Annotated in this window: 100 protein-coding genes and 1 pseudogene (1 of these 101 running past the window's edge); 63 read left to right on the top strand and 38 right to left on the bottom strand. The window is 67.8% G+C overall.

What is annotated here, in order from left to right; all coding sequences use genetic code 11:
• A protein-coding gene (locus ACSZL9_RS03795; protein ID WP_446664134.1) for an exonuclease domain-containing protein crosses the window boundary here: on the bottom strand, nt 1–1,223 show its 5' portion. The gene continues 532 nt to the left of window position 1, outside the view; the window shows 1,223 of its 1,755 coding nt (coding positions 1–1,223); its start codon is at nt 1,221–1,223; the stop codon falls past the left edge of the window.
• Nucleotides 1,224–1,455: 232 nt separating this feature from the next.
• Between ACSZL9_RS03795 and ACSZL9_RS03790 the strand changes: the two genes are divergently transcribed.
• On the top strand, nt 1,456–1,902 hold the full coding sequence (locus ACSZL9_RS03790) for a hypothetical protein (protein WP_446664133.1): 447 nt from the start codon (nt 1,456–1,458) through the stop codon (nt 1,900–1,902).
• 619 nt (nt 1,903–2,521) lie between these two features.
• On the opposite strand, the gene ACSZL9_RS03785 is transcribed toward ACSZL9_RS03790, so the two are convergent.
• A complete protein-coding gene (locus ACSZL9_RS03785) occupies nt 2,522–3,010 on the bottom strand; it encodes a MarR family winged helix-turn-helix transcriptional regulator (protein WP_446664132.1) in 489 nt (162 codons plus the stop codon).
• Between the two features lie 30 nt (nt 3,011–3,040).
• On the opposite strand from ACSZL9_RS03785, the gene ACSZL9_RS03780 reads away from it, so the two are divergent.
• Complete coding sequence (locus ACSZL9_RS03780) at nt 3,041–4,129, top strand: GNAT family N-acetyltransferase (RefSeq protein ID WP_446664131.1); 1,089 nt, start codon at nt 3,041–3,043, stop codon at nt 4,127–4,129.
• Between the two features lie 60 nt (nt 4,130–4,189).
• A complete protein-coding gene (locus ACSZL9_RS03775; protein WP_446664130.1) occupies nt 4,190–4,747 on the top strand; it encodes a cysteine hydrolase family protein in 558 nt (185 codons plus the stop codon).
• Nucleotides 4,748–4,888: 141 nt separating this feature from the next.
• Here ACSZL9_RS03775 and ACSZL9_RS03770 read toward each other — a convergent pair whose 3' ends face one another.
• Nucleotides 4,889–6,412, bottom strand: coding sequence for an APC family permease (locus ACSZL9_RS03770; RefSeq protein ID WP_446664129.1), 1,524 nt, complete (start codon nt 6,410–6,412; stop codon nt 4,889–4,891).
• An 82-nt stretch (nt 6,413–6,494) separates the two neighbouring features.
• Nucleotides 6,495–7,298 carry an alpha/beta fold hydrolase gene (locus ACSZL9_RS03765; RefSeq protein ID WP_446664128.1) on the bottom strand — a complete coding sequence of 268 codons (804 nt, stop codon included), beginning with the start codon at nt 7,296–7,298 and terminating at the stop codon, nt 6,495–6,497.
• A 128-nt stretch (nt 7,299–7,426) separates the two neighbouring features.
• Here ACSZL9_RS03765 and ACSZL9_RS03760 point away from each other — a divergent pair, with 128 nt between their 5' ends.
• A complete protein-coding gene (locus tag ACSZL9_RS03760; protein WP_446664127.1) occupies nt 7,427–8,236 on the top strand; it encodes a helix-turn-helix domain-containing protein in 810 nt (269 codons plus the stop codon).
• Between the two features lie 123 nt (nt 8,237–8,359).
• On the opposite strand, the gene ACSZL9_RS03755 is transcribed toward ACSZL9_RS03760, so the two are convergent.
• Entirely contained in the window at nt 8,360–9,175 is an 816-nt protein-coding gene (locus ACSZL9_RS03755) for a hypothetical protein (protein ID WP_446664126.1), read from the bottom strand.
• 442 nt (nt 9,176–9,617) lie between these two features.
• On the opposite strand from ACSZL9_RS03755, the gene ACSZL9_RS03750 reads away from it, so the two are divergent.
• From ACSZL9_RS03750 to ACSZL9_RS03740, 3 genes are all read left to right on the top strand, one after another.
• Nucleotides 9,618–11,039 (top strand): amino acid permease, encoded by a 1,422-nt coding sequence (locus tag ACSZL9_RS03750; RefSeq protein WP_446664125.1) that lies wholly within the window; start codon nt 9,618–9,620, stop codon nt 11,037–11,039.
• Nucleotides 11,040–11,297: 258 nt separating this feature from the next.
• Nucleotides 11,298–12,296: a zinc-binding dehydrogenase gene (locus ACSZL9_RS03745; RefSeq protein WP_446664124.1), complete on the top strand. Its 999-nt coding sequence runs from the start codon at nt 11,298–11,300 to the stop codon at nt 12,294–12,296.
• A gap of 35 nt (nt 12,297–12,331) precedes the next feature.
• Entirely contained in the window at nt 12,332–12,808 is a 477-nt protein-coding gene (locus tag ACSZL9_RS03740) for a hypothetical protein (protein ID WP_446664123.1), read from the top strand.
• Nucleotides 12,809–12,867: 59 nt separating this feature from the next.
• On the opposite strand, the gene ACSZL9_RS03735 is transcribed toward ACSZL9_RS03740, so the two are convergent.
• The gene (locus ACSZL9_RS03735) at nt 12,868–13,659 is read right to left on the bottom strand and encodes an alpha/beta fold hydrolase (protein ID WP_446664122.1); all 792 of its coding nucleotides are present in this window, start codon (nt 13,657–13,659) and stop codon (nt 12,868–12,870) included.
• A 151-nt stretch (nt 13,660–13,810) separates the two neighbouring features.
• On the opposite strand from ACSZL9_RS03735, the gene ACSZL9_RS03730 reads away from it, so the two are divergent.
• The 7 genes from ACSZL9_RS03730 to ACSZL9_RS03700 all read left to right on the top strand — a co-directional run bounded on the left by ACSZL9_RS03730 (nt 13,811) and on the right by ACSZL9_RS03700 (nt 21,760).
• A complete protein-coding gene (locus ACSZL9_RS03730; protein WP_446664121.1) occupies nt 13,811–14,620 on the top strand; it encodes an HNH endonuclease family protein in 810 nt (269 codons plus the stop codon).
• 210 nt (nt 14,621–14,830) lie between these two features.
• Nucleotides 14,831–17,191 carry a xanthine dehydrogenase family protein molybdopterin-binding subunit gene (locus tag ACSZL9_RS03725; protein ID WP_446664120.1) on the top strand — a complete coding sequence of 787 codons (2,361 nt, stop codon included), beginning with the start codon at nt 14,831–14,833 and terminating at the stop codon, nt 17,189–17,191.
• A gap of 210 nt (nt 17,192–17,401) precedes the next feature.
• The gene (locus tag ACSZL9_RS03720) at nt 17,402–18,097 is read left to right on the top strand and encodes a dienelactone hydrolase family protein (RefSeq protein WP_446664119.1); all 696 of its coding nucleotides are present in this window, start codon (nt 17,402–17,404) and stop codon (nt 18,095–18,097) included.
• 113 nt (nt 18,098–18,210) lie between these two features.
• A complete protein-coding gene (locus ACSZL9_RS03715; protein WP_446664118.1) occupies nt 18,211–19,446 on the top strand; it encodes an Ig-like domain-containing protein in 1,236 nt (411 codons plus the stop codon).
• A gap of 122 nt (nt 19,447–19,568) precedes the next feature.
• Complete coding sequence (locus ACSZL9_RS03710; protein WP_446664117.1) at nt 19,569–19,787, top strand: hypothetical protein; 219 nt, start codon at nt 19,569–19,571, stop codon at nt 19,785–19,787.
• Between the two features lie 130 nt (nt 19,788–19,917).
• Complete coding sequence (locus tag ACSZL9_RS03705) at nt 19,918–21,057, top strand: hypothetical protein (protein WP_446664116.1); 1,140 nt, start codon at nt 19,918–19,920, stop codon at nt 21,055–21,057.
• Nucleotides 21,050–21,760: a uracil-DNA glycosylase gene (locus tag ACSZL9_RS03700; RefSeq protein ID WP_446664115.1), complete on the top strand. Its 711-nt coding sequence runs from the start codon at nt 21,050–21,052 to the stop codon at nt 21,758–21,760. The genes ACSZL9_RS03705 and ACSZL9_RS03700 overlap by 8 nt, the downstream gene beginning before the upstream one ends.
• An 86-nt stretch (nt 21,761–21,846) precedes the next feature.
• Here ACSZL9_RS03700 and ACSZL9_RS03695 read toward each other — a convergent pair whose 3' ends face one another.
• The gene (locus tag ACSZL9_RS03695) at nt 21,847–22,590 is read right to left on the bottom strand and encodes an MBL fold metallo-hydrolase (protein WP_446664114.1); all 744 of its coding nucleotides are present in this window, start codon (nt 22,588–22,590) and stop codon (nt 21,847–21,849) included.
• A gap of 136 nt (nt 22,591–22,726) precedes the next feature.
• Entirely contained in the window at nt 22,727–25,822 is a 3,096-nt protein-coding gene (locus ACSZL9_RS03690) for an alpha-N-acetylglucosaminidase TIM-barrel domain-containing protein (RefSeq protein ID WP_446664113.1), read from the bottom strand.
• 157 nt (nt 25,823–25,979) lie between these two features.
• Here ACSZL9_RS03690 and ACSZL9_RS03685 point away from each other — a divergent pair, with 157 nt between their 5' ends.
• Nucleotides 25,980–27,269, top strand: a complete 1,290-nt coding sequence (locus tag ACSZL9_RS03685) for an ROK family transcriptional regulator (protein WP_446664112.1) — start codon at nt 25,980–25,982, stop codon at nt 27,267–27,269.
• A 115-nt stretch (nt 27,270–27,384) separates the two neighbouring features.
• Here the strand turns inward: ACSZL9_RS03685 and glnA are convergent, their stop codons facing one another.
• The gene (gene glnA / locus ACSZL9_RS03680) at nt 27,385–28,809 is read right to left on the bottom strand and encodes a type I glutamate--ammonia ligase (protein WP_446664111.1); all 1,425 of its coding nucleotides are present in this window, start codon (nt 28,807–28,809) and stop codon (nt 27,385–27,387) included.
• A gap of 282 nt (nt 28,810–29,091) precedes the next feature.
• Between glnA and ACSZL9_RS03675 the strand changes: the two genes are divergently transcribed.
• Nucleotides 29,092–29,529 (top strand): RDD family protein, encoded by a 438-nt coding sequence (locus ACSZL9_RS03675; RefSeq protein ID WP_446664110.1) that lies wholly within the window; start codon nt 29,092–29,094, stop codon nt 29,527–29,529.
• A 284-nt stretch (nt 29,530–29,813) separates the two neighbouring features.
• On the opposite strand, the gene ACSZL9_RS03670 is transcribed toward ACSZL9_RS03675, so the two are convergent.
• The 3 genes from ACSZL9_RS03670 to ACSZL9_RS03660 form a co-directional block, all read right to left on the bottom strand.
• Nucleotides 29,814–30,575 (bottom strand): DUF4191 domain-containing protein, encoded by a 762-nt coding sequence (locus ACSZL9_RS03670; protein ID WP_446664109.1) that lies wholly within the window; start codon nt 30,573–30,575, stop codon nt 29,814–29,816.
• Nucleotides 30,576–30,659: 84 nt separating this feature from the next.
• Nucleotides 30,660–31,682 (bottom strand): lipoyl synthase, encoded by a 1,023-nt coding sequence (gene lipA / locus ACSZL9_RS03665; protein ID WP_446664108.1) that lies wholly within the window; start codon nt 31,680–31,682, stop codon nt 30,660–30,662.
• Between the two features lie 141 nt (nt 31,683–31,823).
• Nucleotides 31,824–32,426, bottom strand: coding sequence for a flavin reductase family protein (locus ACSZL9_RS03660; protein ID WP_446664107.1), 603 nt, complete (start codon nt 32,424–32,426; stop codon nt 31,824–31,826).
• A 68-nt stretch (nt 32,427–32,494) separates the two neighbouring features.
• Between ACSZL9_RS03660 and ACSZL9_RS03655 the strand changes: the two genes are divergently transcribed.
• Both ACSZL9_RS03655 and ACSZL9_RS03650 read left to right on the top strand, forming a co-directional pair.
• On the top strand, nt 32,495–33,817 hold the full coding sequence (locus ACSZL9_RS03655) for an MFS transporter (RefSeq protein WP_446664106.1): 1,323 nt from the start codon (nt 32,495–32,497) through the stop codon (nt 33,815–33,817).
• On the top strand, nt 33,810–35,219 hold the full coding sequence (locus ACSZL9_RS03650; RefSeq protein ID WP_446664105.1) for a pyridoxal phosphate-dependent decarboxylase family protein: 1,410 nt from the start codon (nt 33,810–33,812) through the stop codon (nt 35,217–35,219). Before ACSZL9_RS03655 ends, ACSZL9_RS03650 begins: the two co-directional genes overlap by 8 nt.
• Here ACSZL9_RS03650 and ACSZL9_RS03645 read toward each other — a convergent pair.
• Together ACSZL9_RS03645 and ACSZL9_RS03640 are read right to left on the bottom strand one after the other, a co-directional pair.
• A complete protein-coding gene (locus ACSZL9_RS03645) occupies nt 35,179–36,024 on the bottom strand; it encodes a slipin family protein (RefSeq protein WP_446664104.1) in 846 nt (281 codons plus the stop codon). The genes ACSZL9_RS03650 and ACSZL9_RS03645 overlap by 41 nt on opposite strands.
• Entirely contained in the window at nt 35,997–36,494 is a 498-nt protein-coding gene (locus tag ACSZL9_RS03640; protein ID WP_446664103.1) for an NfeD family protein, read from the bottom strand. The genes ACSZL9_RS03645 and ACSZL9_RS03640 overlap by 28 nt, the downstream gene beginning before the upstream one ends.
• A 143-nt stretch (nt 36,495–36,637) precedes the next feature.
• On the opposite strand from ACSZL9_RS03640, the gene map reads away from it, so the two are divergent.
• Entirely contained in the window at nt 36,638–37,417 is a 780-nt protein-coding gene (gene map / locus ACSZL9_RS03635) for a type I methionyl aminopeptidase (RefSeq protein ID WP_446664102.1), read from the top strand.
• A 26-nt stretch (nt 37,418–37,443) separates the two neighbouring features.
• Nucleotides 37,444–37,962 carry an N-acetyltransferase family protein gene (locus ACSZL9_RS03630; RefSeq protein WP_446664101.1) on the top strand — a complete coding sequence of 173 codons (519 nt, stop codon included), beginning with the start codon at nt 37,444–37,446 and terminating at the stop codon, nt 37,960–37,962.
• A gap of 105 nt (nt 37,963–38,067) precedes the next feature.
• Here the strand turns inward: ACSZL9_RS03630 and ACSZL9_RS03625 are convergent, their stop codons facing one another.
• Nucleotides 38,068–38,616: a MarR family winged helix-turn-helix transcriptional regulator gene (locus tag ACSZL9_RS03625; protein ID WP_446664100.1), complete on the bottom strand. Its 549-nt coding sequence runs from the start codon at nt 38,614–38,616 to the stop codon at nt 38,068–38,070.
• A gap of 83 nt (nt 38,617–38,699) precedes the next feature.
• Here ACSZL9_RS03625 and ACSZL9_RS03620 point away from each other — a divergent pair, with 83 nt between their 5' ends.
• Together ACSZL9_RS03620 and smc are read left to right on the top strand one after the other, a co-directional pair.
• Complete coding sequence (locus ACSZL9_RS03620; protein ID WP_446664099.1) at nt 38,700–39,932, top strand: MFS transporter; 1,233 nt, start codon at nt 38,700–38,702, stop codon at nt 39,930–39,932.
• A 112-nt stretch (nt 39,933–40,044) separates the two neighbouring features.
• A complete protein-coding gene (smc, locus tag ACSZL9_RS03615; protein WP_446664098.1) occupies nt 40,045–43,692 on the top strand; it encodes a chromosome segregation protein SMC in 3,648 nt (1,215 codons plus the stop codon).
• 176 nt (nt 43,693–43,868) lie between these two features.
• On the opposite strand, the gene ACSZL9_RS03610 is transcribed toward smc, so the two are convergent.
• The 4 genes from ACSZL9_RS03610 to ACSZL9_RS03595 all read right to left on the bottom strand — a co-directional run bounded on the left by ACSZL9_RS03610 (nt 43,869) and on the right by ACSZL9_RS03595 (nt 47,393).
• The gene (locus ACSZL9_RS03610; RefSeq protein WP_446664097.1) at nt 43,869–44,912 is read right to left on the bottom strand and encodes a hypothetical protein; all 1,044 of its coding nucleotides are present in this window, start codon (nt 44,910–44,912) and stop codon (nt 43,869–43,871) included.
• 188 nt (nt 44,913–45,100) lie between these two features.
• Nucleotides 45,101–45,499, bottom strand: coding sequence for a RidA family protein (locus tag ACSZL9_RS03605; RefSeq protein ID WP_446664096.1), 399 nt, complete (start codon nt 45,497–45,499; stop codon nt 45,101–45,103).
• 2 nt (nt 45,500–45,501) lie between these two features.
• Nucleotides 45,502–46,254 (bottom strand): IclR family transcriptional regulator, encoded by a 753-nt coding sequence (locus tag ACSZL9_RS03600; RefSeq protein ID WP_446664095.1) that lies wholly within the window; start codon nt 46,252–46,254, stop codon nt 45,502–45,504.
• Nucleotides 46,251–47,393 (bottom strand): sugar kinase, encoded by a 1,143-nt coding sequence (locus ACSZL9_RS03595; RefSeq protein WP_446664094.1) that lies wholly within the window; start codon nt 47,391–47,393, stop codon nt 46,251–46,253. The genes ACSZL9_RS03600 and ACSZL9_RS03595 overlap by 4 nt, the downstream gene beginning before the upstream one ends.
• A gap of 110 nt (nt 47,394–47,503) precedes the next feature.
• On the opposite strand from ACSZL9_RS03595, the gene ACSZL9_RS03590 reads away from it, so the two are divergent.
• The 7 genes from ACSZL9_RS03590 to ACSZL9_RS03560 all read left to right on the top strand — a co-directional run bounded on the left by ACSZL9_RS03590 (nt 47,504) and on the right by ACSZL9_RS03560 (nt 55,118).
• Nucleotides 47,504–48,817 (top strand): amino acid deaminase, encoded by a 1,314-nt coding sequence (locus tag ACSZL9_RS03590; protein WP_446664093.1) that lies wholly within the window; start codon nt 47,504–47,506, stop codon nt 48,815–48,817.
• Between the two features lie 11 nt (nt 48,818–48,828).
• Complete coding sequence (locus ACSZL9_RS03585; RefSeq protein ID WP_446664092.1) at nt 48,829–50,445, top strand: N-acyl-D-amino-acid deacylase family protein; 1,617 nt, start codon at nt 48,829–48,831, stop codon at nt 50,443–50,445.
• Entirely contained in the window at nt 50,442–51,116 is a 675-nt protein-coding gene (locus tag ACSZL9_RS03580; protein WP_446664091.1) for a bifunctional 4-hydroxy-2-oxoglutarate aldolase/2-dehydro-3-deoxy-phosphogluconate aldolase, read from the top strand. Before ACSZL9_RS03585 ends, ACSZL9_RS03580 begins: the two co-directional genes overlap by 4 nt.
• A gap of 25 nt (nt 51,117–51,141) precedes the next feature.
• Complete coding sequence (locus ACSZL9_RS03575; RefSeq protein WP_446664090.1) at nt 51,142–52,605, top strand: GntT/GntP/DsdX family permease; 1,464 nt, start codon at nt 51,142–51,144, stop codon at nt 52,603–52,605.
• 256 nt (nt 52,606–52,861) lie between these two features.
• A complete protein-coding gene (locus tag ACSZL9_RS03570; RefSeq protein ID WP_446664089.1) occupies nt 52,862–54,010 on the top strand; it encodes an LLM class flavin-dependent oxidoreductase in 1,149 nt (382 codons plus the stop codon).
• Nucleotides 54,007–54,657 (top strand): CE1759 family FMN reductase, encoded by a 651-nt coding sequence (locus tag ACSZL9_RS03565; RefSeq protein WP_446664088.1) that lies wholly within the window; start codon nt 54,007–54,009, stop codon nt 54,655–54,657. Before ACSZL9_RS03570 ends, ACSZL9_RS03565 begins: the two co-directional genes overlap by 4 nt.
• Nucleotides 54,658–54,671: 14 nt before the next feature.
• Entirely contained in the window at nt 54,672–55,118 is a 447-nt protein-coding gene (locus tag ACSZL9_RS03560; RefSeq protein WP_446664087.1) for a DUF2752 domain-containing protein, read from the top strand.
• 69 nt (nt 55,119–55,187) lie between these two features.
• Here ACSZL9_RS03560 and ACSZL9_RS03555 read toward each other — a convergent pair whose 3' ends face one another.
• Nucleotides 55,188–55,589 (bottom strand): DUF4190 domain-containing protein, encoded by a 402-nt coding sequence (locus ACSZL9_RS03555; RefSeq protein ID WP_446664086.1) that lies wholly within the window; start codon nt 55,587–55,589, stop codon nt 55,188–55,190.
• A gap of 225 nt (nt 55,590–55,814) precedes the next feature.
• Here ACSZL9_RS03555 and ACSZL9_RS03550 point away from each other — a divergent pair, with 225 nt between their 5' ends.
• The gene (locus tag ACSZL9_RS03550; protein WP_446664085.1) at nt 55,815–55,997 is read left to right on the top strand and encodes a hypothetical protein; all 183 of its coding nucleotides are present in this window, start codon (nt 55,815–55,817) and stop codon (nt 55,995–55,997) included.
• An 82-nt stretch (nt 55,998–56,079) separates the two neighbouring features.
• Nucleotides 56,080–57,507, top strand: a complete 1,428-nt coding sequence (gene ftsY / locus ACSZL9_RS03545; RefSeq protein ID WP_446664084.1) for a signal recognition particle-docking protein FtsY — start codon at nt 56,080–56,082, stop codon at nt 57,505–57,507.
• 179 nt (nt 57,508–57,686) lie between these two features.
• On the opposite strand, the gene ACSZL9_RS03540 is transcribed toward ftsY, so the two are convergent.
• The gene (locus ACSZL9_RS03540; RefSeq protein WP_446664083.1) at nt 57,687–58,613 is read right to left on the bottom strand and encodes an oxygenase MpaB family protein; all 927 of its coding nucleotides are present in this window, start codon (nt 58,611–58,613) and stop codon (nt 57,687–57,689) included.
• 304 nt (nt 58,614–58,917) lie between these two features.
• Between ACSZL9_RS03540 and ACSZL9_RS03535 the strand changes: the two genes are divergently transcribed.
• The 4 genes from ACSZL9_RS03535 (at nt 58,918) to ffh (ending at nt 64,795) form a co-directional block, all read left to right on the top strand.
• Nucleotides 58,918–60,312: an ammonium transporter gene (locus ACSZL9_RS03535; protein WP_446664082.1), complete on the top strand. Its 1,395-nt coding sequence runs from the start codon at nt 58,918–58,920 to the stop codon at nt 60,310–60,312.
• The gene (locus ACSZL9_RS03530; protein WP_446664081.1) at nt 60,309–60,647 is read left to right on the top strand and encodes a P-II family nitrogen regulator; all 339 of its coding nucleotides are present in this window, start codon (nt 60,309–60,311) and stop codon (nt 60,645–60,647) included. Before ACSZL9_RS03535 ends, ACSZL9_RS03530 begins: the two co-directional genes overlap by 4 nt.
• 141 nt (nt 60,648–60,788) lie before the next feature.
• Nucleotides 60,789–63,098, top strand: coding sequence for a [protein-PII] uridylyltransferase (locus tag ACSZL9_RS03525; protein ID WP_446664080.1), 2,310 nt, complete (start codon nt 60,789–60,791; stop codon nt 63,096–63,098).
• A gap of 83 nt (nt 63,099–63,181) precedes the next feature.
• Complete coding sequence (ffh, locus tag ACSZL9_RS03520; RefSeq protein ID WP_446664079.1) at nt 63,182–64,795, top strand: signal recognition particle protein; 1,614 nt, start codon at nt 63,182–63,184, stop codon at nt 64,793–64,795.
• A 55-nt stretch (nt 64,796–64,850) separates the two neighbouring features.
• Here the strand turns inward: ffh and ACSZL9_RS03515 are convergent, their stop codons facing one another.
• Nucleotides 64,851–66,347: an RNA polymerase sigma factor gene (locus ACSZL9_RS03515; protein ID WP_446664078.1), complete on the bottom strand. Its 1,497-nt coding sequence runs from the start codon at nt 66,345–66,347 to the stop codon at nt 64,851–64,853.
• Between the two features lie 37 nt (nt 66,348–66,384).
• Nucleotides 66,385–67,845, bottom strand: a complete 1,461-nt coding sequence (locus ACSZL9_RS03510) for a hypothetical protein (protein WP_446664077.1) — start codon at nt 67,843–67,845, stop codon at nt 66,385–66,387.
• Nucleotides 67,846–67,977: 132 nt separating this feature from the next.
• Here ACSZL9_RS03510 and ACSZL9_RS03505 point away from each other — a divergent pair, with 132 nt between their 5' ends.
• The 3 genes from ACSZL9_RS03505 to ACSZL9_RS03495 all read left to right on the top strand — a co-directional run bounded on the left by ACSZL9_RS03505 (nt 67,978) and on the right by ACSZL9_RS03495 (nt 71,477).
• Nucleotides 67,978–69,093 (top strand): NlpC/P60 family protein, encoded by a 1,116-nt coding sequence (locus ACSZL9_RS03505; RefSeq protein WP_446664076.1) that lies wholly within the window; start codon nt 67,978–67,980, stop codon nt 69,091–69,093.
• Nucleotides 69,094–69,166: 73 nt separating this feature from the next.
• On the top strand, nt 69,167–70,264 hold the full coding sequence (locus ACSZL9_RS03500) for an amidohydrolase family protein (protein WP_446664075.1): 1,098 nt from the start codon (nt 69,167–69,169) through the stop codon (nt 70,262–70,264).
• Nucleotides 70,265–70,307: 43 nt separating this feature from the next.
• A complete protein-coding gene (locus tag ACSZL9_RS03495; RefSeq protein WP_446664074.1) occupies nt 70,308–71,477 on the top strand; it encodes a GNAT family N-acetyltransferase in 1,170 nt (389 codons plus the stop codon).
• Nucleotides 71,478–71,578: 101 nt separating this feature from the next.
• Here ACSZL9_RS03495 and ACSZL9_RS03490 read toward each other — a convergent pair whose 3' ends face one another.
• The 3 genes from ACSZL9_RS03490 to aceA all read right to left on the bottom strand — a co-directional run bounded on the left by ACSZL9_RS03490 (nt 71,579) and on the right by aceA (nt 75,942).
• Nucleotides 71,579–72,589 carry an agmatine deiminase family protein gene (locus ACSZL9_RS03490; RefSeq protein ID WP_446664073.1) on the bottom strand — a complete coding sequence of 337 codons (1,011 nt, stop codon included), beginning with the start codon at nt 72,587–72,589 and terminating at the stop codon, nt 71,579–71,581.
• 184 nt (nt 72,590–72,773) lie between these two features.
• Nucleotides 72,774–74,483, bottom strand: a complete 1,710-nt coding sequence (aceB, locus tag ACSZL9_RS03485; protein ID WP_446664072.1) for a malate synthase A — start codon at nt 74,481–74,483, stop codon at nt 72,774–72,776.
• Between the two features lie 166 nt (nt 74,484–74,649).
• The gene (gene aceA / locus ACSZL9_RS03480; RefSeq protein ID WP_446664071.1) at nt 74,650–75,942 is read right to left on the bottom strand and encodes an isocitrate lyase; all 1,293 of its coding nucleotides are present in this window, start codon (nt 75,940–75,942) and stop codon (nt 74,650–74,652) included.
• A gap of 179 nt (nt 75,943–76,121) precedes the next feature.
• Here aceA and ACSZL9_RS03475 point away from each other — a divergent pair, with 179 nt between their 5' ends.
• Nucleotides 76,122–77,636 (top strand): helix-turn-helix domain-containing protein, encoded by a 1,515-nt coding sequence (locus ACSZL9_RS03475; protein WP_446664070.1) that lies wholly within the window; start codon nt 76,122–76,124, stop codon nt 77,634–77,636.
• A 346-nt stretch (nt 77,637–77,982) separates the two neighbouring features.
• On the opposite strand, the gene ACSZL9_RS03470 is transcribed toward ACSZL9_RS03475, so the two are convergent.
• The 5 genes from ACSZL9_RS03470 to ACSZL9_RS03450 form a co-directional block, all read right to left on the bottom strand.
• Nucleotides 77,983–78,501 (bottom strand): SecDF P1 head subdomain-containing protein, encoded by a 519-nt coding sequence (locus ACSZL9_RS03470; RefSeq protein ID WP_446664069.1) that lies wholly within the window; start codon nt 78,499–78,501, stop codon nt 77,983–77,985.
• Between the two features lie 119 nt (nt 78,502–78,620).
• The gene (locus tag ACSZL9_RS03465; RefSeq protein ID WP_446664068.1) at nt 78,621–82,229 is read right to left on the bottom strand and encodes an ATP-binding cassette domain-containing protein; all 3,609 of its coding nucleotides are present in this window, start codon (nt 82,227–82,229) and stop codon (nt 78,621–78,623) included.
• 234 nt (nt 82,230–82,463) lie between these two features.
• Nucleotides 82,464–83,399 carry a glycine betaine ABC transporter substrate-binding protein gene (locus ACSZL9_RS03460; RefSeq protein ID WP_446664067.1) on the bottom strand — a complete coding sequence of 312 codons (936 nt, stop codon included), beginning with the start codon at nt 83,397–83,399 and terminating at the stop codon, nt 82,464–82,466.
• 29 nt (nt 83,400–83,428) lie between these two features.
• Complete coding sequence (locus ACSZL9_RS03455) at nt 83,429–84,358, bottom strand: ABC transporter permease (protein WP_446664066.1); 930 nt, start codon at nt 84,356–84,358, stop codon at nt 83,429–83,431.
• A complete protein-coding gene (locus ACSZL9_RS03450) occupies nt 84,355–85,629 on the bottom strand; it encodes a quaternary amine ABC transporter ATP-binding protein (protein WP_446664065.1) in 1,275 nt (424 codons plus the stop codon). The genes ACSZL9_RS03455 and ACSZL9_RS03450 overlap by 4 nt, the downstream gene beginning before the upstream one ends.
• Before the next feature lie 224 nt (nt 85,630–85,853).
• On the opposite strand from ACSZL9_RS03450, the gene ACSZL9_RS03445 reads away from it, so the two are divergent.
• The 5 genes and pseudogenes from ACSZL9_RS03445 to ACSZL9_RS03425 all read left to right on the top strand — a co-directional run bounded on the left by ACSZL9_RS03445 (nt 85,854) and on the right by ACSZL9_RS03425 (nt 89,532).
• Nucleotides 85,854–87,215 carry a serpin family protein gene (locus ACSZL9_RS03445; RefSeq protein WP_446664064.1) on the top strand — a complete coding sequence of 454 codons (1,362 nt, stop codon included), beginning with the start codon at nt 85,854–85,856 and terminating at the stop codon, nt 87,213–87,215.
• Between the two features lie 352 nt (nt 87,216–87,567).
• Nucleotides 87,568–88,044: pseudogene (gene rpsP, locus ACSZL9_RS03440) on the top strand (30S ribosomal protein S16); the annotation flags it as partial.
• Nucleotides 88,036–88,257 (top strand): sunset domain-containing protein, encoded by a 222-nt coding sequence (locus ACSZL9_RS03435; protein ID WP_446665100.1) that lies wholly within the window; start codon nt 88,036–88,038, stop codon nt 88,255–88,257. The pseudogene rpsP and the gene ACSZL9_RS03435, both read left to right, overlap by 9 nt.
• A 4-nt stretch (nt 88,258–88,261) precedes the next feature.
• Entirely contained in the window at nt 88,262–88,498 is a 237-nt protein-coding gene (locus ACSZL9_RS03430; protein ID WP_446664063.1) for an RNA-binding protein, read from the top strand.
• Nucleotides 88,499–88,740: 242 nt separating this feature from the next.
• Nucleotides 88,741–89,532: a DeoR/GlpR family DNA-binding transcription regulator gene (locus ACSZL9_RS03425; RefSeq protein ID WP_446664062.1), complete on the top strand. Its 792-nt coding sequence runs from the start codon at nt 88,741–88,743 to the stop codon at nt 89,530–89,532.
• Nucleotides 89,533–89,556: 24 nt separating this feature from the next.
• On the opposite strand, the gene ACSZL9_RS03420 is transcribed toward ACSZL9_RS03425, so the two are convergent.
• Genes ACSZL9_RS03420 through ACSZL9_RS03405 form a run of 4 tightly spaced genes read right to left on the bottom strand, consistent with a single transcriptional unit; the run spans nt 89,557 to nt 93,159 of the window.
• Nucleotides 89,557–90,393, bottom strand: coding sequence for a class II fructose-bisphosphate aldolase (locus tag ACSZL9_RS03420; protein WP_446664061.1), 837 nt, complete (start codon nt 90,391–90,393; stop codon nt 89,557–89,559).
• Nucleotides 90,390–91,331 carry a 1-phosphofructokinase family hexose kinase gene (locus tag ACSZL9_RS03415; RefSeq protein ID WP_446664060.1) on the bottom strand — a complete coding sequence of 314 codons (942 nt, stop codon included), beginning with the start codon at nt 91,329–91,331 and terminating at the stop codon, nt 90,390–90,392. Before ACSZL9_RS03415 ends, ACSZL9_RS03420 begins: the two co-directional genes overlap by 4 nt.
• Nucleotides 91,328–92,275: an ROK family protein gene (locus ACSZL9_RS03410; protein ID WP_446664059.1), complete on the bottom strand. Its 948-nt coding sequence runs from the start codon at nt 92,273–92,275 to the stop codon at nt 91,328–91,330. Before ACSZL9_RS03410 ends, ACSZL9_RS03415 begins: the two co-directional genes overlap by 4 nt.
• Nucleotides 92,272–93,159 carry an SIS domain-containing protein gene (locus ACSZL9_RS03405; RefSeq protein ID WP_446664058.1) on the bottom strand — a complete coding sequence of 296 codons (888 nt, stop codon included), beginning with the start codon at nt 93,157–93,159 and terminating at the stop codon, nt 92,272–92,274. The genes ACSZL9_RS03410 and ACSZL9_RS03405 overlap by 4 nt, the downstream gene beginning before the upstream one ends.
• A gap of 218 nt (nt 93,160–93,377) precedes the next feature.
• On the opposite strand from ACSZL9_RS03405, the gene nagA reads away from it, so the two are divergent.
• The 3 genes from nagA to trmD are packed head-to-tail and all read left to right on the top strand — an operon-like array spanning nt 93,378 to nt 96,216.
• The gene (gene nagA / locus ACSZL9_RS03400) at nt 93,378–94,508 is read left to right on the top strand and encodes an N-acetylglucosamine-6-phosphate deacetylase (RefSeq protein WP_446664057.1); all 1,131 of its coding nucleotides are present in this window, start codon (nt 93,378–93,380) and stop codon (nt 94,506–94,508) included.
• 5 nt (nt 94,509–94,513) lie between these two features.
• Nucleotides 94,514–95,029: a ribosome maturation factor RimM gene (rimM, locus tag ACSZL9_RS03395; protein WP_446664056.1), complete on the top strand. Its 516-nt coding sequence runs from the start codon at nt 94,514–94,516 to the stop codon at nt 95,027–95,029.
• 2 nt (nt 95,030–95,031) lie between these two features.
• A complete protein-coding gene (trmD, locus tag ACSZL9_RS03390) occupies nt 95,032–96,216 on the top strand; it encodes a tRNA (guanosine(37)-N1)-methyltransferase TrmD (RefSeq protein WP_446665099.1) in 1,185 nt (394 codons plus the stop codon).
• Between the two features lie 129 nt (nt 96,217–96,345).
• Here the strand turns inward: trmD and ACSZL9_RS03385 are convergent, their stop codons facing one another.
• Nucleotides 96,346–98,271 (bottom strand): DUF5107 domain-containing protein, encoded by a 1,926-nt coding sequence (locus ACSZL9_RS03385; RefSeq protein WP_446664055.1) that lies wholly within the window; start codon nt 98,269–98,271, stop codon nt 96,346–96,348.
• A 211-nt stretch (nt 98,272–98,482) separates the two neighbouring features.
• On the opposite strand from ACSZL9_RS03385, the gene ngcE reads away from it, so the two are divergent.
• The 14 genes from ngcE to ACSZL9_RS03315 all read left to right on the top strand — a co-directional run bounded on the left by ngcE (nt 98,483) and on the right by ACSZL9_RS03315 (nt 111,167).
• Complete coding sequence (gene ngcE, locus ACSZL9_RS03380; RefSeq protein ID WP_446664054.1) at nt 98,483–99,910, top strand: N-acetylglucosamine/diacetylchitobiose ABC transporter substrate-binding protein; 1,428 nt, start codon at nt 98,483–98,485, stop codon at nt 99,908–99,910.
• Nucleotides 99,907–100,890: a carbohydrate ABC transporter permease gene (locus ACSZL9_RS03375; RefSeq protein WP_446664053.1), complete on the top strand. Its 984-nt coding sequence runs from the start codon at nt 99,907–99,909 to the stop codon at nt 100,888–100,890. Before ngcE ends, ACSZL9_RS03375 begins: the two co-directional genes overlap by 4 nt.
• A 68-nt stretch (nt 100,891–100,958) precedes the next feature.
• A complete protein-coding gene (locus ACSZL9_RS03370) occupies nt 100,959–101,828 on the top strand; it encodes a carbohydrate ABC transporter permease (RefSeq protein ID WP_446665098.1) in 870 nt (289 codons plus the stop codon).
• A 230-nt stretch (nt 101,829–102,058) separates the two neighbouring features.
• On the top strand, nt 102,059–102,424 hold the full coding sequence (gene rplS / locus ACSZL9_RS03365) for a 50S ribosomal protein L19 (protein ID WP_446664052.1): 366 nt from the start codon (nt 102,059–102,061) through the stop codon (nt 102,422–102,424).
• Between the two features lie 17 nt (nt 102,425–102,441).
• Nucleotides 102,442–103,125, top strand: coding sequence for a signal peptidase I (lepB, locus tag ACSZL9_RS03360; RefSeq protein WP_446664051.1), 684 nt, complete (start codon nt 102,442–102,444; stop codon nt 103,123–103,125).
• Nucleotides 103,122–103,985, top strand: a complete 864-nt coding sequence (lepB, locus tag ACSZL9_RS03355) for a signal peptidase I (protein ID WP_446664050.1) — start codon at nt 103,122–103,124, stop codon at nt 103,983–103,985. The genes lepB (ACSZL9_RS03360) and lepB (ACSZL9_RS03355) overlap by 4 nt, the downstream gene beginning before the upstream one ends.
• Nucleotides 103,982–104,830: a signal peptidase I gene (lepB, locus tag ACSZL9_RS03350; RefSeq protein ID WP_446664049.1), complete on the top strand. Its 849-nt coding sequence runs from the start codon at nt 103,982–103,984 to the stop codon at nt 104,828–104,830. Before lepB (ACSZL9_RS03355) ends, lepB (ACSZL9_RS03350) begins: the two co-directional genes overlap by 4 nt.
• A complete protein-coding gene (locus ACSZL9_RS03345) occupies nt 104,827–105,588 on the top strand; it encodes a ribonuclease HII (RefSeq protein WP_446664048.1) in 762 nt (253 codons plus the stop codon). The genes lepB (ACSZL9_RS03350) and ACSZL9_RS03345 overlap by 4 nt, the downstream gene beginning before the upstream one ends.
• On the top strand, nt 105,585–105,890 hold the full coding sequence (locus tag ACSZL9_RS03340; RefSeq protein ID WP_446664047.1) for a DUF2469 domain-containing protein: 306 nt from the start codon (nt 105,585–105,587) through the stop codon (nt 105,888–105,890). The genes ACSZL9_RS03345 and ACSZL9_RS03340 overlap by 4 nt, the downstream gene beginning before the upstream one ends.
• A gap of 126 nt (nt 105,891–106,016) precedes the next feature.
• Nucleotides 106,017–106,427, top strand: coding sequence for a YraN family protein (locus tag ACSZL9_RS03335; protein WP_446664046.1), 411 nt, complete (start codon nt 106,017–106,019; stop codon nt 106,425–106,427).
• Nucleotides 106,424–107,956 carry a YifB family Mg chelatase-like AAA ATPase gene (locus ACSZL9_RS03330; RefSeq protein WP_446664045.1) on the top strand — a complete coding sequence of 511 codons (1,533 nt, stop codon included), beginning with the start codon at nt 106,424–106,426 and terminating at the stop codon, nt 107,954–107,956. Before ACSZL9_RS03335 ends, ACSZL9_RS03330 begins: the two co-directional genes overlap by 4 nt.
• A 73-nt stretch (nt 107,957–108,029) precedes the next feature.
• Nucleotides 108,030–109,169, top strand: coding sequence for a DNA-processing protein DprA (gene dprA / locus ACSZL9_RS03325; RefSeq protein WP_446664044.1), 1,140 nt, complete (start codon nt 108,030–108,032; stop codon nt 109,167–109,169).
• Nucleotides 109,170–109,241: 72 nt separating this feature from the next.
• Nucleotides 109,242–110,165: a tyrosine recombinase XerC gene (locus ACSZL9_RS03320; protein ID WP_446664043.1), complete on the top strand. Its 924-nt coding sequence runs from the start codon at nt 109,242–109,244 to the stop codon at nt 110,163–110,165.
• Between the two features lie 126 nt (nt 110,166–110,291).
• Nucleotides 110,292–111,167 (top strand): DUF3152 domain-containing protein, encoded by an 876-nt coding sequence (locus ACSZL9_RS03315; protein WP_446664042.1) that lies wholly within the window; start codon nt 110,292–110,294, stop codon nt 111,165–111,167.
• 38 nt (nt 111,168–111,205) lie between these two features.
• On the opposite strand, the gene ACSZL9_RS03310 is transcribed toward ACSZL9_RS03315, so the two are convergent.
• Both ACSZL9_RS03310 and ACSZL9_RS03305 read right to left on the bottom strand, forming a co-directional pair.
• On the bottom strand, nt 111,206–111,700 hold the full coding sequence (locus tag ACSZL9_RS03310) for a M23 family metallopeptidase (protein WP_446664041.1): 495 nt from the start codon (nt 111,698–111,700) through the stop codon (nt 111,206–111,208).
• A gap of 164 nt (nt 111,701–111,864) precedes the next feature.
• Complete coding sequence (locus ACSZL9_RS03305; protein WP_446664040.1) at nt 111,865–113,055, bottom strand: pyridoxal phosphate-dependent aminotransferase; 1,191 nt, start codon at nt 113,053–113,055, stop codon at nt 111,865–111,867.
• A gap of 292 nt (nt 113,056–113,347) precedes the next feature.
• Here ACSZL9_RS03305 and rpsB point away from each other — a divergent pair, with 292 nt between their 5' ends.
• Together rpsB and tsf are read left to right on the top strand one after the other, a co-directional pair.
• Nucleotides 113,348–114,262, top strand: a complete 915-nt coding sequence (gene rpsB, locus ACSZL9_RS03300; protein ID WP_446664039.1) for a 30S ribosomal protein S2 — start codon at nt 113,348–113,350, stop codon at nt 114,260–114,262.
• A 127-nt stretch (nt 114,263–114,389) separates the two neighbouring features.
• A complete protein-coding gene (gene tsf / locus ACSZL9_RS03295; protein ID WP_446664038.1) occupies nt 114,390–115,217 on the top strand; it encodes a translation elongation factor Ts in 828 nt (275 codons plus the stop codon).
• Nucleotides 115,218–115,343: the final 126 nt, after the last annotated feature.

Genomic DNA, 115,343 nt, shown 5'->3' with positions numbered 1-115,343 from the left:
TCCACAACGACGGGAGTGCCCGTCGTCAATGTGTGCGCCACGGCCGCTGAGCGATCCTTGTCGAGCGGCTGCAACGTGTCGGCGTCGAGAAGCAGGAGCTCGCTGTCTCGCACACGTTGCCACCGCCCTTCGCGCTCATGACCGGGAAGCGGCACGGCGGCCGTGACTGAGGCGGTGAGGTTGACGGCGCAAGCACCACCCAGCGCGACGATCCGGTCACGGACCGACCGCGCTTCGTCCGCAGCGCCGCCGAGGATGAGGACCCGATGGCCGGCCAGTCGGCCGGTCGGGGGAGAGGTCGGTCGGGACGGCTTGTCGCGTGCCACCGGCTTCTCGGGGACCGCAGGCGTGGTTGGGGTCTTCGACTCGGTGTTCTTCGCGGTGCCGGGCTCAATCGTTGTCAGCAGACGTCGGTAGTCCGGCTCGTTGAGAGTGCTTGTGCCTTGCAACTGCGCGCGCTTCGCCTTGTGGGTTGTGGTCGTGTTGTTCGAAACCAACACGCTGGTGCGGCTGCTCACGCTGTTCATCACGGCGAGTCCGGCATCTGTTGCCTCTGCGATCAACTCGGCTCGATCAACGGCCATCGGTCCGGTGAAGACCACCGTCATACCTTGACGAAGTTGCCCGCCTGGCGTGTGCCGACCGGGATAGGTCCACGGGCAACTGACCCGTGGCGCTCGCGGTGGATAGCCGTCCGTCGGCCGGGGGCGGGAGATCGGCAGGTTCAGGTGCAGGAACGATGCGTACGCCAGCGAGTGTCGCGTGACCTCGACCAGTGCGCGGACGTCGTCGGCAGCGTCGTGTGGGCGAGCCTGCGCGACGCCCCAGTACTTGCAGATGGTGCCCAGCTTCAGGTTCGGAAGGGGCAAGTCGAACATTGCTGACGTCTGCCAGGTGCACAGCCGTTGATGGCTCGGGAAGTGCACCGACGCACGCCGTGCTTCGGACGAGAGGAAGTCCCAGTCGAAGCGCGCGTTGTGGGCTACGAAGACGCGGCCGTCGATCAGCTGATGGATGTGGTCGGCGACGTCGGCATAGCCGGGTGCCCCGCGGAGGCGGTCCTTGGTGATGCCGTGGATGTGCGTCGGGCCTGGGTCGCAGCCAGGGTCGATCAAGGTGGTCCAGTGGTCCTCGATGGCTCCACCCGCCGTCAACTGGGTGACCGCGATCTGCAGGACTCGATCCCGTTCTGCGCTGAGTCCTGTCGTCTCGACATCGACCACTGCATACGAATAGGGAAACGCATCAGTAACTGACTTCGGTAACACTGCGCTCCCCGACATATGGGGATGGTAGAAGCCAAAGCGTTCGGGCGCAGCTTTCTTGATCACATGCATCGCTTCTGGCGGCCACCGCCACGTGTGGCATTGCCATCCCACGGGCAGGGGCAGGGGCGCGACCTCGCTGCTGCGGGAAATTCGATCTCCAGGTGCGTTTGAGGGCTAATCTGCCGCGATGGATTGGGTAACGCTGGTAAGCGTCGTGGTTGCGATAGTCGGCGCCATCGGAGGCTCTGAGTGGATGTCGCGGGATCGAGAGCGATCGAAGTTGGAGCGGGACGTTGCTCTGTTTCAGATGGACCTGCCGGTTCATGCGCGGCATTCGCTCGACGCCGCCATCAATACACGTGCATTCGTGATCGCCGAGCGGGAGAACGAGGAGTCATCCCGTTTGATGGGCTACGTCTACGGCATCGTCCTCACGTGGAGTCTGGCCCTGGTGGGGTACACGGCCTGGCGACTTGCGTACGCCCTCACCGTCCTGAACTGGGTCTGTTTCGGTCTCGCCTTGGCGTTGCCGGCGTTCACGATTGGTGCCTTTGCATTTCGAACGGATCGGCGGCGGGCGCTGTATCGACACCGGCTTGCTGAACGGGGCGAGACAGCTGAACCCGCGGGGTGAGCTTCCGCGGCAGTGCTGTGTGGCTACCTCGATCCGGTCGGTGTGGCAAACCATCACGCGTGACGCGCTGGGTCTCCGAACATCTGGTGAAGCACGGTCATCCGCGGTCATCACTGATCGACCCGGCTCACGCGCGGCCTCTTGGCTCGGGGACCGTCAATTCGCCTGCCACCCGAGCTCCGAATGCCGCGCTCGGGTCGTGCCACTCGGTGCCGCAAAACCCCCGCAGGCTCGGTTGGCTGTCTCGGACAACGCAACCGCCGACTTGGACGTTCGCTGGCCACGTGTCCTGGTAATCGGGGAGGGGCTCGCCATACGCGATCGCGTTGACAGCGGCGCTGCCACAGATTGGGCATTCGCCGAGGTCCTTCAGTAGTTCGGGCACTCAGTCCGACTATGACCGAGGTGTGACACCTCGGGTGCCCGAATCCATTGATCTCGGCGTCAGAGGTCGGCGCGGGGCGACTTCGAGAACACTCCGGGCCGGACGGATGCCGGTCTATGACGACGACGTGCGGCAGCGGCTCGGCCTCGAATTCGAGGTACGGCGCGCCGTTTCGGCTTCGGCGATCACCTCGACGTCGGCGAACGTGCTGCGCCATCTGGAGTGGAGGCGTCGTTATGTGCGCCTGCTCTCCGGATCTGCTTCGGACGCATCGAGCTTGGCCGCGATTCGGCGTATGTCGGCAAGGTCTCGGGCGCTCAGTCGATCGGCGAAATGCGTTCGGACAGAGGCCAAGTGGGTCGGCGTGGCACTGCGGAGGGCGTCACGTCCGGCTGGAGTGAGAGTGAGCAGGCATCCTCGTCCATCGGCCGGGTCGGGTGCGCGCCGGATGAGACCCCTGTCCTCCATGCGGGTCGCATGGCGCGAGAGGCGGCTTCTGGACCAACCCATCTTGGCGGCCTGCTCATGCAGCGTGCTCGTCGTCGCGGGGCGCTCGACCAGGGTGCTCAACACCTCGTAGTCGGGCTCGGACAGACCCGTTCCCGCGAGGTCGCGGGCAGTGCCGGTGCGCACGCCGATCATCATCCGGCGGAACGCGCGCCAGGCGAGCTCCTCCTGCTCGTCCAGCACCGGAAAGGCGGAGCCAGGCTTTTTCGTTGACATGTAATCAGTCTACTGGTTACGTTCGATTACATGTCAACGAAATCTCTTGAGGTCATGGTCCTCACCTGCAGCACACGTCCGGGTGCCGCCGGCCCGCTCATCGCCGACTGGGCGATGAAGGCTCTTCAGCCGGCTGCTACCGCGCTGGGCGTGCACCTACGGCCGGTGTCACTGGCCGAGCTCGGGCTGCCCCTCCTCGATGAGGAGGAACACCCGTCGACCGGGATCTACCGGCAGCGCCATACCAGGGACTGGAGCGCTCTGGTCGACGCAGCGGACGGCTTCATCGTGGTGACCCCTGAATACAACTACGGCATGCCGGCGACCTTGAAGAACGCCCTGGACTACCTCGGGCGCGAATGGGCCTGGAAACCCATGGGATTCGTCAGCTACGGCAACACTTCTGCAGGCACCCGATCTGTGCAACATGCCAAGCAGGTCGTCACGACATTGCGTCTCGTGCCGCTGGGAGCCACCGTCGCGTTGCGTTTGACCGATGCCATGACGCAGACCGGCGCGGTCCGTGACGACCCATCACTGACCGCGGCAGCCGACGGGATGCTGAGCGAGCTCACCCGCGTTGCACACGCACTTCGCCCGCTGCGCGAGCTGGGGCGCGACGATGCGGTCACCGGACCAGTGCCGGGCTCATATGTCCGTCCGCTGACTCCTGACGATGCTCCACAGATGGTCGTGCTGCAGCGATGCTGCTGGGTCGACGAAGCGCTCGCCAACTCCACGCTGTCACTCGCGCCGCTCCAAGAAGGCACGCACGACGTCCGCGCCTGGCTCGAGGACTGGTCAGCGCTGGGGTTGTGGCGCGACGGGCGGCTCCTCGGCATGGTCCGCACACGGACCGACGGCGGTGTGGGTCACATCGGCCGTCTCGCAGTGGTGCCCGACCAGCGCGGGGCGGGGGTCGGTCGCTGGTTGCTGGGCCTTGCCGAGACGCGCTTGGCAAGCGGGTGTGCGCGTCTTGAGTTGAGCACCGGTGCGCAGAGCAAGGACAACATCCGGTTCTACGAAAGCGCAGGGTTCGCCCAGGGCGGCGACGCGACCGACGGCGTCATACACCTGAGCAAGTCCCTCGTCGACGCGCGCACACCGACCCTGACCTGACACTGAGCCGCAAAGGTAGCCATAGTCATGGAAAACGCAACACTACGAACGCAATTCGGCATGCACAGCTCCGTCGCGGATCTGGCCGATGCCACGGTGGTCCTGATCGACTACCAACAGACCTACACGTCCGGTCCACTGCAGCTCGACGGCTGGGAGCCAGCACTCGATGCGGCCGCCGACTTGTTGGTGCACGCACGATCCGCCGGCGCCACCGTCATCCACGTCGTCAACGACAGCGGGCCGGGCAGCCCTTTCGACCTGCAGGGGGAGAACGGACGCATCCACCCCAAGGTCGCCTCTGTAGCCGGCGAGGCCGTGGTCACCAAACGCGTGCCGAATGCGTTTATCGGCACCGACCTGTCACAGCGACTCAGGGCCGCGGGCAGGAAGCATCTCGTGATCGCCGGGTTCATGACACACATGTGCGTGACCTTCACCTCCGAAGGCGCGTTCCTCGAGGGGTATCAGCCCACGATCGTCGCGGACGCCTGCGCTACCCGTGCGCTGCGATCGGTGGCTGGTGCGGTGTCCGCTGCTCAGCTGCACGAAGCGGCGCTGGCGACCATCGGTGATCTCTACGGTGCCGTTGTGAGCACCGTCGGCGACCTCCGCTGAAGGCCAGGCAGCGTATGGCGCTCGGGGCCGGCGAGGTGGTCGCGGGGTCTCGATACGCTCGTTCGTCCCTCACGAGCTACTCGACCAGCTTGGGGGCGTCACTCGACCAGCTTGGGATCGTCACTCGGGCAGCGTCGGCCGTCAGTCCTCGCCGGACACCTGGCTGCCCACCAGACCGGGCTTGCGGCCACGGCTGCCGCGGGCGAGCGTGGAGTGCTTGCGGCCGTAGGCGAAGTAGACGACCAGGCCGATGACCAGCCACACGAGGAACCGGGTCCAGGTCTCGACGGCCAGGCTGGCCATCAGCGCGAAACACAGCACCGCGGTGATGATCGGCAGCAGCGGCACCTGCGGTGTGCGGAAGGGCCGCTCCATCTTGGGCTTCGTGCGGCGCAGCACAGCGACGGCGATCGCGACGACGACGAATGCGAAAAGCGTTCCGATGCTGACCATTTCGGCCAGCGTCGCCAGCTTGACGGTGGCCGCGATCACGGCGACGACGGCGGTGACACCCAGCGTCAGGTAGAACGGCGTCTGGAACTTCGGGTGCGCCTTGCCGACGCCCTCCGGCAGCAGGCCGTCCCGCGAGAGTGCGAAGCCGATGCGGCCCATCGCGACGATGTCGACCAGGATCACCGAGCTGAGTCCACACACCGCCGCCAGACCGATGAGGAATCCGGCGATGCCGATGTGCGGTTTGAAGGCCTCGGAGATCGGAGCGCCCTCGTCGAGGTTGGTGTATTTCACCATCCCGGTGATCACGAAACACACGGCGAGATAGAGGAACGTGCAGATCACCAGCGTCCCGATCAGTCCGCGCGGCATGTCCTTGCCCGGGTTCTTGGTCTCCTCGCCGAGGTTGGCGACCGCCTCGAACCCGCTGTACGCGAAGAACACCACGGCCGACGCGACCAGCACGCCCGCGATCCCGTATGACGACGGCTCGATCCCGGAAACCCACTGCCACAGCGGTTGCTTCAGCGCTTCGCCGGTGCCGTGCGCCGGCTTGGACTCCGGGAAGAACGGCGTGAGGTTCGACATCTTCAGGAAGAAGAGACCGGCCACGATGACGAACAGGCAGATCGCGACCTTGATGACCACCAGTGCGTTGGTGATCCACTTCGACTCCTTGATGCCGACAGCGGCCACGATGCCCAGGACGACCACGATGAAGACCGCACCGAGATTCACCGTGGACCCTTCGCCCATGATGCTGTCCCAGAACGACCCGTGCAGCCCGAGCGAGCTCTGCAGATAGCCGGACCAGCCGCGAGCGACCACGGCAGCGCCCAGACTGAACTCCAGGATCAGGTCCCACGCGATGATCCACGCGAAGATCTCACCGATCGTCGTGTAGGCGTAGGTGTAGGAACTGCCCGCGGTCGGCACCGCGGACGCCACTTCGGCATAACACAGTGCCGCCATCATCGCGACGATCCCGGCGATCAGGAACGAGATCACGATCGCCGGCCCGGCCTGGTTCTTGGCCTCGACGCCGGTGAGGGTGAAGATGCCGGTGCCGATGACGATCCCGATGCCGAAACCCATCAGGTCCCTGGACGACAGGCTCTTGGCGAGCCCCTCACCGGAGCTCTCGGCTTCGTCATTCTGATGTATGACGGTGTCGACGTCCTTGGTGCGGACGAGCGTTCGCAGCATTCCCATCGATTGACCGTATGTGGCCGTAGGTGATCTATGAGGAAACTGAATGTGTGACTTTCGCGGGTCTCGGATCTCGATACGCAGGTCACCTCGCTTCGCTCCGGCACCCGCCAGAGAGTCTTGTCGAGAAGCCGGTGATCGCATCGGCGAGGTCGGCCGGCGCTTCGAGGGGGATCAGGTGACCACTCCTCGGGACCACCAGGAAGTCGACGTCGGACAGGTAGGGCACCAGGTTGTCGCGGAGCACATGGGCCGGCTCGACCTGATCGTTCTCCCCGGCAACGACGAGTGCTGGGACATCGATCAGGCGCGTGTGCTCGGTGATGTCTTCGGCGATGCCGTGTAGTGGCCACTCGGTCCGGGCGGCCTCGGCACCGGCGCGCGAGTCGGCAACGACCTGGGCACTGACGGACTCGGGCAACCCGATCGCGGTGAGGACGTTGTCGCGTGCGCTCGCGACGGACGCGTCGGAGTCGTATGCATGAGAGAGCGCTTCTCGGTACTCGGCAGTGACCTCTGCGGCAGGCTTCGCCGGCCCGGACCCGACCAGGATCAGGCCCCGCAAACCTGTGGGCCGGATCGACGCGACCAGTTGCGCGACCTTGCCGCCCATGGAGTGTCCGATCAGGACGTAGTCGGCGACGCCCGCGTCGGCAATCGCGGCAAACGTGTCGGCTGCGAGCTGGTGCAGCGTGTAGGGGCCGGGCAGCGTCCTTGAACGACTCCATCCGCGAAGATCGAGAGTGAGGGCGGCGCGATCTGCCAAGCGGTCGACCACGAGATCCCAGGTGCGAGCCGAGCCACCCCAGTAGTGCAGAAACACCAGGGTTGGCCCGTTTCCCGGACGGTAGTCGTAAACGGGCAACAGCGGCTGCTGTGTTGTGCGCATGGAAACTCCTGGATCAGGGGGATTGAGGCGAATCTGACCCATCCATTGAACTTCCGCTACGGGTATGGCGCATGAGCACAACTGGGCACGCGATGGTGGAAACTGGACACATGACAACGGTCCGGCAGATGACCTACGAACCCCTCGGGCACGGTGCCGACGCTGTCGAGACGCTCACCTTCGGCCGCCTGCGGGAGCTGAACGACGGCGGCACGCAGCGCGCCGACTTCCACGTCCTCGCCGTCGTTGACGCCGGCCATGGATCGGTCACGGTGGACTTCGCCGCGCACCCGCTGCGGCAGCGGACCGTGGTGTGGGTTCCTCCTGGCGCGGTGCACCGGTGGGATGACATCGCCGACGTAACAGGACACGTCGTGCTGTTCGTCACGACGGCGCCCGTCACCCGCGCCACCCGGGAGTTCGTGGCATCACCGGACCGCGCCGCGCAATGGCGCGTTCCCGACGCCGACTGGCCGTTCGTCGACGCCGCGCGTAACCATCTACTGCTCGAGGTCTCCGCCGCTCCGGGGGACCCATCGCTCGAGCTACGCGAGATCCTGCTCTCCGCGCTCATCGCCCGACTGCGCCCACCGCAGGGCCAAGAGGTGGCGGTCAATCCGACGTTCCGTCGCTTCCGATCGAGTGTCGAAACAAACTTTCGCGAGCACCACGACGCCGGCTACTACGCAAGGACTCTCGGTTATGCGCCGCGCACCCTCTCCAGGGCGGTGCAGCACGCCACTGGCCGGACCGCGAAGGCGTTCATCGTCGAGCGGATCGTCCTGGAAGCCAAACGGCTCCTCGCGCACGACCGGCTCACCGCCGCCAGCTGCGCCGCCCGGCTCGGGTTCCCTGATGCCTCCAACTTCTCGGTGTTCTTCAAGCAGGCGACTGGGATGCGTCCGGGGGCCTGGCAGGCTACGGTTTCCGGCACGTGAGACCGCGCAATCGCATGTGGCGCGGGACCTCGAGGCGCTCGCTCCTCGGCCACCTCGCGTGCGTCGGCCCTGGTCGTGGCTGTGCGCGACCAGGGCCGTGGGAGGGAGGTGTCGAGAGATCGGTCAGGGCGCGAGGACGAAGCCGCACTGGCCGATGACGTTCCGACCGACGGTGCTGAAGGGATAGCTCGGGTCGGGTATGCCGTCATCCGCGTCGCCGATCTGCGGCGCCGGGACCATGTTGGTGCAGATCAGGTTCTTCCCGATCGTGTCGTGGACGATCTCGTTGCCATCCGGATCGCCGAGCATGATGTCGGACAGCGTGACGTTGCCGTCGATCGTGCTACGGATGACGCCGAACCACGTCGTCGACAGTCCGCTCACGGTGAGGTTGCCGTGGATCGTGTCGTCCTTGACCGAGAACGGAATGAAGCCAGGGAAGTCCGCGCCCGCGCCGCCGCCGACGGAAGTGACGTTGCCGTTGACGGTGAGGCCGTCGAGTGCCGCGTTGAAGACGTGATCGAAGGAGGCGTTGCCCATGATGGTGATGCTGGACTGTTGACCGGCATACGGGCCGTTGCCATCCGGCCCGCCGGCTGTGCAGCCGCCGTGCGCGGCGGTGCAGCCGAGGCCGGTCGATGACCCGGGTGCCGCGGTCACGTTGTGGCCGACGGTGATGGTTGACGGAGCGCTGTCCGCGTCGAGTCTGGCGCTGCTGAGCACGTTCAGGTTTCCGGTGATCATGACGGTGGCGTGTGCCGGGACCGTGCAATTTCCGGTCACCGTGACAGAGGAGTAGGTCCCGGACGGGATCTCGCCTCCGGTGCAGGTCAGGGCCGTCGCCGTCGACGGGGCGGCTTGGGCCATACCTGCCGGGAGCATCAGGGCTCCCGCTGCGGCCAGGGACATGACGACCCCGAACCGCGTGTTTCGCTTCATGGTGGTTCCCTTCTTACGACGACCGGGGGTTCCGATCGACCGATTCGGTAATACACCTGAGATCCGGTGCGGCCAGGGATAATTTCGTCTGGGTATGGCGGAGGGGGCCGGCCCCGATACGCAGGTCTCGATACGGGTCTCGATACGCTCGCTCGTCCCTCACGAGCTACTCGACCGGCTTGGGGTGGCTGCTCGACCTGCTTGGGGAGGCTGCTGGACCAGCTTGGGTGGCGCTCGTCGCCGAACGGTGGGTATGACACGACGAATGGTCCGGCGCGTCTCATCCCTCGACCGTGTCGCGACGAGGCGTTGAATTTCCGCACCGTGCGGGGTCGGCGTGTGCGACATTCGATCGTCGACAAAATGGCAGCAGTTGTGGTGACCTCGAGACGCTCGTTCCTCGCTCCTCGGCCACCTCGGGTAGAACGAGCCGGAAACAACTGTGAGTGAAGCGAATACGACGGCCCCGCACAGCCCGAAGAAGCTGCGGCCACGACACATCACGATGATCACGCTCGGCGGGATCATCGGCTCGAGCCTCTTCGTGGGCTCGTCCAGCATCGTCCACTCGGTCGGTCCGGCCGCCGTAGTCTCCTACCTCGTCGGCGGACTGCTGGTCTACCTGGCGATGCTGATGCTCGGCGAGATGGCCGCGGCCCGGCCGGAGATCGGCTCGTTCATGGAATACGCCCGGGTCGGCATGGGGGACTGGGCGGCATACCTCGTCGGCTGGCTCTACTGGTATTTCTGGGTCGGCGTGCTCGCCTACGAGGCGGTCATCGGCGGTCACACGCTGCACGGCTGGCTCGACTGGTTGCCGTCCTGGCTGTGGTCACTGCTGCTGCTGGCGGTATTCGTGATCAGCAAACTGATCTCGGTCCGGTCCTTCGGCGAAGCCGAGTTCTGGCTGGCCAGCATCAAGATCATCGCCATCGTGGTCTTCCTCGTCGTCGGCGCGCTCTTCGTGCTCGGGCTCTGGCCGGACGGCGACTTCGTCGTCCAAAACCTCTGGCAGCACGGAGGATTCGCGCCGAAGGGGGTCGGCGCCATACTCACCGGTGTTGCGCTGGTGATCTTCTCCTACTTCGGCACCGAGATCGCCGTGATGGCCTCGGCAGAGTCCGAGGACCCCGCCAAGGGCGTGAAACTCGCGACCGTGACCGTCATCTGGCGCGTGCTGCTCTTCTTCGTTGGATCAATCCTGATCATCACCATGGCAATCCCGTGGCAGGAGCTGCCCGAGGCGACCGGCGTCGCGAACGCGCCCTTCACCGTGCTTTTCGAGAAGTTCAATATCCCCGCGGCGTCCAACATCATGGAGCTGGTCATCTTCACCGCGGTGCTGTCGGTGCTCAACTCCGGCCTCTACTCCGCGTCCCGCATGTTCGCCGCGCTGGCCGACAAGGGCCTCGCGCCGAAAGCAGTGTCGTACAAGGCAAAGAACGGTGTCCCGGTCGTCGCCGTCTTCGCCTCGACCATCGGTGGTGTCATCGCGGCGATCGCCAACTTCGTGGCACCCGACTCGGGGATCTTCGACTTCATCATGAACTCCGCCGGGCTGGTGGCGCTCTTCGTCTACGTCTTCATCGCGCTCACCCAGATGCGGTTGCGGCAGAAGATGACCCCGGAGGAAGCCGCCGGGCTGCGGGTCAAGGTCGGCTTCTTCCCGTGGCTCAACGTCATCCTGATCGCTGGTGTCCTCGCGGTCGTCGTGATCATGCTGACCACCGACACCGGACGCACCCAGGTCTGGACCAGCCTGGTCGCCACCGGTGTGCTCGTGCTCTTCTGGCCGCTGGTGCGACGCAAGCTCGCCGTCATGCGGAAAGCCGAGCAGCGGGACGAAGTGCTCGTCGGCGACTGAGCTTGTATGACGCGAGGGGTTGTTCGGGGCCTCGACAGGCTCGGCCGCCTCGGTTTGTGGCCTCGAGACGGTCCCTCGCGTTCGCTCGGACCTCCTCGGCCGCCTTGGTTGTCGCCTCGACAAGCTCGGCCGCCTTGATTTGGCTCGGCCGCCTTGGTTGGTGGCGTCGACAGGCTCGGCCGACTTGCTCTCTTGCGTTGAAGTCGACTTCAACTTCTAGCGTGGTGTCCCCGACCGCAAACTCGGAGGAGACGCACGATGAAGGCAGTTGTAGCAACGCAATTCGGCCCTGCTGATGTCATGGAGCTGCAAGAGTTTCCTGATCTCGAACCTGCAGCGCATCAGGTGGTGGTGGACGTGGAGTTCGCCGCGGTCGGCACGCTGGACCGCTTGGTCCGCAGCGGCTGGGGCCGAGAGTTCTTCGACATCCGACCGCCATACGTGCCCGGTGACGGGGTCGGCGGTGTGATCCGCGCGGTCGGGCCCGGGGTGGATTCGTCCCTGATCGGTCAGCGTGTGGTCGGCGGCACCGGCCCACGCGGCGAGGACGGCATGTCGACCGGCCCCACCGGCGGGTATGCCGACACCGCGCTGGTCGACATACGGGCGATGGTGCGGGTGCCCGACGAGGTGTCGCTGGAGACGGCGACGGCGCTGCTCAACGACGGCCCGACGTGCGAAATGCTGCTCGATGCCACCGATCCGGGACCGGGCGACATCGCCCTGGTGCTGTCCGCGTCCGGTGCCGCCGGGATCCTGCTCGTGCAGGCCGCGGCGGCTCGCGGCGCCGTAGTGATCGCGGCTGCGCACGGCTCGACGAAGACCGAGGCGCTGCGGCTGATGGGTGTGCAACACGTCATCGACTACAGCGCCGACGACTGGGTCCGCCAGGTGCGTGCGCTGGCGCCCGCAGGTGTGTCGGTGCTCTTCGACGGTGCCGGTGCGACCCTCGGCAATACGGGCGCCGAGCTGGTGGGTGAAGGTGGCCGAATCGCCAGCTATGGCAGCAGTGCTGGTGATTTCGCCCGTCCGGACATCGACGCGCTGCGCGACCGCGGGATCGTCTTCAAGGGCCTCTTTGATCTGCAGCCGCAGGTTGCTGGCTCGCGCCGCGAGCTCACCCTCCGGGCGTTCCAGGCCGCCACCGCCGGCGTCGCCGAACCCGTGGTGACGTTGGTGCCCTTGGCCGACGCCGCTCGCGCGCACCGGGCGCTCGAGGAGCGCACCGCCATCGGCAAGATCCTGCTGACGTCCTGAGCGGCCTGTGCAGCAGGTTGTGGCACCCTGACCCGATGCGCGTGATCTCTTGGCTCCTCATGCTGCTGCCCGTGGTCATGGTCGTCGCAGTTGTGGTCGTGGTGGTGCGCAACACCCGCAACTCGCCGGCTCGCGGCAGCGCGTCATACGACATGGCGACCGGGACGGGCGTCTGGTTCGCCCAGGTCCGCGAACCTGGGTGGCAGATGCAGACCCCGCTCACCATGGCGAACGGGTGGGGGCAGTTGCGCGTGTATGACGGGCAGGTGTCCTTCACCCCGGACGGTGCATCCGCGCCGGCGTGGACGGACCCGGCGAATCAGCTTCGGGTGCAACGGCCCTCGGGCTTGTCGACGGACTTCCACGCCGAGGTGCCGCAGCTGGGCGAGGTGGTGATTGAGCCGAGCACCAGCAAGATCGCGCGCTGGCGGTCTGCCGGGTCGTTCGCCGGCTCCAACTACCGCACCACCCAGGACGTCGTGACGATCCTGCAGGGTTGGGGAGCGCACTGACGCCTCTCGTCGCTGTCAGAGTTCTTCGGGATGGACGATCTCGAGTAGGAGATGGCTGATCAGTCGGAAACTGCGCGAACCCGCTCGATCCAGTCGGCGATGAGGCTGGTGAGTGCCCGCGGTCGCTCGTGCAGCAGGGCGTGCCCGGCGCCGTCGACCACCGCCAAGGTTGCGCGTGGATAGACGTCCAGCAGCCGCATCGCATCGTCGAATCCCACTGTCGTGTCGTGCAATCCGGCTGCGATGAGGGTTGGCCGTGAGAAGGTTCGCTGGCCCATCTCGATCGGCCACTCGGTGAAGATGTCTGTCAGCGCGGTCTGGTCGACCAGCGTCATACCGGGCGCAACACAGTCACGGAAACGACGCGCCATCGCCGGTGTGCGCACCACGAAGTATTCGTCGAACGTTGCCCAATGCTCCGGCTCCAGCTCGTCGTATGCCGTGTCGTCCTGGACCATCACCTCCGGCGCGGGCAGCTGACCGGTGCTCTGCGCGAGCGGGCACACCAGCGCCAGCCCGGCGACCAGCTCCGGGCGCTGCGCGGCGACGCCGCGGGCGAGGTAGGCGCCCAACGAATGGCCGAGCAGCAGCACCGGCTCCTGGGCGGTGCGCTCGATGAAGTCGGCGATCACACGGACCACGTCGTTGTTGCTGGCCAGCCCGTCGGCCGTGGAGGCACCCATCGCCGGCAGGTCCGGATAGATGCGCCGGCAGCCGGAGTCGGCGACGAGCGGCTCCAGCGCACCTTCGAGCTCGCGGTGATCGACGCCGACGCCGTGCAGCGCGAAGAGTGGCAGGCCCGTGCCGTGCTCGGCGTAATGGATCACGACATCGTTGATCCGGCACTCCATTCGTCCACGCTACCCGCCGTCGGCAGCGTCGTGGAGACGTCGACGAAGTGCTGCAACTCGCTCGGCTAATGCGGCGGACCCGCCGACGGGCACCACCGGCAGACTGAGATATGACTGTCGCATGAGGTCGCGGCGGACAGCATCGGAGCAGGTGACCCGACCGTCCGGTCGGCTCGCTTTGGCCGTGTCGGCCGGCTGCGTCTCGGTGCTCCTGACTGGATGTATGGCGGCGTCGAGCAGTGACTCCGGCGCATCCCCATCCGCGGTGACCCGGACCGTCACCGTCACGCAGGTCATCACCTCTACCGCGCCGGCGCCCGCCCCGACGGACGCGACGAGCCCGTCGGGTTCGGTCGAGTGGACGTTCACGGCGCCGGCGGATTCGGCTGTGCGGCATACGAAGAGCCTGCTGGCGACGCTGCCAGTGAAGGGACGCGCACCCAAAACCGGTTACGACCGCAGGGAATTCGGTGTGCGCTGGAGCGACGACGTGACCGTCCAATCGGGACACAACGGCTGCGACACCCGCAACGACATCCTCCGCCGCGACTTGACCGGCATCACGCTGAAGCCGGACACCCACGGATGCGTCGTGCTGACCGGCACGCTCGCCGACCCCTACACCCGGCAGCAGATCAGCTTCCAGCGCGGCGTGGGGACGAGCAACGCCATCCAGATCGATCACGTCGTCGCACTGTCCGACGCGTGGCAGAAGGGCGCGCAGCAGCTGAGCCCCGAGCAACGGCAGGACCTTGCCAACGACCCGCGGAACCTGCTCGCCGTCAGCGGCCGGGCGAACGCCCAGAAGCGCGACGGCGACGCGGCAACCTGGCTGCCCAAGAACAAGAGCTATCGGTGCACGTATGTCGGCAAGCAGGTTGCGGTGAAGTCCGCCTATCACTTGTGGGTGACCAAGGCCGAGAAGGCAGCGATCACAAGGGTTCTCGATAGTTGCTCGTGACGTGACTCGGCCCTGGTCACCTCGGAAGGGGCCTCGACACGGCCCTCGCGTTCGCTCGGACCTGCTCGACCACCTTGATGAGCTCGGTCCTGCTCGACCGGCTTGAGTCGGGGCCTCGACACGGTCCTCGCGTTCGCTCGGACCTGCTCGACCGCCTTGATGGGCCAGCTCGGGGGACAGGACGGCGCAGCGGGCGTAGCGTCGAATGTCATGGCAGGTTCAATCCTTGGCACCCGTGTCCGCCGCGTCGAAGACGCCGACCTGGTCACCGGCGCGTCGACCTTCGTGGGCAACCTGCAGCTCGACGGGCTGCTCCACGCGGCGTTCGTGCGTTCCCCGGTCGCGCACGGCCTGATCGAGAGCATCGACACGACCGAAGCCGCCGCCGCGCCGGGTGTCGTCGCCGTTTACACGGCAGCGGACCTGAACCTCCCGGCCCACCACCGCATGATGGTCGTCAACCCGAAAGTGCCGCGGCCGCCGCTCGCGACCGACCGCGTGCGGTTCGTCGGCGAACCCGTCGCAGTCGTCGTCGCAGAGACCCGCGCCGCAGCGGTCGACGCCGTCGAACTCGTGGACGTCGACTACGACCCGTTGCCGGCAGCCACGGACCCTGAGACCGCGCTCGCACCCGACGCCGAAGTGCAATATCCCGAGCTCGGCACCAACCTGGTGATCGGCAATCGCACTGCGGTGCAAGAGGATCCGCTGCTGGGAGCCGACACGGTCGTGCGTGCGCGGCTGATCAACCAGCGCGTCGCAGTCATGCCCATGGAAGGCAACGCCATCGCCGTCGAACCCGCGGGGGACGACGAGCACGACCTCGTCATTCACGTGTCGACCCAGATGCCGCACGGCCTGCAGGCGATGGTGGCCGACGTATTCGATGTGCCCAAGGAGCGGGTGCGAGTGATCGCGCCGCACGTCGGGGGCGGCTTCGGCGGCAAGGCCGGTTTGATCGCCGAGCACACCGTCGTCATCGGCGCGGCGCGCACGCTCGGCCGGCCGGTCGCCTGGGTCGAAACCCGCTCGGAGAACCTGCAATCGATGCACGGCCGCGGTCAGGTCGGATATTACGAGCTCGGCCTCACCCGCGACGGCACGATCACCGGTCTGCGTGCGCGAGTGATCGGCGACGCCGGTGCGTGGGCCGGCTTCGGCGGCGCACTCCCGATCCACATGACCGCGCTCGTGGTGCCCGGTGTGTATGACGTCCCGACCGTCGCGTATGACGCCGCCTCCGCGGTCACCAACACCGCGCCGATGGGAGCGTTCCGCGGCGCCGGACGCCCCGAGGCGGCGGCGCATCTGGAGCGGATGATGGACATCGCCGCGGACGAGCTGGGCATCGACCCGGTCGAGCTCCGTCGGCGAAACTTCCTGGACCCTAACGCTTTTCCCGTCACGACACCGATGGGTGCGACCTACGACTCCGGCGACTACGACCTGCCGCTGCGGGAGGCGTTGCGCATCGCCGACTACGACAAGCTCCGCGAGGATCAGGCCGGTCGCCGGGAGCGCGGCGACGTCATACAGCTCGGCGTCGGGGTCAGTGTGTACGTCGAGGTGACGGCACCCGGCGGCGGCTCGGAGTTCGGCTCGGTCACCGTGCGCGACGACGGCACCGTGACGGTGTCGTCCGGCACGTCCGCGCACGGGCAGGGGCACGCAACAGCCTTCTCGATGCTGGTGTCCGACGCGCTCGGCATCCCGATGGACAAGATCACCTACGTGCAGTCCGACACCGCGGTCGTGCCGCGCGGTGGTGGCACCGGGGGCTCGCGGTCGCTACAACTGGGCGGCAGTGCGGTCGCATCTGCGGCCGCCGATGTCCGCGAGCAAGCGCGTCGGCGCGCGGCGTCGCTGCTCGAGGCGTCGGTCGACGACATCGTGCTCACCGAGGAAGGCACGTTCGGAGTGAGCGGGGTGCCGACCAGCACCGTCAGTTGGCAGGAGGTGGCACGGGCGGCGCGCGATGCGGGGGAGCGGTTGACCGCCGGGCTGGATGTGAACCAGGAAGGCTCGACCTTCCCCTTCGGTGCGCACGTGTCCGTGGTCGAGGTCGACACCGAGACCGGGCGGGTGAAACCGTTGCGGCACATAGCTGTTGACGACTGCGGCCGCGTGCTCAACCCGTTGCTCGTCGAGGGCCAGCAGCACGGCGGACTCGCTCAGGGCATCGCCCAGGCGCTCTATGAAGAGGTCGTCTTCGACGCCGACGGGCAGCCGATGACCGGCACCCTCGCCGACTACGCGATGCCCAGCGCGATGGATCTGATCAACTTCGAGACCGGCTCCACCGTCACCCCGACCCCGCTGAATGCGTTGGGAGCCAAGGGGATCGGGGAGTCGGCGACCATCGGGTCGACCCCGGCCGTGCAGAACGCCGTTGTCGACGCCGTCAGTCATCTGGGGGTGCGGCACATCGACCTGCCCTGCACGCCGCAACGGGTCTGGCGCGCCATACAAGACGCTCGTGCCGGCACCCTGCCGGACCTGTGGCGAGAGCCTCCTGCGGTGTTCGACGGCCTCCCGGTCAGCGGCGGCGTCGACAACTCCGCAGGGATCTGAGCGGTCTCGATACGGCTCGCCCTTTGGGGCTCGCCTACTCGACCAGCTTGGGGGCAGATTGCGGTCTCGATACGGCTCGCCCTTTGGGGCTCGCCTACTCGACCAGCTTGGGGGCAGATTGCGGTCTCGATACGGCTCGCCCCTTGGGGCTCGCCTACTCGACCAGCTTCTAGCTCGCCTACTCGACCCGCTTGGGGGCAGACTGCAGTGATGAGCGATCGCATCGACATACCCACCGCCGACGGCGCCATGCCGGCATTGCGTTTCCTGCCCGAGTCGGGGTCGGGGCCGGGCCTCGTGCTCTTCCAGGAGATCTTCGGCGTCACCGACTACGTCAAGGACCGCGCCGCCGATCTGGCCGCTCTCGGATATGTCGTCATCGTGCCCGAGATCTATTGGCGGCTGGACGATCCCACGATCGACTACGAACGCGAGGACTGGCTGCAGCAGGCGATGGGCCTGATGCAACAACTCGATTGGCCGACGACCGTTGGCGACGGCGTGAGCGCGGTCGCCGCGGCCCGTGCCGACCAGAACGTCACCGGCCCGGTAGGTGTCTTCGGCTTCTGCTTCGGCGGCGGCCTGGCCTTCAACGTCGCCGCTTCGACCGACGTCGCCGTGCTGGTCAGCTACTACGGCTCGGCCATCCCCGGCCTGCTCGACCTCGCCGACAGCGTCACTGCCCCGAGCCTGCATCACTTCGGGCGGGCCGACACCTTCATCCCCGGCGACGTCGTGGAGCAGGTCCGCGCCGCGGTCACTCGCGACGGCGTGCGATTCGAGACGTATGACGGCGCCGGTCACGCCTTCGACAACCCGAACCCCGCGTTCCACCATGCCGAAGCATCGGCCGCGGCCTGGCGCAACACCGAGGACTTCCTGGCGGCACACTTTCCGGCCAAGTGACGATTCGGTTGCGATCGGCCCGCCACGGTGCGGACAAGGGGTGGATTTCCAAGGTCGAATACGTACCCTGACACGCGGCAAGTGGTAATGGGGGCCTCGTGAGGGGGTATGACGTGATCGATCAGCCGAGCCGACGTGCGGCGATGGGCGGTGCATTCGCGACCGCGATCGCACTGGGTGTCGCGGCCTGCGGGGACAACGAGCACAGCTCGGGACCGGCGCAGTCGGGCAGCGACGCGCCGAAGAGTCCCGAGGCGTCGGCGTCCTCGCACGCCGCTCCGCCGGCGAAGATCAGCGTCAGCGGGCTTGACGAAGGCGCCGACGGTGGCGCCATACCGTTCGGGCAGACGGTGACGCTCACCTCGTCGGAGAAGTTGAAGTCGCTCACCGTGAGGGACGACGACGGCAAGGCGGTCGACGGCAAGCGCGCCGATGACGGGATGTCGTGGGCCAGCACCGGACTGATCGGGCCGGACGCCTCCTGGTCCTGGAAGGCGGTCACCGCCGCCGGTGCCGTCAGCGGGGGCAAGGTCGCGTCCACCGCTGCCGCGCGCACGGTCCGAGCCACCGCAAACATCGGCGAGGACGTCACGGTCGGTATCGCGGCACCGGTCGTCGTCAACTTCAACGCCCTCGTCACCGACAAGGCCACCGTCGAGAAGCATTTGCGGGTGCTGGTGCGGCCGGGCTCCAAGGGGGCGTGGAAGGAAGCCACCGGCTCCTGGGCGTGGCTGCCGGACAGCGCACCCAACTCGGAGGCGCATTTCCGCACCAAGGAGTATTGGCCTGCGCACAGCCAGGTGCACGTCATCCTGCCGCTAGGGAGCCTCGACTGGGGTGGGGGAGTCACCGGCCGGCAGGACCTGGACTGGAAGTTCAACATCGGTCGCTCGCAGATCGTGGTCGCCGATGCGCGCAAATACAACATCGTGGTCTACCGCGACGGCGCGAAGGTGGCGACATACCCCGCGTCATACGGGCTGGGCTCGGACCCGATCCGCAACACCCGCACCGGCATCAACGTCGTCACCGAGAAGCTGAAGACGGTGCGGATGAAGTCCGAGCGCTACCACTACGACGAGATCGAGCACTGGGCGGTGCGCTTCAACAACAACGGTCAGTTCATCCACGCCAACCCGGACACCGTTGAGCAGCAAGGCAATTCGAACGTCTCGCACGGTTGCATCAACCTGTCGCCGAAGAACGGTAAGGCCTACTACAAGACCGCGATCTATGGGGACCCGGTCGACGTGCGCGGCACGAAGGTCAAGCTGGCCGACACCCGCACCGAGCTCTACGACTGGGCGTTGTCGTGGAAGCAGTGGACGGAGATGTCGGCGCTTACCTGACCGGGGCGTCGATGGCCCCGGCAGTGGAGTCGGCCAGTTCGGCGCGCCCGGCTTTGCGGCGAGTCGGAACCCAGATGGTGCGATCGGCCGGCATTCACAGCGTGAGGGCACATAATCGAGGGATGACCTCTTCACCCGCACGACGGCGTCACCTGAGCAACAGTCCTTTCCAGCCCGTGGTTGAGCAGGAGATCGAGCGGTTCGAGTGCGGCGACACCGTCTGCCACGACTCCTACGGGATGGGACACGTCGTCAACCGAGAGACCGACGCGGTGACGGTCGACTTCCGCACCACGACCGTGCGTGTCACCAGTCCTTTCCGGAAGATGACGAAGCTGTAGCAGCAGACCGAGCGTCGGTCACCGCAGCCCGCAGCGATCCGCGCCATACCGTGAGCGCCCACTTCGCCACCACCCGTCGCCGCACCTGAACGGGCCGGCGATGTCGTCCGTGTCGGCTACTGTCCGGTGAATGACGACCAACACCAGTGCGGATGCCGCGTCCGCGATCCGCGGGTATGCCGCGCACGCACGCGAGAGTCTGCGCAGCGAGCAGTCGAGCGCAGTGTCGTATGCCGGGCTGTGGCTGCTGCTCGCGAGCGTCGCGCCGGTCGTCGAAGAGCCCGAGAAGTTCCGCAGTGCTCTCGGACTCGATCCGCGTGAGGCGATGGATGCCGCGGCGCGACTCCTGAGCGATCCGCACCCGGCCGTCGGTGCGGCGATGGGGAGCTGGCTGGCGCCGGGTGTCACTCTCGGTAAGGAGTTGCCGGTGACCCTGGATGAGCTTCCCGCGCAGTCGGTGCTGGACGAGTGGGCGCGGGACATGACACGTGGTGTGTTGAAATCCTTTCCGGTGCAACTGAGTCCGGACACGATGCTCGTCCTTGCGTCGGCCCTGGTGCTCACGCCGCGGTGGGCCAGGTCGCTCGGCCGGGACGAGTTCGACGACATGCTCGTCCTGCGCGACGGACTGCAGGCGGTGGTCGACACGTCGGTGGGACCCGTGGCGGTCGCTCGGCCGGACACCGAGGACGGCGTCGATGTCGTCAGCGTGATCGCCGGGCCCGATGTTGCTGCACCCGACGTATGGCCGGTTGTCAACGAGGTCCTCGCGATGCTCGATGACGGGAGCCTGCGCAACAACTCCTTCCCCGGCGAGATGTCGCCGGACGACACGGAGGACGGCCACGCATGGACGTCGCACGAGACGGTGCAGGAGTTCTGGGGAGACGCGCCGGAGGACGGCTCGCAGGTGTGGGAGTCCAGGCTGCCGGAGTGGTCGGTCTCGGCCACCCACTCGTTGGAGAGCGCGCCCGCTGTCGACCTGGTGGCCGGGCCGCTGCAGGCACTGCTTCCTCCGCCCGCCGACCTGAGCTGTGTGCAGAACGTCGCTGCCACCTACGACGATGAGGGTTTCAGCGCGGCGGCCGTCACGGCCATGGGCATCGCCGGATCTGCGCCCCCGAGGCCCGAGCCGTGCCGCATCCGGCAGATCACGCTCAGCTTCGACCGTCCGCACGCTGTGGTTGCCGTGGCACGTGGCGGGGCGTGGGACGGCATACCGCTCTTTCACGCCTGGGTCGACCCGAAGGAGAGGACGCGATATGAGTAGCGCACGTAATGGGGTGAACCTCCCGGACGACTGGTTCGCTGCAGTGGGCCGGCATGGCTTCGCGGGCGACATCGATCAACTCGTGTCAGGGGCCTACGACGGTGCAGAGAAGGTCTTTCCACCGAAGGATCAGGTCTTCCGGGCATTCCAGATGACTCCGCTCGAGGCAGTCCGAGTAGTCATCGTCGGTCAGGACCCATATCCGCGTGAGGGCCAGGCAAACGGTCTGGCGTTCTCCTTCGACGGCAACCCTGCTGACCTTCCGCGTTCACTTCGCACGATTTACAACGTGCTGGAAGCCGATCTTGGCGGGCAGTTCCACCGACCGTCGGATGGTGACTTGGCTCCGTGGACGCGGGAAGGCGTCCTCCTGCTCAACGCGACGCTCACCGTGCCAGAGGGCACGCCCGGTTCGGCAGCACATCGCAAGCGCTGGAAGGAATTCACCGACGCTGCGTTGCGAGCGGTCGATGAAGAAATCGACCCGGTGGTGTTCCTGCTGTGGGGCTGGCCCGCCATCCGGAAGGTGAAAGCGGTGCTGCGTGATGCCGGATCCGACAGGGTGCTCTGCTCAAGTCACCCAGCAGCCTGGACCAGCAAGCGGCTCAAGCTCTTCAAGGACAGTCGACCATTCTCCGCGGCCAACGAGCGTCTCTCGAAGTCTGGTCGCCAGGTGAATTGGGATCTGACCAACGCAGGCTGATCGAATCCGGGCCCGCTTTGGCGGAGCCGAGCGATCTCACGCTCCTGGGCTCTGTGTGGGACCGGCTCACTGCGACGGTTCGGCGGTCAACCGCGCGCTCGTGCAACGGCGGTGGCGACTGCGTCGTGGAGCGTGCCACGCCATACCGGACCGTGGCCGGGCAGCAAGGTGTCAGCTCTGATGTCAGCCAGTGCGTCGAGAGCAGTGACAGCTGCAGCGGAGTCGTGACTGAAGAACCCCGGGAGCAGTTGCGGTCCGTCCGTGCCGACGATGGGGTGACCGGTGATCAGCGCGTCGCCCGTGACGACGGCACCGGCAGCGGGCAGCAGGTATGCCGTGTGCCCCGAGGTGTGCCCGGGGCAGGAGATCGGGATCGGTCCACCTGGCAGGTCGAGCGCCGAATTGCCCGGTAATTCTTGTGTTTCGGGCACATGGATCTCCGTGCGCGCACCCGCACGCGCGACGGTGATCGCCCACTTGGCGACCCGGGGTCGCCAAGAACGGGACACGACGTCCCACGTCGTCGCCTGCTCGTGAGGCTCGCCACGCAGTGTCGGCAACTCGCGATCGTCGGCGTATGTCGCCACCCGGTGCAGCTCGAGCAGCGCTGGTATGGCGCCGACATGATCGATGTGTGCGTGGGTGATCAGCACAGCTCGGACGTCCTCGATCCGATGCCCGATCTGCTCTATCGATGCGACGACACCGGCTGCGTCGCCGGGGTAGCCCGCGTCGATCAACGTGAGGTCGGTGCCATCCCGGGCAATGACCCAGTTGGACGCGATGCCCTCCGCGAGAAAGACATCCGATGTGACCTGCTGCAACCTCATGGGGGTCATTCTTCCGTCCCGGGGGAGGAGTGCCCCGCAGAACGTGCGGTATGCCGCACGATCTGCCGGACCCAACTCGTCATACGACGCGAAACGCCCCAGACCACATTGTGGTCCGGGGCATTTCACGGACTGGTCAGTGCGTCTGGGTGCCTCCCGTCTGTGCGGATGCATAGAGTGCGGCCACCTGCTCCGGCGTCAGGCTGTTGCCGAAGATGCTCAGCTCGTCGATCAGCCCGGTGTAGACGTCCTTGCCTGCGTTGCTCTGGGTGCTGCCGATGGCGGCACGGCTGAGCGGGAAGGCAGCCGGGATCGTGCCGACCGACTTGCCGTTGGCATAGACCGTGATCTGGCGCCCGTCACAGACGTAGGTCAGGTAGGTCCAGCTCTTCAGCGGCGCGACGTAGTCGGTGGCGTAGTCCTTCACGTAGAAGGCGGTCGCCCCGACCGCACCGCTGGTGACGTTCTGCTGGATCTTCAGCGAGCTGTTGCCCTGCACGCGTTCGCCGTTGATCAGGTTCGCGCTGTGCGAGGTGACGCTCGGGTTGACCCAGACGCCGACGGCCCATGGGCCCGACAGGTTCGGAGCCGAGGTGTTCACCGGCGCAACCGTCCCGTCGAACTTCGCCGCCTTGCCCGCCTTACCCGTGGCCAAGGTGGTCGATCCGGTCATTGTGCCGTCGAACTGGTCCTTGCCGTTGTCGGCGACGACACCGTCGACCGCGGAGTCGAAGGTCCAGTTGTCCGCCAGCGTCGGATCCGCGCCGACGGACACCGTCACGGTGGCCGGGTTGGACGTCCGCCCTTCGGCGTCCGTCTGCACCGCCGACAGCGTGTGCGGGCCGTCGGTGAGCGCCTCGGACGGTGCACACGACCAGCTCTCGTCCGCTGCCACCGTCGCCGTGCACACCGGCGACCCGGCGTCGGTCACCGCGACCTGCGCGCCGGCGACCCCGGTGCCCGCGACGCTGGTCGGAGACTCCGGCAGTGACGAGCCGTTGACCGGCGTGGTGATCTTCGGCTCGGCGACCGGCTTGACCCCGAGCAACTTGGTGATCTTCCGTGCATAGGAGACGGTGTTGCCGCGCGGCACGGTGGGGTAGTGCTTCGACGACGAAGCGAACTTGTCGCCGAACGCCAGCCAGTCGATCTTCTCCGGCGCCGAGCCGGTCTCCATCGCCGTGCGCAGCGAGTCGAAGTACTTCTGCCAGCCCGGCTGGTAGTAGTCCTCGATCATCCCGGAGGTGAGATGCGCTGCGTAGTTCAGCAGGTCGTCGTTGCCGGCCGACGGACCTCGGTTGCTGAACCAAATCGACCAGAGGTCAAGCAGATTCGTGCGGTATGCCGCCGACTCGGCCTTGCTGTGCCCGGCCTTCTCGGCGTCGGCGACATACGTGCCGATCGTGAAGTACGGCACGGTGCCCAGCACCTTGTCGTCCAGTTGCATCGCTGCGAGCCAGGTCTTGGTCAACCCGTTGAAGGCGGCCAGGTCCTTGTCGTCATACGCCGTGCTGATCTTCGGCAGCTGCGAGTTGGCCCAGTTGGTGATGACCTGGTTCGACACGTCGGCCAGGTCGTAGTTGTATGCCGCCGGCTGTGTCACGGATTTGGCCGCGCCGGTCAGCAACGGCAGTGCGGTCGCAAACGTCTCGGTGTCGTAGCCGACCGAAATCGCAGCGTTCAGTGACGGTGTCTTGCCGAGTGGTGACTCCTTCTTGCAGCAGGTGATCGGCCGCTTGTATGTCGTGGAGATGGCAGACCACGCTGCTGCGGCATCCGTGGTCCCGTAGCGTCCCTCGGCATACTTGCTGAACCATGTGTCGAGGTCGAACGCCTTTGAATGCCAGGGGAGTTCGGCAAAGAGCTCGAAGGCGGCGGGGTCGTTGAGGCCCTCGGGGGCGAACGAGATGCCGGTCATGTTGCTTCCGGACTTGGCGACCTGCTTGTAATAGCGATCGATCCAGACCTGCCCGTTGGCGCCCATCGCCGTCTGACCGCCGCCGAACGGGATGGTGCCGAACATCCACGGCGTGTCCGGCCAGTCGGTGTCGCGTTCCGGCATCGAGGAGCGGGTGTCGGTGATGCCGTCGGAGATGAGCAGGTGTGACTTCTGCTCGGTCGTCAGACCGTCCAGCTGCTCCTTGGTCGGGTTCTTCTGCCAGCCCAGTTGCATCCAGGTGGCTCCGGGCTCGGCCTTCTGCAGGGCCGTCATGATCGCGTTGGCAGCCTTGCCGGGATCGATGCCACCCAGCTTGCCGCCCTCCTGCAACGGGTTCATGCGGTACATCGCGCTCTTGCCGAGCAGTTTGTCCGCGTGCTTGTAGTAGGACGCGGCGACCTTGGGGAAGAGCGGGTCAGTCGGGTCGAGCCATGCGGGGCGCTGCGTGAGATTCCACGTCCCTTGCTGCACGACGTGCGGCGGGTTTCCATTGCTCGCAGTGGAATTGACCTCTGCGAAGTCGGTCGGAACGGTCCCGAAATAGCCTGGCAGGACCGGTGTGATGCCCAGCTCCTTGCACCGCTGGATGATCTTGCGCCCGAGTGCGGCGCGGTCGTCGAGCAGTGCCTGCGAGATGGGTGCGGTGTCGTTGGACAGGTTCTGCATCACCCACCACGGCTGCGTCGCCGGCAACGGGACCCACGCCTTGGCCTGCGCCGCGGTGTAGCCGAAGTCCTGCAGCATCTCCTTGTGGACGGCGTCACTGCCGGGGAGGACGTAGACCTCGTTGATCCCGTGCAGGGCATACATGTCGAGCATCTGCTGCCACTTGGACCAGCTCATGTAGGGGTTGGTGTAGCCGTCCTGGGTGTCGTTGCCCTCGTAGCGGTGCTGCACACTCGAGGAGTGGCTGATCGGAGCCTTCGGTGCCGGCAGCACCCGCGGGACGTTCGGTGTGAAGTTGCCGAGGTTGACGTCGGCGTGGACGACATACTTCAGGTACCAACCGGCACCGGTGGTCGCTGCCGAGCGGGTCGACGCATTGATCCTGATATGACCGGGGGAGCCGGAGATGGTGAATTTCTCCGGCCCGGCGGACTGCTTGACGTCGAAGCAGACCTGCCGTGCCGCGTGGCCGATGGTCCGGCTGAGGACCGCGGTCAGCGCACGACCGTCCGGGCTCCTGCTGTCGCAGCCACTGTGGCCGGCGGCATCCGCTCGGGTCGTGGGCAGACCGACCGTCGCGGCCATCAGGCACACGATCGCGATCAGGACCGAACTGACTCGCTTCATCCGACGTTCCCTTCCTCACGACACCACCGATCGGGGGTTCGGATGGTGTCTTTCGACGGCGGTCGCCGGGGCAGCGACCGGGGGGTCACGCTTTTAGTAACGTAAAGTTCGTAACTATCCTGCGACAGATTCGGCTGGTGAAGGTGAGAAGTGGACGATGAAATCTGTACCGGCCGGTAGCGGCCCGCACGTGCTGCGTCGGATGAATGCCGCGTCGGTGCTGAGCGCGTTGCGACAGGGCGGGCCGTCGCGGATCGCTGACCTGATGCGCTCCACCGAGCTGTCGCGCCCGGCAGTCACGCGGGCCGTCGAGTCGCTGCGCGCCGAGGGCTGGGTCGGTGACGGGACCGCTGATCGGGCTGGCGATGAGCAGGGCGACGGACAGCACGAGCGCCACAGCGATGGACACGCCCGCCTCGGTCGGCCGGCGGCGCTGCTGCGGTTCCGCGCCGAGGCCGGGCACGTGCTCGGTGTCGACGTGGGTCCGCACAAGGTCGTCGCGATGGTGGCGGACCTGGCCGGTGACGTCGTGGCTGAGCACCGGGCCGACACGCGTGGTCTCGACGGACGTGCCGTGCTCGACGCGATCGTGTCGGTCACGGCGAGGGCGGCCGCGGACGTGCCGGAGAGTTCGCTGCTGTCGGCGGCGGTCGGCACGCCGGGGCTGGTGGACCCCGAGACCGGTGCCGTGACGCTCGCGCCCAGCATCCCCGGCTGGGATCAGATCCCGATCGCCGCCACGCTGCGGGAACGTCTTGCGTGCCCGGTCACCGTGCACAACGACGTCAACCTCGCCGTGCTCGCCGAGCGGTGGTGCGGCGTCGCGGCTGCCATCGACAACCTGGTCTTCCTGCAGTGGGGTGCACGCGTCGGGACCGGCATCGTGATCGACGGTCGATTGCACATCGGTGCGGCGGGCGCAGCGGGCGAGCTCGGTTTCCTGGACCTGCAGGACGCGGGCCGGCAGTCCACCGATTCCGTTGTGCGAAAACAAGACTCGCAGGCATCCACGATGGGTCCGTTCGAGCGGCAGGTGGGTGCCGCCGCTGTCATCGAGCTGGCGATCTCGCAGGCAGCACAGAAGGACGACGCGCAACTGCTGAGCCTCATGCGTGCGGCGCAGGCGGACGACGACGCCGCGGTGTTGTTCGACGCAGCACGCGACGGCAGCGCGCTCGCCGAGCAGATCATCGACACGATCTGTGGGCGTATGGCGGGAGGCCTGGCCGCCCTGCAGCTCATCCTCGCCCCCGACCTGATCGTGATCGGCGGCGGTCTGTCCCGCGCCGGCGACCAGCTGCTCGACGCAGTGGACGCACACCTTCGGGAGCGCACACTCGCGCCGCCGCGTCTCGCGCTGTCGACGCTGGGTGACACTGCGGTTGTGCTCGGCGCGGTCCGCAGTGCGCTCAGCGACGTCGAGAGCCGGGTGCTCGGTATCTCCTGACCCAACTCGTCATACGACGTGAAATGCCCCGGACCATAACGTGATCCGGGGCATTTCGGGGTCGGCGGTCTCGATACGCGGCTCGTTCCTCGCCGCCACTCGACCAGCTTGGAACTCAGATGTCGTAGTACAGCTCGAACTCGTGCGGGTGCGGGCGGAAGCGCAGCGGGTCGACCTCGTTGAGACGCTTGTATTCGATCCAGGTCTCGATCAGGTCCGCGGTGAAGACGTCACCCTCGAGCAGGTAGTCGTGGTCGGCCTCGAGCGCGTCCAGCACAGCCGGCAGCGAGTCGGGCACCTGCTCGATGTTGGCGTGCTCCTCCGGCGGCAGCTCGTAGAGGTCCTTGTCCACCGGCTCCGGCGGCTCGATGCGGTTCTTGATGCCATCCAGACCGGCCATCAGCTGCGCCGCGAAGGACAGGTAGGGGTTGGCCGACGGGTCGGGGATGCGGAACTCGATGCGCTTGGCCTTCGGCGACGTGCCCGCGATCGGGATGCGGATGCAGGCCGAGCGGTTGCGCGCCGAGTAGACCAGGTTGACCGGAGCCTCGTAGCCCGGCACCAGGCGGTGGTAGGAGTTCACCGTCGGGTTGGTGAAGGCCAGCAGCGACGGCGCGTGCTTGAGCAGCCCGCCGACATACCAACGAGCCAGGTCGGACAGCCCGCCATACCCCTTCTCGTCGTAGAAGAGCGGCTCGCCGTTCTTCCACAGCGACTGGTGGGTGTGCATGCCCGAGCCGTTGTCGCCGAAGATCGGCTTGGGCATGAAGGTCGCCGACTTGCCCGCCTCGAAGCAGGTGTTCTTGACGACGTACTTGAACTTCATCACGTCGTCGCCGGACTGCAGCAGCGTGCCGAACGTGTAGTTGATCTCCTGCTGACCGGCGGTGCCGACCTCGTGGTGGGCGCGCTCGACGTTCAGGCCGACATTGTTCAGCTGGGTGCTGATGTCGTCACGCAGGTCCGAGAAGTGGTCGACCGGGGCGACGGGGAAGTAGCCGCCCTTGTAGCGCGGCTTGTAACCCAGGTTGCCGCCGTCCTCCTCGCGGCCGGTGTTCCAGGCGCCCTCGACGGAGTCGATGTAGTAGTAGCCGGCGTTGGGCTTGGTCTCGAAGCGGACGTCGTCGAAGATGTAGAACTCGGCCTCGGCGCCGAAGTAGGCGGTGTCGGCGATGCCGGTCGACTTCAGGTAGGCCTCGGCCTTGGCGGCGATGTTGCGCGGGTCACGGGAGTAGGGCTCACCGGTGAACGGGTCGACGATCGAGAAGTTGAGGATCAGCGTCTTGTGCTTGCGGTAGGGGTCCAGGTAGGCGCTGGTCGGGTCCGCGATGAGCTTCATGTCGGACTCGTGGATGGCCTGGAAGCCGCGGATCGACGAGCCGTCGAACATCGCGCCCTCCTTCAGCGCCTCTTCGTCGAGGGTGGCCGCGGGTACGTTGAAGTGCTGCATCACCCCGGGAAGGTCACAGAATCGGATGTCGACGAACTCGACCTCTTCATCCTTGATGAACTTCAAGACCTCTTCGGCCGTGGTGAACATGGATCCTCCATCGATGTGATGTGCAACGGCTCCGGCGCCGTGCGTCGCCATGACTTTACGTGGTCGGCGTTTCCCGGCCATGACTCGGATGTTTCGGCCGTGTTACGCAAGAGTTGGTATGCCGCCTACCCGGGTATGCCGAAAACCGTTGCAGCGGTAGCGGATCGGTGGCTCGCGTGCTGTTGCACAGGTCACTGCGCCGGATCGGCGAAGGTGTGTCCTACGCAACATCGAGCAGCACGTTTGCTGAGCCGACGCGGCCGCCGTCTACCCTGGTTGGTCGTGACGAGCAGTGACCATTCCGCATCCGACCCGAGCGACGGTTATCCGGGCGCAGGGCTCGGAATGCCGGCCGAGGGCATCGGTGCGATGGCCCGCCTCGGCCCGCGGGTGGTCGCGATCGTCATCGACTGGTTGGTGTGCTCGGTGATCGCGGCCGGCTTCTTCGGCTACAGCTTCGGCGGTGGTGGCGCGAGTTGGACACCGCTCGCTGTCTTCTTCGTGGAGAACGTCCTGCTCGTCGGCACCCTCGGCTCGACGCTGGGGCACCGCGTGATGGGTCTGCAGGTCGTGCGCGAGTCCGGCGGCCCGACCGGTCCGCTGCCCGCGCTGATCCGCACGTTCCTGCTGTGCTTGTTCGTCCCCGCCGTGATCTGGGACAAGGAAGGCCGCGGCCTGCACGACCGCTTCGCCGGCACAGTGTTGCGTCGGATGCGCTGACCGTCGGCGTACGTAACCCGCGACCGTTGAGGGTTGTGCGCAGGAACCCGCCGGTATGACGTGCAGAACCCGCGACTGTTGAGGGTTATTCAAGGGATTCGCGGGTATGGCGTGCACAAGCCGCGACTGTTGAGGGTTATTCACGGGATTCGCCGGTATGGCGCACAGAACCCGCAACTGTTGAGGGTTGTGCGCAGCGCGACAACGACAAAAGCCGGCCAGGAGCCAACGTGAGCGTGGCTGCCTGACCGGCTTGTCAAGGATCCGAAGCGGAAAGCTCGGCCTCAGCGGCCGCGCATCGCCTTCCGGTCCATCCGCGGCGCATTGCGCGGGTCCATGCCCTTGGGGATCGGCGGCTTGGCAGCACCGAGCGCGCGCAGTCGCTTGGTCACGGCCTTCGCCTCGGCGTCGGTGAGTTTCTTCGGCAGCTTCTTGATCGTCTTGGTCAGGTCGTTGAGCTTGACCGTGTCGTCGCCGTCGCCGACCCGCAGCACGTGCACCGGGACCTCGCGGCCGGCAACCCGGCTGACCCGCTTGCGCTCGGACTCCAGCAACTTGCGGGCGCCACCGCGCGGGCCCTCACCGATCAGCACCACACCGGGCTTGCCGACGGCGCGGAAGACCATGGCGGCGTTGGACAGCTCCGACATACGCCGCGCCTTGCCGGCCTCGGCGGCGACCGGCTCCTGCTCGTAGGTCCAGCCACGCTTCAGCCCCTGCAGCGCTGCGCCGGTGCCGCCGGCCCGGCCCTCCAGGGCGCCGAACGCCGCGCGCTCGGCGAGCCTGCCGAAGACGATGATCGTCGCCAGCAGACCGAAGATCAGCGCGAGGATGCCGGTGTAGATCCAGCTGCTCCAGATGAAATGCAGCAGGAACAGGAAGACCACGAAGGTGACCACGAAGGCCACCGCCATCCACAGCGGGATCTTGGGGTTCTGCTTCACCGACGCCTGATAGAGCGTCTTGAACTGCGACACCCGCCCAGGGTTGTCCGGATCCTTCGGTTTGCGCGAAAAACGGGACTTCTTCTGGGGCTGCGTCGACATGCTTTCCAGGATATGTCAGCGGGCGGGATAGGACGAAGCGGAGCGGTCGTCGGTCCCCGGCCGGGCGATCGGAAGGGCGCTAGGTCAGGCCGTCGCCGCGTCCCGCTCGACCAGCGACGCGGCCTCCTGGCGCGCGAACGAGCCGGCGGCCTCACCCAGGTGCGTCAGGTGCGGCGGCAGCTCGCGGCCGAGCTTGGCCATGGCACCGGCATACAACTTGCCTGCGCGGTATGACGATCGCACCAGCGGCCCGGCCATCACGCCCAGGAAGCCCATGTCGGTCGCCACGTCGGACCAGTGCACGAACTCCGTCGGCTTGACCCACCGGTCGATCGGGTGGTGCTTGGGGGAGGGACGCAGGTATTGGGTGATCGTCAGGATGTCGCAGCCCGCCTCGTGCAGGTCGCGGATGGCCTGCTCGACCTCGTGGTCCTCCTCGCCCATGCCCAGGATCAGGTTGGACTTGGTGATCAGCCCGGCCTCCTTGGCCATGGTCAGCACGCGCAGCGACTTTTCGTAGGTGAACGCCGGGCGGATCCGCTTGAAGATGCGCGGCACCGTCTCCAGGTTGTGCGCGAACACCTCGGGGCCGGCGTCGAAGACCTGGCTCACCAGCTCCGGCTTGGCGCCGAAGTCGGGCGGCAGGATCTCGACCCCGGTGTTGGGGTTGAGTGCGTGGATCTGACGGATCGTCTCGGCATACAGGCGGGCAGCGCCGTCGGGCTGGTCGTCACGGGCGACGCCGGTGACGGTGCAGTAGCGCAGGTCCATCTCGCGGATCGACTCGGCGACCCGGCGCGGCTCGTCCATGTCCAGCTCGGTCGGGCGGCCGGTGGCGATGTCGCAGAAGTCGCAGCGGCGGGTGCACACGTCACCGCCGATGAGGAATGTCGCCTCGCGGTCCTCCCAGCACTCGAAGATGTTGGGACAACCGGCTTCCTGGCACACGGTGTGCAGGCCCTGGCTCTTCACCATCTGGTGCAGCTCGGTGTATGCCGGGCCCATCTTCGCAGTGGTGCGGATCCACTCCGGCTTGCGCTCGATCGGAGTCTCGGAGTTGCGCGCCTCGACGCGCAGCATCTTGCGGCCTTCTGGTGCGACAGTCACGAGATCAAGGCTACGTCCCTGGTCGGACGCCGATCCGCCGGGCCGGTTACTCGTCGGTCTCGTGCGGAGTGCCTCGTGCGGAGTGACGGTCTCGATACGCGGCTCGTGCCTCACTGCTGCTCGACCACCACCACGAGGGACTTAATCGGGGCGACGCATGTCCAGCCGCGTGTCGGCGGTGATGCCGTAGTAGGTCGTGGGTCCGCCGGCGCGCAGCAGCGGGTCCGCGGCGAGCGTGTCGAAGACGCCGCTGTCGATCAGCCGCTCGTCGATGTGCACGCCGACGACCTCACCCACCACGAACCAGCTGCCGACGGCTGCGCCCTGCGCGGACTGCAGCGGGACGATCTGCGTCACGCGGCATTCGAAGTTGACCGGAGACGCCGCGACCCGGGGCGCGCTGATCTCGGTCGACGGCGCCGCCTCCAGACCGGACACCTCGAACTCGTCCACGTCGTGCGTCGTCGACGTTGCGTTCATCTGCTCGGCAACTTCGCGGGTCACCAGGTTCCAGGTGAATTCCCTTGTGGTGTCGCAGTTTCCGACCGTGCCCTTCCAGCCGTTGCTGGAGAAGCCGATCAGCGGCGGCCGGTAGTGCAAAGCGTTGAAGAAGCTGTATGGCGCCAGGTTGCGCCGCCCGTCCGCGTCGAGCGTGCCGATCCAGCCGATCGGCCGCGGCGCGACGATCGAGTTGAACGGGTCGTGGGCGAGCCGGTGGCCTTCGGCGGGTCGATAGAAGTGCACATGCCGATTCAACTACGTGCAGCGCGGAAATCGAGACGGGGCAGGCTACGCCTGCGTAGGTTGTGGGCATGGCGACTGGCGGCGAGCTTCCGGGCCGTGTGCGCGCCGGCTACGGGCTCGGATCGGTGGCGACCGGCGCCTTCGGCACCGTGCCGGGCCTGATGTTGCTGCCCTACCTGACCGACACCCTCGGCATCACGGCACTGATCGCGGGCGTCATCGTCTTCGCGCCCAAGGCGTGGGACGTCATTCTCAACCCGATCGCCGGCCGGGTCAGTGACCGCTTCGTCGACCCGCGCGGGCCGCGGCGGCCGTTCCTGCTGCGCTTCGGGCTGGCGCTCGCGGTCTGTTTCGCGGTCCTCTTCGCCGGGCCCGACCTCGGCTCGAAGTGGCTGAATGCCGGCTGGGTGCTCGTTGCCTTCGTCGCATGCGCGACGGCATACGCATTCTTCCAGGTGCCCTACATCGCGATGCCGGCCGAGATCACCGACAGCTATCACGAGCGCACCCGGCTGATGACCTGGCGCGTGTCGGTGCTGGCGTTCGCGATCATGGCGAGCGGCGCGGCTGCACCGGCGATCCGCAACGCGTTCGGCGGGCGGGCCGGTTATCGGGTGATGGGCGTGGCGATCGCGCTGTTGCTCGTCATCGGGGCGATCGGTGCGTATGCCGGCACGCGCCGCGCGCCCATCGGGACAGTTGCGCCCCGGCCCGGGTCGATTCGGGAGCAGCTGCGGTTGGTGGCCGGTGAGCGCGATTTCCGTTTGCTGCTGGGCACTTTCGTGCTGCAGGCGATCGCGACCGGCGCGATGCTCGCGGGCGTCGACTACATGTCGCGCTGGGTGCTGGGCGACGACAACCTGTCCACGGTGCTCTTCGTCTGCTTCGTAGGGCCGGCGCTGGTGTGCACGCCGTTGTGGGGGAGGGCGGGCCACCGGGTCGGCAAACGCGTCGGGTATGTCGCGGCGTCGCTCGTCCTCGCGGTCGCTGCGCTGGTCATGATCGGTGCGCGATCCCTGCCGCACTGGAGCGTCTTCGTCGCCACCGGACTGGTCGGTGTCGGGTATGCCGGCATCCAGCTCTTCCCACTCGCAATGCTGCCCGACGTGGCTGCGCGCGACGCAATACGCACCGGCAGCAACCGGATCGGCGTCTACACGGGTGTGTGGACGGCGGGGGAGACGCTCGGTCTCGCGGTCGGTCCCGGCGTCTACGCGTTGGTGCTGGCGATCGGCGGTTATGTGTCCTCGACGTCCTCCGGTCATCCGCAGCCGGGTTCGGCGCTCACCGCGATCACTCTCGGGTTCTCCCTGGTGCCAGGCATTCTCGTTCTCGTCAGCTTGGTTCCGTTGCTCCGCTACTCCCTCACCGAAAGGTCTCTCGATGCCTGACCCGCAGATCCTGGAGCAGCTGCACGCGATGCAGCAGCACGACGTGCCGGTGCACGGCGGCCGAACACTGGCCTATGTCTACGACTCCGGCCTGGCGGATGCCGACGAGACCGGCCGCGCAGCGGTCGCGGCCTACGCCGGCTCGAACGGCCTCGACCCGACGGCCTTCCCGAGCCTGCTGCAGATGGAGAACGAGCTGGTCGGCTTTGCCTGCAACCTGCTCGAGGCACCCGAATCCGCCGTGGGCACAGTGACATCCGGCGGGACCGAGTCCGTGCTGCTCGCGGTGCAGACCGCCCGGGACGCCCACCCGGAGGTCTCCCAGCCGCGGATGGTGTTGCCCGCCACCGCACACGCCGCGTTTCACAAGGCGGCGCACTACTTCGGCGTCGAGGCGGTCGTGGTGCCGGTGGGGGAGGATCACCGGGCAGATGCTGCTGCGATGGCGGCCGCGATCGACGAGCGGACCGTGCTCGTCGTGGCGAGTGCCCCGTCATACGCGCACGGAGTGGTGGACCCGGTGACCGAGATCGCCGCGGCAGCAGCCGCGCGCGGCGTGCGGTGCCATGTCGATGCGTGCATCGGCGGCTGGGTGTTGCCCTACGCGCAGCGGCTCGGGCGACCGCTGCCGCCGTGGACCTTCGCCGTCGACGGTGTCACCAGCATCTCGGTGGACCTGCACAAATACGCCTACGCACCCAAGGGCACGTCAATCCTGTTGCACCGCAACGCGACTCTGCGACGGCCGCAGTTCTTCGCCAGCGCGCAGTGGCCCGGCTACACGATGCTCAACTCGACCACGCAGTCGACGAAGTCGGGAGGCCCGCTGGCCGGTGCATGGGCCGTCGTGCGGCAGATCGGTGACGACGGCTATCTGGAGCTGAGCCGCTCGATGCTGGAGGAAGTCGACCGCCTGGTGTCGGCGATCGACGCCATCGACGCGTTGCACACGATCGCCCGGCCGGACTCGACGCTGGTGGTCTTCGGGACCGATGCCAGTTGTGATGTCTTCACCCTCACGGACCTGCTGGCGCGGGCGGATTGGCATGTGCAGCCGCAGCTTTCATTCGACGGGCAGCCGCCGACGATCCACCTGTCGGTGAGTCCGGCGACCGACGTGGATGCCTTCCTGACCGTGCTGCGCGATGCGGTCGCCGAGGCAGTGCGCGTCGGTCCGGCACAGGTCTCGCCGGACATCGCCGAGTTCGTGTCGGCGCTGGATGCGGCGACGCTGACGGATCAGGACTTCGACAACCTGCTGGCGGCGGTCGGCATGGCGGGCGACGGCGGCCTGCCGGAGTCGATGGCGACGGTCAACGCACTGCTGGACATCGCGCGTCCCGCACTGCGGGAGGCGCTGCTCACGGCATACCTCGATCGCCTGTCTCGTCCGACTCGCTGACTGCCGGCTCGTCAGCCGGCGGCGACTCGACGTGCGGTGAATTCGCCTGTCCACCAACACGGTCCAGCAACGGCTGCACGACGTCCAGCGGCAGCGGTATGACGACCGACGACTTGCTGTTGCTGCCGACCTCCATGAGTGTCTGCAGGTAGCGCAGTTGCAGCGTCGTCGGGTTGCGGCTCATCACGTCGGCCGCGTCGGCCAGCTGTGCCGACGCCTGGAACTCGCCCTCGGCGTTGATGACCTTCGCGCGGCGCTCACGCTCGGCCTCCGCCTGCCGGGCGATGGCCCGCTGCATGCTGGAGGGGATCTCGACGTCCTTGATCTCGACCACGGAGACCTTGATGCCCCACGGCTCGGTCTGCTGGTCGATGACCTTCTGCAAGTCCTCGTTGAGGCGGTCGCGCTCGGCCAGCAGGGTGTCCAGTTCGGCCTTGCCGAGCACTGCTCGCAACGAGGTCTGCGCGATCTGGGTGGTGGCGGCGAGGAAATTCTCGACCTCGACGATCGCCTTGTTGGCGTCCATCACCCGGAAGTAGGCGACCGCGGTGACCCGCACCGGCACGTTGTCGCGGGTGATGATGTCCTGCGCCGGCACGTTGAGGGTGACGATGCGCAGGTCGACCCGCTCCATCCGGTCCACGACCGGGATCAGCAGGGCGAGCCCCGGCTCCTTCAGGTCGACCAGGCGACCCAGCCGGAAGATGACCCCGCGCTCGTACTCGCGCAGGATCCGGACCGACGAGCTCAGCAGCGCGATCAGGACGAAGGCGAGGATCACAACGAGAGTGACGGCGGCTTCCATGTCGGCAACACCTCCCATGCGGTCGGGCGGCGCACGGTCACCGAGAGACCGTCGAGTTCAGCGACGATGACCTTGTCACCGGGCGCGGGCAGCGGGTCCTCCCATCCGTAGGCGAGTTCGGCGCGCCAGAGGGCGCCGTCGACGGAGACCTGCCCTTCGTCGCCGGACCAGGACCCGACGACGGCCTTGCGGCCGATCAGCGCGCTCGGCCCGGTCTGCAACTCCCGCTTGCCGGCGACGAACACCTCGCGGGCGATGACCAGCATCGCGATCAGTCCCGTGATCGCCAGCAGCACGGCGACCGGGATCATCACCCACAGGGGCGCACCAGACGCCCCGAGAATGAGGCCGATGCCGCCGGCAGTGGCACACACGCCTGCGACGCCCAGCACTCCGGCGGTGGTCACATGTGCTTCGACAACGAGCAGAATCAGGCCGACCAGCACCGCGGCGACTCCGATCAGAACCATCTCGATCACCTCGTGGGCGGATCGGAGGTTGCCGTGTGGACCAGAGGGGCCAGCGGGTTCGGCAGCCTTCCCCCGTTCCCACTCCCAGGATATCCCTCGGGCGCGATGCGGCACGGCCGGCCGGCTCGGCATACGGTGTCCTGGTGATCGAACTCAAGTCCCCGTCCGAGATCGAGGCGATGCGCCCGGCCGGCCGTTTCGTCGCCTCCGTGCTGACCGCGCTGCAGGACGCAGCCGATGTCGGCGTCAACCTCCTGGAGCTGGATGCGTTGGCGCACAAGATGATTCGCGATGCGGGCGCCGAGTCGTGTTACATCGACTACCACCCCAGCTTCGGGGCGATGCCCTTCGGGAAGGTGCTGTGCACCAGCGTCAACGACGCGGTGCTGCACGGCCTGCCGCACGACTACACGCTGCGCGACGGAGACCTGCTGTCGGTCGACTTCGCCGCGAGTGTCGACGGATGGGTGTCCGACTCGGCGTTGTCCGTGGTCGTCGGCACCCCCGACCCGGAGGACCTGCGCGTCATCAAGACGACGGAGGAGGCGCTCGCCGCCGCGATCGAGATCGCGCGCACCGGCAACAAGCTCGGTGACATCTCGGCGACGATCGGTGAGGTCGCGCGGGCGGCGGGTTACACCGTCAACACGCAGTTCGGCGGGCACGGCGTCGGGCGCACCATGCACGGCGACCCGCACGTGGCCAACGACGGCCGCCCCGGCCGCGGCATGAAGCTGCGGCCTGGCTTGGTCATCGCCATCGAGCCGTGGTTCATGCGCGACACCGACGAGATCTACACCGACCCCGACGGCTGGACGTTGCGCTCGGCCGACGGCTCGCGCGGTGCGCACTCCGAGCACACCATCGCGATCACCGACGGCGACCCGATCGTCTTCACCGACCGCACCACAATCGCCCAATGACGGCTTCCTCGCCGAGAGACGGCGCTATGAAGCCGTCACTCGACGGGGAGACCGTCACTCGGCGCGCGCTGGTCGGCCCGTTGACCGGTGTGCCCGGCGTCCGGGTCGCCGAGGCAACCGCCGATCAGGTCCCGGCGATCGTCGCGCTGCTGGTCGACGACGTGCTGGGCCGGGACCGCGAGTCAGGGGACACTGCGGTGTATGACGAGGCGTTCGCGACCATCGACGCCGACCCGACGGAGCACCTGCTGGTCCTGCTGGACGAGCGCGACACCGTGGTCGGAACGGCCCAGCTGGGTTTCGTGCGGAGTCTGTCGCGCGGTGGCGCCATACGTGCACAGGTTGAGGCGGTGCGAATCGGGGAGTCGTTGCGCGGCCGGGGCGTGGGGCGTGCGTTCTTCGAGTTCTTGATCGACGCTGCGCGCCGGGAAGGCGCCGTGCTGGTGCAGCTGACGAGCGACCTGCAGCGCGGGGGCGCCATACGCTTCTACGAGTCGTTGGGTTTCGTGCACAGTCACGCCGGGCTCAAACTCGCGCTGACCTGACCTGACCCGACCCTCACTCGAGCTCACTCGTCCTGATCCCACGCCGAGTGACGGCGCTTTCGTTGAGTGACGGCGAAATTTCACCGTCAGTCGGCGAGGAAGCCGTCACCGGCGGGAATGGTGCTGCCGGTCGCCCTGTCCTTCGATGTGCGCGCACGCCTTGCGCAGGAGCGCGTTCAAGCGGGTGAGTTCGGCGACGGACAGCCCGCCCAGCAGGTCTTGCTCGGCGGCGCTCCAGCGCCCGATGATCCGATCCCACGCCGAGCGACCGTCGGGCGTGATACGGACGACGACACCGCGGCCGTCGGCGGGGTCGGGGGAGCGCACGATCAGCCCGGCGCGCTCGAGCTTGTCCAGCCGACCGGTCATCGCCGCCCGACTGACGCCCGCGTGCTCGGCGAGACGTGCAGGTGTCGACGTGGCCACACCGTCGTCGACCTGGCCGCCCACCAGGGCGTGCAGCGTCATGAACTCGTCATACGACAAGTCATCGGTCCGCAACAGCTCGCGCAGCGCCTCGCGTGAGTGGCCCGCGAGGCGCACCATCCGAAAGAGCGCGCCTTCGGTCAACCGATCGCGCCCGTCGGCGTCGAGCCACAGGCGTTCCCAGCGTGCGAGGTGCTGATCGGCGACGTCGTCAGGGGTTGCGGCCACGCGCCGGATTCTCGCACAGCCGTCGTCGGTAGTTGGGCGACAACCATTGACAAGTAATTCGGCACCGAATTAGTTTTCTGGGTGTGAAACAGCTCTGGAGGTTCGCCGATTTCCGCTGGCTCGCCCTCGGCCAAGGATTGTCATGGCTCGGTGACGGGTTCGTCGCGGTGGCGTTCGCGGTGGCCGTGCTCACCCACGGCGGCAGCGCGTCCGACCTCGGCATCCCGATCGGCGCGACCATGGCCGGCCGGCTCGTCTTCACGCTGGTCGGCGGCGTCTGGGCCGATCGGGTGCAGCCGACCACGGTGATGCGGGTGTCCGACTGGCTGCGCGCCGCACTCACCACCGGACTCGCGCTCAGCTTCGCGACCGGGCACTGGAACGTCGTCTCGCTGGCGCTCATCTTCGCCCTGCTCGGCGCCGTCGCGGCGTTCTTCGGCCCGGCGATGATGTCGCTGAAGGTGCACCTCGTCCCGCCGGATCAGCGGCAGTCGTCCAACTCGACTCTCGGGATGCTGCAGAACGTCGCGTCGATCAGCGGCCCGGTGCTGGCCGGCATCCTTGTCGCCACGGCAGGCGCGCCCAGCGCCTTCATCGTCAACGCCCTGTCGTATGTCGTGTCGGCGATCTGCATCACCAAGGTGCAAGCCAGGCCGGAGCAGACCGAGCGCTCCTCGTTCCTGCGCGACCTGCACGGCGGGCTGCGGGCGGTCCTCGACCGTCGCTGGCTGTCCGCGGGGATCCTCGCGGCACTCTGCTATCACATCGGCAACGGCGTCGTCCTCATCCTGGTCCAGGTCGTGGCCGTGCGCGACCTCGGTGGCGCACACGCCGTGGGCTGGACCGAGGCGTCGATCGCGATCGGCAGTCTCGCCGGGTTCCTGCTCGCCATGCGCTTGCACCCGAGGCGACTGCTGGTCGCCGGCTACCTGTTGCTGGTGCTGACGCCGCTCGGCATGTTGCCGCTGGTGCCGCCCATGCCACTGCCGGTCGTGATGGCGGGTCTGGTCGTGGGCTTCGCCGCGCTGATGACCTTCTCGGTCTTCTACGAGACGGCGCTGCAGGATCACGTCCCGCCGCATCTGTTCGCCCGGGTGGCCTCCTGGGACATTCTGGGCAGCTGGGCCGTTCTGCCGCTGAGTTCGGCGTCCGCCGGTGTGCTCGCCACCCACTTCGGCACCGGCCGGGTCATCACCTGGTGCGTGGGGTTGATGCTGTTGGCGAGCGTCGGCCCGCTGCTGGTGCCGGACACCTGGCGCATCACCCGCATCACGCACACGCCCCAGGAGGACGCCTCCGCTGCTTCGCCGGTATGACGCGGGCCTGTCGCCACCCGGCGCACGCCCGGTCATTGCGCGGATCTGCGCCCGGTCCGAAGTAGAGTGGCGCCGATCGCCATACGCCACCGCCTGAGGAGCTCGCCCGCTCGTGTACGTCAAGAGCCTCACCCTGAAGGGCTTCAAGTCCTTCGCCTCGGCGACCTCGATGAAGCTCGAGCCGGGCATCACCTGCATCGTGGGCCCCAACGGCTCCGGCAAGTCCAACGTCGTCGACGCGCTCGCGTGGGTGATGGGGGAGCAGGGCGCCAAGAGCCTGCGCGGCGGCAAGATGGAGGACGTCATCTTCGCCGGCACGGCGGGGCGCGCGCCGCTCGGGCGCGCCGAGGTGACACTGACGATCGACAACACCGACGGTGCGCTGCCGATCGACTACACCGAGGTGACGATCAGCCGCACGATGTTCAAGGGCGGCGGCTCCGAATACGCCATCAACGGCACGTCCTGCCGGCTGCTGGACATCCAGGAGCTGCTCTCCGACTCCGGCATCGGACGCGAGATGCACGTCATCGTCGGGCAGGGGCAGCTCGATGCCGTGCTGCGCGCGACTCCGGAGGAGCGGCGCGGCTTCATCGAGGAGGCCGCGGGCGTCCTCAAGCACCGCAAGCGCAAGGAGCGCGCGCTGCGCAAGCTCGACGCGATGGAGGCCAACCTCTCGCGGGTCACCGACCTGACGACCGAGATCCGCCGCCAGCTGGGTCCCCTCGGTCGCCAGGCCGAGACCGCCCGCAAGGCCGCCACCATCCAGGCCGACGTGCGCGACGCCCGGCTGCGGTTGCTGGCCGACGACCTCGCGCAACTGACCAGCAACCTGGAGCAGGAGGTCGCCGACGAGACGGCTCTGCTGGAGCGGCAGCAGTCGGTCGAAAAGTCTTTGGCTGCAGCGAAATCGCGCCTGCAGCAGCTCGAGCATGAAGCCGCCGAGATCTCTCCGGCGCTGACCAAGTCGCAGGAGCAGTGGTTCGGACTGTCATCGCTCAAGGAGCGCATCGAGGCGACCGCGTCGCTGGCCGGCGAGCGGGTGCGATTGCTGTCCGAGGACGACCAGCACGAGGAGTCGCGCTCCGGGCGCAGTCCCGAGCAGCTGCAGCAGCAGGCCGCCAAGGTCCGCGACGAGCACGACGAGCTGCAGCAGCAGATCTCGCAGGCGAAGGTCGCGCTGGAGCAGGCAAGTGAGCGGCGCGCCGACCTCGAGCAGGCACACCAGGCCGAGCAGCAGCGGTTGACCAAGCTGGCCCGTGCCGCAGCCGACCGCCGCGAGGGTCTGGCCAAGCTGGAAGGCCAGGTCGGAGCCCGGCGCAGCCGCACCGAGGCACGCGAGTCCGAGCTCGGCCGCCTCACTGCGAGTATGGCGGAGGTCGTCGAGCGATCCACGCGCGCCGAAAAGGAATTCGCGGCCCTCGAAGCCACCATCGCCCAGGACGAGGCCGGTGAGGAAGACCTCGACACGGCATACGAAGAGGCGCAGAGCAAGCTCGACAAGGTCAAGGAAGAGTTCGAGGCCGCGCGTGAGGACGAGCGCACCGCCGAGCGGGAGCGCACCGGGCACCAGGCGCGGCTGGAGGCACTCGAGCTGAGCCTGCGTCGCAAGGACGGCGCTGCACACCTGCTCGGCGCGGAGGGTTCCAGCGGCCTGCGCGGCTCGGTGTCCGAGCTGGTGTCGGTCGAGACCGGGCACGAGGCCGCGATCGCCGCCGCGCTCGGCTGGGCCGCCGATGCCGTGGTCGCCGACTCCTTCGAGCAAGCCGCCGACGCAGTGCAGACCCTGCGCAGCGACGACGCCGGGCGCGCGGGCCTCCTCTTCGGCGGCGCGACCGCGCAGTCGACCGAGTCCTGGCCGACGTTGCCGTCCGGTGCCCGATGGGCACGCGAGGTCATCGGCGCGCCCGCCGACATACAACCGACGGTGGAGGGGTTGCTCGAGCGAGTCGCGCTCGTCGACTCCATTGATGTCGCGAAAGCCGTTGCTGCACTTGGTGATCGGGTTGTCGCTGTCACGCCCGACGGTGATGTGTATGCCGCGGGCTTTGTCCGCGGTGGCTCCGCCGGAGCACCCAGTCTGCTGGAGATCCAGTCCGCGGTCGACGAGACCCGTGAGCACGTGGAGCAGGCGACCCACCGCCGGGAGAAGGCACAGTTCGCCGCAGAAGAAGCACGCGCGAAGGCCGTCGAGCTCAGCAGCGAGGTCGACGCGGCGCTGGAGCGACTCAACGAGTCCGACGCCCGAATGTCCGCAGTGGCCGAGCAACTCAGCCAGCTCGGTCAGGTGATGCGCGGAGCCAAGGCCGAGCGGGAGCGACTGCAGTTGCAGCACGCCGAGGCGGAGAAGCAGCTCGCCGCCGGCCGCGAGGAGCTGGCCGACCTCGAGCAGCGGCTGGCGGCCGCGTTGGAGGAGCCCTCGGAGGAGGAGCCGACCACCGACGAGCGCGATCGGTTGGCTGCCGAGGCTGCGGCAGCACGCAGTGCCGAGACCGAGCAGCGGCTGTCGCTGCGCACTCGCGAGGAGCGCGCGAAATCGTTGAGCGACCGTGCGAAATCCCTTGAGTCCGCTGCACGTTCGGAGATCGAGGCGCGTGAACGGGCTCGTGCCCGACGCGAGCGTCGTGCGCGCGACGCGCAGGTTGCTCGCGCGGTGCAGGCCGGTGCCGGGCACGCGGTGGGCGTCGTGGTCGAGCTGCTGCAGATCGCGGCCGAGCGCCGCGCGGAGGCCGACCGGATCAAGGGCGAGCTCGACAAGGCACTCAAGGAGGAGCGCGCCCGGGTGACCGCGGTCGGCGACGAGCTGCGCGAGCTCACCGACACCGTGCACCGTGACGAGGTGGCGCGCGCCCAGCAGCGGCTGCGCATCGAGACGTTGCAGACCAAGGCGGTCGAGGAGCACGGCATCGACCCCGACGTGCTGGTCGAGGAGTTCGGGCCGCACCAGCTGATCCCGCACGTGCCCGGCCCCGACGACGACCCCGACAACCTGCCCGAGCCGATCGCCTTCGTGCGCGAGGCCCAGGAGAAGCGCCTGCGGTCCGCGGAGCGCAAGCTGAGCCAGCTCGGACGGGTCAATCCCCTTGCGCTGGAAGAGTTTGCGGCGCTCGAGGAGCGGCACAAGTTCCTCACCGAGCAGCTGGAGGACCTGAAGAAATCCAAGGACGACCTGCTCGACATCGTTGCCGAGGTCGACAAGCGGGTGGAGGAGGCGTTCCGCGAGGCGTTCGAGGACACCGCGCGCGAGTTCGAGGGTGTCTTCAGCCGGCTCTTCCCCGGCGGTGACGGCCGGATCACGCTGACCGACCCGGGCAACATGCTGACCACCGGCATCGAGGTGGAGGCCCGCCCGCCGGGCAAGAAGATCAAGCGCCTGTCGCTGCTCTCCGGTGGCGAGCGGTCACTGGTCGCGGTCGCCCTGCTGGTCGCGATCTTCAAGGCCCGCCCGAGCCCGTTCTACATCATGGACGAGGTCGAGGCCGCCCTCGACGACGCCAATCTCGGCCGACTGATCACGCTCTTCGAGGAGTTGCGCGACTCCAGCCAGCTGATCGTCATCACGCACCAGAAGCGCACCATGGAGGTCGCCGACGCGTTGTACGGCGTCAGCATGCGCGGCGACGGCGTGACCACGGTCGTGTCGCAGCGGATCAAGGACGTGCTGCCCGGCGGTGGCGTGCAGGTCGAGACCACGCACAGCGTGACCGAGGGCAAGACGGTCGAGGATTCCGGCATACCCGCGCTGTCCTCGATGAGCTGACGCTCGAGCCCCGGGCGGCACGGCATACGCCACCTCATTTGCCGAGAGGCCCCCGGATGATCGAGAGGCCCTCCGATTTCGGCCGAAAACGGGCCGAATCGCTGGTCCGCTCGGTGAACGGGGTGCCTGTCGGTGAAATGGAAGGTCGGAGAAGGAGGGGCGGGGTTCAGGCGGGTTCAGCTGACGAACGCGCGCCTGGGAAGCGGACCGTCCGGGACCGGCCAGCCACCGTCCAGCACGGACCGCAGGCGATGCGCGGCGAGCAGCCCGTGCAACTCGCCGGGCGGCAGCGCGTCGTTCCAGCCCCACCGGACCACATCATCGACTGCGGCGTGCCTGCGCAGCCGCTGCTCGCGGTCCTTCTCCTGCAGGAGAGCATCCACCGCGGTTTGTCCCGGATCACCCTCGGGCACAGCGTATTTCAGCATGCCATCGCATTCACCGATGAGCCCGAGCGCGGGCCAATAGAAGTCGGTGCGTCCGATGAGTTCGTCGTGGTCGTAAAAGCGCGCCTGCAAGTCCGGCATCGGCAGGCTGGTCTGGAACATTCGGGTCCGGCTCAACGACTCCAGCGGTGACTCGGCCCGCCCGTCGGCCAGATGTATGGCGAGCTCCGCCATACGACGACCCCTGCGGCCCTTCGGGATCTTCCCGTGCTCGGCGAGCAAGGCGTCTCGCGTGGTCAGTCCGAGATGAAGTGCGTTGTCGCACACGGAGATTGCGGACTCGAGCGGGGCATGCCGTGCATGATCAACGACGGTCCGGTCGTATGGCGTGACCAGCAATCCACCGACCTGCACACTCTCCGGCGCAGCGCTGGCGCGCCGCCGGCGCACGTCAGGGCTACGACCCTTGGTGCCGGATGGCATGACGTATTCGACGAGTTCAGAGCGGTCACCGATGGTCGGGAATGCCCAGACGGCGTCCGCAGTGCCGTGGGAGAACACCATCGGGCGACTCGTGGCCTGCTGCACCATGCACGCCTTCACGATGAGCAGGTCCTCCGGGCTCAGCTCGTCCAAGCCGCTGGCATACGCGCACTGGCGAAGTTTCACCAACTGGCCGGTGTCACTGCCGGTGGGCAGGTCGAACGCCGCCAAGCGGGCAGCGGAGGTCGACCGAACCAGGCCACGCAACCGCTCGACGTGTCTGCTTCGCTCCCGTCGATGGATCTCCAGCTCCCCGGCTGTCGGGTCCGGCACGGCCGCTATCACGCTCATGACGTCCGAGCGTTGCACGCCGGGTTGTCCGCCCGCAGAAGTTGTCCACAGGCCACCTGCCGCCGAGGCCGCCCCTCTTGTCGAGAGGCCCTGCGATGCATTGAGAGGACCCTCGATTCCGGGCGAAATGACCTGGAATCGAGGGTCCTCTGGGCGATCCGTGGGCCTGTCGGCGAAAAAGGGAAGAGTCAGCCCAGGACAGCCATCACGTCGATCTCCACCAGGATCTCGGGGCTGGCCAGCGCGAGCATCGTCGTGGTCCGAGCCGGCAGCACTGCGTCCGCGCCGAGCCGGTCACGCAGGAACGCGCCGTAGGCGTCGTTCATCTCCGCGAAGTCCTTGGGCTCGGTCAGGTAAACCCGCACCGAGATGACGTCGTCCCAGGTCGCCCCACCGGCGGTGAGGATGGCCTCCAGATTGGCGAACGTCTGCGTGGTCTGTGCGGTGAGTCCCTCGACGAGGTTGCCGGTCGACGGGTCGACGCCGGTCTGACCGGAGACCTGCAGGATGCCGTTCTTGACGACGCCGGGGGAGTAGGGGCCGGCGGGTGTCGGTGCGTTGTCGGCGACGATCTGCTGCTTGGGCATGCTCAATTCCTTTCAGTGGTGGACCAATCGGCCTCGATCGAGGCCGTGGCGCGTTGCAGGGTCGGGATCAGGTCGTGCACGGCGTCGCGGGTCAGGATGACGTCGGGCACCGAGATGGATGCAGCGGCGATGATCCGGCCGGTGCTGTCCCGGATGGGTGCGGCGACGCAGTTGATGAAGTCCTCGTGCTCCGCGGAGTCCTCCGACCAGCCCTGCGCGCGGACCTTCGCCAACTCTGTGCGGTAGGCGTCCGCATCGGTGATCGTGCGCTCGGTGAACGCGTGAAAGTCGTTCGCTTCCAGGGCAGCTCGCAGCTTCGTCTCCGGCAGCTCACTGGTGAGGACCTTGCCCACCGCGGTCGCGTGCAGCGGCGCGACAAGGCCGACCCGTGAATACATCCGCACCGAGCTGGTGCTCTCGACCTTGGCGATGTAGACCGCCCGGCCGCTCTCGTATGCCGCGAGGTGCACCGCCTGCCCGCCGGTCTCCCGGCCGAGTCGCTCCAGGTGCGGCAACGCGATGTCCCGGATGGCGTGGTGTTCAAGAGAACTCGCGCCCAGCTCGAAGAGCCGGGAGCCGAGGAAGAAGCGATGGTTGTCGTCGCGGCGGACGAAGCGGTCGTCCTCGAGGGTCCGCAGCAGCCGCAGCACGGTGGTCTTGTGCACGCCGAGCGTCTCGGCGAGCTCGTCCAGGGACCGTCCGCCGTCGGCGAGTTGGCCCAGCAGCTGCAGGGCACGGGCGAGGCTCTGGCTCATCGGCTCTCCTGATCCTGGGTGGTGTCGTCGGTGGGTGACCTCGACAAGCTCGGCCAGCTCTCGGTGTTGGGGTTTGGCCGGCTCCCGGTATTGGGGTTCGACCGGCTCGGGGTATCCGATTGCAGCACAGGTGAATCGATGCCCTCGGCACTGACCACTGTGTCGGCCCAGTCCTGCTCGGTCGCGGTCAGCAGTGCCTGGCGTATGGCGCTGCCGGGCAGCCGGCTCGCGTGGTCGCCCGGCTCGGCGAGCACACAGGCAGCGGTGAGATGCCCGAGTCGGAGACGCTGTGCGGCGTCATACCCCTGCAGCAGGCCGGTGAGGTAACCGGCGGCGAATCCGTCTCCGGCGCCGACGGGTTCGAGGACCTGCACGCGCAACGCCGGCTCCGCGGTGGTGCCCTCCGGGGACACCTCGGTGGCGACGTGGGCGTCGGACTTGATGACGATGCGTGCGCGCGGACCGAGCAGGTCGCGCAGTGCCTCGGGCGAGCTGACACCCAGGGCTGCCACGGCCTCGTCGGCGCCCAGCAGCACGATGTCGGCGGCGCGCAGCAGGGCGATCAGCGTGCGCGGTTCCTTGCCGCGCCACAGCGCCGGACGCCAGTTGAGGTCGACGCTGAGGGTGAATCCGGCGGCGTCACGGGCCTCGGCCAGGCGCTGCAGCAGATCGCTGTCGGAACTCAGCACACCGGCGGTGATGCCCGAGGTGTGCACGAGCTCGCAGTCGCTGAGCGTTGCTGCGACATCGGGTGCCTCGAGCAGGCGCCCGTCCATCGCAGCTGCCGCAGATCCGTTGCGGTAGTAGTACATCCGGCTGCCGCCGGCGCCGGAGTCCTTCAGGTAGACACCGGTCGGCCGCTGCGGATCCCGCTCGGCGACGACGGTGACGCCGCGGGCCGTCAGATCGTGCTCGACGAAATCACCGAAGGGATCCTGCCCCAGCCGGGACACCCAACAGGTCGGTATGCCGAGCGCGGCAAGTGCGCCCGCGACGTTTGCCTCGGCTCCGCCCACGGAGCGGTGCAGCAAGGCCGAGCCCGCCAGCCCGCCGGGCTCGTGCGGACGCAGCATGACCATCGCTTCGCCCAGGCACAGCACCCGAAGTGATCCCGGCGATCCGGTCGATCCGTTCGTCACCGTGCGGCCCTCTCCAGTGGAAACCTTGACGTTGTGCTGGCCGTGATGCTACACAAGGCAATCACATTATGCAATGCACGTTGCAAAATACGCAACGATGGAGGTTGGGCATGGACCGCGCGGCACTGGACGCGCTCGGTGAGGAGCAGGTCGACTGGCGGCACAAGGGCATGCCGCCGGAGCTCTGGGGCCGGACCGTCGGCGAGCTGCGTGCTCGTCGCCCGCACCTCTCTCAGCTGCCGACGCCGTTGCTGACGCTGTCCCGGACGGCGCTCGACCACAATCTCGCCGCGCTCGCATCCTGGTGTGCCGACAGGGGATTCGATCTCGCACCGCACGGGAAGACCACCATGGCTCCGGCGCTGTGGGAGGAGCAGCTGCAGGCCGGCGCCTGGGCGATCACCGTCGCCAACCTCCCGCAACTCGCCGTCGCGCGGGAGTTCGGCGTGCAGCGGGTGATGGTGGCCAACGCGGTGATCTCGCCGCTGTCGCTGCGCTGGATGTCCGATGAGCTTGCCGCTCATCCCGAGGACGAGATCTACGTGTGGGCCGACGCCGTGCGGACCGTGCAGCTCATGCACGACGCACTGGCTGCCGATGTGCCCGACCCCGGCACGCGTCCGAAACTGCGCGTGCTGGTCGAGCGCGGTGGCAGCGGCGGACGGACCGGTGCCCGTGACTTGGCGACCGCGCTGGAAGTCGCTGCGGCGGTTGAGGATTCGCCATACCTGGAGCTTGCGGGAGTCGCCGGCTATGAGGGTGCGATGGCGCACACTCCGGACGAGCAGGCACGCGAAGTCGTCGCGGCATACCTGCGGGATCTCGCGCAAGTGCACCACGAGCTCGCCGCCGCTGGGTGCTACCCCGAAGGCAGCACGCCGGTGGTGAGTGCAGGTGGCAGCGCCTACTTCGACGTCGTCGACGACGTGCTGCGTCCGTTGGCCGACAGTGGTGCGCGCGTGGTCCTGCGCAGCGGCGCCTACATCGTGCATGACGACGGTTTCTATCGCGGCATCTCGCCGCTCGGGGAGCACCCGCGCACTGCAGGGCCCACACTGCGGGCTGCGATGCACGGGTGGGTCAGGGTGAGCTCCCAGCCCGAGCCCGGTATGGCGATCTTCGACGCCGGCAAGCGCGACCTGCCCTTCGACGAAGGCATGCCGGAGGTGCAGTTGCTGCGTCCCCGCAACACGGGCGATCACACCGTTGTGCTGGAGGGCATCGAGGTCACGGCGCTGAACGACCAGCACGGTTTCCTGCATTTCGACCCCGACTCGCCCGCGCCGGTGCAGATTGGTGACGAGCTTCGCCTCGGGTTGTCGCACCCTTGCACCGCGTTGGACAAGTGGGTGCTCGTCCCGGTCGTCGAAGACGCGGACGCCGATGACCCCGTCGTGGTCGACCTGGTGCGGACCTGGTTCTGAGATGCGTTGGCATGACGGCTGATTGGCTCATCCGCAGGGCGACGGTGATCGACGGGTCCGGGGGCCCGGCATACACCGCGAACGTCACCGTGACAGACGGTGTGATCACCGGGATCCACCGGGGCACCGCCGCAGCAGGCTCGGCCCGACGTGTCATCGAGGCCGAAAACAGCGTGCTGGCACCGGGATTCATCGACATGCATGCCCACTCCGACATCCAGATCCTGGCCTCACCTGAGCACATGGCCAAGGTCAGTCAGGGTGTGACCCTGGAGGTGCTCGGGCAGGACGGCCTGTCGTTCGCGCCGGCCGACGAGGCATCCCGGGCGGCGCTGCGCCGGCAGATCGCCGGCTGGAACGGCACGCCCGACAGCTTCGACGACCGCTGGGCGACGGTCGCGGACTACCTGGACCGGCTGGACCGTGGGATCGCCTGCAATGCGGCCTATCTGGTGCCGCAGGGCACGCTGCGGCTGATGGTCGTGGGACCGGACGACCAGCGCGCGACCCCGGAGCAAGTGCGCCGGATGCAGGCCTTGCTCGCGGCCGGCCTCGAGCAGGGCGCGATCGGCATGAGCAGCGGATTGACGTATCCACCAGGCATGTTCGCCGATGACGCCGAATTGACACAGCTCCTGCGGGTGGTCGCGGATCACGGCGGTTACTACAGCCCACATCACCGCTCGTACGGCGCCGGCGCACTCGAAGCGTATGCCGAGATGATCGACGTGTGCCGGGCAGCCGGCTGCGCGCTGCATCTGACCCACGCGACGATGAACTTCGCCCCCAACGCAGGACGTGCGGGGGAGTTGCTGCGACTGATCGACGACGCGCTCGATGCCGGTGACGACATCACCCTGGACAGCTATCCCTACTTGCCGGGCTCGACGACCCTGAGCGCCATCCTGCCGAGCTGGGCGACGACCGGCGGCCCGGACGAGTTGCTGCACCGACTGCAGGACCCGACTCTGCGGGAGCGCATCGGTTACCAGATCGAGCAGGTCGGCACCGACGGCTGCCACGGCTGTGTCACGGACTGGCAGACGATCCAGATCAGTGGTGTCGGCAACCCCGACCTCTCGGACGCGGTGGGTCGGACAATCGATGAAATCGCCGCATCGACAGGGCAACCCGCCCTCGATGTCTTCTTCGACCTGTTGCTCCGGGACCGGCTCGCCACCACGATCCTGCAGCACGTCGGTCACGAGGACAACGTGCAGGCGATCATGCGCCACCGCACACACTGCGGCGGGTCGGACGCGATCCTGGTCGGCGAGCGACCGCATCCGCGAGCCTGGGGCACCTTCCCGCGTTACCTGGCGCACTACGTGCGTGAGCTCGGTGTGCTTGACCTCGTCGATTGCGTGCACCACCTCACCGGCCGGCCGGCGGCACGGCTCCGGCTGCAGCGGCGCGGCCTGGTGCGCGAGGGGTATGCCGCCGACCTGGTCCTCTTCGACCCGGACGGTGTCCGGGACACCGCGACATTCGACGACCCGCGGCAACAAGCCGCCGGCATCGACTGGGTGCTGGTCAATGGCACGGCCGTGATCGAGGCCGGGCACCGCACCGACGACCTGCCAGGGCGCGCGATGCGCCGCACCGACGAAGGGACGAGAGCATTGTGAACGACACAGCGACAGCAGTATTGGACGCACTCGCGCAGGATCGGGTGCTGTCGATCGTGCGGGCGCCACGGATCGACGATGTCGTCGCGCTGACCGGTGCCTTGTCGGCCGGCGGCATACGGGTGCTGGAGCTGACCTTCACCACACCGGGCCTCACCGGCCTGCTGCGGGACGCCGCCGAGGCGGCCTCGCGGACGGACGGCGTCGTCGGGGCCGGCACGGTGACCTCCGCCGACCAGGCTCGCGCCGCGGTCGAGGCGGGTGCGCAGTTCATCGTCACGCCCGGACTCGGTCCGGACGCAGGCGGGATCGTCGAGGTCGCACACCGGGCCGGCGCTGCCGTCGTGCTCGGTGCGCTGACACCGAGCGAGCTGCTGACCGCGGTCGGCCTCGGCGCGGACGTGGTGAAGATCTTCCCCGCCCGAGCGGTCGGCCCGACATACTTCTCGGACCTGCGCGGTCCGTTCCCCGACGTCCCGCTCGTGCCCAGCGGCGGCGTCAACAACGACAATGCTGCCGCGTTCCTGGCCGCCGGCGCGCTGGCCGTGACCGCCGGGACATCCGTGGTCACACCGTCCGACGTCGCCGAGGCTCGCTGGTCCGACATCAGGAAGAACGCAGCGGCCTTCTGCGCTGCGCTGGGCAACTCCACAACCCACGACAACGCATGAAAACCCTTGAGAACCGGAGAGATTCATGACTTCAATGTTCCATCCGGCGTCCTTGGCCGCCGCGGACGACACCATCAAGAAGATCCACGAGCCGTGGGAGGGGCACGACACACAGGCCCTGGTGGTCACGGTCATCGGCATCGCGATCATCGTTGCGTTGATCGTCAAGCTGAAGATGCACGGCTTCCTCGCGCTGACGATCGGCTGCCTGGTCGTCGGCATCGGCTCCGGCATCAACCTGGCGGACGTCGCCGGGTCGTTCGAAACCGGCGTGGGTGCCGTGCTCGGCAACGTCGGCGTGCTGATCGTCCTCGGCGCGATGCTCGGCAAACTGCTCGCCGACTCCGGCGGCGCCGACGAGATCGTCGACAAGATCCTCACCGGCGGGGGAGGAGCGCTTCCCTGGCGAATGGCGTTGATAGCGTTCATCATCGGCATCCCGATGTTCTTCGAGATCGGCCTGGTGCTGCTGATCCCCGTGGTCATGTTGGCGATCAAGCGCTCCAAGAAGCCGGCGATGACCCTCGCCATACCCGCGCTGGCCGGGCTGTCCGTGCTGCATGGCTTCATCCCGCCGCACCCCGGGCCGCTCGCGGCGATCGCCAACCTGCACGGCGACGTCGGCACCACGCTGGCCATCGGCCTGCTGATCGCGATCCCCACAGTCATCATCGCCGGGCCGCTCTTCGCCATCCTTGCCGCCCGGATGGTGCCGATCGGCGCCGCCGGCGCCGGCGGCAACCTGGTGAGCGACACCGGGCCCGACTTGACCCAGGACAGTGTCGAGGCCGCTCCGGCGGACGGCACGCAGAAGGCCACCCGACGACCGACCTTCGGCTGGACGATCGCGACCATCCTCTTTCCCGTGGTGCTGATGCTGATTCGCGCGGCCGCCGAGGTCTGGATGAGCGAGGACGCCTCGATCTACCCGTTCCTGCAGTTCATCGGTGAGCCCGTGGTGGCGCTGCTGCTCGCGGTGCTGATGGCGATGGTGACCTTCGGGACCACGGTGGGTTTCTCGCTCGACACCCTCACCGAGAAGATGAGCGACAGCCTCAAGCCGATCGTCAGCGCGACCTTCATCGTCGGCGCCGGCGGCGGCTTCAAGCAGGTGCTGCTCGACGGCGGCACCGGCATCGCGATCGGCAAGATCGCCGTCGCGGCAAGCCTGTCCGCCCTCGTGCTCGGCTGGATGATCGCGGTGCTGATCCGCGTCGCCACCGGGTCGGCGACCGTCGCCACGGTCACCGCATCCGGCATCGTCGCGCCGCTGGCCGTCGGACTGTCGTCCACGCACCTGGCTCTGGTGGTCCTCGCCGTGGGTGCCGGCTCGCTGTTCTTCTCGCACGTCAACGACGCCGGGTTCTGGCTGGTCAAGGAGTACTTCGGTATGACGATCGTGCAGACCCTCAAGACCTGGTCGGTCATGGAGACCATCATCTCGGTCGTCGGTCTCGCACTCACCTCGCTGCTCTGGGTGATCATCTAGCGGCGGCTTGGCTTCCCGCGGCGCGCACCCGCACCACACACGCCGACAGGCCCAGCGATGATCGAGAGGCCCCCGGATTTAGCTCCCACGAGGGCCAAATCCGGGGGCCTGTCGGCGAACGAGGGGCCTCTCGGCGAAGTGGGAAGGGGCGGGCTGGAATAGGACAGCGCGCACGGCTGTTGTGTTGAGCAGTTAGTTAAAATTTGAGATACTTCTAGAGAGTTCTAGAGCATCGCGAGAGCAGGGAGTGAGTGACATGCAGTTCGGCGTCTTCACCATCGGTGACGTCACCCAGGACCCGACGACCGGCCGCACGCCGACCGAGGCCGAGCGTGTGCAGTCGATGGTCGCCATCGCGAAGAAGGCCGAGGAAGTCGGCCTGGACGTCTTCGCCACGGGTGAGCACCACAACCCGCCGTTCGTCGCGCCCGCCAACCCGCCGATCCTGTTGAGCAACATCGCCGCGCAGACGACCAACCTGCAGCTGTCGACGGCGACGACGTTGATCACCACCAACGACCCGGTGCGGCTGGCCGAGGACTACGCCTACGTGCAGCACCTCGCGGGCGGCCGCATCGACCTGATGCTCGGCCGCGGCAACACCGGCCCGGTCTACCCATGGTTCGGCAAGGACATCCGCAAGGGCATCCCGCTCGCGGTCGAGAACTACCACCTACTGCGCCGCCTCTGGCGGGAGAAGGTTGTGGACTGGGAGGGCGAATTCCGCACCCCGCTGCACGGCTACTCGCTGGCGCCCGCGCCGCTGGACGGCGTCGCGCCCTTCGTGTGGCACGGCTCGATCCGCAGCCCCGAGATCGCCGAGCAGGCCGCGTTCTACGGTGACGGCTTCTTCCACAACCACATCTTCTGGAACAAGGAGCACACCGCCTCGATGGTCGGCCTCTACCGCCGGCGCTTCGAGCACTACGGGCACGGCGCCGCCGACCAGGCGATCGTCGGTCTCGGCGGACAGGTGTTCATGGCCGACACCGAGGCGGAGGCCAAGCGGATCTTCCGTCCCTACTTCGACAACGCCCCGGTCTACGGACACGGCCCGTCGCTGGAGAGCTTCACCCGCGACACCCCGCTGACCGTCGGCACGCCCGAGCAGGTCATCGAGCGCACGCTCGGTTTCGCCGATTACGTCGGTGACTACCAGCGCCAGCTCTTCCTCGTCGACCACGCCGGCCTGCCGCTGGACGCCGTCCTGGAGCAGATCGACATCCTCGGCAAGGAGGTCGTGCCGGTGCTGCGCAAGGAGTTCGAGGCTCGTCGCCCCGAGCATGTGCCGAGCAACCCGCCCACCCACGCGAGCCTGGTCGCCGAAGGACCGGACTCGCCGCACCGCAAGGTGATCAGCGCGACCGCCGGTCTCGAGCAGGTTGCCGAGGAGGTTTCCGCATGACCCGCCGAGTCGTGGTCCTGACCGCCGGGCTGAGCCAGCCGAGCAGCACCCGGCTGCTCGCCGACCAGATCTCCGGCTCGGTCGAGGCTGCCGTCAGTGCCCGAGGTGAGTCGGTCGACATACAGACCTATGAATTGCGTGAATACGCAGTCGATCTCGCGACCATGATGGCAACCGCGGGTATGCCGACGGCACGTCTCGACCAGTTGCGGCGTGCCGTGTCGGCGGCGGACGGACTGGTCGTCGTGACGCCGGTCTTCGCGGCGAGCTACAGCGGCGTCTTCAAGATGTTCTTCGACGCCCTGGACGCCGACGCGTTGAACGGTATGCCGGTGATCATCGCGGCCACCGCGGGCACGCCACGGCATTCGCTGGTCCTCGACCATGCGCTGCGTCCGCTGCTCAGTCACCTGCGTGCGGTCGTGATGCCGACCGGTGTCTTCGCCGCGACCGAGGACTTCGGCGGCGGCGCAGCGGGGCGCGACCTGGCTGCCCGCGCCGGCCGTGCCGCGGCCGAGCTGGCCGCGCACGTCGTCTCCGACGGCGGCGCGGTCGCCGGATTCACACCGACCACCGCCGACCGCGACTCCGGGGTCGACGTGCCGAGCGAGGTCACCCCGTTCCTGAAACTGCTCGGCAAGCAGTGACCTAATCTGGGGGAGTGACAACAGCCCGACTGCAGCGGCCGGACGCTGCGCAGGTGCCGCTCGCGCGACGAGTGCGCGAGCCGGTCCTCATGGCGACCGGTGGCGCGGGAGCGTTGGTGCTGCTGCACTTTCACGACCCGCACCAGTCCGGGTCCTATGGCTTCTGCCCGTTCCTGACGATCACCGGCTGGCCGTGTCCGCTGTGCGGCGGGCTCCGCGCGATGAACGACCTCACCCGCGGTCAGCTGGGCGACGCGCTCACCAGCAATGCCGCCGCGGTTTTCATCCTGGTGGCGGGAGCCGCGCTGATAGTTCGGTGGTTCGTCCGGCGGGCGAAAGGCGAGGTGCAGGCTGTCCTGCTGAACACACCGAAGGTCGCAACGACAATCTTTGCGGTCGCCATGGTGCTTTTCACCGTTTACCGCTGGACGCCTTGGGGCCACTGGCTCTATCAGGCATAGCGACACCTGGCGACATACGAGAAGGGCCGGTCACCACACGGTGACCGGCCCTTCAGTGTCGGTATGACGTCAGCCCGCGAGCCGGACGATGGCAGCGACGATGGTCCACGCGGTGCCGATGATCCCGCAGATGAAGCCCGCCTGGACCTTGCTGCGCCCGCCGAGCATGCCGCCGGAGGCGTCGATCTGCTGCAGTGCCTGGCGACCCATGATGATCGCGGGGATGCCGGTGAACAGGCCACAGCAGGGGATCGACAGGATCCCCAGGATCATGATGAGGGTCGCCTTGTCGTGCTCCTGCGGCTCCACCGCACCGCCATACGGGCTGCCCTGCTGAGGCGCACCGTACTGCGGGGATCCGTAGGGCTGTGCGCCGTACTGCGGGGACCCGTACTGCGGGTTGCCCGAGCCGTCCTTCGGCTGTTCGCCGTAGCCGTCAGGCTGGTTGGGGTCGTTCGGGTAACTGGTCACAGGGTGATCCTTCGGTCGGTTGCGATCCGGACGAGAGTAACGAACGAACAGGCAGCGTGCACGCGTGTCCGACGTTGCGGCACGTCGCGAAGTCGGCGGTGTTCTCGCCTGTCATTGGTGCTTGGCCGAGTGTTCACCGTCCGCGCGGTATGGGTTGGGCAATCTTCCGCGCGAAACCACGGGTATGGCTTTGGTAAAACACAGGTCAAGTCGGACAATGGAGCCATGGTGTGGTTGATCTTGGCGTTGGTTGTCGGTGTGGCTCTCGCCGGGACGGTGATCGGTCTCGTCGCCGTGCCCGCACGACGTGAGGGACGCGAGTTGCTGACCGAGCGGGCCGAGGGGATGGTCACCTCGGTGACCGAGCGACGTGGTCGCAAGGTGGGCGCTGACTCCGAAGCGGAGTGACACGCCGGACGATCCTGTCCGTTGCGCGGAACCGCGCACGCCGGGGTGACACCACGCCCGGTTCGTCGATCCATTTGGGAGGATGTCGGGCGTGGACTCGCTCTGGGAAATCCTTGTCATCATCACGGTCGTCGTTCTCGCGGGGCTGGCGCTGCTCGTCGGCTACCTGCGGGGCAGCGGCAGGAAGTCGGCCCCGCCGGTAGAGCCGCCGCCTCCCGCACGCGAGGCGAAGACCCGAAGCGCCAACACCTACAAACCGAGTAGTACGGCGACGATCGACACCAGTAAGGGTGCGCCGTCGAAGCCTGCAGCCGGGCAGCCGCCTGCCACAGAGCGTCCGGCCGACGGGTCGGCCGCACCCGGTGCCGGGCCGGCCGAGTCTTCTGCCCCGTCGAAGCCCGCGGAGTCCACCGCCGAGCCGGTGGCGCGGGACGGCGGGCCGCAGACGGCGGCACAGGAGCAGCCGCCCGCCCCGGCGCAGCAGGCACCGACCGACGCCGAGGTTGCGGCTGCCGAGCAGGAGCTCGCCGACGAGCCCGCCTCCAGCGAGTCGGGCTCCACGACGACGACCGAGATCGAACGACCCGAGTCGGCTCGCGGTCGTATGACGAGACTGCGTTCGCGGCTGGCCGGCTCCAACAACGCTCTCGGCAAGGGCCTGCTCACCGCGCTGTCCGGCGACAAACTGGACGATGCCGTATGGGAGGACGTTGAGGACACTCTGCTGGGCGCCGATCTCGGCGTCGACGCCACGACAGAGATCGTCGACGGCCTGAAACGTCGAGTTCAGGTTGAAGGTGCACCGAGCGACGAGCAGCTGGAGAGCTGGCTGCACCAGGAGTTGCTGGCGCAGGTCGGACCGGACATGGACCGCCGCATCGCAGGCACCCGGGTCGGCGACCGTCCGGCGGTGATCATGATCGTCGGCGTCAACGGCACCGGCAAGACCACGACCGTGGGCAAGCTCGCGCGCGTCCTGGTCGCCGAGGACAAGGACGTCGTGCTCGGTGCGGCCGACACCTTCCGTGCCGCGGCTGCCGACCAGCTCGAGACCTGGGGCGCCCGCGTCGGTGTGCCGACCGTGCGCTCCGACAAGGAGGGCGCCGACCCGGCAGCCGTCGCGTTCGACGCAGTCAAGGCCGGCAACGTGGGCGAGGTCGATGTCGTCATGATCGACACCGCCGGCCGCCTGCACAACAAGGTCGGCCTGATGGACGAGTTGGCCAAGGTCAAGCGGGTCATCGAGAAACAGAGCCCGATCGACGAGTGCTTGCTGGTGCTCGACGCGACGACCGGCCAGAACGGCATGCGCCAAGCGGAGATCTTCGCCAAGGCGGTCGACGTCACCGGTGTCGTGCTCACCAAGCTGGACGGCACGGCCAAGGGCGGCATCGTGGTCCTCGTGCAGCGCGAGCTCGGTGTCCCGGTCAAGCTGGTCGGCCTCGGTGAAGGTGCCGACGACCTCGCGCCATTCGACCCCGAGGCGTTCGTCAACGCCGTGTTGGATTGACGTTGATTGATTCCGCTCCTCGCGAAGGGGGCCGTTGCGGGCCCCACCTTCCGCGTCCTCGACTGAGACCCCACCTTTCGCCAGTGACGGCTCCCTCGACGAATGACGGTGGTATGACGCCGTCACTCGTCGAGGGAGCCGTCACTGGGCGGGGAGTGGTGGGCCGTCTCGGGGCCGTTTCAGGAGCGGCGAGCGGCGTCAGTGGCTTGATTGACGCGGCGGTCCTGTTGCACCTGCGGGTCAGCCAACATCCAGCGCACCCCGGTCGCGCCCGCGATGCCCGCGCCGCGCAGCAGCGCCGGAGCGCCGGGAGGAGTGCGGATCCCCAGCATCTGCCGGGCGTATGACGGCAACGTGCCGACCGCGCCCGCCACCAGACTCAGATAGGCAGGGCGTGCCGAGACCGGCAGCGGTGGCTTCCAGGTGATGAAGTGCAACGCCGACCGCGCCGACGCCGTGCCGCGCAGCTCCGGACGGAAGGACTCCAGCGTCTGCTCCAGCCCGGCGACCGAAGTCGGCGCGCCCTCGAACCCGAGGCGCATCGACACGGAACCGATCTGGGCGACATACGTGTCGGCCTCGGTGTCGGTCAACGTCCCACCACCGAACGCGCGGAAACAGGTCAGGAAGCTGTCCGCCTCGGCCGCGTGCACCCACGCCAGCAGATGCGGGTCGTCGGCGCGATAGGGCACGCCCTCGAACGTCCCGTGCACCCTGCGGTGGATGCTGCGCACCCGGGCCAGCAGTTGCTCGGCGTCCGGGATGGTGCCGAACGTCGTCGTCGAGACGAAGTTGCTCGTCCCCTGCAAGCGCCCCCACGGGTCGTCGCGGTAGTTGGAGAAGTCCTCGACACCGGCCATGGCCAGCGGGTGCAGGGCCTGCAGCAGCAGCGCACGGATCCCGCCGACGAACATCGCGGCGTCCAGGTGCACGCGCCAGATCGGGTCGTCGGGGCCGAACCAGCGGTCACCCTCCTTGCCCCAGATGCCGTCCGCGCGCCGGGTCGCGTCCTCGCCGGCAACCCGCTCGCGTAGTTGGACGGCGGCCTTGTGGCGCACCGTGTCGTGCACACGGCGCACCGGTCCGGGCAGCACCAGTGACGTCATACAGCCATTATGCGTCCGGGGTCTCGATACGCTCGCTCGTGCCTCGCGAGCTACTCGACCAGCTTGGGTGTCGGGTCTCGATACGCTCGCTCGTGCCTCGCGAGCTACTCGACCAGCTTGGGTGTCGGGTCTCGATACGCTCGCTCGTGCCTCACGAGCTACTCGACCAGCTTGGGTGTCGGGTCTCGAACTACTCGACCGGCTTGGGTCGCGAAACGTGTTGTTAACACCGCCGTCGAGAAGCAACGTGGATGTAACACCGACGGGAACGTGACTGAAACCGTGCATTGACAAGGTCTTTCGCATGACCTCCCTGACACACGGACTGTCGGCCGCAGCGCCGCCGACACTCGACACCGGCAACACGGCCTGGATGCTGATCGCGGCGTCCCTCGTGCTCTTCATGACGATCCCCGGACTCGCGCTGTTCTACGGCGGTCTCGGGCGATCCCGCGGAGTGCTCAACATGATGATGATGTCCTTCGGGGCGTTCGGAGTCATCGGCATCATCTATGTGCTCTGGGGCTACTCGATGTCCTTCGGCACCCACGACCACCTCGGCATCTTCGCCGGACCCTTCGAATTCTGGGGATTGACAGGCATTTTGCCGGGGGAGCCGGGCAGCACCGTGCTGCAGGCGGGTGGCATACCGACCCTGGTCTTCGCCGGCTTCCAGTTCACCTTCGCCGCGATCACCGTGGCGCTGATCAGCGGCGCTATCGCCGATCGAGCGAAGTTCTCGACCTGGCTGGCCTTCTCCGGGTTGTGGGTGACTCTGGCGTATTTCCCTCTCGCACACATGGTTTGGGGCGGCGGACTGCTGTCCGGATCGGCGGACGGGATCGCGGCGAAGCTCTTCGGCACGGTCGACGGTATGGCGAAGGTCGCCCCCATCGACTTCGCAGGTGGCACGGTCGTGCACATCAACGCGGGTATTGCCGGTCTGGTCCTGGCCCTGCTGCTCGGCAAGCGCGCCGGCTTCGGCAAGTCACCGATGCGCCCGCACAACGTGCCGCTGGTGATGCTCGGCTCAGGCATCCTGTGGTTCGGCTGGTACGGCTTCAACTCCGGATCCGCTCTGGGTGCAAACGAATCCGCAGCTCTGGTCTGGGTCAACACCACCGTCGCGACGTGTGCGGCGATGATGGGCTGGCTGCTGCTGGAGAAGCTGCGTGACGGTCACGCGACCTCGGTCGGCGCTGCGTCCGGCATCGTCGCGGGCCTGGTCGCGATCACTCCCGCCTGTGGCAATGTCACTCCGCTGGGCGCGATCGGCGTCGGGTTGGTCGCGGGTGTGGCGTCGGCATACGCGATCGGGCTGAAGTTCAGGTTCGGCTTCGACGACTCGCTCGACGTCGTGGGCGTGCACCTGGTCTCCGGACTCTGGGGCACCCTGTCGCTGGGCGTCTTCGCCCGCGGGACCGGCCTTGCGTATGGCGAATGGCGCCAGTTGGTGGTGCAATTCGTGATCGCGCTAGTGGCCCTGCTCTACACCGCGATCGTCACGACCGTCATCGGCTACGCGCTGAAGGCGACGATGGGCTGGCGGATCAGTGACGAGGACGAGGCCGAGGGGGTCGACCAGACCGAGCACGCCGAGACGGCATACGACTTCGGCAGTGTCTTCTCGGCCAGCCGGATCGGTCACCGCCCGGCGCGCCACGATTCCGACAACAGCAAGGAAGAGGTCACGGCATGAAACTCATCACCGCCATCATCAAGCCGTTCCGGCTGGACGACGTGAAGGAAGCCCTGGAGGCCTATGGCATCACCGGTATGACGGTCAGCGAGGCCAGCGGTTACGGCCGGCAGCGAGGGCACAGCGAGGTCTACCGCGGTGCGGAGTATTCGGTCGACTTCGTCCCGAAGCTGCGGCTCGAGGTCGTCGTGGAGGATCTCGACGCCCGCAGCGTCGTGGACGTCATCGTCAAGACCGCACAGACCGGCCGCATCGGCGACGGGAAGGTGTGGGTGATGCCGATCGACGACATCGTCCGTGTGCGCACGGGTGAGCACGGTGACGGCGCGTTGTAGCGGCGGGTCTCTCAACCCGGACGAACACCTGTGCCGACAGGCCCCCCTTTCATCGACGGGCCCCTCGATTGCACCCGATTTCGCCCGTAATTGGGGGTCCGCTCGGCGAACCGGGGGCCTCTCGGCGAAGGGGGTGCGGTTGTGAGTCGGCCTGCCGTCGACCGGGAACGTCTCGACCTCGCCGGAACGCGCGACTTCGGGACGCCGGGTGCAGGCGCGCGGCGGCGTGAGCGACTGACGGCATACGCCAGGGACGTGCTGGCAGATGTATGGCGGGCCGCCACACCACCCGAGGGTGTCGCGCTCGCCGTCGTCGGCGGCATCGCACGAGGCGACAGCGGGCCGTTGTCCGACTTCGACGTGGTGCTGCTGCACGACGAACGAGGCTCGTCCGACCTCGACGGCCTGGCTGATCGGATCTGGTATCCGTTGTGGGACAAGGGAATCCGGCTGGACCACAGCATGCGTACACCGACGGACTGCCGGGCCGTCGCGACCGCCGACCTCAACGCCGCCGTCGGACTGCTCGACGTCCAGCACGTCGCCGGGGACGCGCTGCTGGTCGCCCAGGTCCGGCAGGGGATCGCGCACGACTGGCGCTCGAACGCCCGCAAGCGCCTGCCTGAACTGGTCGCCTCGTTGCGTGACCGGCACATCCGTCACGGCGATCTGACACACGAGCTCGAGCCGCAGCTGAAGGAGGCCGCGGGCGGGTTGCGCGACATGACGGTGCTGCGTGCGCTGGCCGCGACGTGGCTCGCTGACCGTCCGCACGGGGCGGTCGACGTGGCATACGACCGGTTGCTGGACGTGCGTGACGCGTTGCACGTCGTCACCGGCCGCTGGCGCGACAAGTTGTCCAGGCAGGACCAGGACGCGGTGGCCGCCCTGTTGGGCGAGCCCGACGCCGACGCGCTGCTCACGTCGGTCGTGCAGTCCGGACGCACGATCTCGCACGCACTGCAGGACACGCTGCGCCGGGCCGGGCAGTCGCAGCGGGCCCGCACGCTGCGCGCCGGGCCACGCCGGCCGCTGCTACGTCCGCTCGGCCACGGTCTCTACCTGCATGACGGCGAAGTGGTCCTCGGTCGCCGGGACATCACCCGTCGCGGGCCGCTGACGCTGCTGCGCGCTGCCGGCGCCGCAGCACGACGCGAAATGCCGCTCGGGCCAACGACTCTCGCGAACCTGACCGACCCGGTCCCTGCCTTGCCGACGCCGTGGCCGGAGGAGATCCGGGACGTGTTCGTCGATCTGCTGGCTTCCGGCGAGGGGCTGCGTGCGGTCTGGGAGACCTTGGACCTGGCAGGCGTGATCGGGTCGTGGCTGCCGGAGTGGGCGCCGGTGCGCAGCCGGCCACAACGCAGCCCGGTCCACCGCCACACCGTCGATCGGCATCTGATCGAGACGGTCGTGGCCGCGGCGGGTCTGCGCGACCGGGTGCAGCGGCCCGACCTGCTGCTGATCGCCGCCCTGTTGCACGACATCGGCAAGATCGCGGGGGTGCACGATCATGCCGCCGAAGGCGCCCCGGTCGCCGGGAACGTAGCGCGGCGAATGGGATTCGCCGAAGCCGACGTTGAGACCATCACCCTGCTGGTCCGCGAGCACCTGACCGTGGTCGACCTGGCGACCCGGCGTGACCCGGACGACCCGGCCACTGTCGCAGCACTCCTACGCGCGGTCGACGAACGGCCCGACCTGCTCGAGCTGCTCGTCGCGCTGACCGAGGCCGACGCCGTGGCTGCCGGGCCGAAGGCGTGGACCTCCTGGCGTGCCGAGCTGGTGCACCGGCTGGCGCAGCACGGCCGTGCGGCGCTCGAGGGCCGGTGGCACCGCCCGCCGGAGGAGGTCGAGCTACTCCGCGACGACATCCGTGCCCGGGTGATGAGTGGTGCGCCATACCTTGCGCTCGTGCCGACCGCGTCCGGCGCGACGATCGAGATCGCCGACCGCGACCGACCGGGCCTGTTCGCGGAGTGCGCGGCGCTCCTGGTGTCATTCGGTATGACGGTGCGCTCCGCCCGGATCCGCACCTCCGACGGCATCGCGCACAACACCTGGCGGGTGGAGGCGCCATACGCCGACCTGCCCGAGGTGGCGGACTTGGAGCGGCGCCTGCGCGAGGGCGTGCCCCACCTCGCTCGCGGGACCCGGATCGGTGCGCCGATCGGGAGCGCGCCATCCCGCGCGACGCTCGTGCCGGGCGCGTCCGACGACGCGCTCGTCATCGAGGTGCGCGCCACCGATCGTCCGGGGCTGCTCGGCGATCTGGGTCAGACGTTCGCGGCGGACGGATTCGCCATCCGATCGGCCCACGTCGCCACGTATGCCGGGCAGTCGCTGGACACCTTCTATCTCACCCGTGAAGGTGTCACTCCGCCCGACGTGGCGCGGATCATCGCTGCCCTCATCGACGCGTGTGATGGAGGTTCGCTCGTCTCGGGCTAGCTCCGGCCGAAGGACGGGCCAAAGGCATCGCTTAACTGACGCGAGGATGAGGGACGAATCCTCGCGTCAGTTAACCTTGCTGCGTGTTCAACAGCCTGTCCGACCGCCTGACGTCGACCTTCAAGAACCTCCGGGGCAAGGGTCGCCTCACCGAGTCCGATATCAACTCGACGATCCGCGACATCCGCCTCGCGCTGATCGACGCCGATGTCGCGACGCCGGTGGTGCGCGAGTTCACCGGGCGCATCCGGGAGCGCGCGCTCGGCGCCGAGGTCAGCGCTGCGCTCAACCCCGGTCAGCAGGTCGTCAAGATCGTCAACGAGGAACTCATCGAGGTCCTCGGTGGCCAGACGCGCGAGCTGCAGCTGGCCAAGCGGCCGCCGACCGTCATCATGCTGGCGGGTCTGCAGGGTTCGGGTAAGACCACGTTCGCCGGCAAGTTGGCCAGGCACCTGCGCGACAAGGGGCACTTCCCGGTGCTGGTCGCGGCCGACCTGCAGCGGCCCAACGCCGTCACGCAGCTCGAGGTCGTCGCCGAGCGCGCCGGCGTGCCGTGCTTCGCACCCGAGCGGGGCAATGAGGGCGGCCACGACGCTGCGACAGCCGAGGGCACCCAGTCGTATGGCGACCCGGTGTGGGTCGCCCAGGCAGGTGTCGGGCAGGCCAAGGTGCGTCAGTACGACGTGGTCATCGTCGACACCGCAGGCCGTCTGGCCGTCGACGAGAACCTGATGAAGCAGGCTGCCGACATCCGCGAGGCGATCCAGCCCGACGAGGTCCTCTTCGTCATCGACGCGATGATCGGCCAGGCCGCGATCGAGACGGCGCTGGCCTTCCAGCAGGGGGTCGACTTCACCGGTGTCGTGCTCTCCAAGCTCGACGGTGACGCCCGTGGTGGTGCCGCGCTGTCGGTTGCGTCAGTGACCGGACGGCCGATCATGTTCTCCTCCGTGGGTGAGCAGACCAAGGACATCGAGGTCTTCCACCCCGACCGGATGGCGTCGCGCATCCTCGACATGGGCGACATACTCACCCTGATCGAGCAGGCCGAGAAGGCCTTCGACCGTGATCAGGCCGCCGCGATGGCGCGCAAGTTCATGGACGAGGAGGACTTCACCTTCGAGGACTTCCTGCAGCAGATGCAGGCCATCAAGAAGATGGGCAACCTCAAGGCGCTGATGGGCATGATGCCCGGCATGGCGGGCATGAAGGACCAGCTCAACGCGCTCGACGAGAAGGAGTTCGATCGCGTCGAGGCGATGGTCCGCTCGATGACGCCCTTCGAGCGCACCCACCCCAAGCAGATCAACGGCTCGCGCCGGGCGCGCATCGCCGGTGGTGCCGGCACGACCGTGTCCGAGGTCAACCAGTTGCTCGAGCGTTTCGGCCAGGCGCAGAAGATGATGCGTCAGATGCGGCGTGGCGGAGGCGGGATGCCCGGCATGCCGGGACTGCCTGGCGGCGGCGGTGCCGGTGGTGGCAAGCGCGGCAAGCAGCAGGCCAAGAAGAAGAAGGGCAAGAGCGGCAACCCGGCCAAGCGCGCGCAGCAGGAGAAGGCCGCCGCACAGAAGGCGTCGGAGGCGCGGGACAAGGCGATGGGCGGCGCGTTCGGCCAGCAGGAGGAGCCGGACTACTCCGACCTGAAGCTGCCGAAGGGCTTCGAGAAGTTCCTCGGTCCGGGTGCCGACAAGGACTGAGCGGGGAAGTCGCGAGTTACCCGGGTATGACGCCCGGCCGCTCTGGCGGCGCGGGTCAGTTGGTCTGCACCGACGTCGGGCCGTGCTCGGCAGGCTCGTCGTCCGCGTAGCGGTCGGCGACCACTTGGAGTGTCCAGGGTCCGCGGGCGTCCTTGACGGTGATCTCCACGGGCATGGTCCGTGCGTTCGTCTGGGGTGTGCCGACCTGCTGGAACTCTATCTGCGGGATGTGGCGGTCGACGAGCGCACAGCCGGTGCTCTGCTGTAGCTCCCCGTAGCTCACCGTGCGCCGGTTGCCGCAGGTCGTCCACGGCACACGGTGATCCGCACGCACGAGGTAGCGGCCGGTCGTCGTGGGGGAGAGCAGGCCGACGACATTCAGGTTGCCGTCGCCTCTCGGTAGCTGGAGTGTGCCCTTGAACGTCCCGTTGGGGTGCTCGGCCCCGCCGCGCAGGGTCAGCACCTTGCCCTTCACCCGCGGTCGCAGTTGGACGCCGTCCATCGAGTCCAGCACCCGGAGGTCGTCGAGCGTGGTGCCCGTCTGCACATCGAAATGTCCTGTGGCAACGGGGTATTCGCTCAGCGGCACCTGTTGGTAGACAGCGACCGGCCAGTGTTTCCGACTGAAGTCGTTCACCGAGACCAGGGTGTCTCCCGACACGGGGGTCAACGGCGTCAACTTGTCCTTGCGCTTGCACTGGGTGCGGCGGCGGAAGTAGTTGCCGCTGGTCAGATCGCTCGAGACCGTCATTCCGAGCCCGGGGCCGAGCACATTGCAGTTCATCGCGACCGCACTCGTGGAGTCGACGGAGAACTCGGCGGAGGGACCGGGTTCGACCTCACGGATGTCGACCAGCTTGTAGCCCTGGGTGTATGCGGGGAAGTGTGTCCCGTGCTCGTGGTTGAGCCCGTCGGGAGTGCGCAGCCAGTCCTTGTGTCGTTGCTGCGAGAAGACGACCGTCGTGACGGTCAGTGCGAGGACGAGGAAGGCGGCGACATACGTCCACCAGGGACGCCGCGGTGGCGGTGGGACGTCCCGGAGGTCGGCGAGTGTGGTGGTCGCACTCGGTGTTGTGGCGAGGTCGCCGAAAGCATCCAGGAGAGAACGCAATTCGCCCGAGTGGGGTGACATGCCGGGCAGTTCGTCATACGGGATGGAGCGCAGGGTGGCGTCGGTGGAGCGCCCGGAGATCTGCAACGCGCGAGCGGTCTCGCGCTCGTCGAGGCCGTCGACGACCTGCAGCAGCAGGATCGCGCGCTGTCGCGGTGACAGCTGGGCGAGTGCCCGGAACTCGTCGGGCAATTGGGAGACGTCGGTGATCTCGGTCGGGGTGTCGTCGCGCACCGCGAGGCGTGCCATGCGCAGTCGTGCGTCGGCACCCGCCTGGGCGAGGTCGACGTCTTCGCGCCGCATGTCGGTCAGCACCCGGACGACCAACTGCTCAGCGGCGTCCTGCGTGCCCATCAGTTGGAAGGCGTCGTGGTGCAGGTCCTGGGTGCGTGCGGCGATGAACTCCTCGAGTTGCTCGTCCTGGTGCTCACGCCCCCGCATACCGGCCAGCGTATGCCGGGATCGCGCCCGCGGTGGCTCAGCCGGTGGATCCGTCCTCGTAGGCGACTGCCACAACCTGCAGCGTCCATGGGCCGTGGGCATCCTTGACGGTGACTTCGACAGGGAGCCAATTGTCGATGCCCGCGACCGGCCGGAAGTACGTCACCTGCGGCACCTGGTGGTCGACCAACACACACTCGGGGATCTTCGGCTGTCGGTCGGTCAATGTCGAGTGTCTGCCGCAACTCGTTCCGGGCGGAACGCCGTCGATCCGCACCCGGAACCGACCGGTCGTGGTTGGTGAAAGCAGCGCGACTACCTGCGCCTCCGGTGGGGGCCCATCGCCTTTGCTTGGCGGTAGCAGGAGCCGACCCTTGAAGGTGCCGTTGTGGTGTGACTTCGTCCCGCGCAACGTCAGCACGACGCGCTCGGACGCGTCCTGCGGTCGCTTGTCGCTGGCCGCCTCCCCTCGGAGCATGTCGAGTGTGAGGTCGTGTTGGACGTTGAAATCCTTTGTCGCGATGGGGTATTCACTCAGCGGCACCTGTCGGTACAGACCGACCGGGAACTCGTCACGGGTGCGACCGAGCACCATCGCGGACGCTCGCCCTTCGACATCGATGAGCCGCGTCCGCGGCCCTGGCTCGAGGCATGAGTCTCCCACGGTGTCCGACGACGCGTTGCTCTGCACGGAGAGCCGCACCATCGGTCCGACGACATCGCAGGGCAGCGCCACCGCTCCGGCCGGGCCGGTCGTGACGTCCTGGGCGATGCCGGGCGTCATGTCGCGGATGTCCGCCAACTGATAGCCCTGGATGTATGTCGGGAAGTGCGTCCCGTGCGCGTGGTTGAGGCCGTCGGGCGTGCGTAGCCAGTCGTCGTGCCAGCGTCCGGTGACGACGAACGTTGTTGCTGTCATGGCGATCACGAGCAGCGCAGCGACATACGTCCACCACGGGCGGCGTGCCGTGGTCTTGGCGGTGTGGACCTGACGCATCGTCGTGGCTGCATCGGGGAAGGTCGCGAGGTCGCCGAAAGCCTCCAGCAGCGAACGCAATTCGTTCGGGCGAGACGGCGGTGACAGGAGGTCGTCATACGGGATGGAGCGCACCGTCTCCTTGACGGTGCGGGACGAAAGCTGCAGCGCGCGTGAGATCGACCGATCGTCATATCCGGCGACGACCTGCAGCAGAAGCACAGCACGCTGCCGCGGTGACAAGCGCGCGATCGGTAGGAAGCGGGCTGCCGGCGACTGGTCGTCCGTGAGCGCGGTCGGTCTGTCGTCTGTCGCCGCACGCTGGACCATCCGAAGGTGGGCAGTGGCACCTGCGCGTGACAGGTCGACGCGCTGCCGACGCAGATCAGCAAGCACCGCGACCACGAGCCGTTCTGCTGACTCCTGGCTCGCGGTCAGTTGAAAGGCGTCGTGGTGGAGGTCCTGGGTGCGTGCGGCGATGAACTCCTCGAGTTGCTCGTCCTGCTGTTCACGCCCCCACATGCAGCGCAGTATGTCGCACCTAATGGGGTCCACCGGGAACCGGTTGCCCATGATCGCGCGTCTACCTGGACGACCTTGCGGGCGAGCGTCGCCGGACGATCGCCGCACAACGACGGAACCATCGATGGCATCGTGCAGCGAATTGCGTTGTGCGACAGTTCGATCCAGGGACGTTCAGGGGACGACGTGAAGAAGCTCGGCACCATCGCTGCGGGAGTGTGCAGCGTGGGACTGGCCGTAGGCGGTCTGGCGGTGAGCCACGGATCGGCCCGGGCAGCAGGCAACTGCCATGCATATGGCCCGACCGGTGTCGCTGCGAACCGTGCAATCTCGGCGGCCTGCAAGGAGGTCGGCAAAGGGACGCAATACTCGTGGGCGGGTGGCCACGCTGCGCGTCCGGGTCCGTCGACCGGCACCGTCCACCACGAGAATGGCGTGCGTTACGACGATCGCAACCGGGTCGGCCTCGACTGCTCGGGTCTCGTGCGGTGGGCGTGGTATCAAGCAACCGGAACAGACTTCGGCGCAGGCAGCTCCTGGGCGATGCCCGCGGAGCTCACCTCCCACGGCTTCACCCGGATCGACGGCACGAGGCCGACCCGGCCCGGAGACGTCATCGTCTACCGCGGGCACACCGCCATCTACCTCGGCCAGGGTCTGGTCGTGCAGGCTGCGAACCACACCGCAGGCCTCAACGTCGCCGGGCTCGCCACCGAGCCGTCATCAGTCACCGGGGTCTTTCGCTACACCGGGCACGCCACGCCGCGACGCGAGTCGAAGCAGCCTCCCAAGCACACGACCCCGCCTCGTCGCGAGTCCACACCGACCCACACACCGAGACCGACCCCGAAGCCAACTCCGAAGTCGAAGCCCACCTCGACAGCGAAGCCCACACCTAGACCGAAGCCGACGTCACCCAAACCGAAGCAGCCCAAAACAACGCCGAAGCCGAAGTCAAAGCCGAAGGCGACGTCGACCAGTGGCCGCTATCAGCAGGTGCGCGCGGATGCACCGACCTATCTCGCCCCGGTCGCCTGGCACGACGTCGGCGTCCTGGGGAAGGGCAGGCGGCATTTCGATTGCCAGGTGCTGAGCCTGGGCCATTCGTTCCGTGGGAAGCACAGCAACTGGTGGCTGAAGACCGACGACACCTCGGGGAACCACAATGTATGGGTCAGCGCGGCATACCTCAGTAAGGGCAGTAAGGGCACTGACAACAACAGAGTCCCGGGAGTGCCCATCTGTTGAGCAGCGCTCGGGAAGTTCCCACACACCCCGCACGTGCGGGCGATCGGCGCGAGTCTGCGACTAGGGTCGAGGTATGGCGACAGATGCCCCCGTGTTGCACGTGACTGGCCGGATCCTGGTCGGTCCCGACGAGGTTCGCGACCAGATGTGGGTCGTGGACGGTCGGATCAGCTGGTCCGCGCCGCAAGCCACCGAAAACGTCGAAACCGTGCAGGGATTCGTGCTGCCCGGGCTGGTGGACGCGCACTGCCACGTGGGGCTCGAGGCACACGGCGGTGTCGACAAGGAGACGACGGAGCAGCACGCACTGAGCGAACGCCACGCCGGCGCGCTGCTGTTGCGTGACGCGGGTTCACCGGTCGACACGCACTGGATCGACGACCGCGAGGACCTGCCGCGCATCATCCGCGCCGGCCGGCACATCGCCCGGACGAAGCGCTACATCCGCAACTTCGCGCACGAGATCGAGCCCGAGGACCTCGTCGCCTACGTGCGCCAGGAAGCGCGCCGTGGCGACGGGTGGGTGAAGCTGGTCGGTGACTGGATCGATCGTGATCGCGGTGACCTGTCACCGTGCTGGCCGCGCGAAGCGCTCAGGGCGGCGATCGACGCTGCGCACGAGGAAGGCGCTCGCGTCACCGCGCACTGCTTCGGCGAGGAGTCGTTGCTCGACTTCGCCGCAGCCGGCACCGACTGCATCGAGCACGCGACCGGCCTGCAGCCGGACTCCATCGATCTGTTTGCGCAGCAAGGCATTTCGATCGTGCCGACGCTCGTCAACATCGAGAATTTCCCGAAGTTCGCCGAGGCAGGCGAAGCCAAGTTCCCGTCCTACGGTGCGCATATGCGTGACCTCTATGCCAGGCGGTTCGACACGGTCGCGGCCGCGCACGAGGCCGGGGTGCCGATCTGGGTCGGCACCGACGCGGGCGGCCAGTTGCCGCACGGGCTCGCCGCAGCAGAGGTCGCGGAGCTGACTCGTGCCGGGATGACGAACCTCGAGGCGATCAGCGCGGCGACGTGGGGCGCGCGCGAATGGCTCGGCCGCCCCGGTCTCGATGAAGGGGAGAGCGCGGATTTCGTGGTCTACCAGGCAGATCCCCGCGACGACGTGGGTGTGCTGGCTGACCCGAGACACATCGTGCTGCGCGGCCGACAGGTGCGTTCCTGATCGTGCGGTGCGCAGACATCCGATCTCGGGGAAGGACCGTGCGGTGAGCTGGCAGGTGCCTGCGTTGCGATCCACCGGACGGCGGGTCTGGGTGCACACCGTGAGGCCGGAGGACGTCCCGGCATACCGCTCGGCGGTGCATCAGTCGGCGGCACGCATCGGTGTCTGGAATCCCGTCAACCCCGACGACATCAGCTGGCACCTGGAGCGGCAGAGCGAGGAGCACCGCACCTTCCTGATCCACGCGGCCGACCCGGAAGGCAGCCACGGCATCGTCGGGAAGGTCAACGTCACCAACGTTGTTCGCGGTCGCTTCCAGAGCGGCGTGCTCGGCTACGACGCTTACGACCCGTATGTCGGCCGGGGTCTCTTTGCCGAGGGAATGCGCCAGATCATCAATCTCGCCTTCGTCGGAGCGCCGCGCGGCATGGGGTTGCACCGACTCGAAGCCAACGTGCGACCGGGCAACACCGTGTCGGCAGGACTGTTGCGCTCCCTCGGCTTCCGCCGGGAGGGGATGGTGCGCGACATGCTGTGGCTGCCCAGCTCCGACGGCGCTGCCTGGCGCGATCACGTGATGCACGCGGTGACGCGTGACGAGTGGCCGTCCCCGGCATACGCGCCCTTGCACACGCCACGGATCGCGTTGCTGGTCAACGGCATTCCCGCATCCGGCAAGTCGACGATCGCGCCACGGCTCGCGGCGGAGCTCGGTGTGCCGCTCTTCGCGAAGGACATGGTGAAGGAGACCATCTTCGACGCGTTGCCGCCGTCGGCCCGCTCCGCGCTCCAGGGCACCGGGGGTGCCGGCTCCCCGTTGGGCTCCGGTGCGGGTGAGGTGCTCTGGCAGTTGCTCGCCGCCTCACCCGTCGGCGGAGTGGTGGAGAACATCTGGTGGCCCGACGATCATCAGCTCGCTGCGGACGGCCTGCAGCGAGCGGGCTTCGACCCTCGGACCGTGCCGCACGTGTGGTGCAGTCTGCCTACCGCGACGGCGCGACGACGGCACGAAGCTCGAGTGCAGGCAGGGCATCGTCACCCGGTGCACGGCGCCGACACCCGCGTGCAGCAGGACCTCGACTGGGACTGGATCGCCCGCAATGCCAAGGCATTCGACTTCGGACACCGCATCGACCTGGACACCTCACGCCCGGTCGACGCGCGCTCGGTCACGCGCGCGGCCCTGACGGCCCGCGCGGCTTTCGCGAGCTAGCAAAGGTCCCTGAGGAGCCCGCGAGGGACGAGCGGGCGTCTCGAAGCAAGGTCCCTGAGGAGCCCGTGAGGGACGAGCGGGCGTCTCGAAGGGCCTGTCGCTCAGGCGGGAGCCACCGGTTGCTGCTGGGTGATGCAGTGGATGCCGCCACCGCGAGCGAAGAGCGGCCGTGCATCGACCGTGACGACCCTGCGGCCCGGGTAGGCATCGGCCAGCACCGCAACAGCTTCCTCGTCGTGGGCGTCACCGAACGAGCAGGCGATGACCCCGTCGTTGACCACGAGGTGGTTGAGGTAGCTGTAGTCGACCGACCCCTCCTCGTCCTCGAGGACCGCGGGCGCCGGCACCTTACGAATGTCCCAGGCACGGCCGGCTGCATCGGTGGTGTCGCGCAGCGCGCTCTCGATCTGTTGCATGACAACGTGATCCGGGTGATCGGGGTTGCGCTGGTCATGCAGCAGGAGCACGCCGGGGGAGGGGATGGCAGCGACGATGTCGACGTGTCCACGCGTGCCGAAGCGCTGCGAGTCGCGGGTCAGTCCGCGCGGGAGCCACACCGGGTGAGTGGCGCCGAGCATGCGTGCCACCTCGGCCTCGATGTCCGCCTTGGTCGCCTGCGGGTTACGGCCCGGGTCGAGCTGGACCGTCTCGGTCAGCAGCACCGTGCCCTCACCGTCGACGTGAAAACCGCCGCCCTCGTTGACGATCGACGCCTTGATCGCGGGGACACCCACCTGATCGAGCACGTATGACGCGACCTTCGCGTCGTTGTCCCACGTAGCCCAGTCCTGGCCGCCCCAGCCGTTGAACGTCCAGTCGACCCCGGCCAGAGCCCCGTCGTCATACACGAAGGTCGGGCCGATGTCGCGCATCCAGGCGTCGTCCAGCGGCGTCGACACGATCTCGACGTCGGCCGAAAGGTAACGGCGTGCGACGTCGAGGTCTGCCGGGTCGACAACCATCGTCACCGGCTCGAACTCCAGGGCCGCGTGTGCCACGGCAGCCCATGTCGAGCGTGCTTCGTCGGCCTCGGCGGCGGTGTCGCCGAGCGTGTAGCCCTGCGACGGGAACGCCATCCAGATGCGGTCCTGTGGTGCGGTCTCGCTCGGCATACGTCGGCTCATTGCCCAAGATTCCCATATCCGCGGATCCGGAGCGCCGCCGACGAGGTGGGTTCGGTGACTTTCGACCAGCCGAGCGACCCACAAACGTGCCGAAAGGCTCAGAGAATCAGGCGAAATCTGCCCGATTCTCTGAGCCTCTCGGTCGTGATGTCGGCCCCTCGGCCGGTGGAGCTCAGGCGGCCGAGCCGGCTGAACCCGTCGCTGCAGTCGCGACCTGCTCGGACTGTCGGAGGTCCTCGCGGGTGTTCGGCTGCTTCATCCGCAACGCCCGATCGGTGAGGTACCGCACGTAGGCGTAGTTGGTGAAGAAGCCGGGCAGGTATTCGCTCAGCGCCGTCACCTCCAGCACCTCGCGGGCCGCGGCGTAGCGTGCCTCGGTCTGCTCGTCCTGGCCTCGCGTCAGCTTGGCGAACTCCTCGTCGATGACCCGGTCCAGCAGCTCGCGGGTGACCCGCGGCCCCTCGGCCAGCTGTGACTCGTGGTGCAGCCACTGCCACAGCTGAGCACGCGAGATCTCAACGGTTGCAGCGTCTTCCATCAGGTTGTCGATGGTGATCGCACCCTTGCCGTCCACCCATGCGGCCAGGTAGCGCAGCGACACCGAGACGTTGGTGCGGACGCCACCGAGAGTGATCGACTGCTGCGTGCCCTCCAGGGACACCAGGTCCCGCGCGTTGACCGAAGCAGCCCGGCGCAGCGAGCGCTGGTCGGTGCGCTCACCCAGGATGCTGCGGTATGCCGCCAGGCACGTCTCGACCAGCGCCGGGTGCGCCACCCAGGAGCCGTCGAAGCCTTCGGTGGCCTCACGCTGCTTCTCGGCGGTGACCTGTGCCAGCGCGCGGTGCCGCGACTCCTCGTCGTGGCCGGTCGGGTTGACCGCTGCCGGTCCGCCGATCGCGTAGGCCCACCGCTTGTGGCAGGTCGCGATCAGCAGCTCGGTCAGCGAGCGCAGGATCGGCGTGGTCATCGTGATCTTCTCGCGGTCCGGCAGCACGAACTCGTCGCCGCGGTGCGAGAAGGTCCGCACGTAGCTGAAGATGTAGTCCCAGCGTCCGGCGTTCAAACCGCTGCAGTGCGAACGCAATTCGTAGAGGATCTCGTCCATCTCGAATGCCGCAGGCAGCGTCTCGATCAGCACCGTCGCACGGATCGTGCCCTGCGGTATGCCGAGCTCCCGCTGCGCCAGCACGAACACGTCGTTCCACAGCCGCGCCTCGAGGTGGGACTCGATCTTCGGCAGGTAGAAGTAGGGACCCGCGCCGTTCTCGATCAACCGCTTGGCGTTGTGGAAGAAGTAGATGCCGAAGTCGAAGAGCGACGCGGAGATCGGTCGCCCGTCGATCGTGACGTGCTTCTCGCACAGGTGCCAGCCACGCGGTCGCATGATGATCGTCGGGCCGTTGCCTTCGGTGGTCGCCTCGGTGGTCAGCGTTGCACCGTCCGACGACTTGTAGCTGAGGTCGCCACGGATGGCGTCATACAGGGTGATCTGGCCGTCGATGATGTTCTGCCAGGACGGTGCGACCCCGTCCTCGAGGTCCGCCAGCCAGGTCGATGCACCGGAGTTCATTGCGTGCGCCGCGGTGCCGGGGGAGGCCGGCGCGAGCAGCTCGCACCGGCGGTCCTTCAGACCGGGTGCGGGCGCCGCGACCTTCCAGGTCGGGTCGGCGCGGATGGATGCCGTCTCCGGCAGGAAGTCCAGGTCCGCGCCGGCGCTGATGTCCTTGGCGCGGGTGCGGCGGTCGGCCAGCAGCTCGGCGCGACGGCCGGCGAAGGCGCCGTCGAGAGTGGCTACGAAGGCAAGAGCTTCCGGGGTCACAATCTCGTCGAAGCGTGGGTGTTGGGAGCCGCGCACCACTGGAGTGCCGTGCGTTTCACACATGACAGGTGTCCTTTCCGGTGTGTCAGTTGCCTTGGTAGTGCTGGTGTTTCGGATGTTGCGGGGTGTATGGGATTTACCCGGGCCCGCACGGCCGGAGCCAGGTGACCGTGCAGACCCGGGTAAGTAGGGGTGGTCGGCGGTCAGGCCGACCGGGTGAGGCAGCGGATCAGAACTGAGCGGCCTCGGTGGAACCCTTCAGCGCCGTGGTGGCGCTGTCCGGGTTGACCGCGGTGGAGACCAGGTCGAAGTAGCCGGCGCCGACCTCGCGCTGGTGCTTGGTCGCGGTGTAGCCACGGTCCTCGGCGGCGAACTCGCGCTGCTGCAGGTCGACGTACGCGCTCATCTGCTTCTCGGCGTAGCCGTGGGCCAGGTCGAACATCGAGTAGTTCAGAGCGTGGAAGCCGGCCAGCGTGACGAACTGGAACTTGTAGCCCATGGCGCCCAGCTCGCGCTGGAACTTGGCGACGGTGTCGTCGTCCAGGTGCTTCTTCCAGTTGAACGACGGGCTGCAGTTGTAGGCCAGCATCTGGTCCGGGAAGTCCTGGTGCACGGCGTCCGCGAACTGCTTGGCCAGCTCGAGGTCGGGGGTGCCGGTCTCCATCCAGATCAGGTCGGCGTACTCGGCATACGCCTTGGCGCGGGCGATGCAGGGCTCGATGCCGTTGCGGACCTCGTAGAAGCCCTCCGCCGTGCGTCCGCCAGTCAGGAACTCGCGGTCCCGCTCGTCGACGTCGGCGGTGAGCAGCGTCGCGGCCTCGGCGTCGGTGCGGGCGATGATGAGCGACGGCGTGCCGGAGACGTCCGCGGCCAGGCGCGCGGCGTTCAGCGTGCGCACGTGCTGCTGGGTGGGGATCAGCACCTTGCCACCGAGGTGGCCGCACTTCTTCTCCGAGGCGAGCTGGTCCTCCCAGTGCACACCCGCGGCACCCGAGGCGATCATCGACTTCATCAGCTCGAAGGCGTTCAGCACGCCGCCGAAGCCGGCCTCGGCGTCCGCGACGATCGGGACGACCCACTCGTCGACGCTCTTGTTGCCCTCGGCGAACTCGATCTGGTCGGCGCGCATCAGGGCGTTGTTGATGCGACGCACGACGGCCGGCACCGAGTTGGCCGGGTAGATCGACTGGTCGGGGTAGGTCTGGCCCGCGAGGTTCGCGTCGCCGGCGACCTGCCAGCCGGACAGGTAGATGGCCTTGAGACCGGCCTTGACCTGCTGCACGGCCTGGTTGCCGGTCAGGGCACCCAGCGCGTTGATGTAGTCCTCGCTGTGCAGCTTGTCCCACAGCTGCTCGGCGCCGCGCTTGGCCAGGGTGAACTCCTCCTGGACCGAGCCGCGCAGCTTGACGACGTCGCCCGCGGTGTAGTCGCGCTTGACCCCGGCCCAGCGGGGGTTGCTGTGCCAGTCGTTCTGCAGGGCGGTCTCCTGCTCGGTGGTGCTGGGCTGCTGCTCGGTGCTCATAGCTCCTGCGGTCCTTTCGCAAAGTGCGGTGCGTTCGATGTACCCAACTCTGGAGTAACCACAAGCGAAATCAACAGCAGGTTTCGGATAAAAAAATGCGAAATTTGCGATAGTGTCTCGGCATGGCACGAGTTTCAACGACCTCAGACCGCACACGACCTGTCAAAAACGCGTCCTCTGTGACGACCGCCACACAAAAGGCTCATCCCGGCCGTCTCACCGATCCCGACCCGAAGACCACGGTCAAGGAGTCGACAGACACACCCGATGCGTTGACGATCGGTCGTCGGGTGCGGCATGTCCGTCAGGAGGCCGGGCGCACGCTCGGTGATGTCGCCGCGGCGGTCGGTATGTCGACATCGGCACTGTCGTTGATCGAGAACGGCAAGCGCGAGCCGCGCTTGTCGATCGTGTCGGCGCTCGCCGCTGAGCTGGACACGCAACTGGCCGACCTGCTGTCGACCGCGCCGCCGAGCCGTCGTGCTGCGCTGGAGATCCGGCTCGAGCGGGCGCAACGCCTGCCGTCATACGAGTCCTTAGGCCTGCCGCGGGTGAAGGTCAGCCCGCGGCTGCCGACCGAGGCGCTCGAGGCGCTCGTCGGCATGCACGAGGCCATGGCTTCCGCACGGGCGGACAGTGCGGCGACCCCTGAGCACGCACGGCGGGCCAATGCACAACTGCGCGAGCGGATGCGAGCGGCTGACAACTACTTCGGCGACATCGAGGGGGAGGCCGGCACGTTGCTGAAGGCGATCAACCATCCCGGCGGTCCGATCAGTCGCGCCGCCGTCGACCGCATCGCGGCGCACCTCGGTTACAAGCTGGTGCACACCTCCGACCTGCCGGGTTCGACCCGGACGGTGACCGACCTGCACAACCACCGCATCTATCTGCCGCAACCTGAAGCAGGACAACATGATTCACGGTCGTTGGCGCTCCACGCGGTGGGTCACCTCATCCTCGGGCACCAGCCGCCGGCCGATTACGCCGAGTTCCTGTCGCAGCGGGTGGAGATCAACTACTTCGCAGCTGCGCTGCTGATGCCGGAGAAGGAGACGGTTGACTTCCTGCGGCGGGCAAAGGCCGACAAGGACATCGCCATCGAGGACCTGCGCGATGCCTACGCAGTGTCCTACGAGACCGCGGCGCACCGCTTCACCAACCTGGCGACGCAGCACCTCGGTCTGCCGGTGCATTTCATGCGCATCAGCCAGGACGGCGTGGTCTACAAGGCCTACGAGAACGACGGTGTGCGCTTCCCGGCCGATCCCTCGGGTGCGATCGAGGGTCAGCGCGTATGTCGCTCGTGGACCGCGCGCCGGGTTTTCGAGCAGCCCGACCTGTCGCAGGCCTACCAGGCATACACCGACACCCGATCCGGGACCTACTGGTGCACGGCGGTCGTCGATCGGACCAAGGACGGGCTCTTCGCCGTCAACGTGGGCGTGCCCTATCAGCACGTGAAATGGATGCGTGGTCGAGAGACCACCGAGCGTGCCGTGTCGCGGTGTCCTGACCCGAGCTGCTGCAACCAGCCGCCGACCGGGCTGGCCGAGCGCTGGTCCGGTCAGGCCTGGCCGTCCGCACGCGTGCACTCACACCTGCTGGCTGCCATGCCGCCCGGTGTCTTCCCGGGTGTGGACGACACCGAGGTCTACCGCTTCCTGGAGCGGCACGCGACGTCCGGTGCCTAACCTTCGACGGTCGAAGGTTAGGTCCGGGGGTTGCGCCGGGGTGTGGTCTTAACCTTCGACGGTCGAGGGTTGGGTCCGAGGTTTGCGCCGGGGTAGGGCCGCATCTGGTGCACAACCCGCGAGTGTTGAGGGTTATGTGCGTGAATCGTCGGGATGCCGTGCACAACCCGCGACAGTTGAGGGTTATGTGCGTGGGCGTGCACAACCGGCAACGGTCGCTGGAACGGGGCGGTTTTCGGGCGTATGGCGTGCATAACCGGCAACGGTCGCTGGAAGGGATGCGGTTCTCGGGCTTGTGGCGTGCATAACCCGCGACGGTTGAGGGTTGTGTGCGTGTATGACGAGCTCAACTCCCGCCGAGGTCGTGCGCGAGCTGTTTTGCTTGCTTTGCGCTGTCAACGCTCAATTGCAGGCTGCCGTTGGTCATCGGCTCCATCACCGTGGGTGCGCTCACCACCCGATGATCCGATCCTGCCCCGACGAGAATCGCGATTCTCTGCTGCGAGCCGGACCGTTTACTGACCGTCGTGGTCAGTGATTGCAGGCGTCGCGAGTCGTCCGCACCGAGCGTGACGATGACCGACGGTTGTGGGTCGGAACTCGACTTCGCCGACTTCACCGAGTGCACCGTCATGGCGGGCTTGCCGAGGTGGAGGCAGGAGCCGTGATCCTCGACCATCGTCGTGCTGTGGGATGCGCAGCTGCCCTGGCTCTCGCTCTTGACCGCGCGAACCTGCAGTGGTGCAGCGCCGGACGAAGCAGAATCTCCGGAACTCCCGCCCGAGCTGCTGCCGCACGCGCTCAGCGTGGCTGCCAGTGCGATGGTGCTGAGCGACAGGATCGATCGGGAAGCCACGCGAGTCATCGATCGAGCCTCCCTCGGGGGCACCGCCTGATCAAGGACCGAGCACGGCGCGGCCTGAGTCCGGAGCGGCGCCGATTGCCACCACTCCGGACTCCCGCCGACGATCACCGGAGGCGTCGTCAGCCGGCCAGGTGATCCCAGCGTCCGCGCAGCGACGACCACGGACCGATGTCGGTGACCTCGCCGTCGACGAGCACGACCACCCGGTCGGCCTGGGCGAGGGCGGCGCGCTTGGACGTCGCACCGATGACGGTGGTGTGCCGCTCACGCAGCGCATCCCACAACTCGATCTCGGTGCTCGCGTCCAGGGCGCTGGACACGTCGTCGGCCAGCAGCAGCTCGCTCTCGGTCGCCAATGCGCGAGATAGGGCGAGTCGTTGGACCTGCCCGCCGGACAGCCGCACGCCACGGTGACCGATGACCGAGTCGGGTCCGCCGGCAGCGTCGACGTCCGGCGTCAACCGGGCAGTGGCGACCGGCTCGTCGAAGGGCCGGTCGTATCCGAGCTGCACGTTGTCGGCGAAGGTGCCGGACAGCACGCGCGGCACCTGGGCGACATGGGCGACCTGCGCGGGCCGCAGGAACGACTGCCCGTCGGTGACTTCTTCGTGGTTCCACTGCAGGGATCCGCTGTGCGACAGCAACCCAGCCAGCGAACTCAGCAGGCTCGACTTGCCCGAGCCGATCTGACCCAGCAACAGCACGAACTCACCGCGGTGCACCGTCAGATCGACACCGGCAACACCGATCGTCCCGTCATCGTGTATGGCGGAGAAGTCCCGAATCGTCAGCTCTTGCAACGGATTGCGGGCAATCGCGGGCGGCGCGGGCGCGGTGCCGCGCAGCATGTCGATGTCGGGGGAGAGGTCGACCAGGTCGACACCGCCGGCGAAGCGGCTGGTGGCCTTCTGCCAGGCGCGTGCACCGGGAGCCTCGGTCACAACTGCGCCGGCCACCCGGCCGAACCAGTCGAAGCCGGCCACCGCGTTGGCGACCAGGATCGCGGTCGCGAGCCCCCAGACCCCCTCGAGGTATGCCGCCCAGGCGACGACAACGCCGACCTGCACCAGGATGATCGGGACGCCGTCGAGGATCGCGCGGACCCGGTGCTCGAAGATCGCCGCGTCGACCCGGCCGCCGTCGACACGCTGCAGGTGCCGGTGCACCTCGGGGGTGCGCGCCGCCAGCTTGACCGTGCGTGCCGACTCCAGTGCCGACACCAGCGCACGCCCGAAGTTGGCACGCGACTCCGACGCCTTCGCAGCCGAGCGGCCGGCAATCGGCCGGCCGGCCGATGACGCGACCGCGGCACCGACCATCACGCCCAGCAGCACCAGGCCGGCCAGCACCGTGCCACCGATGAAGGCGGTCACGCAGGCGATCAGCAGGCCGTTGATGAAGTCGACCCAGCGGTCGGCATACATCGCGAACCGGTCGGAGTCCAGAGCGCGGCCCATAACCTCACCCGGTGGCGTCTTGGCCAGCCGGTGTCCGCGAATCTGACCGCGCAGCACCGACATCCGGGTGCGTAGCAGGACCTCGACCCACCAGCGGGGATAGCGCCGGATGGCCTCGGACAGCATGATCGGACCCGCCAGCAGGCAGAGGACGAGCAGGAAGCCGAGCGTGGTCGGCGTGTGGCCGTCCTTGAGGTCCTCGACGGCGTTGCCCCAGACCAGTCCGGTGACCGCTCCGAGCGACCCGAGCAGCGCCGAGCCGAAGAACAGCCCGACGGCCACCGCGCCCCAGTGCGGCGTGATGCGCAGCGCGTGCGCGATGCCGCGGGCCAGCGAGGGGCCGTGACCCGGGTCGTGGATCTCCGGCGGCGGCCCGGTGCGTCGCCGGCCGCCGACCTGATGCCCGACAGCGGCAGCGGCGTGCGGATCGACCGCCGTGTCTGTTGCCGAGGCGACAGCCAGATCGGTGGGCAGCTGCTCGACCTGCGCCGACTGCTGCTCGCGCTCCAACTCATGTTCCTGGACCTCGTGCGCAGCGGAGGCCTCCAGCAGCGCTCGGAAGGGTCCCGGTGCTTCGGCCAACTGCTCGCGCGGACCGCTCTGCACGAGGCGGCCCTGGTCGAGGACGGCGATCTGATCGGCTCGCGCGATGGTGCTCAACCGGTGCGCGACGAGCACGCCGGTGCGGCCGGTCAGCAACTGCTCGGCGGCCGCCACGACGCGGCGCTCGGTGAGTGGGTCCATGCGCGCGGTCGCCTCGTCGAGCACGACCACCCGCACGTCGCGCACGAGCAGCCGGGCGAACGCGACCAGCTGCTCCTCGCCGGCGGACAGTGAGGTGCCGCTCGCGCCGAGCATCGTGTCGAGCCCGTCGGGCAGTCCGTCGACCCAGTCGGTCAGGCCGAGTTGCTCGACCGCATCGACGATGGTCGCGCGGGGGATGTCGGCGAAGAGCGCGATGTTGTCGGCGAGGCTGCCGACGAGCAACTCGGTGCGCTGGGTGACGACCCCGACCGACGAACGCAACTGCGCGAGGTCGAGCGTCGTGACGTCGGCGCCGCCGAGGAAGACCACCCCGGGTGGGGGCTCCACAGCTCGGGACAGCAGCGACGCCAGGGTGGACTTGCCCGAGCCGGTGCGTCCGACGAGTGCGACGGTGTGCCCCGCGGGGACATGCAGCGACAGGTCCTGAAGCGCGAACGAGCCTTCTGCATAAGAGAATTCAAGATCCTCCAGGCGTATGTCGAGAGGCGACTCGGGCAGCGGCTCGCCACCGGTGGGCTCCGGCTCGACGGACAGCATCTGCCGCAGCCGGATCATCGCGCCGATGCCGGTCTGCAGGTCGGGCAGATGGCGTGCGGTCATGTCGATCTGGCCGACAAAGGTCGTGGTGACCAGGAACAACGTCACGACCGCAGCGATCGACATGCCGCCGCTGGAGACCAGGGCGATGCCGACGAGTCCGACCGCGGCCAGCAGGCCGTGCAACAGCACACTCGCGCGCAGGGTGAGCAACCACTCCAGATCGAGGACGCTCTTGAAACGTTCGTGGATCACCGCCGACAGCCGCGCCAGCCGGGCGACCGCGAACGGCTGACCGGAGCTGGTGCGCAGGTCGTCGGCACCGGCGATGCTCTCCTCCAGGGCGGCCGCGTGGTCGGTCCAGGCGATCTCCTCGGCGACCTTGCGCTGCGCGAGCTCACCGAGCTTGGGCTTGATGACCAGGAACGTGACGCTGGCGATGGCGGGGAAGAGCAGCCAGGCCGGCCACCAGGTCAGGCCGGCGATGAGCCACATCGGCACCAGCGCGACGAGGGTCTGCAACAGCCGCCAGACCTGCTGACGCAGCAGGGTGCCGACCTCGTGGGTGTCGTCGTCGACACGGTCGAGGACTTCTCCGACAGCTTGCTCGGACAACGCCGAAAGTGGTTGGTGCAGAGCGGCATCCAGCAAATCGGCACGCAGCGCGCCTTCGGCGCGATCGATGATCGACGCCCAGAAGTAGCGGCCGATGGTGTCGAGGATCGCGCCGCCGACGACACACAGCGCGAGCAGCATCACCAGGGCGTCGGTGGGGTGCGCGGCGAGCCGACCGGCCACAACGGTGCCCAGCACGACGCCGACGGTGCCGACGACGAGCACGAGCAGAGTGAGTGTGGTCGGTATGCCGGCCAACCGCCGCCAGCCGAGCTGACGACGGTGATCCTGTGGGGGAGTGGCCGGCGGCTGGGTGACGGTGCCGTCGGAAGCACGAGTAACGGTGGTGGACATCGTTGCTCAACGCTACGCGGGCGCACCGACAGGCGCATGTGGATTTTCGCCCGGCAGCCGCACCCGACACGCTCTCACCGCGGTGTGCTGCCGGACTGCAACCCGCGGATGTGACGAAAGACACCCCGAAGACACCGAGAAGGGCACGAAATCGACTGTGTCCCAGTCGTTTCCGTGCCCTTCGCGGCAGTCCGTCAGGAGGTCGGTCCCTCCGGCGGTGAGTCCGTCAGGAGGTCAGTCCTTCAGGTCCTCCAGCGAGTCGATCTTCATGTACTTCGGCACCGCGATCGTCAGCGGTGCGCTGTCGTACCACTTGGTGATCTTGGTCAGGTTGTCGCCGTACTTCTTCCAGTAGCTCTCGTGCGTGGCCGGCAGCCAGCTGTCGAGGTAGAGGTCGACGTCACCCTTGTCGAGGCCGATGTAGAGCGGGCCGGCGTCGGACACCAGCTGGATCTTCACCGTGTAGCCCTTGTCCTCGAGGATCTTCTTCCACAGGTGCGTGGTGGCGACGTCCTCGTCCCAGTTGATGTAGCCGATCTTGATCGACTTCTTGCCGGGCTTGGCGGTGACGCCCTTGGACAGCTTGTCGACGAAGTCCTTGTTGTCCTTCATCCAGGCATCGACACCGGCGGCCGGGTCGTCCTTGTGCTTGCGCAGGACGGTCTCCTCCAGCGGCGCCAGCGTGGCGTCGGTCATGTGGAAGTTCTTGACCATCGCGTAGACCTCGGGGAACTCCGACTTGAAGTTCTTGGTGCCCAGGGCGTAGATGCCGTCGGGCTTGCCCATCGCGCCCTTGGGGTCCTTGAGGTCCTTGATCGGGAACGCGCTGTAGGCCCAGTGCGGACGCCACAGCGTGACGATGATCGGCTCCTTGGCGTCGGTCGCCTTCTTCAGGGCGGCGAGCATCGAAGCGGTCGTGGAGGTCTGCAGCGTCCAGTCGGACAGGCCGTATTCCTTCAGCATCCGCTTGGTGGCCTTGGTCAGGCCCGCGCCCGGCTCGATGCCGATGATCTTGTGGTCGACCTTGTCGCCGACGTTGCTGCCGCCGCCGGAGCCCTTCTCGTCACCCCCGCCGCCACCGGAAGATGCGGTGGTGCCACACGCGCTGAGCAGACCGCCCGCGCCGAGTGCGGCCAGGCCGCCGAGGACGTTGCGTCGAGTTTGTTCCATCAGTCTCTCCTCTTGTTAGTGAAGTCTGCTCAGCCCTGCGTTGCGCCTGCGGCGGCCGTCTTGGCCTTGGTCCGGGCCCGCGCCTTGTTGCGCAGGGACCGGATCTCGGCGATGAAGCCGACGTCGGGCTTGCTCAGTCCGGCCGTCACGCGGTCCAGGAAGATCGCCAGGATGACCACCGAGACACCGGCCTCCACGCCGATGCCGACCTCCAGCTGGGACAGGCCGGAGTAGACGTCCAGGCCGAGGCCGGGCGAACCGGAGATACCGGCGATGACCACCATCGACAGCGCGAGCATGATGACCTGGTTGATGCCGGCCATGATGCTCGGCAGCGCCAGTGGCATCTGGATGCCGCGCAGCACCTCGCGGGGAGTGGCGCCGAATGCCTGACCGGCCTCGACCATCTCGCTGTCGACCTGCCGGATGCCGAGCTCGGTCAGCCGCACGCCCGGCGCCATCGCGAAGACCACGGTTGCGATGACGGCGGTTGCCGGCCCGAGACTCATGAAGAACAGGCAGGGCAGGATGTAGACGTATGCCGGCAGGGTCTGCATGAAGTCCAGCACCGGTCGCAGGATCGAGGACGCGCGTTTCGATCGAGCGGTCAGGATGCCGAGCGGGATCGCGATGGCGATCGCGATGATGCTGCCGACCAGGATCTGAGACAGCGAGTCCAGTGCCGCCTTGAACTCCCCGAAGCCGTCGATCAGCAGGAAGCCGATCAGTGTGCCTATCGCGAGCTTCCAGCCGTGGGCGAGCCAGGCGATGACGGCGAAGAGGATGATCACCCCGATGACCGGAGTGTGGTGCAGGCCGTCGGCGATCCAGTCGACCGGGTGCTCGATGACGGACTTCAGCCCGTCGAAGAACCACCCGAGGTGGTCGCTCATCCAGTCGACGACATCGTCGGACCAGTCGCCGAGGTGGATGCGGGGCATCACAACGCTGTTGCTCACAGGTCACCTCCGACAGTCGATGTGGCCAAGTCGTCGGGGGAGTCCGTGTCCGGGCCGGGTGGCGCATCCGGTGTGTCGCGCACACCGGTCTCGTGGCTGTCCACCTGACCGAGCGCGGCCAACAGCGTCACGCGGGGTATGACGCCCCGCAGCTTGTCGTCCTCGTCGACGACCGGCAGCGGCAGGCGGACCGTCGCGGCCGGCGTGAACAGGTGCGCGGCCTGCTCATCCACCGAGACCTTCGTCTCGATCGGCTGCACGAGCGACTCGATGGTCTCCAGGTCACGGTGCGCCGCGACGGACTCCTCCATGACGTAGCCCTGCAGGGTGCGGTCGCGGCTGACGACATACAGGCCGTGCTGCTGATGCTCACGCATGACCTTCTGGGCGGCCTTGGGGCCGTTGCCCAGGCCGAGAGTCGCGACCGGCGGCTCCATGATCGAACCGGCGGTGAGGACCCGGGTGCGGTCGACGTCGGCGATGAACTGCGCGACGTAGTCGTTGGCCGGGTCGGTCAGGATCTGCTCGGCGGTGCCGATCTGCACGATGCGGCCGTTGCGCATCATCGCGATGCGGTCGCCGATGCGCATGGCCTCGTTGAGGTCGTGGGTGATGAAGATGATCGTCTTGCCGAGCTGCTGCTGCAGCTCGATCAGCTGGTCCTGCATGTCGCGGCGGATCAACGGGTCGAGCGCGCTGAACGCCTCGTCCATCAGCATGATGTCGGTCTCCGCGGCCAGCGCCCGGGCCAGGCCGACGCGCTGCTGCATGCCACCGGACAACTCGCTGGGTTTGTGATCCGACCAGCCGTCGAGGCCGACCATGCTGAGCGCCTCGCGCGCCTTCTCGTTGCGCTCCGACTCGCGCATGCCCTTGATCTTCAGGCCGTAAGCGGCGTTCTGCAGCACCGTGCGGTGCGGAAAGAGCGCGAAGTGTTGGAAGACCATGCTGATGTGGTCTCGCCGGGTCTGCCGCAACTGGTTGCCGCCCATGGCGCTGATGTCCTCGCCGTGGATCAGCACCTTGCCCGTTGTCGGCGGGTGCAGCCCGTTGAGCATCCGGATGAGGGTGGACTTGCCCGAGCCGGACAGGCCCATGACGACGAAGATCTCGCCCTGCTCGACCGTGAACGACGCGTCGATGACGGCCGGCGTCACGCCATACTTCTCGCGAAGTTCGGCGGCGTCGGCCCCTGCTTCGAGCCGCTTGACCACCTCATCCGGCCGGCGACCGAAGATTTTGTAAAGGTGTTGCGCCTCGAGGACTGACACGCCGATATTCCTCCTGCTGGGACAGCTTTGTCCGACCGGTAACCACACGGCCGGCCTTCAACACGACCATAGATCGGACACAGATCCAAATCGTTCGGACGGATTGTTATCGGGCAGCGGCGGATCGTTATGGAGTGTGTGAGCGGATTTGTCCGAATGCAACCGTCGCGGAGGGCTGCGCGTCTTCCCATCGAACGGTCGGACACTTCCAACAAGGGGTAATCATGAATCGTCGGCAGGCTCTGCAATCGCTCGCGCTGGTGTCGCTCGGCACCGCCCTGGCAGGTTGCTCGTCCGGCTCGGCGTCCGACCCGACGACCGGCGGCAAGACCTCTGGCAACGGCACGCGTGGGGCGAACCCGCCCGGCACCGTCACGTCCGGATCCGGCGGAGTCCTGGCGGTCAACGCCTCCCGGATGACAGCCGGCCCCAATGCCCGCGCCGGGGCGGACCTGACCAATTTCGGTGTGCAGGTGCTGCTGAAGACCGACGCGATCTCGGCCACGGGCAACGGGTCGATCAGCCCCTACTCGATCTACTCCGCGCTGGCGATGACCGACGCCGGCGCTCGCGGTCTCAGCCGCAAGCAGCTCGACGCAGCGCTGGGCGGGGACCAACAACGACAGGCCGGCAACGTCACCGCCGTCGACGCCGCAGTGGCCACCGCGATCAAGGACAGTGCGAAGGGCAACAGTGACGGGAAGGACGACGCGAAGAAGTCCGTCGTGCAGACCGCGAACTCCCTGTGGCCGGACCAGACCCAGCCGGTCCGCAAGGACTACTTGCAGGCGCTCGCGAAGGGGTACGGCGCCAAGATGCACGTCGTCGACTACCGGGGCGACGCCGAGGGAGCGCTGAAGGAGATCAACGGCTGGGTCAAGGACCGCACCCACGGGTTGATCCCGCAGCTGCTGACGCCCAAAGAGGTCACGTCGCGCAGCCGCCTCGAACTCGTCAACGCGCTCTACCTGAAGGCGTCCTGGCAGAAGGAATTCGAGGCGCCGGGGTCGCCACGCGCGTTCACGACTGCGTCCGGCGAGCAGGTGAAGACCGGCTACATGTCCGCGAAGGCGATGATGCCGGTCGCGACGGGGGACAAGTGGCGCAGCGTCACCATCCCGTATGTCGGGGGCGGCCTGGCAATGACGATCGTGCTGCCGGCGAAGGGCGCGTTCGGCGCCATACGCACATCGTTGGCACGTGTGCTGCCCAAGGCGGTCCAGGGCAAGGTGGACGGGCAGGTGACGGTGACCATGCCGGCGTTCTCGATCAACACTCGCGCCCAGCTCGCCGACGCGTTGCGGGCGCTCGGGGTGCGGCAACTGTTCACTCCCGCTGCGGACCTGTCCGGCATCGGTGGCAAGCCCGGGGACATCAAGGTCGACTCGGTGGCGCACCAGTCCGTCGTCAAGGTGGACCAGCACGGCACGGAGGCGGCCGCCGCGACCGGTGTGGGCATGGGGGTGGGTGCTGCTCCTGCGCAGCTGCCCAAGAAGATCGAGGTCGACCGGGCGTTCTTCTTCGCGATCCACGACACCCAGACGGGTGCGCCGCTCTTCCTCGGTCAGGTCGCCGACCCGAGCTGACCGGGTGACTGGGGGCCGGGTGATTCATGAACAACTCGCGACTGTCGCGACGTACTCGTCCGAAACCGCGAGGTATGGCGAGTAACTTGCGACTGTCGCGACGTATTCGCCCGGAAGTGTGGTTGTGGCGAGTAACTCGCGACCGTCGCGACATACTCGTGCGGGCTTCGCCTCGATTGGGCAACCGGATTGGGACGTGAGTGCGCGCTCTGGCACAATGTGGCGCGTACCCGTGTGCCTGTCGGCCCTCTCACTGTCGGTGTCGCACGCCTACCCCCGAGCAACGGTTCCCCGGTGTGTCCCCACCCCGGTCTCGCCGCTGCTCTCAATCATGTTGAAGGAGACCACACACGTGGCCGTCAAGATTCGTTTGAAGCGCTTCGGCGCGATCCGCAACGCTCAGTACCGCATCGTCGTCATGGACTCGCGCACCAAGCGCGACGGCCGGGCGATCGAGGAGATCGGTCTCTACCACCCCAAGGAAGAGCCGAGCTTCATCAAGCTGGACTCCGAGCGTGCGCAGTACTGGCTCGGCGTCGGCGCGCAGCCGACCGAGCAGGTTGCCGCGATCCTCAAGGTGACCGGTGACTGGCAGAAGTTCAAGGGCGAGCCGGGTGCCGAGGGCACCCTGAAGGTCGCCGAGCCGAAGACGGACAAGAAGGCCCTCTACGAGGCCGCCCTGTCTGCAGCCCAGAACGCCTCCGGTGACGGTGGCAAGGGTTCGGCGACGACGACCCGCAAGAAGGCCGAGCCGAAGGCTGACGAGGCCAAGGCAGCGGAGCCGAAGGCCGAGGAGCCCAAGGCCGAGGCGCCGGCAGCGATCGCCGATGGCGGTTTCGGTGCCGACTCCGCAGCACCGCTGGAGGACGGCGCATCGCCGGACCCGAAGGTTTTCACCGTCAAGGGGAACAAGGACTCGATGAAGTACCACACTGCTGACTCGCAGTGGTACGAGTCGACGGTTGCCGAGGTGTGGTTCAAGACGCCGGAGGCCGCTGAGGCTGCCGGCTTCGCCGCACCGGGTGCCAAGTCCGAGGGCTGAGCCCGTGCTGGAGGAAGCGCTCGAGCACCTGGTCAAGGGCATCGTCGACAACGACGAGGACGTGACCGTGCGACACACCAACGGCCGCCGCGGCGAGTTGCTGGAGGTGCGCGTGCACCCGGACGACCTCGGTCGGGTGATCGGTCGCTCCGGTCGCACCGCGTCGGCGCTGCGGGAGGTCGTCAAGGCGCTGGCCGGTGGCAAGAACGTGCGGGTGGACATCGTCGATACCGACCGCTGACGACCGACCGCTGACGACCGACCGGTGACGAGCCGGTAATCGGCTTCGGCTGGTCCGCCACCCGTGAGGGGTATGTCGCGAGCGCTGCTCGCGGCATACCCCTTTCACATATCCGGGCGCGGTGTTTCGAGACGATGTGCGCGAATGACTCGACAAGTGCAGTGTTATGACGCAAACTTCGACTTAACAAGCAGTAAGCGTCATCGAACGCGGTCTGGTGGAGCAACGGTAAGGAGTGGGATGTGCGCAAGCATGAGCGGCTCAACGCCATCTTGGAGCACATCGCCCTGGACGGCTCCATCGACGTCGAGCAGCTCGTCACCGACTTCGGTGTCTCGCCCGCGACTGCGCGGCGAGATCTGGATGACCTGGCCGACCAGCAGCTGATCTCGCGCACTCGCGGTGGCGCAGTGGCCGGATCGGTCAGCTACGACCTGCCGATGCGCTACAAGAACGCCCGGCAGTCCGACCAGAAGCGACGCATCGCCGACCGCGCCGCCCAGCTGATCGAGCCGCAGTCGGTCGTCGGCTTCAACGGCGGCACGACGACCACCGAGGTCGCCCGGAGCCTGTCGTCGCGGGCCGACCTCGCCGAGGGCGAGGTGGACGCGCTCAACTCGCTGACAGTCGTGACCAACGCACTCAACATCGCCAGTGACCTGGCGGTGCGTCGGCAGCTCAAGGTCGTGGTGATCGGTGGCGTCATCAGGCCCCAATCCTTCGAGTTGGTAGGGCATTTCGCGCGCCCGGTGATTGAGGCGATGACCATCGACCTGCTTTTCATCGGCGTCGACGCGGTGTCCGCGCAGCACGGTGCCGCGACCCGGCACGACGACGAGGGGGAGATCAACCAGGCGATGGCCGATCGTGCGCAGCGGGTGGTCGTGGTCGCCGACAGCCTCAAGCTGGGCAAGCGGGCGTTCTGCACGATCTGCCCGCCCGAGCAGATCGACACCCTGCTGACCGATGACGGAGCGGACCCGGCGATCGTGCGGGAGTTCGAGCAGTCCGGCATCGAGGTCTTACTCGCCTAAGCAGGCCAGGAAGTTCTCCCTCGCTCAGAGCGACGACAGCAACCGCTGCACCTCGGCAGCGATCGCGTCACGGCCGGCTCCGACGTAGGGTCGCGGGTCGACCTTGTCGGTACTAGCAAGCACCTCGCGCACGGCACCCGTGAACGCGATGTTCAGCGCGGTCCCGACATTGATCTTCGTCATCCCGGCGGCCACCGCGGCGCGCAACTCCTCGTCGGCGACACCCGACGAGCCGTGCAGTACCAGTGGCACCGGGACCGCCGACCGCAGGCGGCCGATGAGTCCCTGGTCGAGGGCCGCGGTCTTCTCGGTCATCGCGTGACTGTTGCCGACGGCGACTGCGAGTGCGTCGACGCCCGTTGCGGCGACATACGCCGATGCCTCTGCCGGGTCGGTGCGCACTCCCGCAGCGTGCGCGCTGGCGGGCGCGTCGGGCTTGCCGCCGACATAGCCGAGCTCGGCCTCGACATACAGCCCCAGCTCGTGCGCGCGGCGGGTGACGTCGGCGGTCGCGGCGACATTGTCGGCGTAGGGGAGTGCGCCGGCGTCGAACATCACCGAGCTCGCACCGAGCTCTGCCGCCCGCAGCGCGAGATCGGCGTCCGTGATGTGATCCAGATGTATGGCGAGAGGCGTGTCCGCCGCTCGCGCGACCGCGACCGTGCCGGCGAGGATGGCTGCCGGACCCCGGTGGAATCGGATCGTGTTATGGCTGATCTGCAGGATGCAGGGCGTCCCGGCCGCGGCTGCTCCTGCCGCGATCGCCTCCGCATGCTCCAGCGTCACGACATTGAACGCGAACACCGGTTTCGTCGAATCCGCAGCAGTGACAACAAGATCGGCCGTGCTGACGACACTCATGAGGACAACTCCCGGATGATGGTGCGGCTCTCGTGGTCGGCGGCGATCGTCGGATCGAGGTCGCCTGCGGTCGGCCGAGCAACTGCTCCGGCGGCCCACCCTGCGGCGCGCCGCAGGCGGTCCGGCCAGGACAGGCCGGCAGCGACGGCGTCCGCGAGGCCTGCGGTGAACGCGTCGCCGGCGCCGGTGGGGTTGCCCGCCACGGTGCCGGCCGCGGTGGCGGCGAAGCGACTCTGCACGGTGTGGGCTGCCAACCCGGCAGCTCCGCGGGTGATGACGACCTCGCGTGCACCGAGACTGTGCAACTCCTCGGCGGCGGCCAGGACACTCTCGAGCGAGTCGCTGCCGGTGGCGGTCTCCACCAAGGTGGTGGCGGCCGCCTCGTGCTCGTTGATCTTGACGATGTCGGGCGCGGCGTGCAGTGCCCGGACCAGCGGCTCGCCCTCGCAATCGACGATCACCGACGCACCATGGTCGTGTGCGATGCGGGTCAGCTCGGCATACGCGCTCGTGGGCACGCCGCCGGGCAGGCTGCCGGACATCGTGACGACTGCGGTTCCGCGCATCAGTCGCGCGAAACTCTTTGTGAATGCGGACCATTCGGCTTCGGTGAGGACTGGGCCGGGCTCGTTGAGGACAGTGGCGTCGTCGTCGGACACGACGGTGACCGTCTGCCGGGACGACCCGGCGATGTGCGTCAGCTCCGCCGGCACGTCCCTCTCGCGCAGGTCGTCGACGATCTCGGCGCCGACTGCGCCGCCGATCGGTCCGGCCGTGAGTGCGCTCGTGCCCTGCGCGTGCAGGACCGAGGCGACGTTGACACCCTTGCCCCCGGCGCGTCGCCTGACGTGCCGAACTCGTTGTGCCGCACCGACTTCGAAGCCTGGGACGTCATAGGTGACGTCCAGGGCCGGGTTGAGGCAGACCGCGACGATCATGCGTCGTGATCCGCAGCCGTGCGGGCCAGCAGCCCCGCACCGATCAGGCCGGCGCGGGCGCCGAGTGGGGACGCGACGAGCTTCGGCGCGGATCGCCACGGCATACCGGCCTCGAAGGCGTGACGGGTCGGCGCCAGGAGGGCATCGCCGGCCTGTGAGAGACCGCCCGCGAGCACGACCCGGTCAGGGTCGGTGATCAGCGCTCCCGCCACCAGGCCGCGCGCCAGGGTGTCCGTGGCCTCCTGCCAGGCGGCCGCCGCGTCCGGATCGGTGTCGAGTCGCGCGAGGACGTCCGTGGCGTCGATGCCGTCAGGGGCTCGGCCGGTGCGTTCGGCATACAGCCGGGCGACGCCGCGCGCCGAGGCGAACATCTCCAGGCAGCCGAAAGCGCCGCAGCGGCAACGGATTCGGAGGTCGCCGACCGGGATGTGTCCGATCTCTCCGGCGATGCCGGCGGCTCCGTGCACCACCTCGTCACCGGAGACCACGACGGCGGCGATGCCGGTCCCGAGCACCACGATCAACGCGTCGGACGAGCCTTGTGCGGCGCCGATGGTCATCTCGGCAAGGCCGGCGGCCTGCACGTCGTGACCGATGGCCGTGGGCAGGCCGACCGCGTCTCGGACGATGTCGCGCAACGGCACGTCGTGCCAACCGATGTTGCTGGCGTATCGGGCGATCCCGGCCTCGGTGTCGACGACGCCCGGCACGACCACGCCGACCGCACGCAGCTCGATGTCGGCCACCGATGCGGCGCGGAAGCGGTCCTCGATCAGCTCACGGATCGCCGTGACGATCGCGTCGGGGCCGGCGCCGAATGCCGTGGGGACCACCCGCCGCAGCTGCTCGCCCCCGTCCGGGTCGAGCACCGCGGCCTTGATCGAGGTCCCACCGACATCGACGGCTAGGACCAGCTCACGTTCTAAGTTGCGATCGAAACTCACTGGGCGAGGACCACCGAGCGGGTCAGCGCGCGCGGCTCGTCGGGGTTCTTGCCGGACGCCTCGGCCAGCGCGACCGCGACGCGCTGGGCGGTCGTCAGCACAGCCATCGGGTCAGCGTCGGTCTGGACGAAGCGCGCGCCCGTCGCCACCACTTGCTCGGCAAGGCCGTCCGGGGCGTCGCCGAGAACCCAGACGACAGAACGCTCGTCGACGATGCTGATCGGGCCGTGCCGGAACTCCATCGCCGGGTAGGACTCGGTCCAGGTCTGGGACGCCTCGCGCAGTTTCAGCGCGGCTTCGTTGGCCAGCCCGACGGTCCAGCCGTCACCGAGGAAGGTGAACTGGGTGGCGCGCGTGAGCTCGTCGGGCAGCGGCGCGGCGAGCTCGGCCTGCGCGTCGGAGATCGCGGTGGACAGGTCCTGGCCGAGCGCCGCGCGCCACCAGGCGAGCACGCTGGTGGCGAAGCGGGTCTGCACGACCGACTTCTCGTCGGCGAAGCCGAGCAGCACGTGATGGGTGGCGAGGGGGACGACCGGGTGCTCGGCCTCGGTGGTCACCACGGTCGAGCGCTGCTCCGGGCCGAGGGTGCGCAGCAGATCGATGATCTCGGTGGTCGTGCCGGAACGCGTGATGGCCACGATGCGGTCGTAGCGCCGTCCGACCGGGAACTGCGACGCGGCGAACGCGTCGGTCTCTCCCTGCCCGGCCTGCTCGCGCAGCACGGCTGCGGACTGGGCCATGAACCACGAAGTGCCGCAGCCGACGATCGCGACCCGCTCGCCGGCGGCGGGCATCGCCTCGGCGGACTCGGGGGTCGCCGCGACTTCGGCGGCGCGTGCCCACACCTCGGGCTGACTGGTGATCTCGGCGGCAACGTGCGACACGGTCGGGCTCCTTGGGGTGCGGTGGATTCGGGACGGGCTCGCACAGGATCGACGATCGTGACGTCAGGTGACGCTTTGTGCGTGGTTGAAGCAAGTTTAACGCATATTGCGTCACTCGGATCGATGCTTTCCGGAAGTGGTCCAGGCGGCTGGGCCAGCAGCGACTCCGGCGCACGCTGCACGCGACCGGGCAGGACGCGTGGTGTTCGATGGGCGGTATGAACGAGATGGTGCTGACCGATGCCCGAGTGCTCACTCCGGATGGGATCGTCGAGGGGTCGTTGCGCATCGCCGACGGCGCGGTGTCCGGCATACACGCCGGTCCGGCCGAGGGTGAGTCGCTGGGCGGGGCGCTGGTTGTCCCGGGGTTCGTCGACATCCACGTGCACGGCGGTGGCGGCCACGACATGAGCGCGTCCGCGCAGGACATGGCCAGTGCGGTGCGCTTCCACCGCAGCCACGGCACGACCACCTCACTGGTCTCGCTCGTGACGGCTCCGGTCGACGCGCTGTGCGAGCAATTGGGATGGGCTGCCGACCTGGCCGAGGCGGGCGAGATCGCCGGAGCCCATCTGGAAGGTCCCTTCCTCTCGCACGTGCGCTGCGGGGCGCAGAACCCCGACCACCTCATCGAGCCCGACCTGGGCGCCTTCGGCCGGATGGTCGATGCGGCGCGTGGCCACCTGCGGGTCATCACGATCGCGCCGGAGCTGCCCGGAGCGCTCGAGCTGATCGACGCCGCGGTCGCGGCCGGCGTCGTCGTTGCGGTGGGGCACACCGACGCGACATACGACCAGGCGAGCGCGGCCTTCGAACGCGGCGCGACTCTCGCCACGCACCTGTTCAACGGCATGCGACCGATCCACCACCGCGAGCCCGGCCCCGTGCTCGCCAGTCTCGACGCCGGGGTTCCGTGCGAGACGATCAACGACGGCATCCACCTGCACCCGGCCGTGCTGCGCGAGGTGCTGGCGCGGGGCGACGACCGCCTCGTGCTGATCACCGACGCGATCGATGCGACGGGCGTCGGCGACGGTGAATACGTCCTGGGCGGGCAGCAGGTGTGGGTGCGTGACGGCGCGGCCCGGCTCGAGAACGGGTCGTTGGCCGGCAGCTCACTGACGATGGACAGCGCCTTCGCGCGTGCGATCCGGAACGGCGTCGACCCCCGCGAGGCCTCCGCTGCGGCGTCGGCGAATCCGGCGCGGGTGATCGGGCTCGGCGATCGCGGCGTGATCGTGCCCGGTGCGCGCGCGGACCTCCTCGTGCTGGACGATGACCGCGGTGCCGACCACAGCGTGCAGCGCGTGATGCGCGCGGGGGCGTGGGTCGCGGACACTGCACAATGAACGTCATGAATGACGTCGTCGTCGCCCGGATCGGCAAGCCGCACGGGCTCAAGGGGGAGGTCACCGTCCGTGTGCATACCGACGCGCCGGACCAGCGCTTCGTGGTGGGGGAGACGTTCCGCACCGACCCCGCAGCGAAGGGACCGCTGACCTTGCGAACCCACCGGGTGCACAACGGGATTCACCTCCTCGCGTTCGACGAGGCGGCGGACCGGACCGCGGCCGAGGGCCTGCGTGGCACCCAGTTGCTGATCGACGCGCAGGACGACGACGGCGAGGACGATGCCTGGTATGCCGACGACCTGATCGGTCTGTCGGTGGTCGACACGGACGGCGCGCAGCTGGGCACTGTCGTCGAATTGCACGACCGGCCGGCGCAGGACCTGCTCGAGGTCCGCCTGGTCAGCGGTCGCATCGGCTACGTGCCCTTCGTCGAGCAACTCGTGCCCGAGGTCGACATCGACGGCGGGCGCATCGTGGTCGACCCGCCGCCCGGCCTCCTCGACCTGCCGGAGTCGTGACGATGCGGATCGATGTCGTCACGATCTTCCCGGATTACCTTGCCCCGCTTGACCTTTCGCTGATCGGCAAGGCGCGTCGTCAGGGTCTGCTCGACGTCCACGTGCACGACCTGCGTGACTTCACCCACGACCGACACCGCACCGTCGACGACACCCCGTATGGCGGCGGGGCCGGCATGGTCATGAAGCCCGAGCCGTGGGGTGAAGCGCTCGAACACGTTGCGCAGCAGACGGATTCGCGACCGGTCCTGGTCATCCCTGGGCCAGGGGGAGAGCGCTTCGACCAGTCGATCGCACGCGAGTTGGCGGGCCGGGAGCACCTGGTCTTCGCCTGCGGGCGCTACGAAGGCATCGACGAACGTGTCTACACGCGGGCGGCCGAGGACTTCGAGGTTCGTGTGCTGTCGCTCGGTGACTACGTGCTCAACGGCGGTGAGGTGGCGACGCTCGCGATGACCGAGGCGATCGCCCGATTGGTGCCGGGCGTCATCGGCAACGCACAGTCGCTCGTCGAGGAGTCGCACGAGGACGGGCTGCTCGAATATCCCGTCTACACCAAACCCGAGCATTGGCAAGAGCTTTCGGTGCCCGACGTGCTGTTGTCCGGAGACCACGGACGGATCGCCGCGTGGCGCCATCAGCAACGGTTGGAGCGGACCGCAGCTCGCCGTCCGGATCTGTTGCCGTCTGTCGCGGCCGCCGCTGCCGGCGACCTGCAGCTTGCCGTCGCGACGCCTGCCGATGTCGGCGAGTTGCTGACGACCACCCACGCGTGTTGGCTGGCCGAGGGCATCCTCAACGACATGCTCGACATCCCCGCGCAGCACGAGACCACTGCCTCGCTCACCGACTCCCTGCGCGACTGGACGACGTATGTCGCTCGCATCGACGGCCGACTCGTCGGCTCGGTGCGGGGTCGACTCCAGGACGGTCCGGCCGGTGCCGGCACCGACTGGCACATCGGCCGACTGATGGTCGTGCCCGATCTGCAGGGCCGCGGGTTCGGTCGGGTGCTGCTCGATCACATCCAGCGAGTGGCGCCCGGGACGACGGCGTCATACAGCGTGCTGACCGGGGCGCGGAGCGAGCGCAACCAGCGGATGTATCGCAAGGCGGGCTTCCGGGTCGTCGGTCGCGACGACCCGCCGGGCACGGTCAGCCTCGCGAAACGCCGCCGGTCCCACTGACCGACAGGTCCAACCCTGGATCGCCGACAGGCACCCCGATGACCGAGAGGCCCCCGGATTTCGGCTCAAATTGGCCGAAATCGCCGGTCCTTTCGGCAAACGGGGGGCCTCTCGGCGAAAGAGGATCGTCTATTCGTCGGGCGTGTGCTCGGTCATGCTGAAGTCGAGATGCGCCGGCACGGGGGTGTGGGGATGGATCGACTGCCACAGGTCTCCGATCGCCCGATCCCCCTCGGCGAGATCCGGCACCTCGAGATCGGCCAGGATCGCGGACGCCTCGTCGTTGCGACCGAGTGCATGCAGTGCCCTGGCGCGCAGCAGCCGGGTGCGCCCGTGATCACGCAGCTCGGCTGATGCCTGCTCGATCGCGGCCAGCCCATCGTCCGGCCGACCGGCATCGAGCAGTAGCTGCACATGCTCGGTCAGCAGACCGCGAGAGCTCGGATCCAGTTGGCGTGCCTGCGAATACAGCCGATCAGCTGCATCGGTGTCCGCACTCAGCACGGCCAGCCCGCGGAGGGCGACAGCGGTGGGTTGCGTGTCGATGCTGTCCCGGTAGTGATCGCGCGCGGACTCCGGTCGCCCCGCGAGGTGCTCGTGGACGCCGAGCGCGTAGGAGCGCCACCAGCCGTGGGGCGCTTGCTCGATCACGCGGTGCCAGCGGTCGGAGATCATCGGCAGCAGCGGCTCGTCCACCGGCTCGCCGGCCAACAACGCGGCGGCGGCCCGACTGTCGTCATCGACCTCCGGGAAACGCACGCCGCCCGGAGAGTCCTGCTCGCGCAGCGCCAACTCGACCCAGCCCCAACCGGATCCAGTGTGCAACAGCTCCTGCGGGGTGCGGACCGCGAAGTCGGCCAACCAGCGCCGGTGCCAGGCGTCGAGAGCCTCGATCGGCGCCGTGTCGTGAGCCGCTGCCGCGGCAGCCTCCGCTGCGACCTCGAACTCTCCGGTCGCCGTCGCAGGGTCCAGCGTCGTCGCGCCGAACGCCTCGGTCCACGACCGCTCGGCGGCGCCGTCGATGAGGTCGTGCTCGAGCTGCGTGGCGCAGACTCCGGCCTGGATCTCGGCATACGGCTGATCGTCGACCAACCAGCGCTGCCAGCGACGCCCGCCCGGCGCGTTGCCCCACAGGAAGAGCTTGCGACCGCGCAGCTCGTCGGTCGAGGTCTGCACGAAGCCCCGGCCATCGGGCTCGACCGCGGTGATCGATCGGCCGGACTGGCCGGCGACCTCGAAGAAGTAGTCGGCCGACGCGGCGGATGCGGCCGGGTGGCTGATGTCGACCGGTCCGTCGGGATGGGGGACCGGCACCAGGTCGAGTGACCCGGTGTAGCTGGTCCGCCAGGCGTGCGTCGCCGGGGTCAGTACGCGCGTGCGGTCGGTCTCCGGGACGGCGATGTTGGTCCAGTAATACAGGGGCTTCGGCTCGGGGTCGGGGTTGATGACGCGGGTGGAGGCGAGCAACCGGTCACCCGCCAACGCCAGGTCGATGGTCAGGATCAGGTCGCGGGTGCGCTCCCACTCCCACAGCCGCAACGCCTGGCCGGTGGGCGAGTCCACGACGGCCGCGTGCATCGGTCGGCAGGTGGTGGTCGCGTGCCCGGTGCTGCCGAGGTTCCACTCGATGCCGCCGGCGAACCACGCGTCGGTCAGGGCGAAGCCGGCGAACCGCAGGCGTTGCGGGGTCAGCAGCAGCTCCCGGTCGGTCCGCAGATCGCGCAGCGACCAGACGCGTCCACCGAGGGCGGGCAGCACCGTTGCCCGGACCAGGCCGTTGTCCAGAGTGACGGCAGGCAGGTCGAGTTCGTGATCGCCGCGGTCGTAGTCACTCTGCACGCCATACGGCAGGGGAGTGTGCAGGCGGCCGCGCTCGACGCGCTCGCGCATCGCGGCGGGAGCGTCCGCCGCCAGTGTCGTCGTAGTCATCGCGCGCAGCGGGCGGTATGCCGGCAACGAGCTGGTGGCACCCAAAGTTGCGCCGCGCACGGCGAGCCTGGTGGCTTGCACTCGGGTTGCTGCGGCAGAGTTGCCGGGGCAGTCGGTGAAATGCATCGGGCCTCGCATGGTGACGGTGATGAAGTGGGTGGGTCACAGTCCGGCTCTCTGCCGACCTGTTGCGGATCTGTGATCGTTTATGCGCCAAAAGGTGCACATACTGGCAAAACTAATCATATTCTTTGGGGCGTACAGTCTGCGGCTTCCTCGTGGAGTCGATCCATCCCCGGCTGTGCCTTGGCTAGTAACAACTGGAGGTAACGCGGCCATGACTCTTAATGACTCCACGGTCAATCGACGGACGGTCATGCGCACTGCGCTGGCGGCCGGTCTTGCGCTGCCGGTCGGGGGCGCGCTCGCGTCCTGCGCCGGCGGTGGCAGCAGCGGCACAGGCGACGGTGACGGCAAGAAATCACCGAAGGGCAAGACCTCGGCGGACAACCCGTTCGGTATGGCGGCAGGGAGCAAGGTCGACGCCGTCATCTTCAACGGCGGCTACGGCACCGACTACGTGACGTTCGCCGGCAAGGTCGTCGAGAAGAAGCACAAGGGCAGCAAGGTCAAGGTGTCACCCTCGACCCAGATCGCCCAGCAGTTGCAGCCGCGCTTCGTCAGCGGCAACCCGCCGGACCTGGTCGACGACTCGGGTGCGAACGCGATCGGCATCAACACCATCGCCTCGAAGCTGGAGGACCTCGCGCCGGTCCTGGACGCGAACAACCTCGAGGGCACCAAGATCTCCGACACGCTCTACCCGGGTGTCAAGGAGCGCGGACTGGTCGGCGACAAGATGCTCGTCCTCAACTACGTGATGACGATCTACGGCCTGTGGTACTCCGCCAGCCTCTTCGAGGAGAACGGCTGGAAGGCACCGAAGACCTGGGACGACCTGCTCGACCTGGGTGCTAAGGCCAAGGCGAAGAAGAAGTACCTCTTCGCCTGGGGCAAGGAAGCCGCGACCTACTACCAGACCCTTGCGATGGACTCGGCGATCAAGGAGGGCGGCGATGAGGTGCGCCTCGCGCTGGAGAACCTCAAGCCGAAGTGCTGGTCGATGAAGCCGATCCAGGACGTGTTCGCCAAGCTCGAGGAGATCGTCAAGAAGGGCTACATGAAGCCCGGCGGTGCTGGCACCCAGTTCACCCAGGCCCAGGCCCAGTGGAGCAAGGACCAGGCCGCGATCCTCTACCCGTCCGGGTCGTGGATCGAGAACGAAATGAAGTCCCAGACCAAGAAGGGCTTCAAGATGACCGGCATCCCGGAGCCGACGCTGACCTCGTCGAGCAAGATGCCCTTCGACGCGCTCAACGCCGCACCGGGTGAGCAGTTCATCGTGCCGTCGCAGGCCAAGAACGTCGCCGGCGGTAAGGAACTGCTGCGCGCCATGCTGTCCAAGGACGCCGCGACCAACTTCGCCAAGACGAAGCTGGCCCCGACCGTCGTCAAGGACACCGTGCCGGCGAGCGGCTTCGGCTCGACGGCACTGCAGTCCCAGATCAAAATGCTGGACGCTGCGGGCGAGAAGGTCTTCAACATCCGCTTCGTGGACCTCTACGGCACCAACCCGGACATGCTGACCCCCTGGAACAGCTTCCTGTCCGGTCAGATGGACGCCGCCGGCCTGACGAAGGCACTGCAGAAGATCACCGACAAGGTCGCAAACGACTCCTCGGTGAAGAAGGTCGAGATCAAGTGACCGGAGTCCCGGTCGCTGCGCCTGCCACCACCCCCAAGCGGGGTGGTGGCAGGCGCGTGCGCCCGTCGCGCATCGGCTTCCTGCTGGTCACGATCGGACTCCCGCTGGTCCTCTACATCGGCCTGGTCATCTGGCCGTTCATCCAGGCGATCTACTACTCGCTGACCGACTGGGGCGGCTTCACGTCCACGATGAACTTCATCGGCCTGGACAACTACCGCTACATCTTCGAGGACGACATCTTCAAGAGTGCCGTCCGCAACAACATCATCCTGGCGATCATCGTGCCGCTGCTGACCGTCGTGCTCAGCTTCATGCTGGCGACGATGGTCACCGTCGGTGGCTCCAACACCGGGTCGGTGCGTGGACTGAAGGGCTCGAACGCCTACCGCATCGTCTCGTTCTTCCCCTACACCATCCCGGCCATCGTCATCGGTGTGATCTGGGCGCAGATCTACGACCCGTCCAAGGGCATGCTCAACGGTGTCCTCACCAAACTGCCGTTCGGGCTCGGTGAGCACTTCGAGTCGTTCGCCTGGCTGGGCAAGGTCAGCACCGCGATGCCGGCCTCGATCTTCGTGATCATCTGGGGCTTCATCGGCTTCTACATGGTGCTGTTCGTCGCGGCCATCAAGAGCATCCCGTCGGAGATGTATGACGCCGCCCGCATCGACGGCGCCGGACGGCTGCGGACCATGTGGTCGGTCACGCTGCCGATGGTGCGCGAGACCGTGCAGACGGCATACATCTATCTGGGTGTGGTGGCCCTGGACGCGTTCGTCTACATGGCCGCGCTGAACCCCACCGGCGGACCGAGCAACACGACATACACGATCTCGCAGGACCTCTACAAGACGGCGTTCACCGAGGGGCACTTCGGGCGCGCCAGCGCCATGGGTGTCGTGCTCGCCGTGTTGACCCTGGCCTTCGCCGGGATCGTCTTCGGCGTCAACCGACTGGTCGCCGGGAGGGAAAAGTGACTTCGAACCTCGACCTCAGCAAGCGCGACGAGCCGGCGACCCCGGACGACGGACAGCCGCCCCGCGCGCTGCCACCTGTGGTCCAGCGGCGCAAGCGGGAGCCGGGTGAGATCGGCATCCTGATCGGCTCGCACATCGTCCTGCTCTTCTGGGCGGTCATCGTCGTCCTGCCCCTGGTGTGGACGTTCTTCTCCGCGACCCGGTCCACCAGTGAGATCTTCGACGGCCCGTGGACGCTGCCCAGCGACCTCTGGGGCAACATCAGCAGCAACTTCTCGGCTGCGTGGAACGACTCTGGCCTGGGCCGGGACCTGCTCAACACCCTCATCGTCGTGTCGATAGCGCTGGTGCTGGTGATGGCGCTGGGCTCGATGTGCGCCTACTCGCTGGCGCGCTTCCCGTTCCGGGGCAGCCGGTTGGTCTACTACCTGATCCTGGCGGGCAACACGTTCCCGATCTTCCTGGCGATCGTGCCGTTGTTCTTCGTGTTGAAGAACATCGGCCTGCTCAACACCTTCCCGGGGCTGATCCTGACGTATGTCGCCTTCGCCTTCCCCTTCACGGTCTTCTTCCTCTATCCGTTCTTCCGGGCGTTGCCCGCGGAGATCGCGGAAGCGGCCGAGTTGGACGGTGCAGGCGACTGGCGGACCTTCGTGCAGGTCATGCTGCCGATGGCCAAGCCGGGCATCGCCGCGGTGGCGATCTTCAACTTCCTCGGCTTGTGGAACCAGTTCCTGCTGCCGGTCGCACTGAACACCAAGGAGAAGAACTACGTCCTCTCGCAGGGGATGTACAACTTCGTGTCGTCGGCGGGCTACGAGGTCAACTACGGCGCGTTGTTCGCCGGTGTGGTGATCACGGTGGTGCCGGTGTTGATCGCCTACATCATCTTCCAGCGGCAGCTGCAGGGTTCGCTGTCGCAGGGCACCATCAAGTAGGCACGAGCACGTAGTTCGCTGCCTGAGTTCACTGCTGCGAGGACGCCGATTTCACCGGATCACCGACCTCTGGCAGAATCGACAGAGCGCCGAAACGGCAGTCGGCCCCCGCCGCAGGGGGAGTGTGGCGACGAGTGTTCCTCGTCGACGCATGTGGCCCGATCCGAACGGCGCACCCGATCACCTGAAACAGCGGGCGACCTGCGGCGCCTGCGAGGAAGAAGCACCTCATGCACAAGTTCGATGAACTCGACGCTGCGCAGCTGCGCACCGACATCCCCGACTTCCGCGCCGGCGACACCGTCAAGGTGCACGTCAAGGTCGTGGAAGGCACCCGCTCGCGTGTGCAGGTGTTCCAGGGCGTCGTGATCCGTCGTCACGGCGGCGGCGTCGGTGAGACGTTCACCGTCCGCAAGATCAGCTTCGGCTGCGGTGTCGAGCGCACCTTCCCGCTGCACACCCCGGCGATCGACAAGATCGAGGTCGCCTCCCGCGGTGTGGTCCGTCGCGCCAAGCTCTACTACCTGCGTGACCTGCGCGGCAAGGCTGCCCGCATCAAGGAGAAGCGCGAGACTGCTCCGGCCAAGCAGGCCTGAGCTCACTCGCTGCACACATGACCGATGGCGTGGGGTCCTCTGCGGAGGACCCCACGCCATCGGCGTCTGCGGTCCCGGCCGAACGCGTCCGATGGTCCCGAGGGCGCCGTTGGACGGTCGGCGGTCTGGCCGTGCTGGCCGTGCTCGTCCTCGTGCACGGACTGCTGCTGGAGACGTTCACCGTGCCGTCCGGCTCGATGCAGCCGACGCTGTGGCCGGGCGACCGGATCCTGGTGGGCAAGCTGCACGCGCACGACGTCCACCGCGGCGAGGTTGTGGTCTTCGATGGCACCGAGGTCTTCGCGCACCCGGACCGGGCGGCGCCGACCGGCCTGGCCGGAGCGCTGCGCACGGTGGGTGACGCTGTCGGCATACACCCGGGCGAGGTGCTCTATGTCAAGCGCATCATCGGGGTGCCTGGTGACAAGGTCTCGGTGGGGCACGACGGCAAGCTGCGCATCAACGGCACGGTCCGCCGCGAGCCCTACCTGCCGGAGGGTATGTCGGCCAGCCGGGTTCCCTTCGTCGCAAAGGTGCCGGCGGGGCATGTCTTCGTGATGGGCGACAATCGCACCGCTTCGGACGACTCGCGAGCACATCTGGGAGACCCCGGCGGCGGCATGGTTCCCGTCGACGACATCGTCGGGAAAGTGGAGTTGCGTTACTGGCCGACAGGTTCGTGGGGGAGACTCCCTACGTGAGCGAGCAGCGATATCGGCTTCCGGACCGGGGCAGTGCGTCCCGCCGGATCCCGGACGCGATCCGCTTGCCCCGGCCGCGTCATACAACCTCCGACGACACCACGGTGCTCCCTCGGAGCGGGCGCTCCGCGCCCGTCGGTGAGCGTTCCGCGGCACGGGCCGCCCAGCGGGAGCGGCACAGCCGCACCCCGCGGGCACGCGGCGGGCGGGTGCTCAAGGAGCTCGCGATCGTCGTCATCGTCGCACTGGTGCTGTCCCTGGGGATCAAGACCTTCGTGGCGCAGTCCTTCTGGATCCCGTCGGGTTCGATGGAGAACACTCTGATCCCCGGCGACCGCGTCGTGGTCTCCAAGTTCACGCCCGGCCCGCTCGCGCTGCACCGTGGCGACGTCGTGGTCTTCCACGACCCCGGTCACTGGCTCGACATACCCAACAAGAAGCGCAGCGGGATCAGCGGCGCGCTGGTGTCCGGATTGCAGTTCGTCGGTCTCTACCCGTCCGGGGACAACGACCTGATCAAGCGGGTCATCGGGCTGCCCGGCGACCACGTGAAGTGCTGTAACACGCGCGGGCAGATCGTGGTCAACGGTGTTGGCCTGAAGGAGCCCTATATTTACCCAGGCGGCGGCACCGACCAGAAGAAGTTCTCGGTGACCGTCCCGTCCGGCCGAGTGTGGGTCATGGGGGACAACAGAGCTGACTCCGCCGACTCACGCTTCCACGACGACGGCAGCGGGCGCACTGGATCTGTGCCCGAATCCGACATCATCGGCCGGGCGATCATGATTGTCTGGCCCGTGGACCGGATGAGCTGGCTGAGCAACTACTCCTCGACGTTCGACAAGGTGCCCCAAGAATGAGTCAAGACCGGGACGAGGCTTCGGCCGGTCCACAATCCGCCGAGCCCCGCGAGTCGGGCGAAGGTGATGCGACCGGCAGCCCGGCAGAGGACGGCGGGGCCTCCGGTCGGTCCGCCGATGCCGACGGCGCGCTGCCGCCGGGCGCCATCCCCGAGGACACCGAGCTGCCCAAGAGCAAGTCACGGTGGGCGTTCGCGCGGGAGCTGACGGTCATCGTGGTGATCGCGCTGGTGCTCAGCTTCCTGGTCAAGACCTTCCTGGCGCAGCCGTTCTACATCCCGTCGGAGTCGATGGAGGCCACCCTCGACGTCGGCGACCGCATCATCGTCAGCAAGTTCACCCCGCAGCACTCGCCGCTGCATCGTGGCGACGTGATCGTCTTCGAGGACCCCAAGTCCTGGGGATCGCAGCCCAGCCACCCGTCGTTGCTGAAGCGGGTCGTCAAGGACAGCCTGGTCTTCGTCGGCGTGCTGCCCGGCGGCGGCGACCACGTCGTCAAGCGGATCATCGGTATGCCGGGCGACAAGGTCGTGTGTTGCACGAAGTCCGGCAAGCTGACGGTCAACGGTGTCGCGATCACCGAGCCCTACATCAACAGGGGCAGCGTCCCGAGCACCGTGCCGTTCAGCATCACCGTCCCGAAGGACAAGGTCTGGGTGATGGGCGACAACCGCAACGACTCGGCCGACTCCCGGCTGCACGACGGCAACAGCGGTGGCAAACTCGGCTCCGTGCCCATGAGCAAGATCACCGGTCAGGTCGTCGCGATCGCCTGGCCGATCGACCGCGTCGGCTCCCTGAAGGACTACAGCGGCGTGTTCGACAAGGTGCCCGATCCGTCGTGACCACCCGCACCACCGCACGGCGCACCGCACATCGGCCCGTACCGTCCCGCAGCAGCAAGCCCAGCCTGCGGGTCGAGCGATCGCTGCAGCGCGAGGGCTACCGCCTCATCGCCGGGATGGACGAGGTCGGTCGCGGCGCGCTTGCCGGTCCGGTGTCGGTCGGTGTCGTCGTCATCGACGAGCACACCCGCACCGTCCCGCAGGGCGTGAAGGACTCCAAGTTGCTCTCGCCTGCGGCACGTGAGCGGATGGTCCCGGCCGTACGCCGCTGGGCGACCGACTACGCCGTGGGGCACGCGTCCGCGCAGGAGATCGACGAGATCGGCATCATGGCCGCGCTGCGGTTGGCCGGGACGCGCGCCCTGGCGACGCTGCGCGTCATACCCGACCTGGTGGTGCTGGACGGCAACCACGACTGGCTGACCGATCCCGAGCGCGAAGGACTGCTGGCCCTGGTGGACGACGCCGACGCTCCAGGCACACCACCGGTGACCACGATGATCAAGGCCGACATGAAGTGCTCGTCCGTCGCGGCTGCGTCGGTGCTGGCGAAGGTGGAGCGGGACGGGATGCTCGTGGCCTTCCACGACGACTTCCCGCACTACAACTGGGCCGGGAACAAGGGCTACTCAGCACCCGATCACCTGGCCGCGCTGGTGGCGCACGGACCGTGCGAGTTGCACCGCCGTTCGTGGCGCCGGTGCAACGGCGAGGCTCCGCCCCAGGAGTCGACGACGGCGGGTAGCGTGGATGCATGAGCGCCGAGGACCTGGAGAAGTTCGAGACCGAGCAGGAGCTGGCTCTCTATCGCGAATACCGCGACGTGGTCAGCCTTTTCAGCCACGTCGTGGAGACCGAGCGCCGCTTCTACCTGTGCAATGACGTCGACCTGCAGGTGCGTGGTGAGGGCGCCGGCGTCTACTTCGACCTGCGGATGAATGACGCCTGGGTGTGGGACGTCTACCGCACCGCGCGGTTCGTCAAGAACGTCCGGGTGATCACGTTCAAGGATGTCAACGTCGAGGAGTTGCCGCCGCGGGAGATCGAGCTGCCCGAGTAGCGATCGGGGACGCTGCACGGCTCGTCCACATCCCCTCGACGGGCGTCGATTTGTCCACCGTCGCCCGCATCGGCCATGACCGGCCCGTCCGCCCCGTCACAGGGTGGGGGTCGGAGGTGATGCCCGATGGCAACCACGCACGACAGCGGACGCTCCCAGCAGGCGTCCATGCACCGACCGGACCGGCGCGAGCTCGGCCGACTCGGCGAGGAGGAGGCGGCCCGCTACCTGCAACTGCAGGGGCTGACCGTCATCGAACGCAACTGGCGATGCCGCGAGGGCGAGATCGACATCGTCGCGCTCGACGACACCGGCGACTGTCTGGTGGTCGTCGAGGTCAAGACCCGCACGAACACTCGTTTCGGCCGCCCGGTCGAAGCGGTGACGCCGGTCAAGGCACAGCGGCTGCGGGTGCTGGCCGGACGATGGCTGGCCGACCACCCGATCAACACCTCTCGGGTGCGCATCGACGTCGTCGGCATGTTGTACCGGCCCGGTGCGCTCTTCGAGGTCGAGCACCTGCGAGATGTCGCATGACGCTAGGGAGGACGCGCAGCGTCGCGGTGACCGGCATCCACGGATGCGTCGTCCAGGTCGAGGCCGACGCGTCGTCCGGCCTGCCGTGGTTCGGAGTCAGCGGTATGCCGGACACCTCCTGTCGGCAGGCGCCGGACCGGATCCGCGCTGCCGCGAACAACTGCGAGCTGCAGTTGCCCAAGCAGCGGGTCACGGTCAACCTGTCGCCCGCATCGCTGCCCAAGCAGGGCTCGGGCTTCGACTTGGCCATCGCCGTCGCCGTCCTGGTGTGCAGCGAGATGATCAAACCCGAGCTGGTCGCCGACGTGGTGCACCTGGGCGAGCTGGGGCTCGACGGCTCCGTCCGCGCCATACCCGGTGTGCTGCCGGCCGTGCTCGCGGCGGTCGATGAGGGAGCCCGCCAGGTGGTGGTTCCGGCCGCGAATGCCGCTGAGGCGCAACTGGTTCCGGGCATCGAAGTGGTGCCGACCGACAGCCTGGCCGCGCTGGTGCGTCGCTACAAGTGCATCGCCACACGTCGCCCGCTGCCGGAGTTGCCGCCGGTGTCGGCACGGCCTGCTGCCGTGCGGCATGCGCCGGACCTGGCTGACATCGTCGGGCAGGAGGAGGCGCGCTACGCACTGGAAGTGGCCGCGGCCGGTGGTCATCACCTGGCCATGGTCGGGCCGCCGGGTGCTGGCAAGACGATGATCGCCGAGCGGTTGCCCGGGCTGTTGCCACCGTTGACGCGAGAGCAAGCGCTGGAGGTGACCGCCATACATTCGGTGCTCGGTGCACTGCCCGACCAGGTGCTGATCGAACAGCCGCCGTTCGTCGCCCCACACCACGGCACTTCGATGCCCGCCATCGTCGGTGGTGGGTCGGGGCGCGTGCGGCCCGGGGCCGTCTCCCGGGCACACCGCGGAGTGATGTTCCTGGACGAAACGCCAGAGTTTCGACGGGACGTGCTGGACGCGTTGCGCCAACCGCTGGAGTCCGGTGTCGTCCAAGTCGCGCGTGCCGATCAGGTGGTGACCTTCCCGGCTCGCTTCCAACTCATCCTGGCCGCCAACCCGTGTCCGTGCGGGCAGAATTACGGCAAGGGATCCAAGTGCACCTGTGCTCCGCAGCGACGGCGCGACTACCTCTCGCGGATGTCCGGTCCGTTGCTGGACCGGGTGGACGTGCACCTGACGATGCTGCCGGTGACCCGGGCCGCGCTGGCCGGGCCGCGCGGCGAGAGCAGTGCGCAGGTCGCCGAGCGGGTGGTGGCCGCCCGGCGCCGGCAGGCGTCGCGTTGGCGGGGGATCGGCCGGTCGTGCAACGGCGAGGTGCCGGGGTCGACGTTGCGCTCCGGTCGCTGGCGGCTGCCGCCGGAAGCGACCCGCGGTCTGGATCGGGCGATGGAGAGCGGTGCGCTGACACTGCGTGGCTACGATCGCTGCCTGCGTGTGGCGTGGACGATCGCCGACCTCGACGGCGTGCAACGCCCGGATTTCCGGCAGGTCGAGGAAGCTCGCGGTCTGCGGTCGAGCGGAGTCGCCGCATGAGGGCACCCCACATGAAAACACCACACGAAGTTCTCCGCTCGTCCCTCGCCCCGATACTTCGAGGGGACTCCAAATGACTACGCCTGCGCAGGTCCGCGAGGACGAGCTGAGGGAGACCCGCGACGCCCGCCTTGCGGTGCGGCTGGCGCTCGCGGCCACCGTCGAGCCCGAGGACAAGAGGATGACCCCGCTCCTGCGCGGGCTGGATCCGTTCGCGGCATGGGAGCTGGTGCGCACCGACGCCGACGGCAAGTTCGCCCGCGCGGCAGCCCGGGTGAAGGCGCTGCGCCTGGACGCCCTGGTGACGCGCACCCAGGAGCTGGGAGCCCGCGTCGTCATACCGGGAGATGCCGAATGGCCCTCTGGCGTCGACGATCTGGCGTCTCCGCCCTACTGCCTGTGGGTGCTGGGAGCCGCGTCGCTGTCGCAAGCGTGCGAGCGCAGCGTCTCGATGGTGGGCGCGCGAGCGGCAACGCCATACGGCACCCAGGTGGCGAGTGAACTCGCCTATGGGTTGTCCGAGCGGGGCTTCACGGTCGTCTCCGGCGGCGCGCACGGCATCGACACGGCCAGTCACAGGGGAGCGTTGGCAGCAGCCGGGTGCACCATCGCGGCGATGGCGTGCGGCATCGACATCGCCTATCCGCTGGCGAACGTCGGCCTGCTGCGGCAGATCGAGGACTCCGGTGTCATCGTGACTGAGTTGCCGCCCGGGTCGGCACCGCAGAAGCAGCGCTTCCTGTCCCGCAACCGGCTCATCGCGGCAATGTCACCGGGCACGGTCGTGGTGGAGGCGGGGTTGCGCAGTGGGTCACGATCGACCGCCACGGCCGCGTCGCGACTCGGTCGGTTGCTGGCGGCCGTGCCCGGTCCGGTGACGAGTCCGGCCAGCGCGGGGCCGCACCAGCTGATCCGTGACTGCGGGGCGGCGCTGGTCACCGACGTCGACGAGTGCGCCGACTTGTTCGGTGCGATCGGTGGGGACCTGGGTCCGGTCAAGCGAGCCGAGACAACGGCCGTGGACCGGCTGGACGAGCCGGACAAGCGGCTGCTCGATGCCATGCCGGTGATGCGCGGCACCACGGTGGCGAAGCTGGCCGTCAGCGCATGTCTGACGCCGCGCGAGGTCACCCGTGGGCTGGCGGCCTTGCACGCGGCCGGCCTCGTGGAGCGCGTGGAGTCCGGCTGGCGCCGCACCCAGGACCGGTGCTGACAGCGATGGCCGAGGAGCCACGCGTGTTGGTCGCACCGGCCAGGGACCGGCCGCGACTACCCTGAGCGTGTCGTGACCAACCAGAGCCCCCTCATCGACCGGCCAGCCGTCGCCGGTTATGAGCGACACCTGCGATCCGAGCGCGGACGGTCCGCACACACGGTGCGCGGATACCTCGCCGACCTGCGCGACCTGGCCGACCATCTGAGCAGCCAGGGCGTGGAGTCCTGGGACGACGTCAAACTCGCCGACCTGCGGTCCTGGCTGGCCGAGCTGGACTCCGCCGGCGCGAGCCGTGCGACGCTGGCTCGGCGTTCCGCGGCCACCCGGGGGTTCTTCAGCTGGGCTTTCCGAGCCGGTGAGGTCTCCCACAACCCGGCCCAGCGACTCGTCGCCCCCAAGCGGGTGAAGGCATTGCCGGAGGTGTTGCGGCAGGACCAGGCAGCCGCTCTGCTCGACCTTGCCGCAGTGGCCGCGGACGACGCCGACCCGGTGCACCTGCGCGATCGCGCGATGCTGGAGTTGTTGTATGCCAGCGGTATTCGCGTCTCGGAGTTGGTCGGCCTGGACGTCGACGACATCGATCGGCGTGACTTGGTGATGCGGGTCGTCGGCAAGGGCGACAAGGAACGCACTGTCCCCTTCGGCAAGCCTGCCGCCGAGGCCGTCGAGATGTGGCTGCAGGCCGGCCGGCCACGGTTGGTCGTCGACGGGTCCGGTCCTGCGCTGTTCCTCGGCGCCCGCGGCCGGCGGGTCGACCCGCGGGTGGTCCGCGAGGTCGTCCACCGGTTGCTGCGCGAGACTCCGGGCGCCCCGGACCTCGGGCCGCACGGTCTGCGGCACACCGCCGCGACGCACCTGGTGGAGGGCGGTGCCGACATACGTCTGGTGCAGGAGTTGCTCGGCCACGCGAGCCTGTCGACCACGCAGATCTACACGCACGTCTCGGTCGAGCGGCTGCGACGCTCCTTCAGCCAGGCGCATCCGCGTGCCTGACCTGCTCGTCCTGCTCGGCCTGCAGCAGCGGACACGAGGTCTGCGATGACGGGCGCCGACGACAACGAAGCACCTCGGCCCACCCCGCCGCATTCACCGCGACACGCGGTGCGGTCTACTCATGGCATGCAACGTCCCCCGGCGTCCCGCGAAGTCCGCCTCGTGCGCACCGTGGTGATCACCGTGATCGCACTCGCGCTGGTGAGTGCCGTGTCCGGATATCTGCTGCACGGCCACGGTCAGTCCGCCTCCGCACGGTCGGCTGCGCCGAGCTCCGGCTCGGCGGCGAACACTCACTCCGCGGCGCCCGTCGGCACCGCAGGGACGCCGAAATCGACTGCGTCCGCAGACAACTCGGCCTCCGGCAAGGCGACTGCCACGCGCTCCGCGCACGCGTCGAAGTCGAGCAAGTCCGCGAGTAGTAAACCGGTCGCCGTGCCCAGCAAGGGCACCGGCAAGTTCGCTGCGGTGCGGGTGCCGGAGCAGACAAATGTCAAGACCGGCCGGACCGTGACCTACCGGCTCAACGTCGAGGGCGGCATGCACGTCGACACCCGGGCACTCTCTCGCGCTCTCGGTGCCGCGTTGCTCGATCGGCGCGGCTGGCAGCACGTGGACCACGTGCGGTTCGTGCAAGTCACCCCGAGCCAACTCGCGGAGGGCAAGAAAGCGCAGATGACCATCAGCGTCGCCAGTCCGCACCAGGTCGACAGGTTGTGCGCACCCCTGCCGACGCACGGCGGCACGTCCTGCGCCACCGGTCAGCACGTGGTCATCAACTACAAGCTGTGGATGCGAGGTGTCACCTACTTCAAGGGCGACGTCGCGGCATACCGCGAATACATGGTCAACCACGAGGTCGGCCACGCACTGGGACATGGGCACCAGCAGTGCACCAAGCGCGGGGCCTATGCGCCGGTGATGCTGCAGCAGACTCTCGGCCTGCACGGGTGCAAGCCCTGGCCCTGGCCGAAGCGGCCGGACTCGCACGGCAAGGCCTGAGCCCCCACAGGATCAGCGGAGTCCGTGAGTCGTCCGACTCACCCCAGAGGCAGCAGTCGGACTCTGCGGCTCTGCACCAGCGTCAATGGATCCCGATAAGCGTCCTTGCCGACGAGCAGTCCCCAGTGCAGGCACGGTGTTGCGCCGCAATGGCCGCCGGCCGACAGTGAACCGATCCGATCACCGGGTGACTCGACGGTGCCTTCCGGGTCCCGGTCGTCGACCGGCTCGTAGGTCGTGCGCCGCCCGTTCGAGTGTTGTATGGCGATCACCCCGCGTCCCGCGATGACGCCGGAGAACGACACCTTCCCGGCGCCCGCCGCCAGCACCGACTGACCGTGTGTGCCCGCTAGGTCGACCCCACGATGACCGGCGGCCCACGGCTGCGGCGGCGGCTCGAAGGGGCGAACGACCGCCGGTTGCGGGTCCAACGGCCACACGAAGTCGTCGGTCGGCGCCGGATCGGTCGACCCACCGAGGCCGGCCAGCACCGCGCCGACGAACGCCGTCGCTCCGGACCACAGCTTCGTCATACGCGGCAGCCTGTCCGGGGCGACCGGCAACCGCGACCACTGAGTGTGGCGGTTGTGGACGACCAGGGGAGCGGCCGGGGATGTGGACAGCCGGTGCTGTCCGCCGTTGACGGTTCAACCCGTCGCTGACGGTGCTGCTGCGCCGTCACCGGCCGTTTCGACCGTCAACGGCGGGCGACGCCGCCAGATCCGAGGCGTGCCAAGCGCGCCGCGGCCTCCGTCAGCACGTCCGGCTTCTTGCAGAAGGCGAAGCGCACGAGGGTGCGTGCTGCGTCCGTGTCATCGCAGAAGACCGACACCGGGACGCCGACCACACCGCACAGCTCAGGCATCCGCCAGCAGAAGTCGACGGCGTCGGTCGCACCCAGTGGTGCGACATCCGCGATGACGAAGTAGGTGCCCTGCGCAGTGCTCACAGTCAGCCCGGCGTCCCGCAGCCCGGCAGTCAGGATGTCGCGGCCGCTCTGCATCGTGTCCGCGAGGTCGGCGAACACCTCGTCGGGCAACCCCAGGCCGTGAGTGATGCCGGCCTGGAAGGGGCCGCCCCCGGCATACGTCACGAACTGCTTGACCGTCGCGCAGGCGGTGATCAGCTGCTCCGGACCGGTCAGCCAACCGATCTTCCAGCCGGTCGTCGCGAAGGTCTTGCCGCCGGAGCTGATCGTCAGTGTGCGCTCGAACATGCCCGGCAGCGTCGCGATCGGCAGGTGCCGGTGCTCGTCGAAGGTGAGGTGCTCGTAGACCTCGTCGGTGACCACGATCGCGTCGTGCTCGCGCGCCAGGTCCGCGATCAGCTGCAACTCCTCGCGCGTGAAGACCTTGCCGGTCGGGTTGTGCGGTGTGTTGAGCAGCACCAGCCGGGTCCGTGGCGAGAACGCCGCCCGCAGCGACTCCTCGGCGACCGCGAAATCGGGGAAGCGCAGCACACTGGTCCGGCGGACCGCACCGGCCAGGGCGATCGTCGCGGCATACGAGTCGTAGAAGGGCTCGAAAGTGACGACCTCGTCGCCCGGCTCGCACAACGCGAGCACCGCGGTGGCGATCGCCTCGGTCGCGCCGACGGTCACCAACACCTGGCTGTCCGGATCGACGACGAGGTCGTAGAACCTGCGCTGGTGCGCCGCGATCGCCTCCCGCAACTCGGGTATGCCGCGCGCCGGCGGATACTGATTGCGGCCTCCGGCGATGGCGTCCTGTGCCGCGCGCAACACCTCCTGCGGCCCGTCGGTGTCGGGGAAGCCCTGACCGAGGTTGATGGCGCCGGACTTCGCAGCGAGGGCCGACATCTCACCGAAGATCGTGGCCCCGAAGCCCTGCATGCGATGGATCAGTGGTTCAGCGGTCGGCGAAGTCATACCGGCGATGGTAGTGACGGACGCCCCGGTGGCCCGCCGATTCGCGGCATGGCGCGGTTGTCCCGTATCCTGGAGACACGACTCGTGTGCGTTGTCCGCAAGGTTCGCGTTCGCGGGTCGAATTCGCGCGTCTCATACCGGTGCAGTTCGCCGGGGTGGGTCTGCCAGTCCGACCAGTTCCTTCCGGAGCAGGTCGGTCCGGAGCCGCCGGGGCGCCAGGTTCTCGTAGGCGTCATGCCTGTCGCCATACGCGAAGACAAACTGGAAACCATTGACACGAAAGGACTTCGGCATGGCCGTCGTCACGACCCGCCAGCTCCTCGAGAGCGGCGTCCACTTCGGGCACCAGACCCGTCGCTGGAACCCCAAGATGAAGCGCTTCATCCTCACCGAGCGCAACGGCATCTACATCATCGACCTCCAGCAGTCGCTGACCTACATCAACGACGCGTTCGAGTTCATCAAGCAGACCGTCGCCCACGGCGGCACCATCCTGTTCGTCGGCACCAAGAAGCAGGCGCAGGAGTCGATCCAGGAGCAGGCCACTCGCGTCGGCATGCCCTACGTCAACCACCGCTGGCTCGGCGGCATGCTCACCAACTTCAACACCGTGAGCAAGCGGCTCGCGCGTCTGAAGGAGCTCGAGGAGATCGACTACGACGACGTCGCCGGCTCCGGTCGCACCAAGAAGGAACTTCTCGTCATGAAGCGCGAGAAGGACAAGCTGGAGCGCACCCTGGGCGGCATCCGCGACATGGCCAAGGTTCCCTCGGCCGTGTGGGTTGTCGACACCAAGAAGGAGCACCTCGCGGTCACCGAGGCGCGCAAGCTGAACATCCCGGTCATCGCGATCCTGGACACCAACTGCGACCCCGACGAGGTCGACTACAAGATCCCGGGCAACGATGACGCCATCCGCTCGGTCACCCTGCTGACCCGCGTGGTCGCCGACGCCGTCGCCGAGGGCCTCATCGCCCGCTCCGGTGGCGGATCCGACTCCGCCGAAGCCGCTGAGCCGATGGCCGAGTGGGAGCGCGAGCTGCTGGCGTCCGAGGGCGCCGCGGACAAGACCGACGTCGAGACCGGCCCGACCTCGACCAAGGAGGCGGCCGACGCGACCGCCGCCGCCGATGTCACCGACCCGGCCGAGCAGGTCGCCGTCGCCGAGGCCACCGAGAAGGCCGCCGGCGAGGTCACCGAGTCCTGACCCGCCCTCGTGCCGGGTGGTTCGTGCTTGTCACGAGCCACCCGGCACGACCGGGTATGACGCGCTGCGCGCCATACCCCCTCAAGATCTTTCTTTTCCGTAGTTCGCGAAGGAGCGAAGCAGACACATGGCCAACTACACCGCTGCTGACATCAAGGCGCTGCGCGAGCAGACCGGTGCCGGCATGCTCGACGTCAAGAAGGCGCTCGACGAGGCCGACGGCGACAAGGCCAAGGCCACCGAGATCCTGCGGGTCAAGGGCCTGAAGGGCGTGACCAAGCGGGAGGGTCGCACCACCGCCAACGGCCTGGTCACCGCGCACGTCGACGGCGGCGTCGGCACCCTGCTGGAGATCAACTGCGAGACCGACTTCGTCGCCAAGGGCGAGAAGTTCGTCGAGCTCGCCGATAAGGTGCTGGCCCAGGCCGTCGCCAACAAGGTCGCGGACGCCCAGGAGCTGCTGGCTTCCGCGGCCGACGGCGGCACCGTGCAGGACATGATCGACCAGGCCGGTGCGACCATTGGCGAGAAGATCGAGGTCCGCCGCGTGGGTCGCCTCGAGGGTGACAACGTCGTGTCCTACCTGCACAAGACCAGCCCCGACCTGCCGGCGCAGATCGGCGTCCTGGTGGCTGCCAAGGGCGGCGACGCCACGGTTGCCCGCGACATCGCGATGCACATCGCGGCCTTCAGCCCGACGGTCCTCAACCGTGACGAGATCGACGCGGAGGTCGTCGAGAACGAACGTCGCGTCGCCGAGGCCACCGCCAAGGAGGAGGGCAAGCCCGAGGCCGCCATGCCGAAGATCATCGAGGGTCGCGTCAACGGCTACTTCAAGGAGAACGTCCTGCTCGAGCAGCCGTTCGCCAAGGACGCCAAGAAGACCGTGGCCAAGGTCGCCGAGGAGGCCGGCACCGAGGTGAGCGGCTTCCTGCGCTTCAAGGTCGGCGTCTAAGACCCCACGAAGCATTCGAAAGGGCCCGGCAGCTGTGTGCTGCCGGGCCCTTTCGGCATACCCGCCGAGTGACGGCATACCCGCCGAGTGACGGCGTGATCGCCGAGTGACGGCGTGATCGCGCCG

The organism is Flexivirga sp. B27, from assembly GCF_052905685.1.
This window is presented reverse-complemented; position numbering and strand designations above follow the sequence as displayed.

Coding starts and splice junctions, on each gene's coding strand:
- ACSZL9_RS03790 (WP_446664133.1), top strand. CDS start 1,456: ATGGATTGGGTAACGCTGGTAAGCGTCGTGGTTGCGATAGTCGGCGCC.
- ACSZL9_RS03785 (WP_446664132.1), bottom strand. CDS start 3,010: ATGTCAACGAAAAAGCCTGGCTCCGCCTTTCCGGTGCTGGACGAGCAG.
- ACSZL9_RS03780 (WP_446664131.1), top strand. CDS start 3,041: ATGTCAACGAAATCTCTTGAGGTCATGGTCCTCACCTGCAGCACACGT.
- ACSZL9_RS03775 (WP_446664130.1), top strand. CDS start 4,190: ATGCACAGCTCCGTCGCGGATCTGGCCGATGCCACGGTGGTCCTGATC.
- ACSZL9_RS03770 (WP_446664129.1), bottom strand. CDS start 6,412: ATGGGAATGCTGCGAACGCTCGTCCGCACCAAGGACGTCGACACCGTC.
- ACSZL9_RS03765 (WP_446664128.1), bottom strand. CDS start 7,298: ATGCGCACAACACAGCAGCCGCTGTTGCCCGTTTACGACTACCGTCCG.
- ACSZL9_RS03760 (WP_446664127.1), top strand. CDS start 7,427: ATGACCTACGAACCCCTCGGGCACGGTGCCGACGCTGTCGAGACGCTC.
- ACSZL9_RS03755 (WP_446664126.1), bottom strand. CDS start 9,175: ATGAAGCGAAACACGCGGTTCGGGGTCGTCATGTCCCTGGCCGCAGCG.
- ACSZL9_RS03745 (WP_446664124.1), top strand. CDS start 11,298: ATGAAGGCAGTTGTAGCAACGCAATTCGGCCCTGCTGATGTCATGGAG.
- ACSZL9_RS03740 (WP_446664123.1), top strand. CDS start 12,332: ATGCGCGTGATCTCTTGGCTCCTCATGCTGCTGCCCGTGGTCATGGTC.
- ACSZL9_RS03735 (WP_446664122.1), bottom strand. CDS start 13,659: ATGGAGTGCCGGATCAACGATGTCGTGATCCATTACGCCGAGCACGGC.
- ACSZL9_RS03725 (WP_446664120.1), top strand. CDS start 14,831: ATGGCAGGTTCAATCCTTGGCACCCGTGTCCGCCGCGTCGAAGACGCC.
- ACSZL9_RS03720 (WP_446664119.1), top strand. CDS start 17,402: ATGAGCGATCGCATCGACATACCCACCGCCGACGGCGCCATGCCGGCA.
- ACSZL9_RS03710 (WP_446664117.1), top strand. CDS start 19,569: ATGACCTCTTCACCCGCACGACGGCGTCACCTGAGCAACAGTCCTTTC.
- ACSZL9_RS03705 (WP_446664116.1), top strand. CDS start 19,918: ATGACGACCAACACCAGTGCGGATGCCGCGTCCGCGATCCGCGGGTAT.
- ACSZL9_RS03700 (WP_446664115.1), top strand. CDS start 21,050: ATGAGTAGCGCACGTAATGGGGTGAACCTCCCGGACGACTGGTTCGCT.
- ACSZL9_RS03695 (WP_446664114.1), bottom strand. CDS start 22,590: ATGAGGTTGCAGCAGGTCACATCGGATGTCTTTCTCGCGGAGGGCATC.
- ACSZL9_RS03690 (WP_446664113.1), bottom strand. CDS start 25,822: ATGAAGCGAGTCAGTTCGGTCCTGATCGCGATCGTGTGCCTGATGGCC.
- ACSZL9_RS03685 (WP_446664112.1), top strand. CDS start 25,980: ATGAAATCTGTACCGGCCGGTAGCGGCCCGCACGTGCTGCGTCGGATG.
- glnA (WP_446664111.1), bottom strand. CDS start 28,809: ATGTTCACCACGGCCGAAGAGGTCTTGAAGTTCATCAAGGATGAAGAG.
- ACSZL9_RS03670 (WP_446664109.1), bottom strand. CDS start 30,575: ATGTCGACGCAGCCCCAGAAGAAGTCCCGTTTTTCGCGCAAACCGAAG.
- ACSZL9_RS03655 (WP_446664106.1), top strand. CDS start 32,495: ATGGCGACTGGCGGCGAGCTTCCGGGCCGTGTGCGCGCCGGCTACGGG.
- ACSZL9_RS03650 (WP_446664105.1), top strand. CDS start 33,810: ATGCCTGACCCGCAGATCCTGGAGCAGCTGCACGCGATGCAGCAGCAC.
- ACSZL9_RS03645 (WP_446664104.1), bottom strand. CDS start 36,024: ATGGAAGCCGCCGTCACTCTCGTTGTGATCCTCGCCTTCGTCCTGATC.
- ACSZL9_RS03640 (WP_446664103.1), bottom strand. CDS start 36,494: ATGGTTCTGATCGGAGTCGCCGCGGTGCTGGTCGGCCTGATTCTGCTC.
- ACSZL9_RS03630 (WP_446664101.1), top strand. CDS start 37,444: ATGAAGCCGTCACTCGACGGGGAGACCGTCACTCGGCGCGCGCTGGTC.
- ACSZL9_RS03610 (WP_446664097.1), bottom strand. CDS start 44,912: ATGAGCGTGATAGCGGCCGTGCCGGACCCGACAGCCGGGGAGCTGGAG.
- ACSZL9_RS03605 (WP_446664096.1), bottom strand. CDS start 45,499: ATGCCCAAGCAGCAGATCGTCGCCGACAACGCACCGACACCCGCCGGC.
- ACSZL9_RS03600 (WP_446664095.1), bottom strand. CDS start 46,254: ATGAGCCAGAGCCTCGCCCGTGCCCTGCAGCTGCTGGGCCAACTCGCC.
- ACSZL9_RS03590 (WP_446664093.1), top strand. CDS start 47,504: ATGGACCGCGCGGCACTGGACGCGCTCGGTGAGGAGCAGGTCGACTGG.
- ACSZL9_RS03585 (WP_446664092.1), top strand. CDS start 48,829: ATGACGGCTGATTGGCTCATCCGCAGGGCGACGGTGATCGACGGGTCC.
- ACSZL9_RS03575 (WP_446664090.1), top strand. CDS start 51,142: ATGACTTCAATGTTCCATCCGGCGTCCTTGGCCGCCGCGGACGACACC.
- ACSZL9_RS03570 (WP_446664089.1), top strand. CDS start 52,862: ATGCAGTTCGGCGTCTTCACCATCGGTGACGTCACCCAGGACCCGACG.
- ACSZL9_RS03565 (WP_446664088.1), top strand. CDS start 54,007: ATGACCCGCCGAGTCGTGGTCCTGACCGCCGGGCTGAGCCAGCCGAGC.
- ACSZL9_RS03550 (WP_446664085.1), top strand. CDS start 55,815: ATGGTGTGGTTGATCTTGGCGTTGGTTGTCGGTGTGGCTCTCGCCGGG.
- ftsY (WP_446664084.1), top strand. CDS start 56,080: ATGTCGGGCGTGGACTCGCTCTGGGAAATCCTTGTCATCATCACGGTC.
- ACSZL9_RS03540 (WP_446664083.1), bottom strand. CDS start 58,613: ATGACGTCACTGGTGCTGCCCGGACCGGTGCGCCGTGTGCACGACACG.
- ACSZL9_RS03535 (WP_446664082.1), top strand. CDS start 58,918: ATGACCTCCCTGACACACGGACTGTCGGCCGCAGCGCCGCCGACACTC.
- ACSZL9_RS03530 (WP_446664081.1), top strand. CDS start 60,309: ATGAAACTCATCACCGCCATCATCAAGCCGTTCCGGCTGGACGACGTG.
- ACSZL9_RS03515 (WP_446664078.1), bottom strand. CDS start 66,347: ATGCGGGGGCGTGAGCACCAGGACGAGCAACTCGAGGAGTTCATCGCC.
- ACSZL9_RS03510 (WP_446664077.1), bottom strand. CDS start 67,845: ATGTGGGGGCGTGAACAGCAGGACGAGCAACTCGAGGAGTTCATCGCC.
- ACSZL9_RS03500 (WP_446664075.1), top strand. CDS start 69,167: ATGGCGACAGATGCCCCCGTGTTGCACGTGACTGGCCGGATCCTGGTC.
- ACSZL9_RS03490 (WP_446664073.1), bottom strand. CDS start 72,589: ATGCCGAGCGAGACCGCACCACAGGACCGCATCTGGATGGCGTTCCCG.
- aceB (WP_446664072.1), bottom strand. CDS start 74,483: ATGTGTGAAACGCACGGCACTCCAGTGGTGCGCGGCTCCCAACACCCA.
- aceA (WP_446664071.1), bottom strand. CDS start 75,942: ATGAGCACCGAGCAGCAGCCCAGCACCACCGAGCAGGAGACCGCCCTG.
- ACSZL9_RS03470 (WP_446664069.1), bottom strand. CDS start 78,501: ATGACTCGCGTGGCTTCCCGATCGATCCTGTCGCTCAGCACCATCGCA.
- ACSZL9_RS03465 (WP_446664068.1), bottom strand. CDS start 82,229: ATGTCCACCACCGTTACTCGTGCTTCCGACGGCACCGTCACCCAGCCG.
- ACSZL9_RS03460 (WP_446664067.1), bottom strand. CDS start 83,399: ATGGAACAAACTCGACGCAACGTCCTCGGCGGCCTGGCCGCACTCGGC.
- ACSZL9_RS03445 (WP_446664064.1), top strand. CDS start 85,854: ATGAATCGTCGGCAGGCTCTGCAATCGCTCGCGCTGGTGTCGCTCGGC.
- ACSZL9_RS03420 (WP_446664061.1), bottom strand. CDS start 90,393: ATGAGTGTCGTCAGCACGGCCGATCTTGTTGTCACTGCTGCGGATTCG.
- ACSZL9_RS03415 (WP_446664060.1), bottom strand. CDS start 91,331: ATGATCGTCGCGGTCTGCCTCAACCCGGCCCTGGACGTCACCTATGAC.
- nagA (WP_446664057.1), top strand. CDS start 93,378: ATGAACGAGATGGTGCTGACCGATGCCCGAGTGCTCACTCCGGATGGG.
- rimM (WP_446664056.1), top strand. CDS start 94,514: ATGAATGACGTCGTCGTCGCCCGGATCGGCAAGCCGCACGGGCTCAAG.
- trmD (WP_446665099.1), top strand. CDS start 95,032: ATGCGGATCGATGTCGTCACGATCTTCCCGGATTACCTTGCCCCGCTT.
- ACSZL9_RS03385 (WP_446664055.1), bottom strand. CDS start 98,271: ATGCATTTCACCGACTGCCCCGGCAACTCTGCCGCAGCAACCCGAGTG.
- ngcE (WP_446664054.1), top strand. CDS start 98,483: ATGACTCTTAATGACTCCACGGTCAATCGACGGACGGTCATGCGCACT.
- rplS (WP_446664052.1), top strand. CDS start 102,059: ATGCACAAGTTCGATGAACTCGACGCTGCGCAGCTGCGCACCGACATC.
- lepB (WP_446664051.1), top strand. CDS start 102,442: ATGACCGATGGCGTGGGGTCCTCTGCGGAGGACCCCACGCCATCGGCG.
- lepB (WP_446664049.1), top strand. CDS start 103,982: ATGAGTCAAGACCGGGACGAGGCTTCGGCCGGTCCACAATCCGCCGAG.
- ACSZL9_RS03340 (WP_446664047.1), top strand. CDS start 105,585: ATGAGCGCCGAGGACCTGGAGAAGTTCGAGACCGAGCAGGAGCTGGCT.
- ACSZL9_RS03335 (WP_446664046.1), top strand. CDS start 106,017: ATGGCAACCACGCACGACAGCGGACGCTCCCAGCAGGCGTCCATGCAC.
- ACSZL9_RS03330 (WP_446664045.1), top strand. CDS start 106,424: ATGACGCTAGGGAGGACGCGCAGCGTCGCGGTGACCGGCATCCACGGA.
- dprA (WP_446664044.1), top strand. CDS start 108,030: ATGACTACGCCTGCGCAGGTCCGCGAGGACGAGCTGAGGGAGACCCGC.
- ACSZL9_RS03315 (WP_446664042.1), top strand. CDS start 110,292: ATGCAACGTCCCCCGGCGTCCCGCGAAGTCCGCCTCGTGCGCACCGTG.
- ACSZL9_RS03310 (WP_446664041.1), bottom strand. CDS start 111,700: ATGACGAAGCTGTGGTCCGGAGCGACGGCGTTCGTCGGCGCGGTGCTG.
- ACSZL9_RS03305 (WP_446664040.1), bottom strand. CDS start 113,055: ATGACTTCGCCGACCGCTGAACCACTGATCCATCGCATGCAGGGCTTC.
- rpsB (WP_446664039.1), top strand. CDS start 113,348: ATGGCCGTCGTCACGACCCGCCAGCTCCTCGAGAGCGGCGTCCACTTC.
- tsf (WP_446664038.1), top strand. CDS start 114,390: ATGGCCAACTACACCGCTGCTGACATCAAGGCGCTGCGCGAGCAGACC.